Raw genomic sequence first — 115,343 nt, forward strand, 5'->3', positions numbered from 1 at the left:
AGGCTCATCGCTTCAAGCGTGCCCTCTACCCATTTCTGTTCTTCCTTGCTTAACGGCTTCTGCATCATTTAAGGCTCCTCCCGGCAGGTTCTGTTCTGAGTCCAGTGTACCGGATCGCGAAGCTGCTCTACATACAGCCAGCTATAATATAAGTTCAATATTCTACAAACTGCCTGCGCGGATATCCCTAGCGGCTGATTAGCCGGTTAGGGCAGGCTGATCAGAAGCGTCCGTGCCCGCTTGTTATTCTCCTTATTCATCTCCGCATACCGCCAGATATCATTCACAAAAAAGCTGACCGTAAACTCGCCGATAGTCGGCACCGTCCACCGGGGGGTGCCCTGCGCACTGGCGTTAGCCGTCAATGTAATCTCTTCGCCCGGCTGAATCACACTGGTATTCGTGTCCGTCCATGAGACCACCCCGCCGTTGACTGAGAAAGCGCCGCCGGTAATCTGCCCGAGTCCGGTCGAGGCATTCAGCGGTGTGGGACGGACGCCAATGTTCTTCACTTTGGCCCAGAAGATCAGGGAGTCGCCCAGCTGCGGTGTGCTGTGCGCGGAAGGGCTGCCGTCGCTGTTCACAATATGCCAGCCTATATCCGTCACGGTCAGATCCGGTCCCGGTACAGGCAGTGCAGACTCATAGCTCTCATACTCCAGCCCGCTGACCATTACCTTTCCGCCGTTGCCTGCAATCTCTATCCGGTGCAGCCCGTATTCGAGACCCGTCAGCTCGTAGACAATTTTATGATCGCCCTCCAGCCCTGCCTGCGGAATGACTACAGTCTCCTTATACTCGCCATCGACGTAGACATCCGCACTGCCCATGTCGCTCTTGATATCTGATCTCCAGCGGACGCCGATGCCATTGAAGCTGAAGGCGGCCGTGGCATCCTCCTCATAGGTCACATGGGAGACTCCATTCGGCGCTGGCGTGAATCCCGTATAGTCAATGTACGGATGATCGTGTGCGGCCGGATACCAGTGGGAGAGCGGAACATACAGCCCCTCCTCCAGTTTGAAATAATCAAGGTTCGCGCCCTTCCCGGCCGAGGTGAAGCTGATGGTGTTATAGCCCGGCTGGAGGGTAATCCCATACTGCCGTGAGGTCAGATTCGCGGTCCAGCTGCCCGTGGAGGGCAATGTTACTGTGGACTGCTTCACACCGTTCACGAGAATATTTTTCTTAGACTCTTCGTTGGAAGCGTATACAATTGTCAGAGTATAGCTTCCTCCGTTCACGGAATGGAAGCCTTGGATCGTTAAGCCTCCGCTATGCGTCTGCTCCACGACCTTGCCGCCCGAGGCACTGCTGTTATTACCGGTCCTCAGCGGCAGGGCAAAGGCGGTAGCTTCGGCCTCGAACTTGGCCGGATCGCCTGCGGCATGCGGTGTAATGGGCATGACCGGTGTAGTCGCTGATACGGCTGCGCTAAGAGGCGATACATTGCCGGAATCATCCACGGCCTGCACCGTGTAGCTGTAAGTGGTCTGGGGCGCTACGGTATAGTCGCTCCAGAAGGTCAGCCTACCCGGAATATTGATCACCGGAGCCGCTCCGCCGTCACGGTAGACGTTATAGCTGACGACAGCATCATTGTCTGTCGAAGCTGCCCAAGTCAGCCGAATCTGCTCATGGCTTACAGCTGTTGCCGCAGGATTGCCCGGAGAAGCAGGCAGCGTGTTGTCCTGCTCATCAAGGATATACTGGACCGTCTCTCCCGCTTCCAGTGCCACTGTAAGGGTAATGTAGGGATCTGCCGTTAGCTCCACCCGGGAGTAGGCGGCGGCATACGTCTCCCCTGGACCGAACCGTTCCCCCGAATACACTCCGCTGGACGGCAGGGCCACCCTGACCTGCATCGTTACCGGCGTCTTCTCGAAATTCACGAAGTTCAGCAGGATTTTATCTGAAGCGGCTCCGATAGCTGAAGTGCCCAGCGCCGAGGTATCCACTGCGCGGAAATATGCCTTCAGCCCGGTCAGCTCAGCCGCATTCAGCACCTCGTAGCCCAGCGGGCTTCCATGCGTAGCGTACGCGGCGGCCAGTCTGCGGAACGTCTTCAGCCGGGTCTCCCCGGATTCATTGATATTGGCCGATACCGCCGCTGTATCCTCATAGCGGTGTGTGTTCCAGTTGATCGCGGAATCGAACAGGCCAAACTCCGTCCCGTCATTGAAGAAGGCGGCGTGCTGCATAATATGGTCGGCATAACCGATATTCCCCCGCAGCTCCCGGTCAAAAGCAGAAGCGAACCGGTAAGCATACGTCCCGTATTTCGTATTGTCCGAATGATTGTCGTTGCTGCCGGTCTCGCTCATGGCCATCTCTTTGCCGAAGCCTTCCTCTGAATCGCTGTACACCCGCAGATTCTCATACAGGCTTCCGCCCGGCAACGGCTGGACGCCGGTCCCGCCATAGCTGTGTCCGTTGGTCACATCCGACAGCGCTTCAATCGGCGCACGCTGGGCAGCATCCCGTTCCCAGCCGTCGGGGGTGCCGTTATACGGCCAGTAGGCCCAGCCGGGAGCAACAATCTTCAGGTACGGCTGGCTGTTCGTCTGCCTCTCCTCGTCCATCATTTCATGAAGCGCCAGCACCGCCTTCTGTGCCCAGCCGAACAGTCCCGGCTCATTGCCTGTCTCGGCATACTGGTACAGATCGCCAAATTTGCTGACAAAGCCGCTGTAATAGCTCCTCAGCGCAGAGCTGATTGTCCCTGCCGCCAGCTCGCTGTTAGTCTTCCAGTTACCGCCGATGATATTAACCATGGGCGCAAGGTTGAGGTCGCGCAGCGTCTCCAGGTACTTGCGGCCCTGCGGGTCCCAGCCTGCGCTGGTATCGGACCAGAAGGAGGTGCGCATCCAGTTGCCGCTGTAGGCAATGCCCAGCCACTTGGTCATCGGGGCCAGATGGCGGATCGCATGCTCGTCATACCGGAAGGTCGAGGCAGCAATTGTGCTTCCCAGGTGGATATACCGTCCGTGGATAGGCTCGGTGGCAGGCTCAGTCAATGTGTCCAGCCTGAGATAATCCCATTCAAACCACAGATACTTGTCACCGTCGTATCCGGGTGACTGCGGATCTGCGTATAGCCCGCGGTCCACAGTCAGCTTCAGCTCATTGCTGCCGGTCTTCAGCTGTTCTGAGGGGATGTAGAGTCTATAGGTTTCTTTCCATGTGTTCGTAAGGGGGGTCTCTCCGTCGTTCAGCCCGGTAATCTGAATTAGCCCGCTGAAGCTGCCATTGGTGAATACGGCCAGCTGCGGAATAGCGGTGCTTGCATCCAGTACCTTGAAGCTGAACTCTACACCATAGGGGGGAACGTCCGTAAGATTGAAGCTTAGCTCCATCGCCGCATTGCGGTCCAGCTTCATGCCGCGGGAGATCGTATTCCAGTTCAGGGGATTGACGGGGAGAGTAATATTCTCACTGTACACATCCTGATACACTGTAAATTCTGCAGAGCTGTTATCCTGCTCGCCCACCTGCCAGAGCAGCGGGGACGGCTGGTAGGTATCCTCTGTGACTGTACTGTTATTTGCTTGTTCTTCCACAACCACCTGTGCAGGCGGCATTTCGGCAGAGCTAATTCGTGCTCCGGGCAATGATGCAGACATCCATACCAGAACTGCAATGAGCAATTTGCCTGTGATTCTCTGAATTCGCATAGTAACACCCTCTCTTGATCAGATAGGGGCTCCCCAAAGGCTGGATTTGCGAAAGAGAATACCCGGTACCTGCCGCAGGCGGCCGCGTGACTGCTGCTGCCGGATACCGGGCGTGCTATGGCCTCTACTGCTTATTTGGCGGCCAGAAAAGCGTCGAGCTGACTCTGAATTTCCGTAATCACAGCGTCCAGGCCTGCGGCCTTCAGCTTGCTGTTCATCTCCTTCAGGACCGGCTCAGGGTCCTTTTCCCCGGAGAACAGGGTGTTCTTATACTGTTTCGTAATGTTGATCAGCGCCCCGATCTGTGACTGCACCTTGGTCGAATCGAACACAAACCCGATGACCGGTGAAATATTCGAATTCTTATTCCAGTCCGTATAGAGCTGCACGCGCTTCGGATCTTCATCCTTATTCAGGTAGTTCAGCAGCACATTGCCGATCATCCAGGAGGATACGGAGTTATAGCCGCTGTCCGCAATGAACTCTACGGTATTGTTCTCCAGCTTCTTGTAGTGCTTGCCCTCAATGCCGAAGGTCAGCAGGTTGTAGAGCACCGGATCGGTGTGAATCAGGTTCATGAACATCATAGCCCGCTCGGGGTTCTTCGAGGTTCTGGAGATGGCGAGCATCGAGCCCTGCAGACTCTTAGTGCTGACCTGAACAGGCAGCAGTGTCTTGATGATCATCGGCTTCTCAGCGAGCCGGGTCCAGTCATTGGTGGAGGTCGGATTCATGTTGCCGTAGACGAACCAGGCTTTGCCGCTTTTTACCGCATCCTTCAGCTCGGTCTTGTCTGTAGCTCCATTCTTGTTGATATAGCCCGCTTCATACCAGCTGCGGATCAGCTTCAGCCGCTCCGTCATGGCTGGCGTGTCGTATTCGTTGAACACCTTCATGGTCTTGTAATCGAGCAGAGTCGGGATATCATTGCTGCCGTCCAAGTCCTCGCTGTCAGGATACGCGGTGAACCAGTGCAGACTGTCGGTATGGTTCATGAACAGCGGGGAGAGCGCCGGCTCCTTCTCCTTAATCGTCTTCAGCATCGGCTCAATATCCTCCAGCTTCTGGAGGCTGTTCACATCGAAGCCATATTTATCGACAATTGCTTTGTCAAAAGCAAACCCGACCGACTGCCCCAGCTCCTTCTCGGTTGGAACCGCATACAAATGTCCGTTGACGGTAGCCGCCTGCAGGTAGGCGGGATTGATCTGTGCCTTCGTCTCCTTGGCATAGGTATCCAGCAGCTCCTCCAGCGGCAGATACGCTCCCTTCGCGGCATTGGTCATGAAGTTCCAGGTATAGACCATGTCGAACACCTCGCCGGACTGGATCATCAGGTTGACCTTGTCGGCCGGCTTATCCCAGCTTAGCTGGTTAATCTTGAGGGTAGCGTTGATTTTATCCTTCAGGTAGGCGTTGATCTCCTGCTCTACGGATGCCACATCCGTATCCGGCCCGCCGGGCAGATACAGGGACAGCTCCACCGGTGCAAGCGTACCCGGCTTTTCTGTTCCGGCTGCTTCCGTGGCAGCAGCTTTCTTCGTTGCCGCCGGAGCCGTGGTACTCTCTCCCGCTTTCTCTGTAGGCGCCGCTGTGTTGCCGTTGTTCCCCGAGCATCCGGCCAGAGTGAACCCGGCTATCAGTACAAGCGACAGCAGCAGACCTGTGACTTTTTTACCTGCCATACTTTTTTCCTCCCCTTGATGGAACAAATATATGCTAATCGGTAGGTTCCGAGGTTAGCCTTTGATAGAGCCGAGCGTCAGTCCTTTGATGAAATACCGCTGGAAGAACGGATAGGCCAGCACAATCGGCCCAATGCCGATCAGCGCCATCGCCATGCGGATCGTCTCGCCCGGCAATTTGGCCAGCTCGGTGGCCGAGCCTTGAATGAGTGCCCCGTTGCGGCTCAGGTAATCGGCCTGGGAGATCATTTTGTACATCAGATATTGGAGGGAATAGAGGTCTGTATCGGTGATGAAGATCATGCTGTTGAACCAGTCGTTCCAGTAATGCAGCGTATTGAACAGCCCAATCGTAGCGAAGACCGGCAGGGACAGCGGAAATACAATCTTGAAGAATGTCCGCAGCTCCCCCGCCCCGTCGATCGTAGAGGCTTCAATCAGCGCAGGCGGTACACTCATCTGGAAGTAAGTCTTCATAATCAGCACATTGAACGGAGACAGCAGCATCGGCACGACCAGTGCCCAGATCGAATTCTTGAGGTCCAGCACCTGGGTGTAGACCATATACCACGGCACCAAACCGCCTCCGAAGAGCATAGTGAAGAAAATCAGGAAGGCGAACACCCCCCGGTACCGGAAATCGGCCCGCGAGATCGGATACGCATACAGGGAAGAGATGAACACACTGACCAGCGTTCCGGTAATGGTGACGAAGAACGAGATGCCGTAGGCCCGCAGCACCACGCTGTAATCCTTGAAGATATATGCGTAAGCCTCCAGGCTAAGCTTCTCCGGGATGAATTGATACCCGTTGCGCACGATGTAATCGTAGTCGGTAATGGAGATCATGAAGACGAGTACAATCGGCAGCAGGCAGGCCAGAGACAGGATGATAAAAATAATATGGAGGAGAACGTTAGTGAAACGGGAGATTTCGTTATTAGCCACGGATTTCCACTCCTTCTTAGGGTACGTGCACCGCCTGACTTTTATCTAGAACACCGCCTGATCCTTATCGACCTTGCGCACGATCCAGTTCGAGCCGAGGACCAGGAAGAAGCCGACCACCGATTGGTATAATCCGGCCGCTGCGGACATCCCCAGGTTACCCATATTAATCAGCGCGTTATAGACGTAGGTGTCGATGACCAGTGTAGTTGGGTACAGCGCCCCGGAGTTCAGTGTGGTCTGGTAGAACAGCCCGAAGTCGGAACGGAAGATGCCCCCGATCGCCAGAATCGTTGTAATAATAATGACCGGCCGGATGAGCGGAATGGTGATGTGCATAATCTGCTTCCACTTGCTGGCACCGTCGATCAGGGCCGCTTCATAGTACTCGTTGTCAATGCCGATGATCGCCGCCAGATAGATGACACAGCCATAGCCCACCCCTTTCCAGAGATTGATCAGCGGAAGAATGAACGGCCAGTACTTCGGCTCCGAATACCAGTTCAGCTCATCCAGCCCGAACAGGGCGAAGACCCCTTTGTTAATGAAACCGTATTCAACATTCAGAAAAGCGAACACCAGATAGCTCACCACCACCATCGACAGGAAGTAGGGGAAGAACATGATGCTCTGATAGAATTTGGCGGCCAGCTTGTTCCTCAGCTCATTCAGGGCAACCGCGATGGATACGGCAAAAACCAGATTGAGCACAATGAACACGAAGTTGTAGAGCACCGTATTGCGGGTGATAATCCAGGCATCCGAGGTGGCGAACAGGAATTTGAAGTTATCCAGCCCCACCCACGGACTGCCAAGAATCCCGTCCACATAATTGATATTCTTGAACGCGATCACAATTCCGAACATCGGCAGATAATTGTTAATCAGCAAAAATACTACGCCCGGCAGCAGCATCAGCAGCAGCACCTTATGCTTCAGCAGATGCTTCAGCCCGTGTCTCTTCTGTGTGTTCCGGCCTGCCGGCAAGCTGCTGCTGCCTGTACCCGCCATACTTCTCTTCTTCTCTGTAATCATTCCTTCCGCCTCCTGATTCCTTCAGCGATCCCTCTCTTCCCTGACTTAAGTGTACCTGCAGGCGGCCCCCTGCTAAATAAGGCCATCTATAATAAAAGTTCAAAATCCTACGGAGTTTGGAAGGGCCATACAAAGGAATGGACAAAACACAAAAAGGCGCTCCACGATGACCGCCGTGGAACGCTCTTGTAGCTGAAGCTTATGCGCTTGATCCGACAGCCGGGATTAGGTCAGTCTGTGAACAGACCACACAATCCCCGAGGAGGCACCTCCAAGATCTAACGGCACAGTTAATCCATCTGCTACATAGAAGAGACCGATGACATCACCCGCTGTTAAGTCGAACTCACCCGCCAAGGTTACCGTGCCGTTGCCCAGTATTGTTCGGAGGGACAACACCAGCGCAATATTTACATCCAGCAGCGGGAACAATCCGGTTACCAGATTCGTCACAGTAGGGGACGTTCTCTGCACTACAAAAGCCGGATCAATTCCTGCTCCCAATGCAACCGAGATGGCAGCTGTAGTGCTGTAGTTAATGGTAGCCTCAAACGAATATCTACCGGATACCGGTATCGTGTAGTTGCCCGTAGTCTCATTAAATGTCGCACTATCATAGTACGGCGTAGTCACAGTCCAGCCGGTCAGCTGAGTACTGGTCGTGACTGAGAACGTCGGCAGGAATGCGGAGAACCCTTCCGCTGCCAAATTCGGGCCAGTCGCTCCGGTCGCTCCTGCCACCGCTACTCCTGTTGGCCCAGTTACCCCGGTCGCTCCCGTATCACCGGTTGCCCCGGTTGCTCCGGTTGCTCCGGTTGCTCCAGTCGCTCCGGTTACTCCCACTCCCGTTGCTCCAGTCGCCCCGGTCACTCCCACGCCTGTTGCTCCAGTCGCTCCGGTCGCCCCGGTCACTCCCACGCCTGTTGCTCCGGTCGCCCCGGTCACTCCCACGCCTGTTGCTCCAGTCGCTCCGGTCACTCCCGCGCCTGTTGCCCCAGTCGCCCCAGTCACTCCCACGCCTGTTGCTCCGGTCGCTCCGGTCACTCCCGCGCCTGTAGCTCCGGTCGCCCCGGTCACTCCCACGCCTGTTGCTCCGGTCGCCCCGGTCACTCCCACGCCTGTTGCTCCAGTCGCCCCGGTCACGCCTACGCCTGTTGCTCCAGTCGCCCCGGTCACTCCCGTTTCACCTGTTGCCCCGGTCGCTCCGGTCACTCCCGCGCCTGTTGCTCCGGTCGCCCCGGTCACTCCCACGCCTGTTGCTCCAGTCGCCCCGGTCACTCCCACGCCTGTTGCTCCAGTCGCCCCGGTCACGCCTACGCCTGTTGCTCCAGTCGCCCCGGTCACTCCCGTTTCACCTGTTGCCCCGGTTGCTCCAGTCACTCCTGTTGCTCCAGTCGCTCCGGTCACTCCCGCGCCTGTTGCCCCAGTCACTCCCACGCCTGTTGCTCCGGTCGCTCCGGTCACTCCCGCGCCTGTTGCTCCAGTCGCCCCGGTCACTCCTGCTCCCGTTGCTCCGGTCACTCCCACGCCTGTCGCTCCGGTCGCCCCGGTCACGCCCACGCCCGTTGCTCCTGTCGCTCCGGTCACTCCTGCTCCCGTTGCTCCGGTCGCTCCGGTCACTCCCACGCCTGTTGCCCCAGTCGCCCCAGTCACTCCCACGCCTGTTGCTCCAGTCGCCCCGGTCACTCCCACGCCTGTTGCTCCAGTCGCCCCGGTCACTCCTACTCCCGTTGCCCCAGTCGCTCCAGTCACTCCCACGCCTGTTGCTCCAGTCGCCCCGGTCACTCCTGCTCCCGTTGCCCCAGTCGCTCCGGTCACTCCTGCTCCCGTTGCCCCAGTCGCTCCAGTCGCACCGGTCGTACCTGCCCCAGTCGCCCCGGTCACTCCCACGCCTGTTGCTCCAGTCGCCCCGGTCACTCCTACGCCTGTTGCTCCAGTCGCTCCAGTCACCCCAGCTCCGGTCGCCCCGGTTACTCCTGCTCCAGTAGCTCCGGTCGGACCTGTCACCCCCGTCACGCCGGTCGCTCCAGTAGCCCCAGTCGCCCCCGTTCCGCTGGTATCGCCCAATAATTCAGCCGAGACCAGCCGGTGGGCGGTGACTAGCTGGCCGGTGCTGCTCTTCCCCCATACAGAGATCTGAACCGGATCATCTACAATAGCCGGAGTGGCAAACACAAATTCAAAAGCATCCAAATCCGCAAAATAAGTAGAAGTAATAGATTCATTGGCAGCTACATTAAAAGATTGACTGACATACAGTACCCGCATGCCTCCCTGCATGTAATAGCCTTGTAAAGATACCGTAGAAGCTGAAATACTACTGCGGTTATCAATTCTGACCGTAACCTGTGTGGTGGGTCTTACCCCTCCTACTGCATTATTTTCCAGTGGTCCTGTAGATAGTAGAGTCATTTCACTGTCTCCTTTAATGGTAGATTTGTACTGTCCTGCTAGATTGTCCTTTCCTCGCTTAATCTATCTTTTGACTTCATAGAAGCTAGCAGGATAGCTAGCAGCAGAAAGATGGATCAATATAGTAATATTCTGCGATTCCGGCACGGTGTGTGCAGTAGAGCTAGATTCCGGCAGACATCCCATATAAATAGGAGACAACACAAAAGGGCCCTCCCCTCAGCCGTACTGGCCGGGAAAGGTCCCTGAATATAAGCCTATTCTATTCGCGTCCGCTGCTTGAACGGCTCTGCTGGCTCTCCCCCAATAACGGGGAACGGGGATCGAACTGCGGATAGATATACTCCTCACGCCGAAAAGAATATCCGGTAGCTGCAATATCCAGCATCTGATTCAGCCGCTCACTTTCGCTGCCCAGTCCCTGGTCCAGCGGAATGTCCCCCGCGATGATCCGCAGGTACAGCTGCATTCTTGGACGGTCACCTGAATAACGCGGCTCCATCGACACCGTATTCGGGTCGTATTGGTCCATGATCTGCGGGGAGAGCGGGTAGATCGATTCTGCTGCGGTGGGATAGAATTCCCTGAAGTGGCGCAGCCCGCGTGAAGCGCCCGGCTGATCCATAATCCCGTCTGTCACCGGGAGGGCGAGCGCCTGCTGGTACAGCATGCCCAGGAACTCCTTCGATTGAAGAAAACGCCAGACCTTCACCGCAGCCTCCCGGCTCTGCGCTGCACTATTCACCACCAGCGGAGCGTGGGGGACCATCATCAGGGCCCCGGCCCCGCGCCGTGACAGGTCCGCGGCCGGAGGGAGCGCTACTCCCCAATCATCCTTAGGCATATACTCCTGCAGCTTGACATAATCTTTGCTGGTAACATACATCATGCCAATATTGCCGTCCGCGAATTGCCGGAGCGCGCTGCTCAGCTTCAGCAAAGTCTCCCCCGGATAGAGGCTGCCCTGCTGCTTCATCTCCCGCACCATCTGCAGCCAGGGAGCATACACACTCAAGTCATAACGGCCCGACCGGTAATCATAAAGATAATAACCGCTGTAGGTATTCGATAGCTCCAGCCCAGCCTGGAGACTGGCCCTGCTATCCCCGGCGGGCAACGCGAAGCCGTATTTGTTCACCGGTGCTCCGGCCCGGCTGATCTGCAGGGCCGCCTGTTCCAGTGCAGCGAAGGTAAGCGGAGGCTGCTCCGGGTCAAGTCCCGCACTCCGGAACAATTGCTTATTGTAGATGAGACGCACGGTATCAATACTGGAGGGCATGAAGTAGATTCCGCCCTTGAACAACGAGCCGGTGGCATACTGCCTGGCCCATACCGGGAACCGCAGCAGCCAGCCGGCATCCAGCTCCGCTGACAGATTAGTGAGATACCCCTTGTTGACATAAGTGGCCAGCCAGGCGTTATCGACACTGAACACATCCGGCCCCTGCCCGGAGGTCATCAGCATATTCAAGGTATCGTCGTAGGCGTCTGTTGCAAGGTTCATGGGCACAATCTCAATCTGATCGGGATTCGTTTTATTGTAATGGCTGATGGCATTCTTCACTTCCAGATTCTCCGTCCAGTCAGACAGGGCGACCCTCACCCTGGTGGTCTGCTCCGCTGGTACGGCCTCCTCTTCCGGGGTGAGGTCCGGCAGCAGCGGGCGGTTATAACCAAGAGTGTAAATAGCCAGCCCGCAGCCTAAGACGGCAATAAAATAGAACAATAACCTTTTCACACCGCACCTCCTGCGTTGACATCCTGACTTCACGCGTTTTACAATGTATACCAATTATTACCCCGGAAGGAGGACTCCGATGAAGAAATATTACGATTCGTTGTCGAAGGCACTCTTCCTCTATAACTTCAGCATCCGCAGCCGCCTGATTCTCTACTTCCTCTTCCTCGTTCTTCTCCCGACTACGATCATCTCGGTCACCATCTATAACAAATCCGCCGGGATCATTACCCGGAATATGAATACATCGATTGAGAATAACTTCAATCTGGTTCAAGATAATCTGGCCCGCCGGTTCGAAGCCGCCAATCAAGCCATGACTGCGCTGTACCTGAATTCTGAATTCGCGGACCTCATCTCCTCCAACCGGCCAACAGACAGTACCGGAATCATTAATGAACTGGCCGCCCTTAGCAAAATCCTTGAGGATTTCCCCGCGAACGGGACCTCCGGCAACAGCTTCGTTCCTATGCTCTATATGCTGAACCGGCCGGAATATACCCAATATAATTTCTCGCGCCGTGTATTCAATATCGATCTTATCACCTTGAAGCCCTGGTATTTAAGCATTCCGGCCAAAGCAGATTTTGCCGTGGTCGGCCTTAGCTCGCTGGATTCCCGGTTCACCCTCAAATTCGCGAAGCGCCTGTTCGGTATCCGGCATGCACAACTGCCCTATGTCGGGCTGCTCACCCTAGATATCCCGGCGGCCGAATTCGGCACGCTCCTGGAGCATTATAAGCCCACGCCCGGCAGTAAGGTCTATATCGCAGACAAGTCCGGAACCATCGCCATCAGCCCCGAGCCGTCACTCATCGGCCAGAATATCGCGGCCCAGGATTATTACAGCAAGCTTAGCTTGACTACAGACTCTACTGACAGCACCGGTAACCCGTCCTCTCCAGACGACCCATCCGCTCTGCATTCCTTCCGCCACTCCATCGGCAGTGAGGAGATGCTCGTCTCGTACAAGACCCTGGAGAACACCGGCTGGACCATCCTGTCCTTCTCACCTGTCCGCGAGCTTAACGGGGAGCTGATCTCCTTCCGCCGGGTGATGTACGTCGTAATTGTCATCTGCATGCTCGTCTCCTTCCTGATGGCGCTGCTGCTGTCCGAGAATATCTCCGCACCGATCCGCAAATTCATCCAGTCGATGTCGCATGCCGAGAGCGGGAACTTCAATATCCCCATCCGCTACCGGCGCAAGGACGAATTCTCCTATTTATTCAACCGCTACAACAAGCTGCTCCAGCAGATTAAGGCGCTGATCGACAAGCTCTACGTCACCGAGCTGCGCAAAAAGGAAGCCGAGCTGCAAATGCTCCAGGCCCAGATCAATCCGCATTTTCTCTACAACACCCTGGACTCCATTAACTGGATTGCCATTAACCACGATATTCCCGAGATCAGCAGCATGGTCACCTCACTCTCGGACTTCTTCAGATACAGTCTAAGTAAGGGACGCAATATTATCCCGCTCCGCGATGAGCTGCGGCAGGTCGAGAGCTATCTGCAGATTCAGCAGTTCCGGTTCCAGGACCGGCTTCACTATGAGCTGGAGGAGACAGACCGGGCTCTGGCAGAGGAATGTCTGGTGGTGAAGCTCAGTCTTCAGCCGCTGGTGGAGAATGCCCTGATTCACGGGATTCAGCAGCGGCGGGGTACAGGCACGATCCGTATCCGGGTAGAGCAGACGCAGGAGCTGCTTAGCATCTCCGTGTTCGACGATGGAATAGGCGCAGATCCCGCACGGCTGAATCAGCTGCTGGAAGACCCGCAGCCGGGCAACCAGTCTTACGGCATCCGCAATGTGCATATGCGAATCCGGCAGTTTTTTGGAGAGTCCTACGGTATCCGTTATTACGATAATACCGAAGACGGCTGCGGTCTGCTGGCTGTCATCCGGTTCCCGGTGGTCACTACTTGGAATGAGGTGAATGAAGATGTTAACGATGATCGTAGCGGATGACGAGCCGTTTATCCGCAGCAGTCTGATCCGTGTGTTCGATTGGCAGGAAGAGTTCGGGATAGAGATTATCGGGGAAGCCTCGGATGGGCTGGAAGCCTACGAATTATGCCTGAAGCTCCGGCCGGACATCCTGTTCACCGACATTATGATGCCATTAATGGGAGGCCTAGAGGTAGCAGAGAAGCTGCGGGAGGCAGGCTGCCGGACCCGGATTATTATTATCAGCGGCGCCCAGGACTTCTCCTACGCCCGGGAAGCGCTGAAGATCCATGCAGAGGGATATATTCTGAAGCCTGTCAAGCTGCCCGAGATCCGCAGTGTCTTCCGCCAGGCTGTGGCCAAGCTGACAGAGGAACGCGGGCAGCAGCTGGATATGGAGCAGCTTAAGCAGCAGCTTCAAGACAATATGCCGCTGCTGCGGGAGAAATTCCTCCAGAATCTGATTGCCGGCCTCTACCGCAAGGAGGAGGAGATCTGGCAGAAGATACAGTACTTCGCACTGCCCTTCCAGCAGGGGACGCTTCTTAGCGTCTGTGTGCTCCAGCTGGATGAATACCGGAGCGCGGTGGATAAATACTCGGAGGAGCACAAGCAGCTGCTTTATTTTTCCATCCAGAATATCATTCAGGAGAGCCTGGACAGCTACCCCTGCGCCATCAGCTTCGTGGCTAGCGAGAACGAGTTCATCCTGGTGTTCTGCACCCCGCAGACGCCTCCGTCCCACTCCATCTCCGGGACCTGCGGGCAGATTATCGCCAACATTCAGAAGTATCTGCGGCTGGACGCCTCCGTCGGCATCGGGCGGGCTTGTCCGCTGGCGGGCCAGCTTGAGGATTCCTATAAGGATGCGCTGGCCGCGCTGGTGTACAAATTCTATACCGGGCCTGCCTCCGTCCTCTACATCAAGGATATCCAACCCGACACGGAGAAGCTGCAGAGCACCTTTATCTATAAACTCCAGGCCCGGCTGATGAATGAATTGAAGGCAGGACATACGGACACCGTCACCCGGCTGATGGAGCAGCTCTTTGGCGGGCTGGCCGGGCACAAGCATAGAATTGAATATGTGCAGAGCCTCTGCGCAGAGATGATTTTCACCTCCGCCAGAGCTCTATATGAGATTGATGAGGATATCGGGCAGGTGCTGAGCGACCGGATTAGCATAATGGATAAGCTGTATCAGCAGACCACCATCACCGGCCTTAAGGCGTATATGCTGTCGCTCCTGCATGATTTAAGCGCTTATGTGGCAGGCAAGAATACCTCCAGGAACAGCCGGATCGTCAGCAGCATCCGTACCATCATTCAGGAGGGATACGCCTCAGAGCTGTCCGTGTCCAGGATTGCTGAGGACGTATTTCTGACACCTAACTACATCAGTCTGCTATTCAAGAAGGAGACCGGGAGAACCATTACCGACTATATCACCCAGATCCGCATAGGCAAGGCGAAGGAGCTGCTGCTGACCACGGACCTGAAGGTCATGGAGATCTCGGAGCGGGTCGGCTATGAGAATCCCCATTATTTCAGTACAGTTTTCAAAAAAAACACCGGCCTGCACCCGCTCAAATTCCGTTCGGCCAAGGGTTAGGCCGCCGCCCTCTAGCGGATAATATAGGATTTCGTACCTATTCTGGAGTAGATGGCGGTTTTTGCATTCACTTTGCTGGAGGCCGGCAGGCCCTGGCGCGCGTTGCCCAGTGAAGCAATATAGTCAAAGTCCGGGTGAAGCCCCTCATCCGCCAGATAGGCCGAGGTCCGGCTGCCCGGCACCCGCTCCCTGTTGAGCGAGGTTATCATCTGCGCGGCACTCTTGATCCCGAGTCCGTGTCCGTAGTAACTGTCCCTGGACAACATAATGGCGTTCTCCCCCTGCCATTCCGGCTTAGCCGGATCATGGTCGGGATTCTTGAAATAGACTACATCGCCCGGCTGCAGCTCGGCCTGGTTGAACGTGGTAATCAGCTTCAGATTGCTGTCATAGCTCCAGTCCCACAGGTACAGGCCGGTGAAATTACGGTTGAAGGCCGCCTCCCCAATCATGTTGATGGTTGCTTTATATAGAATCATCACCATCGCCATAGCACATTCAAAGGCATACAGCTGTCCATTCACAAAAATATCATTGATCGCTGCCGAAGGGGTGACATTTGCATTCAGTTCAAATCCCCCACCTCCTGTACGAGTCCAATACCTCGGATTGCAGCGGGAATTCTGGAAGGTTGAGAAATCCGTCCCTCCTGCATCCATTGCCCGGGCTGCCGCAATAATCTCCCCCCGCATTCTACTCTCAAAGGCCATATCCACAGGAGCCGCGTATCCATACCCCATTCTGCTTCCCCCTTTCGTCTTCTTGTCATGAAATATAGGTTATTGTACGTGTCGGGCCTCCTATTGGTGCGTAGGAGATGAATTCAGCAACGAATCCCCCTACAACATATATGCTTACAACAAAACAGCCCCCCGTAATCTATCCACGGAGAGCTGCCGATCAGAAACACCTATTAATCTAAGGTGACATGAGGATTCAAAGTAATCTCAAAGGCGCGGCCCCAAATATAATCGGGATCATCGTATCGAAGTACGGCACTGGTATATTCCGAGAAGACCCAACTGCCCCCGTTAATCTGCCGGATACTGCACGCCGGCTCAGCACTGCCAATCAGGAAGGCGGTCGTCCCGGCAAGCGTGGCTGTGTGTGTCTGCATCCGCTCTCTCAGCAGAGCCTGAAGATGAGCGTAGTCCTCCGGGCTATTGAACAACAGCATATTCTGATCTGTAAACGTTGCAACATTCTCATAGAGCGAATGGGCTCTGGAGTACATCCGGATTTCGCCAATCGCCAGCCTTTTGTAGAAGTAGTCCTTCAGGAAGCGCTTGAACAGCAGTGAGCCGTGAGCGTTAACCGCAAGGTCCAGCGCTGCTGCGCCGGTCTCTGTAACGACCCAAGCATACCGGGCCTGGGCCATGCCCAGTGCGAGGCCGATTTTGTTCCCTGGCGTATTCCAGCCGCTATACCCAAATAGCGCGCCAGTACGCCTGCTGCCCAGCAAAGCCTCAGTTATACTTGCATCTGCTGCACCTGCGCCGACACAGTCAATCACTACCGACGGGACAAGGCGGGAATAGTTATCTTCGATCCGGTTAACCGCAGCCAGTGCCTGATCCGCAGCGGTAATTGCGATAATCTCCACCTCACGGGCATCGCCTACCGGCTCTCCCCCCACAATATCCAGATGGCGCAGGATGTTCTGATGCACATTCATATATTCATACGGACTCGTAAGGGTAGAGCCATGAGGTCCGAAATATTCAACAGTGTATCTGGTGGTGGCCCCGTTCCGGTAGAGCTGATTCGCCATCCGTGCCAGTAAGGACTGTCCCAGTCCGTCTGCATCAGGGAGAATGACGGCCCGGTCCGGATTTTGACCCTGAGTCCCGCCCAGCCATTCATTAATGCCTGCTTCCATATAGTGAATCTCGTTAATCTGCACGCCCTGAGTGTTGGCGTCATCTACACCGACTGCAAGGAAATCAATAGAGCCCTCCTGCGCCAGCACCTCCAGAATATAGCGGTTCGTCTTGAACTTATGCGCTCTGGTATTGTAATACTGCTCTTTATCAAAAGTAGCCGTATCTCCATATGCGCCAGTCTGGGACAGGTTATATCCGCTGAGAATATCGTCGAACTGCGCGAAGCTTCTGCGCGGCTGAAGCATGAAATTACGGGACTCGGTATAGGCCGCCAAATCCAGCCCTTCCGCAAAAGAGGTGGTGGCCAGCCTCATAATCGTATCCATTACATACACTGGCTTGTCCGGGTAAGCTTGCTTCACTTCACGGATGACTTCCAGCAGTTCTGTAATTGCAGCATCATAAGCGGGATAAGCACCCCCTGCATCCGTACGCAGACGGCGACTGCCAATCAGCCCCCCATAGGCCAGCATGTCCGCCGACAGGATGAAGCCATCCACTGAAGCCACATGATCCCGAATAAATTTCCGGATCTTGGCCGTGTCTCCATAAGCCGGTGAACCTGTGGTCAGCAGGGTTGTGCCCGATGCTGTCTTTTGCGAATCCAGGCGGTTCTTAAGGTCCGTTACATCCGGTGTGATCACATGAATCCCCGCCGACTTCCCTAGCACAATCACATCATCCAAATTGACAGGCCGATCATCGAGCGGTACATATAGCACTTTCTTCATTTACATCACACTCCTCTAGTTAGCAGATAGGCGCTGAACAGATGCCCTCACTATATAAGGTGATTTACACAGATGGATTACAACCAGAACGATAAATTTTTTTTGCCGTGGTTCGTAAAAAGGAATTTACATTGACTCTAGTATTTAGAGCGATAAAATATAGGAACATTCGTTCTTATTATAATAGATGAATATATTATGTTCACTGGTGGAGATTATTCTGATAAACAGTTATTTGTATATAGTCTGGGTAATAATGACTTTGTAAGAACCAATCATTTTCGTTCGCTATTGGCTTCGTTTTATAGCCAGATTGTGATTAAAAAATATGGCGGGGCATGATTTATTAACTACTCAGCTCCATTATCATAAGCACTTCGAAGAGTTTGCAGATTCCTTTGTTTTCCGACTTACCAAAATGAAGGACAAGCGAAAATAGACGCTTGGTTACAGGAAGGTGATATAGATGAGTGAGACGGAGAAACGTAGAGGCAGACAAGAAGAATATACGGATGAGCAGCTTGACGATTTCCTAATCGAGTTTACTACTAAGAATCCAACCAAAAATCTAAATCTTTCACAACTTGAAAAGCAATTCTATCCAAATAGAAATGGGTGGTTCTGGTGAGAAGAACTACATTATATTGAAAGATGTCGTAAAATTAGTTGAAAAAATTGAAATAATCAAAAGGCAATGATTCGTGATTTTAAATATATCAAGAAGTCTCTATGAGCTTTTATGAAAAGGCTAAAGAGATGGAAGAAAGAGCTAAGAAGTACAGCCAAGAAATAGCGCAACTGAAAGAATAATTAAGGATTGCTAAAAAGGACGTTGAGTATTACAAAGACCAGTATCTAAGCGTTACGATTCGTTCAGCAAATATAGCTAGTCGGCAGGAGGAGGGCTTAAAGGATGTTTTAGGAGTGGACACAAGAAGTAAAGAGAGTTTAGATAAAGTGATTTTATTAGATTTTGGAAAAAATTTTCTGCACTTTTTGAGGGGGATGAATAATACAATAGCATCTGCTTCCTATAGTAACTTTAAAATATTTAACCAGCTAATCTAGAATAAAAATAGTGAATCTCCTCTGTATTATGAGAAATGAAATAACTATTCAATGCAATATGAAGCAATACTACAGAGAAAAAAATAATCAAAAAGAGAGGAGAGGCTTTTTTTGCACTGAAAAATATAAATATAAAAATAATAAGTGAGATAACGATTGCACTTAAAAGAGAGACTTGACGAACCAATAGCTCATTTAAATTTTTAATAAACCCGTTGAGATAGATGGTATTGTTATTATCTTGTAGGACAGTAAGTGAACGAGCAGGGGAGGTAAGCGTGTAGTAGCCCGTATCCAGGTGACTGTAAGAATATCTATTAAATATATCTCTTGAACGTTCATTATTGAGATTACCATTAAACAGTACCGAATAAATTAGAGCGAAAAACATAAATATAACAAGTAGAACTGCAGTAAAGATTCGTTTTGATTTGAACACATAAATCACCACTTTTGAATTTTGATTTTTTTGAGATGAGGTGGAAGCAGTACATCCACCTCACCCATATTAACTCATTATGTTAGCTAAAGTATTACTTAAACACGCTCAAAAAAATAATTGGCATCATTTGCAGATTGTTTAGCATCCCAGAACAAATATGCTACTGTGATTGAACCGCCTATTGCTGTAACGAGTGATACAATAGCTCCAACACCAGTAGCAGCAGCAGCTCCTGCGGCGATTGTAGTTGCAAGGGCAGTGCCGCCTACAGCAACAGCTTCCACCTGCTTCTTATTAACATTATTTACAGCTAGTCTATAGCTCTCTAGAGTAGAAGCGTTACTGGAATTTTCTTCGATGTCACGCTTTGCTCCTCTGTCACACTCTAATGTCCACGAATAACTTGTTGGAAGTGTGAATTTATGTACAAAATACTTTATGTCCCAAAATGTTGTGATTTTATAAGAGATTAAGCCTTCATAGATACCACGTGCGGCAGCATTTCCAATATTATTAGACTGTTCTTCCAAAGCATTCAAATCTAAAGTGAACGAATTCACTACATTCTGGCTATTACCCTTTTTGAATGTACTCTCTTCTGTGTTGGCAAGACTTATTTCTTCTGTGGTCACAGAATTATTTACTTTATCATACACAGTGATGTAGGTCATACTATCGTTCGTTACTTGTACTTTTTTTATGGTGGTGGAATCTTCAAGAATATCAATAGTAAATTCCTGTCCGTTATAATTAACTTTTGATTGGTTCTCGGCTGCGTGGGCTTCTGCACCAAAAAATGAAATTAGCAGAGATAGGCTTAACACCAAAGATAAGAATTTCTTGAACATAAGTAACCTCCAGATACATTTTTTTTAATGGAAATTCTGTTGATCTGTAAAATTTAGGGATTAATAAAAATATTCTCCTTCCTTGTGTATTTTAAGAGAAAATATTACACTAATACCATAACACGGAATATTTAAACTAGTAAAGTTAAATTATGTAAAAAAGAAGAGTTTTCATGCATATTTATTGTAAATTATTAATGATTTTACATGGGGAATCCGGTTCAAAATGGCTGGATTTTCTCTTTTTAATAGAAAAATATTAAAAAATGCAGAAATAAAAAATTGGAATAAGTATATGATGTAAATGGGGGATTTTATTGATTAGGACGAGATTGACCTAGAGTGAGAAGTGTTTTACTCAGGTTTTGGACCGCCATGAAGGTGATTATACGGAGGAACGTCAAAGATACTCTAAATGAAACAAAGATTTTAGAGCGTTCTCCAAATGGTGGCGAGTTAATCTTGGAGTGATAAGTATAATACATGAGCATTTTGCATTAATTTAAGCCCTTGTTACACAAGGGTTTTTCAAGCATAAAAAAGGACTTCACCCCAACTTGGAGAAGTTTTTTGGTAACGACACCAAAACACTCAAGAGGAGGAAGTCCCCTTTGTATATTCTCCAAGAAAGTCTATTTTCCTTTGAGGAGCTTCAAAAAATTGAATCGAAAGAGAGATTGCCCATTTTTTTCAGTGGACTGGATCTACGGCCTTGTGGCTCAGTGTCAAGAAGCAGGAATCCTGGGCGGAACTCATGTTGCCATCGACAGCGCAGCTATTTACGCCTACGAGAAAAAAGAACCTAAGCGAAAAAGCGAACTCACCGGCAATGCCAACTGGGGAGTTAAACTCGATACATTTGGCAACAAAGTCAAGTGATTTGGCTATAAGCTGCATCTGGCCGTCGACACGAAGAGTGAACTTCCGATTGCCCTTAAGGTTACACCCGCTCACGTGAATGATGGCGATGAGGGACCTCCACTCATGAAGCGAACCGTCGAACGATTCAAACCTCGTTTTTTCATGCTGGATGCAGGATATGACCAACTGAAAAACTACGAAACGGCCCGCAGCCTCAAGGCTCAAGCAATTATTCCCATGGATCCGCGGAACGAAAAGGAACCTCCAGCAGGCATGACAAGCAAAGGGACACCTTGCTGTTCAACGGGGTTTCCTATGACGTATTGGGGACAGGAAAAGGAATGTTTGAAGTTTCGTTGTCCACACGCTACGGGGAAAGTGTATTGTCCTTTAGGCATGACGACTTGCTCCACTTCCAATTATGGAATGGTGGTTAAGGTCAGCACGCAGAAAGACCTTCGCCGCTATGCGATGCCGCACCGGGAAAGTCGGGGCTGGAAGGAACTGTACAACACGCGAACCAGTGTAGAACGCTACAATTCTCGAATGAAGACCTATCCAACCGCAGACCAATTACATGTTTGGGGCATCCAAAAAGTTACGACTCACCAATATTTGAATGCCATTGTGCTGCTTGCTTCTGCGCTCGCTGTATCAAGACAAAGAGGCGTAACTGCTGCTTAAAATGTAGCCTTTCCTCAAATTCTGCCCGTCTGTCCATTTTTGCTCTTCTTTTCTCAAAACCTTAATTTAACATGCAGTAAAAAGCCTGCCCAGTTGAACGGCAGACTCTCTACATGCATTCAGTATTATTCAGAAAAATTAATATACACGGAGGCATCATCAGCCGTTTTATTCCAAGTAACCTGTGCGCCAAGTGCTTCAGAGATAAATCTTAAATTCACAAAGAATATATTACTATCAGGTTCTAGAGAAGGAGCTTGAGTTAATACCACTTTATTTCCGTTCACAACCCCATCATATGAATTATTTGTTAACTGAATGATAATATCATCTTTGGTCGCAGTAACTGTTTTGGTCGCGTTATTCCATTCTACTGTCATTCCATAGGCCTCGAATATAGGCCGCATAGGAACAAGCGTTGTCCCAAGAGTTGTAACATTAGCGTAGATATCCAATTTTTCATTATTGATAAAAACACTTGGATGTTCTCTGGAAGATTTGACACTAGCTACACTACCAGCGGGAGCTGCTGAAGCAAATATACTATTCACTCCAATGCTCATTGAGATCGCTGTGACACTGAGAAATACGCTCACTATTTTTCTCATAAAAACCTCCACTTGGTTATAGACGATGCAAGAGTATCCTTTATCCATTTTTGCTCATTTATAGCTTAGAATAATAAAAATGAATGTAAAAGGAGAGTCATTATGGCATTAGAATTTAAGGTCAACGAAAAATTACTGCCTGAACAAATGGCTGAGGTGTTTAGATTATCGGGCCTAAAGCGGCCTCACAGCGATTTAGACCGTATGGGGAAAATGATTGATCAGGCCGATGTCCTAATTAGCTGCTGGGATGGCGGCCGGGTAGTCGGAGTAGCACGGGCCATTACGGACTATTGTTACTGCTGTTATCTATCAGATTTAGCTGTGATTCAGGATTATCAGAAGAAAAATATAGGTAAGAGCCTGATAGAACTGCTTCAGCAGACCTTAGGAGATCAAGTATCCATCGTGCTTTTGTCTTCCGAGCAAGCTTTAACGTTCTATCCTCAGGTCGGCTTTGAACAGGCGAATAACGCTTTTCGGATTGCCCGAAAACTTTAGCTACTCTTTGGAACCCTCAGCCTCCTGGAACCATAGATTTACCTGTGCGGTCTCCTCGGTCAGAAGATCCAGATAGATGGAGGTGCGGTAATCGGTCTCCTTGAGGCTCCGGCCTGTAATCTCGGCGATCCGGTTCAGGCGGTACATTAAGGTATTGGTATGAATATGCAGAAAAGCGGCCGATTCCTTCAGATTCCCGTTCAGCGACAGATATACGGCGAGAGTCTTCAGGAAATCACTCTTATGCTCACGGTCATGCTCTTTCAGAGGGTAGAGCAGCGCGCTCCGGCGGGGACGGTTCCGTTTCTGTTCCAGAATAGCCGGAAGGTAGGCCCAGAACCCGATTTCTTCATAGAGCAGCAGCTCACGGGTATGATAAGGCAGCCGCTTCTTCATCTCCAGAATCTGCAGCGCTTCGCGGTACGCTTCGGCGGCCGAAGTATATTCGCGGTATTCAGGACTGCAGCCTGCCGTAAGCCTGCCGCCTTCGCTCTGGCCCAGCTCCCCTAGCAGCTTGTGCAGGAACGAAGACAGACGCCCCGTCCCTTCTACCGGAAATATAAAGGAGAACAGAATAATCAGCCGGTTCTGCTCGGCAGTCTGAAAGAGCAGCCGCTGCCCGCTATAGGTATCCATCACCCTGCGGAATTTCTGCAAAAAATGCTCATCCACCGGCCTGCTGCTCTCCAGCACCCCGATATAATATCGCTCCGGCAGCAGAATCGTCCCCGCCTCTGCCTCCTGGCGAATTCGCAGTTCACTCTCATAATGCGAGGTCAGCAGCTTCCAAAAGAAATCCTCGAACGTCTTCTCCTGCCTCGTCTTCCAGCCGCGCTGCTTCAGCAGATAACGTCCGGCAATCCCGGCAGCCTTCTCCACGATACGCTCCGCATGCCCTTCGGTAAGATTCCCACCGTCCACTACCCAGATATAGCCGAGAATCTCCTGCTGGTGCCGGATGCACATGGCAAGTCTGGGACCCAGACCGACCTCCATCACGGCGGGGATACGGATCGGATGGCCGGTATTCTCCAGATTGTGCATCACACCCTTTTTGCGAAGGCCAATGATCACGGTATTCGGTACTCTTTTGCCGATAATGGTGGAGATTCGTGCGGCATCGCTCTCAAACTGATGGGAGCTGTAGCCAATCACATGATGATTGCTGTCCTCAATCGTAACCTGCGCCTGAAGCGATTCACTAAGGGTATCCGCCAGGGATTCCATGCTGTCAAAAAAACGGTCAAATGATGGCTCTGCTTCTGTCAATGTTCCCACCTCAACCCCAAAGAATAGCCGAAGCTTATATAAGTGATTACATTATATTACAGCGCCTGGCAGTTGCCTATAGGGAGATGCAAAAAATGTGGAGGAAACCTGACATGGTATGAAGAATGTGTTCACTTTTCGATTACATTTAGCCCACTCCAACATAAAAAGCCCGGTGATCGCTCACCGGACTGCAATAGGCGTAGACGTACTCTTTCCTGCCTACTTTTCTATCCCCTGACTTGTCTATTACAATACCCCTCTAGCCGACTTTTTTCTCTACAAATTAGATCAGCGTGAACTCTTGCTCTACAGCAGCTTCAACCGTGAAGTACTCTTCCCCAAGAGATTCGGCTACGGCCTGGCAGGTGATTTTGCCGTTGGCTACGTTGACGCCGCTCTTCAGACCGGCATTGTCTTCGATGGCCTGGAATACGCCTTTGTTAGCAATTTGCAGGGCATATGGAACGGTGACGTTGGTTAGGGCAATGGTCGAGGTTTTGGCGACTGCGCCCGGCATATTGGCGACCGAATAGTGCAGGACCCCATGCTTCTCGAATACAGGGTTGTCGTGCGTGGTCACCCGGTCAATCGTCTCCACAATCCCGCCCTGGTCAATCGCCACATCGACAATGACAGAACCTGGCTTCATCGTCTGCACCATTGCTTCCGTTACCAGCTTAGGCGCCTTCGCGCCCGGAATCAGCACTGCCCCTACCAGCAGATCCGCTTCAGCAACAGCCTTAGCGATATTATACGGATTGGAGATCAGGGTGCTGATCTGGGCACCGAAAATATCGTCGAGCTGGCGGAGCCGGTCTGCGCTCAGATCGATAATGGTCACCTCGGCGCCAAGCCCGATGGCCATCTTGGCTGCATTGGTGCCTACCACACCGCCGCCGATAATGCTAACCTTGCCGCGGCTTACGCCAGGAACACCGGAGAGCAGGATACCCTGTCCGCCGTAGTTCTTTTGCAGGAATTGTGCACCGAGCTGTACAGCCATACGCCCAGCTACCTCGCTCATCGGGGTAAGCAGCGGCAAGGTACGTCCATCCACTACGGTCTCATAGCCGATGGCGAATACGCCTTTGTCTTTGAGGGCGGCAGCCAGGGCCGGCTCTGGAGCCAGATGCAGATAAGTGAAGAGGATAAGCCCCGGGCGGAAGTAGCCGTATTCACTGCTCAGCGGTTCTTTCACTTTCATTACCATTTCAGCAGCAGCCCATACTGCGGCAGCTTCAGCAACCAATTCCGCACCAGCTATGGCATAATCTTCATCAAGAAATCCACTGCCAGCACCCGCTCCGGCCTCAACAAGCACCTTATGACCTTCTGCGCTCAGACTCACCACACCCGCAGGGGTAATCGCTACGCGGTTTTCGTTGTTTTTGATTTCTTTCGGTACGCCAATAATCATCGTTCATCGCTCCTGTCAGGTAGGGTTCTCTTATGTAAAGAATCATAACATATGATCTTCAGCTGCATTTTGGGTAAAAAGAAAAACATGATCTGACATGATTGTGTTTTTACACAATGGGCTTAGGATGCCTCAGCGGCTCCCGGAATAGAACGTTTCCCTGCACTATAGCCCGCCCTAGCCATAACCCGGGGAGAGAATGTAAAGTTATGTTCCATATTCTCCTGTTTTTTGTTCCTTCTGACGCTTCCGGCCATCTGCTATTCTTGAGTTGCAAGCCTATACAGTACACTCAGGGAGGTTGTCGCTTTTGAACAAGAGCCGTGTTATTGCCGGAATCACTTCACTAGTTCTGATCATGGGCCTGGCCGCAGGCTGCGGGAACAGCAGCAATTCATCTTCAGCGGACAATGGGAGCTCTGCTACAGGTAAGAATACAGCGGTTACGCTCAAAATGTGGGGCGGTGTCCCGCCGGAATCCGGTCCGCAGCAGGTGGTGGACAACTGGAACAAGGAGCACCCCGATATTCAGGTGGAATATGTACGCTATGTTAATGATGATGACGGCAATCTGAAGCTGGACACGGCGATGATTACCGGCCAGGATGTGGATTTGTTCGTGAACTATACGATCTCCCATGCCGCCAAGCGGGTAGAATCGGGACTGGCCCTGGACCTCAGCGGCTTCACCGATTACAACATTGAAGAGAAGATGGGCGCGGACACCGCGAGCTGGAAAATTGACGGCAAGTTCTACGGTGTTCCGACGACCAAGAGCCCGTTCTTCATCGCCCTGAACAAGGACGAACTGGATAAGGCAGGCCTGCCCGTTCCGAAGGAATGGACCTGGAATGAGCTGCGCGAGTATGCGAAGAAGCTGAAGAGCGGCAATTCCTACGGTTTTATTCAAAATATGGAGCCCTTCGTGGACCCCATCGACTCCGTGCTCTCTCAGGAGGGCTACACCAAGCCGGACGGCACCTCCAATCTCGACCATCCGCTGGTCAGACAATGGCTTGAGACGCTGAACGGGATGATGCAGGACGATAAGACCACACCGCCGCTCGGCGAGCAATTAACTTCCAAGATGCCGGTGGAGCAGGTGTTCCTCAGCGGAGAGGTGCCGATGCTCAATATCGGGGCGTGGCTGCTGCGCAGCTCGAATAACTTCACTGACTTCCCGCGTGATTTCAAAATCGCCTTCGCTCCGGTACCCCGGCTCACTGAATCCGCCAGTGATTACGTGACCCGCGGGGGCCTCGGCGATTACATCTCTATTAACGCCAAGTCCAAGAAGCAGGAAGCGGCCTGGGAGTTCCTGAAGTGGTATTCCGATGGCGGCATGTCCCCGATGGCAGCGGGAGGAAGACTCCCGGCCTCCAAGGATGCCAAGCAGGAAGATGCACTCAAGAGCCTCATCGGCGACAAAAGTGACTCCTACGATCTGGACTCCCTGATGTACGTCATGTTCGACAATAAGACGCCAACCTATGTCCGCAGCCTGCCGCAAGAGGTAATGGACCTGCGCTCACAGGAGTATGAGAAGTATTTCCTCGGCTCGCAGTCGCTCGATCAGACTGTGCAGGCCATGGCAGCGCGGCATAACGGGTATTTGAAGCAGAAGAAGTAGCGTGAGGGGCGCAGACAGAGAAGAAACAGAGAGATATCATGCATCGTACAGGAGGCTTGCCATGGGAATCATGGCGCCTCTCTTTCTTTTATCTGAACCTATCAGGAACAGGCTAGGCCTTGAATGAATGCGGCAAGCTCCAGCCGCGTTCTTGCGGACTGGAATGCGCTTATTTGGGCGAATCGCGCTGTTCTGGAGGCCACGCGGACTCAGAGGCGCTTAACTACCGTTTCCCCCTTCATTTCCGGTTACCTGGAGGGATATAACGGCCTCTGAGGCCGCCGATCCGTCAGTCTGTCGGCCCCAAGATCCGCCGATCCGTTGGTCCATCAATCCGTCGATCCATCAGTCCGTCGGTCCACAAATCTAAGCGGCACATGCGTCCGGGAACCCTAATTACCGCGCACACTGGCAGATCGTTTATAATTGGGGGGAGGGACTATCTTTACAGAGGAGTGATGGAATGCTCAAAAGCTTCAAACCCTTTGACAGGACAATCATTATAGGCGGATTAGTCTCGGCGGGAGTCATTTTCCTGGCTGGCGTGTTTCTTCTGCTTGCGCTGAAGTACAACATCATTCGTTTAAACTGACATCCATCTTATGCCCCTGCATACTCCATGGGGTTCCTTGACAAGGCGGGGCGGATAACTATCCGATCCGTCTTTCTTGTCCCGCTGTCAAGCAGCCCTAATAGAACAAAACTATGCATTTCTGGCCTCCTCCCGTACCCGCTGGAACAAATCCATGCAATTTGAAATATCGCCAATCCGGCGGAGGGATTATGCTATAATCTAGCATATCAACCGTCCCGAACCGGGCAGGTTCAGTCAGGCTTGGAGGTGCTTCCCTGTGTCACAGCTGCTGCGTGTGCTGATTCCCCAGAAGTTGAAATACCGCCTGTTCACCGCGTTCGTGTGCCTGATTCTGCTGCCGTTCGGCGCACTGAATATCTATAACTATCAGCGTATTGAGACGCTGGTCCAGAAGAAAATCAGCCAGCAGAGCCACTATCAGCTGGAGCAGATGTACCGCACGCTGGAGGACCAGATCAGTATTGCCTTCAAAACGCTGCTGTTCCTGAAGCAGGATGACACTGTGAAGTCCGTACTGCTCCATCCCGGACAGCGTAATGAGCTGGAGAACAAGCGGCTGATGGAGAATATTTTCAAGAATCTGAACAACAGCTTCTTCCTGTATAATCCTTCGGTCTACTTCATGATTCTGGACTTATCTGAAAGCGCATACACCTCTTACCAGCCTAAGGATTCACTGGTCTATTCGGATCTGCGGGGAAATACGGGGTTCGACAGAGGGCAGATGAATAACAGCTCCTATCACTGGGTGCCTAATGATACCAACTACGTGCTGCGTGATGTCTCGACCAGCGCCTACCTTCTCTCCTTATACGCCTATCTGGAGGATGCCCGGAACCAGCCGTATGGCATGGCCCGGATCAGCATTGATTATACGTACTGGCTGCGCTCCATTCACAAGCAGTCCGATCTGGAGCAGCAATATTTCCTGATTACCCGCTCGGGCGAGGATATCTCCCAGTCGGTTCCGGGCAGCCAGTTATCCGAGAAGGTGAAGGCAGGCTTTGCCGGGCAGCCGGGACAGCAGTATTTTATCGACAAGGACGCGAACGCCCTGATTAATTATATCTATGTGGAGTCGCTGGACTGGTATATCGTCAACCGGATTCCGTTGTCTGTGCTGTTCGTGGAGATCGAGGGGCTGAAGCAGCAGTACTTCATTACGTTCCTAGTGCTGACGAGCATCTTCCTGATGATGACCTTCGTGATTGCTACGACGATTACGCGGCCCTTGTCCCATCTGCAGAACAAGATGAAGGCGGCGGTGCAGAAAAGCCTGAAGATCCGCCTCCCGGAGCACAAATTCAGCGGCGAGATCCTTGAGCTGACCCGGACCTTCAATACGATGCTTGACGACACTCACCTGCTGATCCAGAAGCTGAAGGCGGAGGAGCGGCAGAAGGAGGCGGTGCATTTTCAGATGCTGCTGGCCCAGACGAATCCCCACTTCCTGCTGAACACGCTGAATACGATCAAATGGATCGCCATCCGCGAGCATAACGAGGACATTACGAACATGACCCTGTCGCTCGGCAAGCTGCTGGAGGCCAGCCTGAATACCGATAAGGATCTGATCCATCTCAAGGATGAAATTGAGCTTGTTGAGGCCTATGTCCATATTCAGCAGGTCCGTTACGCCCACAAATTCGACTGTACGTTCACGTATGACGAGGACATTCTCTATGCTCTGGTGCCGAAGCTCAGCCTTCAGCCGCTGGTGGAGAACGCCATTATCCACGGAATCAGCAGGCTGCCCGGCCACGGCCTCATTGAGCTGAACGTCCGCCGCGAAGAGCACAGGCTGATTGTCGAGATCCGGGACAACGGCGTAGGCATGGAGCAGGGCGGGGGCCCCAAGGCTCCGCGCAAGCGTCCGGGCATCGGACTGAGTAACATTCAGGAGCGGCTGCGGCTGTTGTTCCGGGAAGAGGGGCAGCTTGAAGTTCTCTCAACCAGCGAAGGCGTTACGGTCCGCTTAACGCTGCCGCTGCTAATGTCCACACCTTACGGCAACGAACATCCGGCTTGAAGCGCATAACTAAGGGAGGGATTACACATGTGGAAGGTACTGCTGGTGGAGGATGAGGTATTTGTACGGGAAAGCGTGCGTGAGATTATCGCCTGGGAAGAGCTTGGCTTCACGGTCAGCGGAGAAGCGGGCAACGGGGCTGAGGCGCTGGAGATGATCCGCGAAGATGTACCCGATCTGGTGATTTCGGATATCGTCATGCCGGAGATGGATGGCGTCGAGCTGCTGCGCAGAACCCGTGAGGAGGGGTATGGTTCCCGCTTCGTCATGCTGACCTGCATGAATGACTTCGAGAATGTGCGGCAGGCCATGGAATACGGGGCGTCCAATTATATTCTGAAGCTGTCGATGAGCGTGAATTCACTCCGGGACACACTGCGCAAGATCAGCGGCGAGCTGGAGAAGAACCGCAAGGCAGAGCCGGATGTGCTTAAGGAGTCTCCCCCGCCCCCGCCGGCCCATGAGGAGATTACGAGCCACCCTGAGATCCAGAAGATCCTTCACTATCTGCACGAACACTACGCTGAGGATATTACCGTGAAGTCGATGTCGCAGTATGTCATGATGGCCGAGAATTATGTCAGTACCCTGTTCAAAAAGAAAACCGGCCGCACCCTCATCCACTATCTGCACCGTGTACGGGTAGATCAGGCGATCCGGCTCCTGACCGGCTCCGACCTGCCGGTCTATGAGATCGGCAACCGGGTCGGCTTCGTGAGCGATAACTACTTCATCAAGATTTTCAAGCGCCTGACCGCACAGACGCCCAGCCAATACCGGCATCAACAACGGGAGAAGCCAGATAGCTTAAGCCTGTAGCCTGCCTTTCAGATTACGATCATAGTATCGCTCCAGCGGCATTCCTTCAAGGGAATGCCGCTTTTCTTGCTGGGCGGAACCTGGATAGAACATAACTAAGAACGAAGCGCCTGCTGCCGCTTGTGTAATTGTATATTTCTGTGCCATGAAGTGGGTGGTTTTGTTCCTTAACCCTCACGGGAACGCTTGCTATGCTTGTAATGTACTTATTAAGACCTAAGGAGTGGGGCTATTGTGAAAGCAACCTGGATGCGACGTCAGCAGCTGCTGGGCTATCTGTTTATCGGGCCCAATATGATTGGCGTGATACTGTTTTTTATCATACCGGCTATGTATTCGTTCTATCTCATGTTTACAGACTACAAGTTTATGAGTCCTAATACCAAGTTCATCGGGCTGGCCAATATCCGGCGGATGCTGGGGGATGAGGTCTTCTATATTGCCATTAAGAACACGCTGCTGTTCCTGCTCTCTGTTCCGGTGTCGATTGGGCTGGCGTTCCTGGTGGCTGCCATCCTGAACCGTTCCGTCTATCTCAAAAAGCTGCTCCGCGCCCTGTACTTCATGCCCTACATTACCAGCGGCGTAGCCGTAGCCTTCGTCTGGATGCTGCTGTTCCACCCGAATAACGGGCCGATTAACGGCATTCTCCGCTCTATGGGCATCGAGAACCCTCCCGGCTGGCTGTCCACGATGGACACGTCCATGTATGCGATTGATATCATCTGGATCTGGTTCATGCTCGGCTATAACATGATTATCTACCTCGCCGCCTTGCAGGAGGTGTCGGGCGAGCTGCTGGAGGCAGCCACCATCGACGGTGCCCGCACGTGGCAGACGGTCCGCAGCATCCTGTGGCCGCTGGTGAGTCCCACTACTTTTCTGCTGCTGATTACCGGGCTGATCATGTCGATTAAGCAGTTCGGCATCATCCAGGCGATTACGCAGGGCGGCCCCGGGAACAGCACCACCGTATTATCCCTGTTCATTTATCAGAATGCCTTCCGCTATTACGAGATGGGCTATGCCTCAGCAGTCTCCTGGGCCCTGTTCCTGATCATTCTGATCTTCACCGTTGTTCAATGGCTGGGCCAGAAACGCTGGGTTCACTACTAAGGAGCTGAGAATATGAATAAAGCCGCCGCTATCAAAATCATCACCACATTAATCATGCTGTTCTTCAGCATCGTCATGATTGTACCCTTCCTCTGGATGATCAGCACCTCCTTCAAAACACCGTCAGAGGTATTCCGCTATCCGATCCAGTGGATTCCGGACCACTTCAACTGGAGTCATCATGTCAAAGTCTGGTCCGGCCAGGGCAGCTTCGTACCTTATTATTTGAATTCCCTTAAGGTCGCTGTGCTGAGTACCATCGGTGCCGTCTCCCTGTCCGCCTTGGCAGCCTATGGGTTTGCCAGAATTGAGTTCAAGGGGCGTAACACAATGTTCCTGGTCTACCTGTCCATGATGATGGTTCCTCCGCAGGTGCTGTTCGTGCCGAAGTTCATCATGTTCGACTGGGCCGGCATCTATAACACTCACTGGGCGCTCATTCTGCCAGGTATGTTCACCATCTTCGGCGTGTTCATGATGCGGCAGTTCTTCCTCTCCGTACCCCATGAAATCTCCGAGGCCGCCTTCATCGACGGCGCAGGCCATTTCCGCATCTTCTCGCGGATTATCCTGCCGATGGCCAAGCCATCGCTGGCGACCCTGGCGATTATTGATTTCTCCTGGCACTGGAACGATTATGAGAACGCGCTCGTCTTCCTGATCGACCAGGATCTGTTCACCGTTCCGCTCGGGCTGCAGAACTTCATCCTGGAGAACAATGTCGATTACAACGGCATGATGGCCGCAGCAACCGCCGGGATCATCCCGATGATTCTCGTTTTCCTGCTCGGCCAGAAATACATTATTGAAGGAGTGGCCAGCTCGGCGGTGAAGGGGTGACAACTGATTGTATTTCCTGCAATAGAAAACGCATTGCTGACCGTAAAATGAGATTTTATTATATTTCATACAGTGGAATGTTGTGATTTGGCTGAAAAATGGCTTTTTTTCAATATTCGATTGTACGGAATACAATTGAATCTATTTCGAAGCCTTTTTACAGCAATCCATTGTACAAAGTGCAGTTGCTATCGTTCTAGCGCCTTCACCGCCACCCAGCCGTCAATCAGATAAGCGCCGAAGAACCGGGATACGGTCATGAACCCGGCCTCCTCCAGAAGTTCCTCCACTTCTGCGGCGGGGAGCGGATGGGAGGTTACTCCGAAAGAGTGCTCAAAGGTCTTCCACTGTTCTTCCGGTATCCCGTTCCCGAGCATATGCAGCCGCCAGCCTGCCATCTGTATCTGCCATTCGGGAGAGCCCGGCCCCCCGCAGATGGCAGACAGACAGAGCGGCGCACCCGGCTGAAGCCGCGCGGCAATGCTGCGAAGGAGCGCCAGCTTGTTCGTCCTCCCTTGCAAGAAATGCAACACCAGCATACAGGTTGCGGCATCATACGCTCTAGTGCAGTTCCATGTACTGGTCTCCGTATGATGCAGCTCCACTCTATCCAGCAGACCCGCGACCCCCAGCCGCTGCTGTGCAGCCTGGAGCATACGCTGCGAGGTATCCAGGCCGCTGAAGCTCCAAGCCGGATGGTTCAGGCCCAGCTTTAGTATCTCCTGGCCCCCGCCTGCTCCTACAACCAGTAACCTTGGCTTCTCCCGCTTGTCCAGCCGCGCTGTTAACAGCGTATCCATCAAGTCATACTGGAGCTGGTAGCCGGGGATTTTGCGGCTGATGCTCTGAATATACTGATCCCCGTCGGCCTGTTCCCAAGGACTGGCTGCCTTGCTCATGCTGTCTCTCATTTCATCCCCTCCGGTGTGATAATCGGTACATGACCCCAACAGGTCATGTACCGATTATCAAGGCCGGGCCCCGGAACCGCCATCCCACATAGCTGGGATCTATAGAACGGGCCGCTCATACCAGTACCCCGGACTCCCCCGTTCCAGCCGCATCCGCGCCTCCAGATAACAGAAAACAAATCTCATCGACAGCTGCTCATACTAAAATGTATAATACTCCCAACGTTTCAAAATAACATCGGGAGGTAAATATTATGAAAAAAATATTACTTGATGAGTTTTTGAGATTAAGAAAACTAATTCACCGTAATGCCAGACCGCTTGAATTTACAAAGTGGAAGTATTTATTTGAAAACGGGAGCTGCGAGGAATTCCTTTCAGTTCTGTCCAGTTACCAAAATGAGGATGGCGGTTTTGGTTACAACATCGAGTGCAACAATTGGAACCCTAATTCTTCTCCCTATACAATATGTATAGCGTTGGATTATTTGGACACGGCAGATGATTCTGTTAGCAGTATAAGAGATACAATTATTATGGGTATCATCAACTACCTTGATTCCGGTACATATTTGTTGGATGACGGCTGGGTGGGGATGCAAGGAATCCCTAGCAACAATGATTTCGCACATTTGCCATGGTTTCATTTCGACCCAAAGAAAGCCACGGAAGCTGATATTGGAGTAACAAAGAGACTTTCAGACTTTATACTTAAATATGCAGACGAAAACAGTGATATCTACCACAAAGCAGTGACTTTAAAAGACAAGTACAAGCTGTGTGGTCAAATCCTACTCAACGGCGTCCCCGATTATGACCCGGTATCGTTGGAAATGAAATCATTTGACCCTGTAACATGGCCGTTTTGGTTACCATTGCCCGTGTACTTTATGGGTTCGCCAAAAAGCAACCACTATCCAGAACTTAAACATGTTGCAGATATAAATCTGGATACAATTATTGACATACTGCTCAATACCACAGAAATTCAAATGGCAACTGATGAAGAATTAACCACATTTGAACATAATAACCCGCATCCGGATGGCAAACAATGGTGTGTCGCTGAACAAGCCATCGGTAATTATTATTGGGGTACTCATCATATTACCTCTGATTTGGATATCTTGAGGAAGTTTGATCGATTGGATTTCGACCTGCCTATCCAATCCCCCGCTCAGTCACGAGACAACACCGACAGCACCGTCTCCAGCACCACATTCACGCCCATCTCACAATCCTCATAGGAGGTGAGCTCTTCCTCGCAATGGCTTTTCCCGTTCACGCTTGGGACAAAGATCATCGCCGACGGCAGGAACCCGGCCACGAACTGGGCATCATGCCCCGCACCGCTCGCCAGCTTCCGGCTGCTGTAACCGAGCTTCTGCGCAGCCTGCTCCACTAGCGCACAGATCCCCGGATCAAACCATACCGTGTCGCGGCCCCACAGCTTCGTCTTCGACACGCTGCAATCCAACAGCTCCTCCGGCAGGCCGTGAATGACCGCCTCGACCTCCCGGACCACATCCATGTCCTTATGTCTCGCTTCCACGGTGAAGATTACCTTGTTCGGAATCACGGTATGGATGTTCGGCAGCACATTTATCCGTCCCATCGTATAGACCAGCTCAGGGTCCAGCACGGACAGCTTGCGGCGCAGCTCCGCAATAATATCCGTAGCGGCAAAAAGCGCATCCCGGCGCATATCCATCGGCGTAGTTCCGGCATGATCCGATTCCCCGGTCACTTCAATCTCATAGCAGGCCATGCCCACGACACAGTCAACAAGGCCGATCTTAACGTTCTCCTTCTCCAGCACAGGGCCCTGCTCGATATGCAGCTCCAGATAAGCCGCCGCTTCCCTGATCCGGTTCTCTGCATCGCCGGCATAGCCGCTGGCCTCCAGCGCCTCGCCGAAGCTGACGCCCTCCGCGTCCTTCTTCCCCAGCATGGCTGCCTTATCGAACTTGCCGGATAAGACGCCTGAGGCCATCATGGACGGCTCGAAGCGGGCACCTTCCTCATTGGTGAAGTTCATCACCGTGACAGGCAGCCGGGGCTTAATCCCGTGATCTACCAGGGTTCTCACGACCTCAAGGCCGGCAATCACCCCCAGTACACCGTCGAATCTGCCGCCCTTCTTCACGGTATCCAGATGTGAGCCCATCACTATCGGGGGGCCCGCTTCACTGCCAGCCAGAGTGGCATACATATTGCCCATATCATCCACCTTCACGGTCATGCCCAGCTCTTCGCAGCAGGCGGTGAAATAGCCGCGCACCCGCACATCCTGCTCCGACAGCGATAGCCGGGTAACTCCGTTATGGTCTGTCCGCCCGAAATCGGCAAAGGCCTCAATGGTATTCTTCAGCCGCTCACCGTTCACCAATAGTTGCTTCACCTGCATCGGCTTATTCCCCCCCGTTTCCGCTGATATGGAATCATTGCTATCCTTCTATGTTAACGAATTCCACCTGTTTGTCATTGTACATACTGTAAAAATTATAGGCTGGAGAATTTCCGTTATTTGCTGGCACCTGCGGGGAAGTCTGTTAGAATATGAGACATCAGGATTACATATTGCAGGGCGAGAGGGGTACAGAGCATGAATACTATTTTACGCAGCGGCCTGGCCGTGGCCGAGATCAGTTCACTCGGCGCTGAGCTGGTCAGCTTCAGAAGAACGGATACAGATACTGAATATATGTGGAACGGAGACGCCGCCTATTGGACAGGCCGTTCTCCGGTGCTGTTCCCGATGATCGGGGGAGCCGCAGGCGAAGTGGTCCGTGTAGATGGACAGACGTATCCGCTGGCCCGCCACGGCTTCGCCAGACGCAACGAATTCACGCTGGTGGAGGCAAGCGAGACGCAGGCGGTCTACCGGCTATCGCACAACGAGGACACGCTGGCCAGCTATCCGTACCCGTTCCATCTGTATCTCACCTATAATCTGAACGGCAACACGCTGGACATCAGCTACCGGGTGGAGAATCCCGGTGAAGGGGAGATGTTCTTCCAGCTCGGCACCCATCCGGCCTTCAACTGCCCGATTGGCGGAGAAGGCCGCTTCACCGACTACTATCTTGAATTCGAACAGCCGGAGCGCCTGGAGCGCTTATTCCTGAATGAGAATGGCTTGATCACTCCGGGCCAGAACGAGGCCATGCTCGGCGCGGACAACAAGATGCCGCTGAACCACGAGATGTTCGCGCATGACGCCCTTGTCTTCCGCAATGTCCAGTCCAAATCGGTTGCCCTGAAAAGCAGACAGTCTGACCGGAGCGTAACCGTCGCCTTCACGGGCTTCCCCGATCTCGGCATCTGGCAGCCGAAGAATGCACCGTTCGTGTGTATCGAGCCTTGGCATGGCGTGGCCGATCGCGAAGGCTTCACCGGCGATTTCCGGGAGAAGCAGAACGTCATCTCCCTGCCGCCGGGCGGCCAGTTTACCAGCGCGCTGGCGATTACGTTTAACTAAATTTCAGCAGGCGAAAGGCCGCAGTCACCCCATGGTGCTGCGGTCTTTTTGCTGCGAAACAGCGGCTTCCCGTCAGGCAGTTCACGCCCCTCCTCAAGCGATAAGTACACTTTAGTAGTATATACAACCTTTTGACCCGGATAGTAAGATTATCACAAATATAGTGACGCGTAGACCCGAATCAGAACCGGGAAAGGAAGTGACTGCTCGAGTGAAGCCAGAGATAAGTATTATTGTGCCTATCTACAACGTGGAACTGTACCTGAGGAAGTGTGTGGATTCGATATTGGCGCAGACCTTCCGCAATTTTGAATTGATTCTGGTCAATGACGGATCACCTGATAAGTGCGGCGAGATTTGCGAGTATTACAAGGAGCTGGACCCGCGTGTTGTCGTCATTCATAAGCAGAACGGCGGATTGTCCGATGCCCGCAACTATGGAATTGATGTGGCAGAGGGCCGGTATATCGGGTTCGTCGACAGCGATGACTGGATTGAACCGGACATGTACGAAGCCCTGTACGAACTCATCACCGCCCACAATGCAGATATCGCTGTATGCGGCCATTGCGAGGTACAGGATGATGTCAAGCTGGAAAAGTCCTTCACGCACCAGGTGCGTGTATACGATAATGCGCAAGCCATTGACAAGCTGCTTGAGGATACCGAGATCCAGAACCTTGCCTGGGATAAGCTGTACAAGGCTGAGCTGTTCAGCCAGGTGAGATATCCGGTCGGCCGGTATTTCGAGGACATTTTTACCACCTATAAATTATTCCTCCAGGCGAACAAGACCGTCTCGCTGGACTCCCCCAAATACCTGTATCTGAAGCGAAGCGACAGCATCACCGGAGCGATGAACAACCGGAAATATTACGACCGCTTCCGTGCGGCGCTGGAGATCTACGAGACGATTCAGGATAAAAACTATCCGGTCGCCAAAGAAATCTCGTTATCCCGGACCGTAACCGAAGGCATTGAGCTGTGCAACTTCCAGCTGATTACCGGCGAGACTGCAGTTAACAAGGAATATCTGGCCGAGCTGGGCGGGTTCCTGAGCAAGCATACCTCCGCGATCCTGCGCAACCGCATCATCCGCCGGGAGATGAAGACGGCAGCCCTGCTTATTCTAACCAGCTCCACGGTATACAAAATGCTGTATTATTCCAAACTCCGTTTGAAGGGAAGTAATATGATATGAGCCAAGCCCTTGAGAAGATCCTGCCGTTGTCTTTCCGCAATTATGTAAGCAATATTCCCGTCTATCAATATTATAAGGGCTATCTGAGCTACCGGAATGCATATAAAGACAAGACGAAAGCCATTTACGTCGTCGGCTCCCCTGAGCATGACAATCTGGGCGATCACGCCATTACTTATGCGCAGATGAATTTTTTGCGGAAAGCTTTTCCTGACTATACCCTGATTGAGATTGTCGCCAACCGGCTGATGCATAACATGAAGTGTCTGGAGGAATTCTGTTCGCCGGAGGATATCTTCGTGCTTCAGGGCGGAGGCAACTTCGGGATCGAGTATTTCCGTGAGGAAGAGGTACGCCGCAAGATTATCTCCGAGTTCCCAAATAACAAAATCATCGTCTTCCCGCAGACCATCTACTTCGGTGATACCGAGCTTGGGCGCGCGGAGTTCAAGAAGACACAGGACCTCTATGGCTCCCACAAGGACCTCACGCTGGTCGCCAGAGAGGCAACGTCGTACGAAATTATGAAAGCAGGTTTCAGAAACAACGCAGTGCTGTTAACGCCGGACATTGTAATGTCCCTCGACATCACTGATCCTCCCAAGGAGCGCCATGGTGCCCTTCTGTGCATTAGAGCGGATAAGGAGAGTATTTTCAGCGAGCAGGATAAAAAGGTCATCCAGGAATACACCTCCAAGCACTACAGCTCCACTACCTTCACGGATACCTGCATCCTCCGCCCTGTCTCCCTGGAAGACCGGGACCACGAGCTGAATACCTTATGGAATCAGTTCAAGGAGGCCGAGGTTGTGATTACGGACCGTCTGCACGGGATGATTTTTGCGGCGATTACATCCACACCTTGTATTGCGCTGGGGAATTACAATTATAAAGTGGTAGGCAGCTACGAATGGATCAAGCATCTGGGCTATGTGAAATTCACGAACGATGTAAAGCAAATCCCGGCCTTGCTGGAAGAACTGAAAACGATCCAGCGCCCACGGTACAATAATGAATTCTCGGTCCAGCATTACAGCCAGATCATTGAATCCATGGCAAGCAGCAGCGCTGAAGAACCTGCTTCGTCCATCGTTACCGCTTAAAATAAGCACAAGACACTCTCTGTAGCGAGGAAGCGATCTGTTTGAAAACCAATATTAAACTTGCTGCAATCATAACCTATGCTTCCGTATTTTTAGGCGTTATTATCTCACTAGGCTCGACGCCGTTCATTGTGTCGACCCTGGGGAAATCCGAATATGGATTATTCGCGCTGGTGAACTCCATCATCGCCTATATCGTCCTGCTGGATCTGGGCTTCGGCAGCGCGGTCATCCGCTTCAATGCGAAATACATCTCTGAGAATGACTCCACAGGCCAGCGCAATATTAACGGAATGTTCCTGCTGCTCTTCTCTGCCATCGGACTCCTCTCCTTACTTGCCAGTGTGATTCTGGTGTTCAATTTCGATTCGATCTTCAGCAGCCTCGATGCAGCTGAGCTCGGCATTCTGAAGACCATATTCATCATTGCTGCCATCAATGTGGCTGTCTCGTTCCCGCTGAATATCTTCAGCTCGATCATTACGGCCTATGAGCGGTTCGTCTATCTCAAAATCATCAACCTGATCCGCGTGGTCCTGTCTCCGGCCATGATGGTGCTGGTCCTGCTGTTCGACTTCAGATCAACAGGAATGGTCACCGTCGCACTTGTGCTAAACCTGGCAATCGGCGTGATTAATGTAGTCTTTTGCCGCACCAAGCTGAATCTGCGGGTCCGGTTCCACGGCTTCGATACCAAGCTGTTCAAAGAGATCTTCAGCTACTCGTCGTATATCTTATTGTCGTCGATCGCCTTCCAGATCTATACGAATGCCGATCCGCTGATCATCGGGATGTTCCTCGGGGCCACGCCTATCGCCGTCTTCGCCATCGCTGCCCAGCTCAACACGTATATTCTCAACTTCTCCAATGTGCTGGCCAGCTTCTATCTGCCCAAGCTCACCAAGATGATCGTCAAGGGTGCAGATCAGGCGGCCTTAATGCTGGAGCTGGTCAAAATAGGCAGAATCCAGGCGCTGATCGTAGGCTACATCGTCTCGGGCTTCGTGTTGTTCGGACAGAGCTTCATTCTGATCTGGCTCGGTCCGGATTACAAATATGCATACACGGTTGCGCTGATCATCATCATTCCCCAGATCACATCGATTGTGCAATCGCTGTTCGCCACCATGCTGGAAGCGATGAATATGCACCGGGTGAAGGCCTTCATCTATTTCTCTGTTGCTATTCTGAAGGTGGCCCTAACCTTCTGGTTCATCCGGATCTGGGGGATTACAGGCTGCGCCATTGCTACGGCTATCGGGATGATCATCAATGTATGCCTGAATAATGTGTACTACAAGTATAAATTGAAGTTCGATATCCTTCATTTCTGGCTGCAGATCATCCGCGTCTTCATTCCGGTGGTGCTGCTGTCCGGTGTGTGCGGGTTCCTGCTTAGCTTCGTGAGCATCACTTCTTACGTGTACCTGGGCATGTATGTCATCCTGTACTCCCTCATCTATGTGCTTACTATGTGGCTGTTCGGACTGAACGGGGCAGAGAAGCAGATGGTGGCCGGACCCGTGAGAAAAATGGCTCTGCGGAGCCAGGCCTAGTCTGCATCCTTCAAGAAGAAAGATAAGGAATTTTTATTGCGCGATGCATATAAATTCTTATTCTTTGAACCCAGGCGCTGCCTTTCGCTGTTCCTGCTTCCACCTGTACTGCAATCAGCAAACAAGCCTCTGCGGGCTTCCGCAGAGGCTTGTTACTTATCTATCAGAGTCAGAGCTGCTTCAGCCGCTCATCCAGCAGCCGGAATGCCTGCCTCAGCGCCGCCCCCGAGACGCCGCCGTAGACATCGCCTATGTTCAGCTCGTAGTAACAGGCGTTCTCACCCGTTGGCTTGAGCCGCGGTGTCAGGCCAATGCCGGTCTCGTTATAGATCCCAATCAATACAGGGGCAAGCTGCTCCTGAGACAACGCGAAATGGATGTGGAACATATTCGAGACCGGAACCTCCGGCAGCGTGGATACCTTATCACAGCTGTTGAATAAGGCCGCCAGCTCCTTGGCCTGTTCATAGTATTTTGACATCCGGCTGATGCGCTGCTGGTAATAATACCGGGCCGGGACAATATAGGGATAGAGACTGATCAGATCGCCCCCGTGGCGGCGCTTCCAGATCTTCGACTCCTCCGTGAACTCCCTGCTTCCGGCTAAGATCGCTCCGGCAATCCCGCCGATGCCCTTGTACAGGGAGACATACACGCTATCGAACAGCGCGCAGACCTCAGCAGCCGTCTTGCCGTAGTAAGGCAGCACCTCGAACAGCCGCGCCCCGTCCAGATGGAGCCTGATTCCCTGCTCCCGGCAATACGCCGATATTGCTTCCAGCTCCGTATACTCCGGCAGCTGTCCGCCGATCTCCCGCTGCGGCAGCTCCAGCAGCAGACAGGCAATCCCCGGTCCCATCCCCTTCACATCCTCCAGGGTAATCAGGCGGCCGGCACCGCCCAGCAGCAGCGGCTCCAGATGATGCAACTCCTTCAGGCCGTCCTGCTCATGAATCTCCAGATGGCATAGCGGGTGATACGCGACCCTTTTGCTGCCCTCACGGTCACTCCAGATCCGCAGGGCAATCTGCTGGGCCATCGTGCCGCTGGGGAAGAACACGCTGCATTCTTTGCCCAGCACCTCTGCCATCTCCGCCTGAAACTCCTCAATCACCGTCCCTGTCCCGTACATGTCCGCAGCGAGGCTGTCCTCTACACTAGCCAGTGCCTTCTTGAGTACGGCTGCGTCCCGTCCGCCATGGCCAGCAAGCTGCACCTGCGTCCTGCCGAACGCCTCCATCAAAGCATTCTCCTGGTTCATTTTGTTATCCTAGCCCCCTTCTCCGTAGCATCCGAACGGAATGAATCCTTGAAATTATATCATTCCCCTACAAAATAACCGAATGTTTTGAATATTCACATGATATTCCTCTCCAGCAAGGTGAAATAAGTTGACCGCTGTGCTACAATATTGGAATTGCAAAGGCAATTGCTTAGGGAGGTTTATACATTCACCATGCTTATTATTGGTATCGCCGGCGGGACCGGCTCCGGCAAGACAACGGTAGCACGCTCCGTGATTGACCGTCTTGGCTCAGACAAAGTAACATTCATATCCCAGGATAACTACTATAAAGACCATTCTTACCTCAGCATGGCTGAACGCGGTGCGATTAACTACGACCACCCGCTGGCCTTTGACACGGAACTGCTGATCGAGCATCTGGATTGTCTCAAAGCGGGACAAGCCGCCTTCGCTCCCGTGTATGACTTCACGGTTCATGCCCGTTCCACCGAAAAAACGGTGAGGCTGGCCCCGAACAACATCGTCATTCTGGAAGGGCTGCATGTGCTGTCCGACGAGAAGCTGCGCGAGCAGCTCAACATCAAGGTGTTCGTGGACACCGATCCCGATGTACGCATCCTGCGCCGGGTGCTGCGGGATATCGAGGAACGCGGGCGGACCATCCGTTCGATCCATACGCAATACCTCACCACGGTGAAGCCGATGCACGAGGCGTTCATCGAGCCCTCTAAGAAATACGCCGACCTGATCATCCCGGAAGGCGGACAGAATCAGGTCGGGATCGAGCTGCTGTCGGTACTGACCGAAAAGTATCTGTCCGGCGATCACCAATGGAACTGAATTAAGCCGCCTATCCGCTGATAGGGGTGCAAGGACCGTCCGGCGGGCCGGACGGTTCTTTGCTGTTTCGGGGAGTATAATGTAATCGGAAAACCGATTACATTGGGCAGCGCGAGGGCTTCCGCGGCGATTGTAATCGGAAAACCGATTACATTGAGCACCGCGAGGACGGCCGCAGGTGAGCTGATCCAGAAATTGCGCCACAAAAGTCATATTACCTGACATAAAAATCATGTTCACACTATAATTTTCATCATTTTCAGCAAATACATCAATCCATTTGTTATATTTCCTGACTGATAGCGCTTTATAAACAAAATAAAGGATTGATTATTTGGGTTTCATCCACTATGATTAGTTCAATGGCAGGCATTAAAGTTAAAGCGATTTAACTTTAATTTGTTTATTGTATTGTCCACTTTAATTAATTTAGCAAGTTACAACTTTTATTTATCACTAAAGTTAAAGCGCTTATACTTTAAGGAAGAAAGGCTGGTGTGTCCGTGATTAAGAGTGAGACCCGGCGGCAGACGTTCTACATGTATCTGTTCATTTCCCCATGGCTGGTCGGCTTCCTGATCTTCGCCTTGTACCCGATCCTGTCATCGCTGTACTACAGCTTCACCGACTATGACATCATTCATCCGCCCAGATTCATCGGCCTCGCCAACTACACGGAGATGTTCCACAATGAGCTGTTCTGGCGTTCCGTGAAGGTCACCCTGAGATACACCTTCATCAGTGTGCCGGTGCAGCTGCTGCTTGGCCTGGGCTTCGCCCTGCTGCTGCATCAGACTCTTCCCTGGCGCGGCTTCTTCCGGACAGCGATGTATTTCCCCAGCATGGTCTCGGGCGTGGCTATGTCACTCCTCTGGTATTGGATCTTCAATCCGCAGATCGGCCTCTTCAACTATATGCTCTCCTGGTTCGGCATTCACGGCCCGGCCTGGCTGATGAATCCCGATACAGCGCTGTATGCCCTAATTATCATGTCCCTCTGGACAGCGGGCTCGGGCATGATTCTCTTCCTCGCCGGTCTGCAGGGCGTACCGGCCAGCCTGATCGAAGCCGCCAATCTGGATGGCGCAGGGCGCTTCCGCATTTTCCTGAATATTACGCTGCCGATGATCTCGCCTGTCCTGCTGTTCCAGCTGATTATGGGTCTGATCGACTCCTTCCAGGTCTTCACGCAGGCCTTCGTCATGACGCAGGGCGGCCCCAATTATTCCACCTGGTTCTACGTCTACAATCTGTATACCAGCGCCTTCAAGGAATACCGTGCCGGATACTCCTCCGCGCTTGCCTGGGTGCTGCTGATTGTCGTCATGCTGTTCACGGCGGTCATTATGAGGCTGTCTCGCCGTTATGTCCATTATGAAGGAGGCAGCCGCCGATGAGTACTGTTAAGGCCACCCGTCCGCTTGGTCCGCCCTCCCGGCTGCGCCGGAGATTCAAGCCCGTTAAGCTTGTCAGCTTCATCACGCTGCTCCTTACAACGTTCCTCATGCTGCTGCCGCTGTTCTTCATGGTCTCCACCTCGTTGAAGTCGAAACGGGAGATGCTGAAATTCCCGCCGACCTTTCTGCCGGAGAGCTGGGCCTGGAGCAATTATACGGATATTTTTGAGACTCTGCAGTTCGGCACATTGTACAAAAACAGTCTGATCATCGCCGGGTTCTCCGTATTCGGCACCCTGCTCTCTTCGGCTCTGGTCGCTTACGGGTTCGCCAGATACCGGGGACGCGGCAACAACTTCTGGTTCATCCTGCTGCTGAGCACGATGATGCTGCCTTATCCGGCCATTATGATTCCGCAGTTCGTGCTGTTCTCCAAGATGCAGTGGATCGACACCTTCCTCCCCCTGATCGTACCTGCCTTCTTCGGCTCGGCGTATAACATCTTCCTACTGCGGCAGTTTTTCTCTACGCTGCCTGAGGAGCTGTTCGACGCCGGACGGATGGACGGCTGCGGCGAGCTGAGGATGTGGCGGACCATCGCACTGCCATTGTCGGCGCCGGCGCTGGCGACGGTTGCGATCTTTGCTTTTATCTACAGCTGGAATGATCTGTTGACCCCTGTACTCTATTTAAGCTCGTCGGACAAATTCACGCTTCCCGTCGGCATGGCCTCGCTCACCTCATCGCGCTTCCGCATTCCGCCGTGGCATCTGCTGATGGTCGCTTCGGTACTGGCTATGGTTCCAATCGTCACCCTGTTCGCCATCGCCCAGAAGCAGTTCGTAGAAGGCATTGTACTGACGGGTATCAAGTAATCCCGGGTTACAACACTTGAAATCAGGAGGGATTAGACAATGAAGAATATGATGAAAAGCAAGAGGTATGCGCTGCTGCTGGCAACAGCTCTGACAGTATCATCAGTCCTGGCAGGCTGCGGCGGGGGCAAATCGGCAGGCAATGTGGCTGCTAGTGACAGTGGAGCCGGGAATACCGGCGATCCGGGGAAGCAAGTGACGATATCCCACTATACGATTGATTCCGAGGACCGGACTTTTATCGAGAAGCTGATCCCGGATTTCGAGAAGACGCATCCGAACATCAAGGTCAAGGTAGAGAAGGCACCCTATGAGCAGTTCGACAGCAAGCTGCAGACACTGATTGCCGGAGGTAATTCCCCGGATGTGACGAGCCATTACGGATACGGCGGTTTTGCAGAATACTATAACAAGGATATGCTGCTGGATCTGACGGACCTCATTAAGGAAGACGGCTTCAAGGCGCAGGACTACAACATTCCTGAGAATCTGATGAAAATCTATACCGTAAACGGTCATACCTATGGCATACCGGTCAATATGTATGTCACCTTGATGCTCTACAACAAGGATATGTTCGATGCCGCAGGCGTCTCCTACCCGCCGAGCGATTATGAAGATAAGAGCTGGACGTTTGACCATATGGTGGAAGATGCCAAGAAGATGACGATTGTCTCGGACGATATTGCCAAAACACAGTACGGCGTAGACTTCACCTGGGCGGAACGGGATATGCGGCCGCTGTACTTCGGGGCAGAGCCTTACTCTGAGGATACCTGGACCAACGGCGGTGTTCCTTCCGAGACACATTTCGATTCACCGGAGGTCATTGCCGCGTACCAGAAGCTGTTCGACCTTGTATTCAAGGAGAAGGTATCCCCGACCTCCGAATGGAGTAAAAGCGTAGCCGGACAGAACGGCGACCCGTTCGTCGCAGGCAAAATCGGCATGTCCATCGGCGGCTCCTGGAACCTGGCTGGGGCTAACGACTTCCCGTTCAAAATCGGTGTAGCCGCCGTGCCTTGGGGAGGCAACGACAAGGTGCGCAGCACGCTGTTCGTCGATCCGCTGCTGATTCTGAAGGACTCGAAGCATCCGAAGGAGGCTTTTGAATGGATCAAATACCTGATGACCACCGAGGTCCAGGAGAAGTCCATCGAGCTGAGCGGAGGCAATCCGCCTGTGAATACTGAAGCGGCTGAGGTGTACTATAAGCATTTTGACGGGATTGATCCGGGGGATGTGAAGAAGGTCTATGAAGGCGCGGTCAAATACGGCTACGAATCCTACAACCATCTGATTACCAACTACTCGCAGATCAACGATATGTTCATCAATGAGCTGCAGCCGGTCGAGACCGGGCACAAGACCCTGGAAGTGGTGATGCCGGTGATTCAGAAAAAGGTTTCGGAGATCATCAAGAGGTAGCGGCCCGGCGATGGTTATATGTTTAGCGGAACCCCGGTGCGGCCTGTATACTGGAGATAGAACAAGTGGAAACGACTTTGCCGTCCTTTTAAAGGACGGTACCGTTTCAGCGAGAAATAGAAGGATAAGTTATCGTGTGAAACATATAAATTCTTATATTTTATAAGCACCGGCAAATCCGCCGCAAGGAGCGCTTGGGATGAAAGTGAGTATTTTTGATGTAGCCAAAAAATCAGGGCTGTCCGTGGTTACCGTATCGCGGGTATTAAACGGAGCAACGTCTGTGCGGGAGAACAACCGCCAGAAGGTGCTCGACGCGATCAAGGAGCTGGATTACCGCCCGAATGCGGCAGCCCGTAGTCTGGCCAGCGGCAAGACCGGCATCATTGGCCTGATCGTAACGACCCTGCAGGATTCCTTCTTCGATGCTGTGGTTAAGGAGCTGAATGAGACGCTGGCCCTGCACGGGTACTATCTGGCCATCTCCGTGTCGGATGGCATCGGCTCCGGGGAGAGCCACTATCTGATCCAGGAAGACCGGGTGGACGGACTCATCCTGCTCTCTCCGATCAATGAGGACAATTATATTATCGAGCTGAAGCGGCGGGGCATTCCCTATGTGCTAATCGACAATCAGCTGCCGGAGAATGACAGCTACTCGATCACCATCGACAATTTCAAAGGCGGGTATGCCGCAGCCTGCCACCTGCTGGAGCTGGGGCATACCTCCATCGCCCATCTCTGCGGGCAGGAGATGTTCCGCAGTACGCGGGAGCGTCGCGCGGGCTTCCTGCAAGCGCTACAGGAGCAGGGCCTCGCCCCATTCGAGATGGTTCACGGGGAATTCGAAATCGCCATGGGCTATGATACCGCGCAGTGCTGGCTTGCGGAGGGCAAGCTGCCGGGGGCCGTATTCGCCGGAGATGACAATATTGCCCTCGGGGTGATCAATGCCCTGATGGAGGCGGGCGTACAGGTGCCGGAGGAGGTTGCTGTAGTCGGCTACGATGACCACTATATCGCCTCCCAGCTCCACCCGCATCTGACCACTGTGCGCCAGCCGGCGGACAAGATCGGAGTCGCCGCCGCCGACATGCTGCTGCGCCGGATCAGCGGGGAGATGAAGCGCGGCTCCAATATCCGGATTGATCCGGAGCTGATCGTGCGGGAATCGACGAAGACAAAACTCTAGGAGTGACAAATCATTGGCTTATTACATGGGAATCGACGGGGGCGGCAGCAAAACCTACGCCCTCATATGCGATGAACAAGGCCGCATCCTCGGCAAAGGCCGGAGCGGCAACGGCAATCATCAGACCAGCGTGCAGCAGGCGGAAGCAAGCATCCGCGAAGCGGCCTCTCTAGCGCTGGCCGAAGCCGGGCTCCGGCTGGATCAGCTCCGCCATGCCTACCTCGGGCTGGCCGGGGCGGACCGCCAGACCGATTATAACATTCTGCATCCGCTGATCCGCCGGATCGGCTTCACGCAGTACACGATCAGCGGTGACCCGATGATCGGCCTGCGGGCGGGGACAGACCGCCCCTACGGCGTGGCCCTGATCTGCGGCACCGGCACCAATGCAGCGGGCCTGAATCCTGAGGGCCGCCACTTCCAATGCGGCGGCTTCGATTATATGTACGGCGATTTCGGCGGCGGTGGTGCGCTGAACATCGAGGTGTTCCGCACGGTCATCCGGGCCTGGGACGGCCGCGAGGCTCCTACGCTGCTGACGCAACCGCTCCTCAGGCTGCTTGGCTATGAGCAGGTGGAAGACATGTACGACGACTTCCTGGATCACGGGAAGCAGGTGCCGCTGGATGCGGCCCGCCTGCTGTTCCCGGCAGCGGCGGAGGGCGATGCCGCCGCGCTGGCGATCTTGAACCGCCAGGGCGTAGAGCTGGGCAAATCGGCGGCGGCTGTCATTCATCGGCTCGGCATGGAGAATGATGAGTTCGATGTGGTGCTGGCCGGAAGCCTGCTGACCCGGGGCGACCGCGGCTGGATTCGCGGCCCGATTGAGCAGGCAGTGCGCGAAGCGGCACCAAGGGCGGCGGTGGTCACACTGTCCACCGAGCCTGTGGTCGGCGCGGTCTGGTCGGCGCTGGAGAGTGACGGGATCACCGTCAGCCAGGAGATGTATGAGACGATGCGTGCTTACAAGGAATTTGAGCTTATTCCAACGATCATCACCAGACAGGAGTGATTCATCTTGACAGCAAACCAAGGTCTTAAGATTGCCGTAATTGGCGGGGGCTCCTCCTATACCCCGGAACTGGTAGAAGGCTTCATCCTGCATTATAAGGAGCTCCCGGTCCGGGAGCTATGGCTTGTAGATATTGAAGCAGGCCTGCACAAGCTGAACATCGTAGGCGCACTGGCGAAGCGCATGGTGGAGAAATCCGGCCTCCCGATCAAGGTCCACCTCACTACCGACCGCCGCGAAGCGATTGCCGGGGCGGACTTCGTCAGCACGCAGATTCGCGTCGGTATGCTGGATGCCCGCGCCCGCGACGAGGCGATTCCGCTGAAATATGGCGTGATCGGCCAGGAGACGACCGGTCCCGGCGGCATGCTGAAGGCACTGCGCACCATCCCGGTCATTCTCGGCATCTGCCGGGATATCGAGGAGCTGGCGCCGGACGCCTGGCTGCTCAACTTCACCAACCCGGCAGGCATGGTCACCGAAGCCGTGCTGCGGTACTCCAAGGTGAAGAGTATCGGCCTGTGCAATGCCCCGATTGGCCTGATTAAGCAGGTATCAGCCAAGTATGACACTGCCCCGGACCGGATCTATGCCGAGTTCGTCGGCCTGAACCACCTGCACTGGATTACCCGCATTGATGTGGAGGGTGAAGACAAGCTGCAGGAGATGCTGAAGGATACCGCTGGCTACAGTGCAAAGAATGTTCCGGCACGCGAATGGAACCCCGAGTTCCTGCAGTCGCTGCACGCCTTGCCTTCGTATTATCTGAAGTACTTCTACATGACCGATGCGATGCTCGCAGAACAGCAGGAAGCCGCCGCGCAAGGCGGGAACCGCGCCGAAGTGGTCAAGCGTGTGGAAGAGGAGCTGTTCGCCATCTACAGCGACCTTGCGCTGGATGAGAAGCCGAAGCAGCTGGAGCAGCGCGGCGGAGCCTTTTATTCGGAAGCGGCCGTGAACCTGATGCGCTCACTCTATAGCGGGACCAATGACATTCAGACGTTGAATGTGGCGAACCGGGGCATTCTGGACTTCCTGCCGGATGATGCCAGCATCGAAGTCAACTGTGTCGTGACTAAGACTGGCCCCCTCCCGCTGCCGCTGACCAAGATTCCGCCGATGGCCACAGGACTGATCCACGCCGTGAAAACCTATGAGCAGCTAGCCATCGACGCCGCTGTCACCGGAGACCGCAGCCTGGCGATCCAGGCGTTAGCCCATCACCCGCTCGTCCCTTCTGTGGAAGTAGCCATCGCCATGCTGGATGAGATGCTGGAAGCGAATAGGGAGTATCTGCCGGCCTTTTTCGGAGAAGCGGCTGCCCCTGCACCTGTCTTATAATTTCCTTCTTCTGATAAAAAAGCCTGTGCCAACCACAGTTCACTCTGCGGCCGCACAGGCTCTTCTCTTATTTCTTTATGGTATAACGGTAGGTTTCGCCCTCAATCTCGAAATCCGCATATAGCGGCTTGCCGCTCGACTTCACTTCATCAGGAACCTCGGCCAGGAACACCAGCGTACCATACTTCAGCGGTCCAATCGTCGAGATATTGGTATAGGTGAATTCTTCACCACCGTTCTTCTCCATCGTCGCGAAGGTGCTATACACATATTTGTTGTCATATGTAACCTCCACATCCGCTACTCCACCCGCATTGATGGCTTGGCCTGCCAGATTTTTCACCTTCAAGGTGATCGCCAGATAGGTTGTCCCCGGTTCCTTGGCTTCATAGTAGGTGTAGTATGAACCCGGATTCGACGGATAAACTATTTTGCTGAATGATGTCTTGGTAATAGTATATTCACCCGTATCATCAATCCTGAGTGGCGTGCCCTTTACGATCCGCTTGTATTCATCGCCGGAATCAGCGGCTGCCGGGCTGTCTCCGGTACTTAGAAGTTCAGCCGTGCCGCCTTCCTCTTTCGCTGTCACAGGCCTCACAACAAGATCCTTCTTCAGCGCTTCATTCTCTTCCTTTAAAAACTTATTCTCCTTCTTCAGCTCACTAATCTCTGCCTTCAGCTTCTCCGTGAGCTCTCTGCCAGCGCCTGCACTGCCCGAAGAACAGCCGGTTACGGTTACCGCAAGCATAGCAGCAGCAAGCCAGAGACTCCCTGAATGGATTTTCATAACACACTCCAATATCTGTATTTCAACCTTCATTTATTATAAGACAGACTCTGTGTCAAAAGATAGAAAGATATGTAGCATCCCTCACAGCTATTGTCGAATGAAACATCGGATGCGGGCCGTAGTCGTCATCCCCTGTGCTGCTTGCGGTACTGGAGAGGGGAACGCCCCGTAATGGCCTTGAATTTCCGACCGAAATGCGCAATGCTCTCAAATCCCGTCTCCGCTGCCACCCGGGTGATCGGCCACTTCGTCTGTGTGAGCAGCGCCTTCGCCTCACGGATGCGGACAATATTCAGGTATTCAATGATGGTGAAGCCTGTCGTTTGCTTAAAAATCCGGCACAGATACGTTGCGCTGATGAAGAACCGCTCGGCAATGCCCACGAGGCTCAGACGCCCGCTGTAATGGTTGTCCAGATATTCGATGATGCTGTACACCCTGCGCTGCCCCTCGCTCTGCTCCGGGGAGACCAAGGCGGGCTTCGCCCCCCGTATCCGCTCCAGCGTAATCAGCAGTTGCAGCAGTAGCGTCCTTGTATATTCAGTGCTCCAGCGCAGACCCTCTTTCTGTTCCTCCTGCATCGCCTGGAGCAGCTCTGTGATGACTCCCTGTTCATGCGCCGTGGGCCGTAGCAGGAAGCTCTCCCCTTCGAACACATTCATCCAGTCTGCCCCGGGTGCCACCGGCCCCAGATAGGCATCATTGAAGCTGATCAGCACCCGCTCATGCGGCAGATGGCTTCCGCCGGTTGTGCGGTGCAGGTGATTTTTGTTAATAAACACGAGGTCTCCGGCTTCCAGCGCGTACCTTCCGTTGCGGATATAATAGTGACGCTGCCCGGACAGCAGATAGTATATTTCGTAGAAATCATGGAAATGGTCGGTGTCCATATTGAAATGCCCGATGCGCCTCAGCTGCTCAATCTGAAAGATAGGTTCCACCTTCACCAAGCCCCCTGCCAGGATAAGATCTGCACACTTTTGAGCATAACAGTCTAAATTCCGTTCACTTTCTGCATTTTCTATACTATAAAATAGAATCAAATCCAAGTAAATGGAGTGATCCCCTTGTCCAAAAAGAAATATGCACTTGTCGGCACCGGCGGCCGGGCTGAATTTTTCTATGGCGCTCTTGTTACCGCTTACAACGAAACCTCCGAGCTGGTGGCCTTCTGTGATGTCAATCAGACACGGATGAATTTCGCCAATCATATGCTTACAGGCAAATACGATTACCATGAGGTGCCTACGTACAAGGCCGAGGATTTCGACCGGATGATCACCGAGACCCGGCCCGACTTCGTGCTGGTGACTACGATTGACCGGACGCACCACAAGTATATTATCCGTGCGATGGAGCTGGGCTGTGATGTCATTTCTGAGAAGCCGATGACGATTGACGAGGAGAAATGCCGGGAGATCTTCGACGCCATCGAGCGCACCGGCAAGAATCTGCGGGTCACCTTCAACTACCGCTACGCCCCGCATAACACGAAGATCCGCGAGGTCATTATGGACGGCGTGCTGGGTGAAATTCTGTCCGTGAACTTCGAGTGGCTGCTGAACACCCAGCATGGAGCGGACTATTTCCGCAGATGGCACCGCGACAAGCGGAACAGCGGCGGCCTCTTGGTGCACAAATCGACGCATCACTTCGACCTGATGAACTTCTGGCTGGGGTCGCAGCCGGACACGGTTTTCGCCATGGGCGACCTGCGCTTCTACGGTAGAGAGAATGCTGAGAAACGGGGCATCACCGAGTTCTACCAGCGTGCCTACGGCAGTAGAGCTGCAGAGAACGACCCGTTCGCGCTACATTTGGACCGTAACGAACATCTGAAGAGCATGTACCTGGATGCCGAACACGAGGACGGGTACCAGCGCGACCAGAGTGTGTTCGGGGACAATATCAGCATCGAGGACACCATGAATGTTATGGTCAAATACAAGAACAAGACCGTCATGAACTATTCCCTTAACGCATATATGCCGTGGGAGGGCTTCATCATCGTGTTCAACGGTACACAGGGCCGGATGGAGGTACGGATTACCGAGCAGTCCTACGTCAACTCCGGCGGCAAAAAAGAAAACGAAGGCGCGCTGGAAGACATCAGCATTATGATCTATCCGCACTTCAAGGAGCCTTACCGTGTAGAGTTCGAGAGCAGCAGCGGTGGACACGGCGGCGGTGATCCGGTGCTGCTGAGCGATATTTTCGACAAAAAGCAGGAAGACCGCTTCAAGCGCGCAGCTTCGCATAAGGACGGCGCGATGTCGATTATGACCGGCATTGCCGCTAACCGCTCCATGAAGACCGGCCAGCCGGTGCGGATTGCTGACATCTGGCGGGGGTAATTCTAGCGCGTGGTCTCGCAGCAGCTATGAACCCGACAATGAAGAAGCCCCCTTTCCACCACTTGGATGTGGGGAAAGGGGGGCTGTTTAATTGTCTACTTGGAGCCAGGCACATTGTATTCGGTTTCTTGCATACATTCTGCGTGTCGCAGCAAAAAAAAAGACCCTTCATTTAAGAAGGGTCTTCGCTTGCATTACGGTTAAAACCATTATGCGGTCAAGAGGACTCGAACCTCCACGATATTGCTACCACTGGCACCTGAAGCCAGCGCGTCTGCCAATTCCGCCATGACCGCAAAGAAAACATTCAATGCAACGCAAGAAGTAATATATCATGAATTCTTCAGAAGAACAAGTCTTTTTTATTTATCAGAGTTAAGGAGGAGAATAGCCGCATTGTGAAGGGGTTAACCGGCGCATTACAGCTTGCCTCAACTTACGGTTGATTTTGTTATACTGCGTACCCTACTCCAGTATATGGGTTATTTTGAGAGCTGATATTATAATAGCCTTACGACGTCGGAATCCACTATAGGAGTTGTATCGCGCATGATCGTTAGTGAAAAAGTTGGTAAACGAATTGCTACCCTCCGCAAAATAAAAGGCTTGTCCCAGGAACAATTAGCGGAACTGCTCCATGTGAGCGCCCAGGCGGTATCCAAATGGGAGACCGGCAAGTCTCTGCCGGAGACGGCCACCCTTCCCCTGCTGTCTGCCGCATTGAATCACTCTATTGATAGCATCCTGCTGCCCCAGGAGCTTGTGGTGCTCTCGGCAATCTATACGGATGGACAGCAGGAGCTGGATGTTACCCAGCTTGTGAACCAGTTTGTAGCTTCAGACCGATTAAGCTTAATCCCCGGGGAGCACCTCTTTCCCCACTCCTGGAATGACAGCCGCCTGAAGCTGCTGCTTGTTACCTATGAGACCCCTGACGGTATGTATTCGACCTTTGTGCTGAAGGACCAGCTGCTTACGATAGATATCCATTCGAACGGGTATGTATCAAGCAGTAATGAGCTGCAGATTATTGCTGCACATTATGGGGATGAACAGGCATACCGCAGCGTTGCGGACAAAATGAAGCATTACGAGCATTTCCGCTGGACTCAGTTCACCGCCACACATGAGCTGTTTCCCAGTCTGGTCGACTGCGGCGGTCAAGACTACCTGCTGCTGGTCTACCTGAATGCCGAAGGTATTCATGCCGTAAGCTGCGCGGAAGGCGAACAGATTCATTACAGCGGGGACCGCAGTTATCTCTATCAGACCCGTTCCTCCCGGGATGAATGCATTATTGAAGGGCTTCCGCGACTGGGCTTCGGACGGGGGCAGGATTGCTCCTGGGCAGGAGCCATGATGCTCGCTCTTACCGCCAGAGACATAGAGACCACGTATGAGCAGGTGATGGGCTATTCGGGAGCCTGCTGGAGAGTGGCTTTTGAACCGGTATGGGACTTCAGTGCTGCGGATGCCCTTGTCGTCTATGACTATTCTATCCCCGCCTGCAAGGCTTATGGACTAAGCGCCCACCAGGCCAACCGGTTAGAGCCGCAGCAGCGCACAGCCGAGAAGCTGGCGATTCTGGAGGATATCCGCCAAGGCAGACTGCCCCTTGCCATTAACCTCAGGGTAGCGCCGGAGTGGGGAGTCATTACAGGATATCTGGCGGAGGGGGATGTGCTGCTGTGCCGCAGTTATTTTGACGATGAAACCTTCAGTGAGCTTGAAGCTGATCCTGAATTCCAGGCTCATATGAGGATAAGCCAAGGGTATCTCCATGTGGATCAATGGCCTTACCGGATCATCCGGTTGGGCGAGCAGACGGCGGTCCCTTCTGCCTTGGAGAATCTGTATGCCTCGCTTCATATTAAGCTGGAATCGATGCAGCCTGAGACCATAGCCAGTAACAGCACTTATGCTGTAGGATACAAAGCGCTGGAGCTATGGAGAGAGGGGCTCCTGGATCATCCATGGTATGCCGCAGCGGACGAAGAAACCTTCAGCCGCAGGTTATCCGTTAATCACTTCTGCATGATGGCCCTGGCAGATGCCCGCCGCTGCGCCGCCACCTACTTAAGTGACTCTCTGACGCTGGTGCATGACCCGCAACAACAAGCTGCCTTAGCGGAGATGACTGAGATCTACGGAGAGATGGCTGGTCTGCTGGATAGATACTATAAGGAGATGTCCGACCCGACAGTTCTCCGCACAACCGGCACTGCCCCGAGAGCCAACTGGACGACCCGGCAGCGTGAGCAGCAGGCAGAGCTTCTGGCGAAGGTTGCTTCGCTGGAGCATCAGGGAGATACTCTTGCGCAAACGGTGCTGAGCCTAACTTATTAGTGTATTGATGTATAACGGCTCTAGTGCCGGGTTTGGCCTGACGTAGAATTGTTGTGCAACAGGCAGCAGCTTAAGCAGAAGCGCCGGACGCTTTTGCTTAAGCCAGACTGCTGTTCGGAGTTAGTCTAATTTACGGACCGGCCGCAGCACCGCATACCCGTAACCCTCAGGGAAATGCCGCTGATAATCCTGTTTCTCCTCTTCGTCCCACATATAGCCCATAACCGCAGGATCATAATTCCAGGCCACTTCCTCAACAATACGCATCACCTGCCCATTATCCTGCAAGTAATCAAAGGGCGGATGAAAAAAGACCAGATACTCCGATTCCGGGATATCGAGGCACTCCATACCCTCCGGAACCGCCCCGTCGTAGTCAGCCGCGACAAGGATACCATATAGATATCCTTTGCACCCCTCCTGATAGAACCAGCCTGCCGTTTGGCCCAGTTGGCCAGGCAGCGTATGGTGCGACATACTCTCCAGAGTTCCGGAGACCTCATCGCAGTCATGCCCATTCTCCCAGAATCCTCCGTAATTGTTAGAGCCGATATCGCGGATGCCAATAAACTTATGCGCCGGTATCAACTCAAGCTTAATCTCCGCTTCCTGCAAATGCACCTGTCTCATTCTATCCCGCTCCCTGATCAGATAATGATAAGGAGTGAACACCTCGGCACGAATAGCCAGCGGGATCGGCTGTGGAGCTATGCGGTAGGCATGGGGAGTGAGCTTGAAGGCTCTGAGAAAGGCCCGTGCGAACGCCTCCTGGGAGGAAAACCCAAACTTCACGGCAATATCCAGAATGCGCGCATCCGTGTCCCTAAGCTCCAGTGCCGCCCGGCCAATTCGGCGCTGCCAGACATAATCCCGCAGCGTCATACCGGTCAGAGCATGAAATTGCCTGGTGCAGTAATACGGCGAATACCCCAGCTGCTCAGACATCTTCAGCAGGGTAGGCGAAGACGAGAGATCCTCCTCCACCCAGTCAATCATGCGCTGAACCATCTCATTCCATTCGTACATTGTTGTTCTCCTCCTTTCATTGCTGATTTTAGCAGAGACCTAGAGTGTAGATATGACTTGAGTTGTGGTGCCTTTAATCCTATTTGTATCTTCAGAATTTGTATATTTTCAGAACCCGCCCCCAATAAGGATATGCTTCATGACACGGTCCATGGTGAACCCGTTCTTGTCGTAGAAGCGGATGGCAGCTGTATTCTCTTCGCCGACAACCAAGCTGATACCCGAATAACCCAGCCCTTTGTACTTCTCTGCCAGACAGGCAATCAGTTGCCTGCCTATGCCCCGGCTTCTCTCTTCGGGCCGAATACATAGGTACTCCAGATGAAGGGTGCCGGTCCGTGCATTTCTTCTAACAATTATGTATCCGGTGAACCGGCCCTCATTAAGGACAGCTTGAACGTCATATTCACTGTTGCTGCTGTCTTCTATCTCTGCAGTAATCTCCTCCGGGGTAAGAATTGCGCCTTGGAATTGCTGATTATGCAGATCGAGAATCTCCCCGGTCCACCTGGAGGCAGGCTCTGTGACGGGCAGAATAGACAAGCCAGGGTGCATGCGGCGGATGTTGTCAGGCGCTGATGCTATAGCGATCGAGTAGTGGTAATGCGTGTTCACCTTCTCAGCCCGATAGCGGGCAACATATTCAATGAGCGCAGTATTATCACCGCTAATAAAAAGATGGACGTACCTTATAGCTCCAGCTTGAGCAGTCTCACTCAGGTAGTTGAATAAGCGCTGAAGCTCTTCTTCAGGGTGCGCTGAATAATAAGGGCCCCATACCTCAATATCCTTTTGCCCACCCCCAACATCATAGATGTCCAGGATAATCGCGCCAGTAATACGTTCTCCTTCATACAGCACCAGACTTGCTTCCTCCATACCATCACTAAGGTCATGCATAACATCCTCCAGCGTACTGCCTACATACCCGCACTGCTGGTCTCCTGCATTACGGGCGCAGATGAACGCCGCTAACTTCCCGATATCAGCCAAACGGTTCTCCCCCCTAATCATAGATTCACTATTGTAAGATAATACCACCTACCTACTAATAGTACGCTATCCCGCCCCCAAAGACAGCCCCGGGTTGTTCAAAAATAATCTGCAGAACTCCATACCCGCACAAGCCGCCCCCCAGGTTCTGAGTAAAATAAAGTAAATAGAACAGTGAGGTGAATGACGAATGGCAAATTCAACAAAGCTCCGCAAGCGGGCACAGCAGCTGAAAGGCCAGCCGGTCTGCATCACTTTGCATAATGGGCGTTCCTACGTAGGGTGGATTACAGACCTGAACCAGGAGGCGGTGATTCTGTCCAGACCCAGCACGCGTAAGGGACCATCCCCGAAACGGAAATCCTCTTCAGCTGCGCGCAGAGCAGAGGTATCCGGCTTCATGCCTTTACTAGGCTCGCTGATGGGCGGAGGAGGCGGGGCGGCCGGTATCGGCGGGGGTCTCGGACGGTTCATGGGCATGTTCGGAATGGTGCAGAAGGCTATGCCGGTGATGAAGATGGGCTACAACATGATCAAATCGATCCGGCCTTTTCTGGGCGGGCTCAAGGGCTTAATGGGCTAACACGTATATGCTCAAAAAAACGGATGTGCCGCCATTTCGCATGGGCACATCCGTTTTGGTGTGGAGATTCTTACGCCGCCGCTGGCCGCAGCGTCTCCGGTCTATTTTTTGACCACCTTGAAGTTATCCGTAAGCAGCAGCCAATTCTGCGGAAAAGGCAGGCCCAGCTTCCAGTAGCTGATGCCGCGCAGCCCGAGCTCCTTGATCAGATCGAACTTGGCCTGAATCGAGCGGGCATCCTCGAACCATACCGTATGCTGCCGCCCCTCGTCATCGGTGTAATTGAAGTGCGGCGCCTCTGCTCTATAGTCATACTGAATGCCTGCATTCCTGTTCCTTGCCAGATCAATGGCTGCCTGCGGACTGAGCGCTTTCGCATATTGCCCCCCTGCTACAAAAGGCAGTGTCCAATCATAACCGTACAGATTCTGGCCCATCATGATTTTACCGGCGGGCATCTCGCTTGCTGCATAGGTCAGCACCTGACGGACAGGCCCGATGGGCGAGACAGGCATCGCCGGCCCCCCGCTGTAGCCCCATTCATACGTCATAATAATGACGAAGTCAGCCACCTCGCCGTGGACCTTGTAGTCATGCGCCGTATACCAGGCCCCAACCTGTGACGCGCTGGTCTTGGGGGCAAGGGCGGTGGACAACAGGAAGCCCTCCTTGTGAATGACGTCTGCCGCCTTCCGCAGAAAAGTGTTGTATGCTTCACGGTCCTCCGGCCGGAGAAACTCCAGATCAAAGTGGATATCCCGGAAGTTCAGCCGCTTCGCTTCCGCAATGATATTCTCAAGCAGCCGGTCCTGGACCTCCTGATCATTCAGAATGATGCGCCCAAGCTCCGAGCTGAACTGGGCATCCTCCAGATTCGTCACCACCATCATCAGCGTCACCTGATGCTCTGCGGCAATGGAGGCGAGGCCGTCCAGAGGCGGCGGTACCAGTGTTCCGTCCCGCTTGATCCGGAAGCTGAACGGTGCGAGATACGTCAGCTCAGGAGCAGCCTCACGTGCAGCATTCTGCAGCGGCTGGGAGACACTCTCCCCCCGCGGCTCCACATATGCGTTCACTTCCGCTTCCCGCCTCGGTCCAGGGGGAAGGTACAGCCGGAGCCCGACCTGCAGCGGCTGATTCAGCGTCAGCCCGTTCACCTCAGCCACCTCGCTTGCCTTCAGGTCGAACCGCTTGGCGATGCTGTAGTAGCTGTCGCCCGGCTGCACCCAATAATATTGCCCGGCAATCGGGATTACCAGCGCCTGCCCCGCCACCAGTCTTCCCGGCGCAGAGAGCTGATTCGCCTCAGTTATCGTATCTGTGCTGATTCCGTAGGCCTGCGCAATGCCATACAGCGTCTGGCCCGGCTGCACTACATGTATTTGCATATCGTTCCTGCCATCCCTTCATAGTAGCCGTTTTATCTCTATTTTATTCGGCGGCCCTGCGGGTATGCGGAATCAGGCGGATCATGCGAATTCTTATATATGCACAAAAGACACCCCGGAGGGTGTCTTGATGCTGGTGCTATCAATGGTTGCTGATCCTATGGTGCTGATGCTATACCTGCTTGAATTCAATCCATTCAATCTGCAGACCGGGCTTGACGAAGTCGAGCTTCAGCTCATACCGTCCGGCTTCCAGTTCAACCTTGACCAGCTTCTGTCTGATCCACCGGCCTTCCGTTCCGTTCGTCTGAATGGTGGTTACCGCTTGTCCATTCAGAGTCAGGTTGCAGGCGCTCTGCGCAAGCTCAGGCTCAGGAGACATGATGCTGACAATAATGCGGTACTGGCCCGCCTCGTCAGCCTGAATGTAGGTCGGCCCGGACACCGCAGGCGTTACCTGTGCGTTCTCGCTCAGAACCTGTACATGCTCAGCCGCGATAGCCAGATCAGCCTTGAACGTATCGACCGCTTCAATAATCTCATGCTTTCTGGAGAACACCGGCGCCTTCATGATGAACTCACAGATGTTGATTGCGCAGCGCTGAAGCTCCCCGCGGGTAAGGGTACCGTTCTCCAGAGATGCGATCGTGTTGTCGTCATAAGCGTTCACTTCTGCCCCATAGTTGCTGACAACCATGTACACATCGTTCTGCGCACGGACCATCCAGTTCATATTCTTACGGTCTGCCGGCCCTCCGTTCACCACATCATTCATAATCGCCCACCAGTCGGTCATGACGATCCCCTGGAAGCCCCATTCGCCGCGAAGCAGCGTGGTGTTGAGGTCATAGTTTGAAGCCGCCCAATGCCCGTTCACAGGGTTGTAGGAGGTCATGATCGAATTGGCCCCACCCTGCTTGACTGCGATTTCGAAGCCCTTCAGGTAGATCTCACGAAGCGCGCGTTCCGATACGACAGCATCGACCTTACTGCGGTGCTTCTCCTGGTTGTTGCAGGCAAAATGCTTCAGCGTCGCATTAGAGCCGCCCTTCATAATTCCGCGTGTGCATGCGGCAGCGAAGATCCCCGAAATCAGCGGGTCTTCGGAGAAATATTCGAAGTTGCGCCCGTTCAGCGGGCTGCGCCGGATATTCAGCCCTGGTCCCAGCAGCGCATCCACCTGGTTGCGCAATAATTCCTGGCCTTCCATGACATACAATGCTTCCACCAGTTCTGCGTTCCATGTAGCGGCGAGCAGGGTGCCAATCGATACCTGTGTAGCCTTCGCTCCACTGTCCATACGGATACCGGATGGGCCGTCCGCTGTAGCTGCAACCGGAATGCCGTAGCTGAACAGACTGTCGCTGACGCCCCCGAACGCCGAAGCCGTACCCGGAGTTACCAGCGGGCTGCTCATTCCTTCGCCCCGGACAATCGCCGCCAGGTCTTGGTCGCTTAGCTGGGCAATGAAGGTGCTCATGCTGACTTTTCCGTCATGGACATCTCTCAGGGTATATCCCTGATTACCGGTCTGCGCAAGCGTCTGCGGCAGATTGCGTTCAATCCGCTCCGCCAGATCCACCTTGCGTGTAGGTACCTCAGACGAGACAAGCTCATACGAACCGTCTGCCTTACGGGCACCCGGCTTCATCCGCATGAAACTCTCAGTAGGTGCCATTGCTTCTTCCAGCTGTTCCACAACCTTAAGCTCTTCCAGCACATAACCTTCTTGTCCGTCCAGAAGCACTGCTGACACCGCTTTGACACTGGTGCCTGCATAGAAGCGGTAGGTACCGGCTTCGAGCACATAAGCGGAAGCATGCCCGGTCACACCAGCGTCATCATAGGAAGCCATGGAATGGAGCGGGAAGCTCACAGTAAGGCGCTGAGACTCACCAGGCTCGAGCAGCTTGGTCTTAGCGAAAGCTGCCAGCGCTTTGGCCGGTTGACCCAGCTGTCCCTGCGGCGCTTCGTAATACACCTGCACTACTTCTTTACCGGTATACACCGCTCCCGTATTCGTTACAGTTACACCAATTTCAATCTGCGGCTCGCCCGCCTGGTTCACCAGCTTCGCTTCCTCCGGCTCCAGCTTGAAGGTCGTGTACGAGATCCCGTAGCCGAATTCATACTGAACCTTATCGGGGCAGAAGGTCTCGAAATAGCGGTAGCCTACATAGATATCTTCCTCGTACAGGTTCTTGAACTCATTGCCGTAGTTGCGGGTCGACGGGTAATCCTCAATGGAATACGCGATGGTGTCCGTCAGCTTGCCGCTTGGCGTAACCTCTCCGGCCAGAACATCGGCAATCGCGTGGCCGCCTTCCATGCCGCCATGCCAGGAATAGATCACAGCAGAGATAGGATTCACATAAGCGGCGTCATTCACCCAGCTCATATCCATGATATTGGACACATTGAGCACCACAATCGTCTGTTCAAAATGAGCCGTAACCGAGACAAGCATCGCCTTCTCATCTTCCGTCAGCCGGTAGCTGCCTGCGGTATCGGCATTATCCTGATCCTCGCCCGCCGTACGTCCTATAACCACAACCGCTTTGGCTGACTGGCTTCGTGCCTGCTTCACCAGCTCGTCCGTAAGCGGCATTTCCTTCTGGTTCCACGGCTCCGCAGCCCATACCTTGCCGCCGTCATCGAACGGGTTAAGCCCGATCCAGGCCTCATAGGCTGCAGCCAGTTCTTCATTCACGCTAATGTTCTTCTTGCTGCGCAGTCCATCCAGCAGGTTCGTCGTATATGCAACGTGAACGCTACCGCCCGATCCAGTACCGCTGCGGTAATAATTCACCTGTATTCTGCCAAAAACAGCAACGCTCTCACCGTTACCCAGCGGAAGCACCTGTCCCTCATTCTTAAGCAGTACCGCGCCTTCTGCGGCTACCGTCCGGCTAAATTCTGCAAAACCCTCTAACGGCACTCCAATGTTCTGTGTACTCAATTGGTTTCCTCCTGTATGTTCATTTCCCATGCTGTGGGTTGATTCTATAAATAACGCCCTCCCGAAGGGAATGTACGTTACCTTGAATCTGTATGGTCTTGCATATAGCATATCCTTCTAAGAATATAAGCTCCAGCCATATTATTCAAGCACCGCTCTAAAAATAAAAAGACACCTGTGCGGGCGTCTTTCAAGCCTGTTCCTATGCAATCCGCTGCGCCTGAATAAATACGTCCGGATCTTCTGTTTATTTTATCTGCGGCGGCGGCCCTTCATCATGCGGTTGTACATAATAAGAGCAGCAACGATCATGCCCAGCATGGCTACACTGCCTGCCGATTCCTGCGACATGCCGAACATCAGGCACACACTTGTCACTAGCTGTCTTGTCAGCAGCGCGACGGCTATCAGCATGATAGGCCGCCATATGTTATATCCTCTCACTTTAGCAACACTCCTAACCCGATTTTCAATAATCGCATGATTCCTCATTCCATGAACCATCAATTTCTATTATAGCACAAGAAGGAATGCGCATACATTTTGCAGGCGGCCGGGGAGGTGGATTACGCTTTGACAAGAACGTACGTTCGATATATAATGCTCACATATGAGGGGGATTGAGACCGTGGATGTAATGGAGAAACTAGAGATTCTGACCGCTTCAGCCAAATACGATGTGGCGTGCACTTCAAGCGGTTCCGACCGTAAGGGCCAGGCCGGGACGCTCGGCAACACCCCTGCGATGGGCATCTGCCACAGCTTCGCGGCGGACGGCCGCTGTATTTCGCTGCTGAAGGTGCTTATGACCAACGGCTGTGTATATGATTGTGCCTATTGCATCAACCGCAAGTCCAACCCCATTCGCCGGGCGGCCTTCACCCCCGAAGAGATCGCAGATATCACCATGCAATTCTACCGCCGTAATTATATAGAAGGATTATTTCTCAGCTCAGGCATTATGCGCAGTCCCGACTACACCACCGAGCAGTTAATCGGCGCACTTGAGCTGCTGCGCAATGTCTATCATTTCAACGGTTATATTCATGTAAAAGCCATCCCTGGAGCAGACGAAGCCCTGCTGTCCAGACTTGGGCTGCTCGCCGACCGCATGAGCGTCAACATCGAACTGCCCTCGCAGGAGAGTCTCGGACGGCTCGCCCCCGATAAGAGCAAGGTATCCATCCTGAAGCCGATGGGGCTGATTAGCAGCCGGATCAAGGAGAACCGCTCCGATATCGTCCGGTATAATCACGCGCCCCGCTTCGCTCCGGCCGGACAGAGCACCCAGATGATCGTGGGGGCAACGCCAGATACGGATTACCAGATTCTTAATCTGACGGAGGGATTATACCGCAAATACTCGCTCAAGCGCGTCTTCTTCTCCGCCTACACCCCGGTTGTGGAGGATTCCCTCCTGCCCGCTCTCGACACCAAGCCACCGCTGCTGCGGGAACACCGGCTCTATCAAGCCGATTGGCTCCTGCGTTTCTACGGCTTCAAGGCGAATGAATTATTGGATGAGGCCGTGCCGAACTTCAATCCGCTGCTGGACCCCAAATGCAGTTGGGCCGTTAACCACCGGGAGCAGTTCCCCGTTGAGATCAACCGCGCCCCTTACGAAATGCTGCTGCGTGTACCCGGCATCGGCGTAAGAAGCGCACAGCGGATCGTGAAGGCCAGACGGGCCGGAGCGCTCGATTTCCATGCGCTGAAGAAGCTGGGAGTGGTCCTCAAGCGTGCTCAGTTCTTCATCACCTGTAAGGACAAACCGCTGGAGGGACTGAAGGTAAGCGAGCACACCCTGCTTCGCTCACTCATGTCCGGGGAGCAGCTCGCTCTCCAGCAGCCGCAGGTGGAGCAACTCACGCTGTTCGACGACTTCAACCTGTCAGCACTTCCGGCAGCAGATAGTTGGAACCTGCTCAAGAAGGGGGCGAAGGCCTGATGTTCAAGCCGTCCGCACTGGCGTACACCTATGATGGAAGCTTCGAGGGCCTGCTGTGCTGTGTGTTCGAGAGCTATGCCTGGAAGGAGACTCCGTTAACGATACATTCCGCAGATGCAGAGCAGGGGCTGTTGCTGGAGGCCAAATGGATCGAGACTGACAAGGACAAGGCAGCACGGGTACTGAAATCCCTGCCGCTGCGGATCAGCCGGGAGGCCGAAGAACTGGTGCGTCTGGGCTTCTGGAGCTGCGCTCCCGAGAAGGAAATGCTGCTGTTGAACTTCCTGTATCTCGGCTTCCAGCATGGCCGCAAGGTGATGAATATGCTGGCCGACGACACGGTGAACACACTAATGAAGGCCGTACAGCAGCTCCGGCATGAAGCGCATCTGTATACAGGCTTCGTCCGCTTCTCCGTATACGGACCGGTCATGGCCGCAGTCATTGAACCGCAGGGCTATGTGCTGCCTGTGATCCAGGAGCATTTCTGCGACCGGTTCCAGGGGGAGAGCTTCATGATCTACGATCAGACGCACGGAGCTGCGCTGATTCATGAGCCCGGACGGGAGGCCATCGTGCCGTTAAACGGCTGGACCCCGCCCGAGCCCGATGAGACGGAGGAAGCGTACCGCCGCTTATGGACTGGCTTCTACAATGCCATCGGCATCAAGGAGCGCTACAACGACCGGCTGCGTTCCTCACTGATGCCGAAGCGCTACTGGAAGCACATGGTGGAGATGAATGGGAGGGGCGGTGTGCCTGTACTTTCTGCGGGGCAGCGGAAGAGAGCATTGCAGCCGGAAGCGCCGAAGACCTCATCGATCCCGGACATCCAACTTCAATCATCGGATACAAAAAGCGCCCCGCAGCCATCAACATGACTAACCGGAGCGCTCCTTGATTCAAGCCTTCTATATTATTAATGAAATAACTCTATCGTCCTAACCTTAGTTCAAAGCCTTCCATACCCAGTTCTCAACCTCTGGAAGGTCAATGCCTTCTTCGCGGATGTATGCATGATGCTTCTGCACGATGGCATCCATCTCGTCAGCGATGGACTGGTATTTGCTTGCTTCCGGCAGGCTCAGCACAGCTTCCTTCGTGAGGTCGAAGCGGTCCATCTGGTTGAGGACACGCATATCGAACGGTGTAGTGATGTCGCCATTCTCGCGGTAGCCATGCACATGCAGGTTATGGTTGTGGCGGTCGAAGAACAGGTCTTTGATCAGGCCTTCATAGCCGTGGAAGGCGAAGATGACCGGTTTATCTTTTGTGAAAAATTGATCAAACTCCTCGTCAGACAAGCCGCGCGGATCAAGCTTCTGACTTCTCAGCTTCAGCAGATCGACTACGTTAATGTAACGGATCTTCAGCTCAGGCAGCTTCTCATGCAGGATCGAGATGGCAGCCAAGGCTTCCATAGTTGGTTCTGTACCCGAAGAAGCGATGACGAGATCCGGCTCTCCGCCTTTGTCGGTGCTGGCCCAGTCAATGATCTTGAGGCCTTTAGTTACCAGCTCCTGAGCTTCGTCAGCCGAGAACCACTGCGGACGCGGATGCTTGGAGGATACAATCAGGTTGATCTTCTGACGGTCATTCAGGATCGTGTCGAAGACAGCCAACAAGCTGTTCGCATCGGACGGCAGATACTCACGGATGAATTCAGGCTTCTTGTCAGCCAGATGGCCGAGCAGACCCGGATCTTGGTGGGTATAACCGTTATGGTCCTGCTGGAATACGGTCGATGTGGCGATCACGTTCAGGGAAGGAATATCTTCTCTCCAGGTCTGATCTGTCGCCTTACGCAGCCACTTGAAGTGTTGGGTAATCATCGAGTCAACCACGCGCAGGAACGCTTCATAGCTGGCGAAGAATCCGTGGCGCCCAGTCAGGACATACCCTTCCAGAATCCCTTCCGCCTGATGCTCAGACAACTGGGAGTCAATGACACGGCCGTATGGAGCAAGGAATTCATCCTGCGGTTCCTGAATGGCATCCATCCATTGGCGCTTGGTCACTTCGAATACAGGTCCCAGACGGTTAGACATAGTCTCATCCGGTCCAAAAATCCGGAAGTTGCGGTTCTCTTCGTTGAGCGTAACAACCTCTTTCAGGTATTTCCCCAGCACGGCCATATCCTGTGCAATCACTTGACCCGGAACGGAATTATCCAGGGCGTAGTTGCGGAAGTTCGGCTTGTGCAGGTCTTTGATCAGCTTGCCGGCATTCGTTACAGGGTTCATCCCCATACGTCTGTCGCCGGTTGGCAGCAGCTCAGCCAGATCCGCGTTCAGACGGCCGTTCTCATCGAACAATTCTTCAGGTCTGTAGCTGTTCAGCCATTCAAGCAATGCCGGAGCATGCTTCATGTTCTTCTGATCAACCGGAATCGGCACCTGGTGGGCACGGAAGGAGCCTTCATTCGGCACGCCGTCCCATGCTTTGGGACCAGTCCAGCCCTTAGGCGTACGGAAGACCAGCATCGGCCATACAGGACGGGTAGTATCATTATTTTCACGGGCATTCTTCTGAATTGCGGCAATTCTCTCTACGATCGTATCCAGCACCTTCGCCATTTCCGGGTGCATCAGATCCGGGTTCTCGCCTTCTACGAAGAATGCTTCCCAGCCATTTCCGGCAAAATATGCGGTCAATTCTTCTCTGCTCATCCGGGAGAGGATGGTAGGGTTGCTGATCTTGAAGCCGTTCAAATGCAGAATCGGCAATACAGCACCGTCTGTAATCGGGTTGATGAACCGGTTGGACAGCCAGGAAGCGGCCAGAGGGCCGGTTTCTGCTTCGCCGTCACCTACAACTACTGCAGAGATCAGATCAGGGTTATCGAGAATCGAACCCACGCTGTGCGACAGGGAGTAACCCAGTTCGCCGCCTTCGTGAATGGATCCAGGTGTTTCAGGAGCAGCATGGGAGGCTACACCGCCAGGGAAAGAGAATTGCTTGAACAGCTTTTTCAGACCAGGGATGTCTTGGGTGATCTGGGGGTAGATTTCAGTGTAGCTTCCGTCCAGATAAGAGTTCGATACCATCACCTGACCGCCATGGCCCGGGCCTTCAATATAGAACATGTTGAGATCATATTTAGTGATTACACGGTTCAGGTGCGCATAGATAAAGTTCTGCCCAGGGATGGTGCCCCAGTGTCCGATCGGCTTCACTTTGACATCTGCATCCTTCAGCGGTTCTCTTAACAACGGATTATCCTTCAAATAAAGCTGGCCTACGGAGATGTAGTTCGTTGCACGCCAGTAAGCGTCAAGCTTTTCCAGATACGTTTTCGAGGAATAATCCACCTGTTCGATTGTTAATCCCATGTCTTCCACTCCCTAATCTTTTTCTTTGTATTTTGAATGTATCACTTCTACAGTTACATCATACATCGGCATTTCAGAAATTCAATCTTTTTAGAAATTAATACGGTCCAATATTGTGAAATTTTGAACATAGTATGAAATTCGCTGCAAAATTCGCACAAAATTATATTCTTTTTTATATTTATGGATTAATTTGTTATGTCCGAAAAGATGCCAAAAAGACCGGGACTCCTCCCGGCCTGCTATACCTCAGTTATGCTATTTACAACGTCCACCCGTTAATGCACAGACACGAACGTGTTGAACTTCAGATACTCATAATGGAAGCGCATATGCGAGAATTCAAACGGCGTGCCGTTATCCAGGAAGAAGATTCCTTCCATAATCCCTACGGGTTCATTCTCCTTCAGATGGAGCAGCTCCTGGTCATTCGGCAGCGAAGGCTCGGCAAAAATAGACAAAAAGGATTTAGTCACCGCCAGATTGCGCGACTCCTCCAGATAATGAAAAATCGAGCCCTCGATAATCGTCTGGTCGAGATTTTGCACAATTTTGATCGGAATATATCCCGTCTCAATCATGAAGGGCGCACCTTCAAACAGACGCAGACGCACGATCTTATACACGAAATCATGGGGCATCAGGAACAAATCCCGCTGAAGCTCCTCCGTGGGCCGGATGACCTCGAAGCTCAGCACCTTGATCTCCGGCTTCTTGCCGTGCATCTGGAAGTTATCCGACACCCCCAGGTTAGAGCCCTCGTAATTGAAGATCGAATCGTTCTTTATGTATAGCGGATTGATGAAGGTGCCGGAGCCGCGTTTCTTGAAAATAATGCCCGAGCTCTCCATCTTCATCAGCGCACGCTTAATGGTACTGCGGCTAACCTGATACGCCTCGCTGAGACTGCGCTCATCCGGCAGCTTCATATCGGCGTACTGCCCGGCAAAGATCTTCGTTTTGAGGTCAGCAATAATCTGCTTGTAGACAAATTGGGTCATGGGGTGCTCCTTCGTCGGGTCTTTGCAGAACCAGTTCATTCAAGATTAAATATATCATAATTTAGATAGGGCAAAAAGGATGAATCCACGGATTCACCCTTTTTGACGCTTGTTGTCCCAATCCCTATACCATTTGACAATCTCCCGGCTCGGTTTCTCCGCAACCTCTGCTTCCATAACCGTTTCCAGTAATACATATTGTCTTTGCACCAGAAAATGAAAGCCCATGCTATCCGATATTTGCATGTACAATAATTGCGCTTGCTCCTCTAACGGATAGCGGGTGCACACCTGTTCAATATGCTTGAAGGCCTGTTCATATTCTGCATTCCCCATATACCAGCGGACCAGATTCAGCTTGAGCCGAATCCACTGCAGCTGGAATCTTTGCCGTTCAAGCTCCGCCCACACATAATCGTACCCCTCCAGATATTCGCTCTTGAACAGCTTCAGGATTCGTTCATATTCAGGCAGTGTGTCATTCGACAGCTCTAACCCCGCTTGGATAAAGCGGTCAAACTCATCAACGTCCAGGCAGATCCCATCCAGCTTGAGCAGATAGCCGTCCGCCGTATTTTGCAGGAGAATCCGTTCTCTGCTGAAAGGCTCCAGCATTTTGCGGATATGATACACAGCAGTATATAACTGCGGATAGGCCCTGTCCGGATCAAAATCAGCCCACATTAGCTCAATTAGAGTCGCTTTACTGACCACTTTGCCGCGATGATGCAGCAGATAAAAGAAGATTTCCTGCGCCTTCGCCGTTCTCCATTGCAGTGACGGAAGCTCCTGACTCCCTTCGTAGATCCGGAAGGCATCGAGCATCAGCATCCTCCAGCTTGTCTGCGCTGACGTTGCCCGGGCTGCCAGGCCAGGCTTCTGCTGAGCATTCAATCTCCGCACTGTAAGCTTCAGACGGTCCATATGAATCGGCTTAAGCAAATAGTCCAGGGCATTCAGCTCAAAAGCCTTGATCGCATACTTATCATATGCCGTTACGAATACAACCTGCAGATCGGGTCTTCGCTCCAGTAGCCTCTCCGCCAGCTCAATCCCGCTCAGCTCCGGTAAATGGATATCGAGAAACACAATGTCGGCCTCGGTCTCCTCCACCTTTTGCTGCCCTAGCAGCGGATCGGTATATTTGCCGATAATCTCAAAATCACCAAGTGCATGCAATTGGCGTTCCAAAGCCTTTAGTGCCAATTCTTCATCGTCAATCAGGATTGCTCTCATTCGGATCTCCTTCGCAGCTGGAAATCGGTAAGGTGTTATAACCATTATACTTCAAATTTAATGATTTAGGGGTTGGAGGAGAATGATCTCTCCTCCAACCCCTATCCATTTATTCTGTAACCCGTTGTTCCTTCTGTTCACTGTCGACCCGGTACTGATGGTCGATGACAGCCTCCTGGATATCCAGGTAGGCCCAATGATTCTTGGAGACATCCGGGAATTTCACCGCATCTGCTCCATGGAGCGGACCGCGGCCAAACATCTGATTAACAATGACTACAGCTTCCGCACGGGTCAGATAAGCATTCGGCTTGAAGCTGCCGTCCGGGTAGCCTTTGAGCAAGCCCGCCTTCACATTGGCTTCAATGACGCCTTGTGCCCAATGTCCGGTGGTGTCGCTCATGCTGGACTTACCATCTGCCGGTACTGCAAGCTTCAGGTAGTTGGCAGCAGCAGCGGCCATCTCTGCTCTCGTAATCGGTGCATTCCCCCGGAATTTCCCGGCCGGATCACCCTTCATCAAGCCCTGTGTATTCACAAAGGCAATGGCTGCTGCCGCATAATGACGGACAGCGACATCCGGGAAGGGAGGATTGCCTACAGCCGCACTAGCATCATAGCCCAGATTCCGGGCAAGCATGAGTGCCATCTGCGAGCGCGTTACCCGATCGTCCGGCTTGAATTCGCCATCCGGGAAGCCAACGATATAGGATACATGCGTAGCAGGCGACTGATTATTGAAGTTGATAATCGTAAAGGTACTGAATTTGCTTACCGAGAATTCCAGTCCAAGCAGTCCCTCTTTATAGGTAACCGCTTTGCCTTTGACAACCTCTTTCGTGCCGTCGGTATGTTCAATGAAAATACCGAGCTGTGCCAGGAATGCATTACGCGCCGCTTCATTCGCAGGCAGCTTCACATCTCTTAGCGGCAGAATCAGGGTTACTGCGCGGCTGGACAGGTTCGTCTCGATGGTCATCGGTCTGGCGACCACTTCGATTTTGTTGTCCTTGGCCACTTCACGGACCACAGCTTCGAGCGTGGCTCTTTTCTCGATTTCATTCCGCTCTGTTGCACTTCTCACCGGCACCAGCCGGAAATAGAAGTCTTGTAAGGTGCCTTCCAGCGATTCATTCGGAACACGCACAATCGCGTTCTCCGTATAGATTTCCAGTACAATCCCATTTTCTTTCAGCAAATTTGCGGTCTCCGCCGGAATTTGGACATTCACTTCGCTGACATTGTCCGCCGCATCCGGGATGACTACACGGGCAATGCTTTGTCCCGTCTCTTTCGCCTTCTTCACCGCTTCTTCAGCCTTATCCTTGGTGAAGCGGACCAGATCAGTTATGGTTCCGTTGCTGTGCGTCGTCCGCTGAACCGGTACCTTCGTGATCCCCACCGCATTGGCACCGCCTATGGCTACATCCACCTGGATGAGTTCGGTTTTGGCAGTATCCGGTGCAGGAGCAGGGCCGGAGCCTCCGCCGCTGGAAACAGGCTGTTCTCTGGTAATGATCATGGTGTAGGTGTTCGTTCCACCTGCGGAATCCTTGACGGTAACCAGAACTTCATTCTTGCCTACTTTCAGAGGGAGCGCTTTGCTCCATTCGCCGTTCTTCACCTCTACCGGCGCTTCACCGGTAATGCTGAGTGTTACCACCGCACCCGGGTCAAGTGTTACCGGCTTGAATGACATTTCATATACACTGTTCCCTACAGTTACATCATAACTTGTAGTTTCAGGCTTGAACTCCGGCTGCAGGGTGCCGCTTGAAGGCTCCAGGGAGACCAGCTTCCCGCTTGCGCGGATGACCTGAATCTGGTATTGGCCCAGCTTAACGCCCGGACGCTTCGCATCCACAATATCCACCTGAATGATGTTCAGCCCTTCCTGAAGCGGCAGCTTGCTCCAGTCACCGTCAGGGACCTCTACACCGTTCAGGCTAACCTTGCGCAGTGTATCGTTATCTCCTGCCGGGGCAAGATTCAGGGCGATGGTACCGGTCTCGTTAGGCACGGTCGCCTGATAGCCGCTTGGTACATCCGGCTGGAAGCCCGGACTTAAGGATACCGGCTTGTCCCCAACGGATAATCCCAGACCGTTCTCAGGCAGCTTGCCTGCCTCTGAGATATACTTGGAATCTCCGCCAAGATCAATTCCCGGCTGCAGACCCGTAAGCGGGTTATTCTTGTTGCCATTCTCCGTTACGTTGCCAAGCTCTGGATCGTAGCTCAACAGTCCGCCCTTATGATCTTCCGGAATGGACACGATCAGTTCATTGCCGTTGATCTCAAAAGGCTCCTTAAGCGGCACACCGCCGTAAGTGAATCCTGACAGATCGGTCAAGTCGTTGATTGGCTTGTTGAATACCAGCTTGAGCTTGCCGGCTTCGGGATAAGCAGCAACGAGCTGAAGCGGAATCACATTATTATCCTTCGTAATGCCGGACTGGTCGCCTGCCTGAATCGGCTTCAATTCGTTCAGGACATTGCCTTCAGCCGTAACATTACCGGCAGCAGGGTCGTACCCTACGACCAATGCATCATCTGGACCGAGCGCTTCCTCCAGAACGACTTCTACTTTATCGCCCTGTACGGACTTCACAGCAATCACTTTCCGTCCATCGACGGTAAGCCCGGTGAAATCAGCATCGGTCAAAGCAGAACCTACAGGCTGGTTGAACGTCAGCACAGCATGATCCGGCTGTCCTTCATTTACCGCCACATGAGTCAATTCCAGCTGCGGCACGGTGAACGGTACCAGCTTCGTTTCTTTTCTTACCTCATCACCGAATGTCTTGGTAGAAGTCACCGCTACATGGTAGGACCCTGGTGCCAGCGGTCCCGGCAGCTTGGTGTCCCACTTATAGACATCATCAGTTACCGTAATGCCTACTTCAAGATCGAACAGATAGGCATTAGGATGAACGTCCACTTTATAGACGGCAGCCGTAACTACCGAGTCCAGTGCAGCTTGTCCGGTTACCGGGAGCGGGAAGTCTGCTCCGTATACCTCGGTTCCGTTCGCAGGCTCTTGAATCTGCAAAGAGTCACCGAACGGACCGTTAGCGATCAGCGTAAAGTCGGACACTGGCTCCTTCCCCGGCGTCTGAGCCTCGATTGCCGACTCTGCGGCATTGTATTCGATTCGAACCACAGGGTCATTGGACAACGGTCTGGCCAGGGTCAGAATAATGACACTTGGATCTTCGTCGGATACTACAGCCTTCGTAACATCGACCAATTTTCCGTCCAATGTTACTCTGAAGTCATCTGTAGTATCCGCATCGTCCGCGTTAAACTTGATGTCCTTGTCGAACTTGATAGACACCTGATTGTTGCTTCCGGCTGTATAGCTTGCGCTGTTAGCTACCGGCGGCTGCTTAACCAACCCGGCAATTGCATCCTCCAGACCCTTGCGGGCAGCTTCGATTTCTTCCGGGGTAGCATGGTCATTATCAAGAACAGCGTTGGCAGCATCTGTTGCCTTTTGAAGAACAGCCAGAGACTCCTTTGTATAGGTCTGCGGAGCAGTATTCAGATAGCCCTGCGCTGTAGTAGCATCCGTTTTCAGCGGTGTTTTGTCCAGCAGTGTAATGGTTGTGTTAATGCTGGTGGTGGAATCTCCTGGCATGCCGCCGTATTCAACTAGGTAGGCATGCACCCCCTGGGAGTTAGTTGGATAATCATTCCATTTACTTTTATTAGGACCGCTTGAATAAATATGGACCACATGCTCATATGTTTTATCATTGGGCTCATTCGGAGCCCAATTAGCGTACATAGGGCCGTAAGTTGCATCGGTAACCTCGGCGGCATCATTTTTTCCTCCATCGGCGAGGTACCCCTGGTAAAAACGAAGTCCTGATTTGCCTTCGAATTGCACCAATCCTTCCGGTCCGGTTACCCAGCGCCAATCGCCGTAGCCTTTATATTTTTCAATGTTCTGCAAGGTGGAAACGCGCGTAGTAGCCCTATCGTTTTGTTGTTCATTTTGTTCACGAGCCACATCTTTCCCGCCAATCCAGCCAATTACTGGAGTCTTATCGACAATAAAAGCGTTCTCATCCGGGTCAGTAATCGTCACCAGATACCCCTGGCGTCCATAATAACTCTTCTTCTCGGCATCCGCCTTGGCTTTCGGCCACTTGACGCTGGTTTCCGCCACATACTCATAGAAATGGCCGTTTTTATTAAAGGCCGGGACAGGACCAAGGCCGAAGGTCAGACTGCGCTCTCCTGGTGATGTCATAGTGAATTCGGCATTTTCCAATACGCTCTGATACTCTGCAGTTGAAGCTCCGCCTTCTAATATATAGACACCGTTCCCCGCGCCGGATTTAACTGTAATTTCTGTACCAGTTGTTACGAACGTAATCTGGTCACCCTGCTTGTACCCGTTAATGACAACCGTTGCGCCCGTCATCATTTCACCAGGATCTGCGGTTATAAATAGCTCCGGGAAGGTTAATTTTACCGATCCGCTATCCTTGGTGAAGCTCCGGTACTTATCTGAAGTGAAAATTTGTTCCGAGCCGTCATTCTCCGCTACAGCCGCATGGGCCACTGGCCCAAGCACCGCAAAGTTGGCAGTAACCAGCGCAATCGACAACGAGGCTGCCAGAGCGCGGGAACCTCTTTTATTCCATTTCTTTGATGTTGTCATCTTTTTTTGTTCTCCTCATCTAATGGGACTTTTATGGGATCAGCCGACACTTCCTATTATTCATAGACCGCTTGCCTGTTACCTGTACTTTCCTCCCTTCTTATGCAGGCGTTCACCAAATCGTGCGATACGGATACCGACAGGTTGTGTATCATAATCTCTTAGTTTCTAATACTATCCGACAGACCTCTACATTAACTCTACAAATCTCCTTTATTGTGACAAAAATCATTGCATAATTGCGAAAGACACCTCCTCTTTGTGCTTCCAGTCATTTTTATAGCAAAAAAAAGACACCCCTAAGGGTGCCTTCGCTGATCTTGCGGATCGCTTATTTGCGTTAATCCACCGGGATATACATCTTCTGAATCTCCTGCACCCCGGGCTTAAACCCGAGATTGTAGTACATAGATTCCGCATCATTTCCTTCCATTACATACAATCTCAGCAGCGGATACGTCCCCTTCAGAGTGGTAAGGGCTCTTTGCAGCATCCGTGTAGCCAATCTTCTCCCACGATAAGCGGGATTAACGCCAATGCTATAGACTGCGGCCACATCATCCTGGAGACACAGCCGGCAATTGGCAATGAGCTGATCTGTCGCGTTATCGAATACCAGCGTGGAAGCCTGCGTTAATATTTCATTGGAGTAATTAGGATCTTCACCGGGTATAAAATCTTTTAAAGCAAATTGCTTCCTCCGGGTTGCATCCAGTCCGCCTCTAAAGCTCTCAAAATCACAACGGGCAATCTCTTCTGCAAGAATGAACCTTTTGCCTCCGTCCTCAGTCCCTTCCACTTCTGGACTCTCAATCCTCAGATCATCCTCCCATTTGATGTGAAAATATTCTGTAGGCCGCTGCATCCAGCGGCATCTGAATTCATCCGGCCAGAAGCCTGCCCGGGCATACAGATGAACCTGATCCGGTAGAATCTCATAGGTGCGTATGGGCTCCTTCCGGTCAGACCAATGAATCAACAACGCTTTAAGCTGCTTCAATACTCCAAATGAATCGTTAAAGGGCGGGATTACAAAGAGATGGTAGATCACATTCGGTGACATCCGGACTCCGCCGATTTTGCTCTCCCCCTTGTATATCCAAAAGGCATTCCTGCGCGGATTCGCATAGCTTTCCTCTCTAAAAAAACCGTTATACTCCATGTTATAATAGACGGAGCAATATATTCCCCACTCCTTGGGCTCTGCTCTTCGGATAGACCACTCACCGTTTAAATCGTAGGATATCGTATCTTCAGACCATTGCTTTATACTCATCTTGCACTCCTCCTTATACTTCCAGCCATCTAGCCGCACTCACATATACTTGATCTTATCAACGCCATACCCCCATTCAAATATAGGAAACTGCTATAAAAAGACTCTACTGTTTGTTTTTTTCTCAAATATAGGCTATATTGTCAGACCACTATTGTCTTATAATGGAAGTGGGCGGGATTCTTCGGTCATTTGTGAACGCGCGTTCATAACCCTGCCTGTTATCTATCATGAGGAGGAATGGTTATGCAATACGGTCATTTTGACGACAAGAACAAAGAGTATCTGATTACAAAACCGAATACACCTGCTCCCTGGGCCAACTATCTCGGCTCGCCGGAATACGGTGCGATTATCTCAGGCAACGCCGGGGGCTACAGCTTCGTGAAATCCGGGGCCAACGGACGGCATATCCGCTATCATTTCAACTCCAAGGACGAGCCTGGGCGCTACATTTATATCAAAGACCTGGAAAACGGCGATTATTGGTCCGGCTCCTGGCAGCCGGTAGGCAAGAATCTGGAGCAATACAAATCCGTCTGCCATCATGGAACCGGATACACGAACATCGTCTCAGATTATGACAACATTCATACCGAGTCCTTATACTACGTACCGCTGAACAAGACCTATGAGGTATGGCGCATGAAGATCCGCAATGATGGCACCACTCCGCGTAAGCTGGCTCTCTTCGGCTTCGCCGAATTCACCAATGACAACAACTATGAGCAAGATACCGTGAACCTGCAATACACGCTGTTTATTTCCCGGACCTACTTCAAGCACGATAAAATTCTTCAAGTCATCAATGAAAATATCGCGGGAGAACAGACCTGGAGATTCTTCGGCGCGGCCGGAGCAGAGGTGGCCGGTTATGACGGGGACCGCGATACATTCCTTGGAGATTACCGCAGCTACGGGAATCCGCTCTCCGTGGAGAACGGACAATGCTCGAACTCACTGAACTATAATGCCAATGCCTGCGGTGCCCTGCAGATGAATGTAGAGCTGCAGCCGGGAGAAGAGAAGGAAATTGCCTTCCTGCTGGGACAATATGATGAAGAAGGAGCCTCCGGCATTCTTAGCCACTACCAGGATTTGTCCGTGGTAGACCGGGAGCTTGAAGAACTGAAGACCTTCTGGCACAGCAAGCTTAACCGCTTCCAGGTGCAGACTCCAAGCAGCAATCTGAACCATATGATCAACACATGGAACGCATATCAGTGCTTCATCACCTTCATCTGGTCGCGTGCCGCCTCCTTCCAGTACTCCGGCCTGCGCAACGGGCTTGGCTACCGGGATACGGTTCAGGACATCCAGGGCATTATCCATCTGGACCATGAGATGGCTCTCGAACGCCTGCGGCTGATGATCTCTGCCCAGGTATCCAATGGCGGCGGACTGCCGCTGGTGAAATTCGACCATAACCCGGGCCATGAGGGAACACCAGACGACCCTGAGTATGTGCGGGAGACTGGACATCCCCACTACCGGGCCGACGATGCCCTGTGGCTGTTCCCCACGGTTATCAAGTACCTGAATGAGAGCGGAAACTGGGACTTCACCGATGAGCTCATTCCTTATTCAGATCAAGGCGAAGCAACGGTGTATGAGCATCTGCGGCAGGCGCTTCAATTCAGCCTCGACCGGATGGGCGCGCACGGGATGCCGGTTGGACTTCATGCCGACTGGAACGATTGTCTGCGGCTTGGCGCCAAGGGTGAATCCCTGTTCGTGGCCTTCCAGCTGTACATGGGCTTCAAGGTATTCATGGGCATCGCGGAGAACAAGAACAAACCGGAGGATACGGCGTGGGCACAAGGGCTGCTGGAGGAGCTGGACGGTAATATTCAGAAGTATGCCTGGGAGAACGATCAGTTCGTCCGCGGCTTCACCGAAGATAACTATACCATCGGCTCGTGGGAGAACGACGAGGGCCGAATCTGGCTCAATCCGCAGAGCTGGTCGGTGCTTAGCGGCGCAGCCCGCCCTGAACAGGCCAAGCTCGCCATGGACAAGGTCTATGACAATCTGCGGACTGATTACGGCACGATGCTATTCTACCCGCCATTCCGCAAATACGGCTTGCCGGTGGCACTGATGGCGCTGTTCAATGCCTCAACGAAGGAGAACGGCGGCATCTTCAGCCAGCCGCAGGGCTGGCTCATCCTGGCGGAGACGGTGATTGGTAACGGTGATCGCGCGTTCGAGTATTTCCTGAACTGCAGCCCGGCCACCATGAACGACAATGCGGAGGTCCGTAAGCTGGAACCTTACGTCCACGGCCAATTCGTGGAATCCAAGGACAGCCCGTATCAGGGGCGGGCCCATGTCCACTGGCTGACCGGCACCGCCTCCACTGTCATGGTCTCTCTGGCAGAGGGCATAATGGGCGTTCAGCCGCAGAAGGACGGCCTCCGTCTGGACCCGTGTGTCCCTTCGGACTGGACCGACTTCTCCATGGTACGCGAATTCCGCGGGAAGAAGCTGAACATCCAGGTGGAGAACAAGAACAGCGTTCAGAAAGGCGTCTCTCGCATCGTCATCAACGGCGAAGAAATCCAGGGCAATCTGATTCCTGTATCCCGTATGGCAGCAGAGAACGATGTGCTGGTTGTGATGGGTTAACTTCACGCCGGTCCATGGAACGGCATAGATCAATATGAAGAAGGGGAGCAGTCCCACGGGGTGCTCTCCTTCTTTTTAACGTATACTTCAAGTCTGCAATCCCGGCTTCGCGTAGCTCTCCGACTACTTCAAGATCTTATTCAGCTCTTCCGCCGATTTCTTGCTGTTCGCTCTGGCATAGAAGTAGAACGCAACCGTATGCAGAATCACGGATAACAGCAGCATTCCAGGCCACCAGGCGCGGATGGAAGCGAACATCTCAATGGAGAACAACCACACCATACCCATCCCGCCTGCAATACTGAGAATCGATCCAATAAGAATATTCCACAGCGGCTTCAGCGTAAATTGATTCCACAGTACATTGTACATAATCCCGAATAACACGGCAGCAATGGCGGCGATGCCCGCCAGACGCCACAGATACAGCATCTCCACCGGCTGATCTCTGCTCCTGTCCTATCCCCAGGAACAATTATGTGAAGCATGTATTCAACTCCGCATCTGTAGATATGAATATCGTGATTGGCAGCAGAGACCGACCCTGCGATTACAGGTAACTTCGATACGTATACCCGGATGAACCATTCAGAATGGAGCTGGATGAGCGGTTATCGCAATATATCCTGCCGCCCTCGAAGGATCATGCAGTGTATATCTTCAGACGTAAGCGATAAGGGGCAACAACTGGCTTGGAACAAAACATTCAGCCCGCTCGCCTCCGCCTAGCCCATTGTAATCGGTTTTCCGATTACATCTGGCATGCACGGTGCAATCAGCCACATGTCCTCCGCAGGCGTAAACCATCATCTCCTCTATAACAAAATAAGGCAGGCTACGGGAACTTCCCGGCAGCCTGCATGACGTTTCTTTTAGAGCCTCGGATCGATCTCCTTCTCCTTCGTCACCTCGAACAACAGGTTCGCGGCAATCTGTTTGTAGGTGCTGTTGTCCGCCGAGATCTCCTCCAGCTTAATCTCCAGCATGTGCTTACCCAGCCGGTGCTCAGCCAGGGAAGTGCGCAGCTTAGGTGCGATATTCTTCTGCTTCATCAGCTTGGCATACTTGTGCGGAAATCTGTAGTCGTAGCCGTAGATGATCGACAGGTAACCCGGATTACGGACCTTCAGGTAAGGGACCACTCCCGGCTGCTCCTGCTCCGGCTTGATCACGATCCCCTCCATCTTCTGCTCAACGGTTATGGCGGCGAAATATTCCTCAGCCCGGCTGTAAGTCTCCGGCTCCTGCAGGTCCAGCACCAGGATCTCATCGTCATTCAGGAAGCGGTACTGCTCCGAGGTTACTCCCTCAGGCATCCGTTCCTCCCCGCTCTCCAGCACTTCCTTCAGAATAGCAAACGGCTTATAATCCAGCTCCGCCTCCCCGGCGTACAGCTCCAGCTGCCGCTTATACACCCGGTACGCCTCGTCCCTCTGGTCAAGCCCCACATAGGCATCCCGGATGCTGCGGACATGCTTATTTGTCTGGTATACATGAGCACCATAGCTGGTATTAAGCGCTTCTTTGGTCAGATGATGCTGATCCTGCTCGAATCCGCTGGCTTCATACGCCTGAATCAGCTCACCGAGCGAATCCTCGAACCCGTGCTCTCTCAGGAACGCAAGCTCATTCTCCAGCGCCCGCCCAATCGGCTGGAACTGGCGTTCAATCAGCCCTTCCCCCAGCGCCTTCCAGGGCAGAAGCTCCCCGTCCAGCAGCAGCACACGGATGCCTTGCTCCGCCATATACGTTCCGAACCGCCCCAGCAGTCCTTCATAGACCGGCGTCAGATCTGCAGCCTTGACCTTATAGCCATTGCGGCTAACCGCATAACAATGCTCTACGTCCCGGAATAGATACACCGTGCAGCGCGATCCCATATACTTAGGCTGAAGGACCACCTCAGACACCCCGCGTCCGGCAAAATAATCCAGACCCTTGCGCAGTGACTCCAGCTCGCCTGCTACTTCATCCTTATCCGCAGGCGACATCGTCCCGGAGATGAAGTTGACCTTATTCTGCGAGGAATAGCGCAGTCTGCGCATGGACTCCGCATCCAGCTCCTCCACAGAGACCATGCTCACTTCGCGGAAGAGAACCGGCAACTCTTCCGGCAAGAGCTGCTGGCGGGATTTATGGCTTTTGTAGAACGGCTTGAAGGTTATAAGGACAGAAGTTAGCCCGTTCCCATGCACCGCCCCTGTATCCAGATGTAATTTGTTCTTGATACGGAACGTCTGCTTCGCGGCAATATGTCCGAACAGATGGAACGGATGATTGCCCTCCGCCTCCTCCTTCAGGAAGCCCAGCTGCTGCTCGTACGCAGACTCACGGTCTAGCCGGAAGTTGCGCTGATGGCGCAGCGAATTCGTATCCAGCTTCCCGATGTACTTATTGCGGCAAGGCGCATGCGTCACATAGAAGGAAGGCCCCCGATTCCCGATATAGCGGTAAAAGGGCTTCGCTCGCTCCACCAGCACGGAGAATTGACGGAACAACTCTTCATCTTCCTGTAACACCTGAGTGGAGTCAAAATAGGTTCTCAGCAGCTCCGGCTCAGTCCCCTTAATCTCCCCGCGCAGGTACTTGTAGACGAAATTCTCATGGTTGCCCATTACGAACAGGAAATGCTCCTGATTGTCATACAAAAACTCGATAATCTCCCGGGTCTGCTTGCCTTTATCGATCCAGTCGCCCGCTAGGATGATCTGTGTATTCTTCAGCTTATCCGTGGCGCATAGCTTCCCTTCTTCAATCCGGTAGCCGTAGCTGCGCAGCAGCCCCTGCAGCTCTTGAACACATTCGTGTACGTCGCCGACCACAATGTATTCCTGATCTCGCGGAAGCACCGCAGCGGCATAGGCCTCCCAATCCTGAATATGCACCCGGTAATCCGGGTTTGGCAGCTTTTCCCCAGAACCTTCAGAACCTTCAGTACCTTCAACACCTTCCAGCAGAAAATCCTTGGCCCGCACCTTATGAATACCATGGTAGCCCTCGCGGGACAGCACAGGCAGCACTTCCCGGCGCAGCCGGTTCAGGTGATTTGAGATCAGCTTCTTCGAGCGCTCCGAGGCATAATAATCCTCCCGCTTACGGTAATCGAACAGAATGACCTCCAGATTATACTGGTTCTCCTGGGCAATCGCCCGCACCTTGCTGCGGTAATCCTCAGCGAGACCTATCGTATCCATAATGACAAACTCCGCATTAATCGGCCAGGAGGTCACCCGCTTCAACCGCTCGAACAACAGCGCGAACGTATGCGAGCTGGCCTCCAGCATGACCTGATCATATTTATCGTAGTCATAGCCCAAGATCTCCTGACGGATCAGGTCTGAAGAGAGATACTGCACATTCGTGCGCAGACCTGTGGTGCTGTCCGCAGCCTTAAGCTGTGGGATCAGCACTTCTTTGGCAAAAGTAGACTTCCCGCACTCCGTCGCGCCCACCAGCATGAATATCGTGTGTACCTTCGTCTGAATGTCCATGGCCTAACCCTCCTGTCTGCGCACAATGGCGCTCTGCGTGGTACGAATGTCGCCCACCCGGTCACCTACGAGCGAGAATTCGGCTTCCACGCCCAGCCCTTGCAGTGTGAGCGTCAGCCACTCCTGGAACGCCGCCTGGCCTTTTTCCCACTTGTGATCCTCATGGCGGAAGCCTTCCAGCTCATAGTAAGGATTGAAATCCGCATTCGGCGTAGTCACAATCAGCTGTCCGAAATCCACATGGCGGATGATCTGCCGGATCAGCGCAGCCGCTTCCAGTTCACTCATATGCTCCACCACCTCGGTCAGAATGACATCCACCTGCTCTCCGTTGTACAGCTCCAGGAAATGCTCCAGCGAGCGGAAGGTGACGATGTTATCCAGCTCCTTGGCCTTTGCTTTGCGGTTCACAACCTCCAGCAGCTCCTCGTTGATGTCCACCGCATAATAAGCGCCCTCAATCTTCCCGGCATACGGAATGGCGTAGAAGCCTTCGCCGCAGCCGATATCCAGAATGGGCTTATCAAACGGAAGCACACCCGAGATGAACGTCCGCCGCTGTATCGCCGTACTGCCATATTCCAGACCGATCGGGTACAGATCTGTTTGCTCGACAGCCGTCTTGTACCGTTTGAACTGCTCCCGGGTCTTCAGGAGATTCCGGGCGAACAGGCTGCGGATATAGAAAGGAGCGTCCATCACGTTCAGACTGCGGATATATTTGTCCAGAATCCGGTCCGAGATATCGATGTACTCGTCACCGAAGATCGATAAGAACAAGGACAGCACACTGACCACATGCAGGAGGTGGTAGAGGCTTTTGCGCGTAGTGATGGTCAGGGAATAGCTCTTATGCGCCTGGTGCTCCAGGGTGAACGCATAATCCTTCTGATGCTGCTCGAAGAACCGGATGTAATGCAGACGTTCGACATGAATCATCTGGATGGTAAAAGAGTGCTCAAACCCCTCCGTATCCCGCTCATCCCGCGCCTTGAACGGGGTAGAGAAGAACTCATTCACCGCATTCAGCGGGAATAACGGGGTGTTATAGCGGGAGACATTGAGGTACTCGAAGCTCTCGCCATCGTTCTTTTTATAGGATACCTCATTGTCAGCGTCCTTGAAGTACACATTATAAGTAGCCTCATCCGAATACCAGCCGTATGCGATACCCTGACGGACCGGGCGAAGCTGCATGCCGCTCTGCGGATTCTTGCGGATGATGAAGCTTAGCTGCGGGTTCGTTGATCTCAGTTGTACAATAGCCATGATTGTCTTCCTCCTCTACAAATTCAACCCCCACACTTCCTGCAAAACCTCCCGGAACAGAGCATCAAGCCCCCGGTCCCGATTGTCTGTCTTAACACTGAGGTATGCCGCCGCTGTCTTCTCCAGCTCTTGCAGCTGCTCCTCCAGATACTCGTTAATCGCACTCAGCCGCGGTTCCAGGTCCAGCTCCTCACCCGACTTCTTCCGGGCCAGCAAATGCTGCACGACCTTCCACAGCTCACTGTCCCTTGGAATCAGCCGTTCCACCAGCACCTCGAATGCCATCGGCGGCATCTCCCCGTAGCGGTGAATCCACTCACAGGCCAGCACCGGGCGCAGCACGTAGAAATACTTTTTGATCTTGACCTGCTCCCCTTGCAGGTAATCCCGGTAGTTGCCTTTGGCCATGTTCAAGTAATGGTACATACAGGATTTCGGCGAAAAGGTATACGGTGAGATCCCCCTAAGCTGCTCCGTCACACTGAACTTCTCAGCATACTGGATCGGGGACTGCAGCCACTCCAGCAGCGGCGGGTTGGATTTATGGAACAGCTTCAGCGCTTTGCGCAGATCCCAGCCGCTAATATCCAGCATATTGTTAATAGGACGCTCTATGACATCCCGTGCATCCCAGATCGATAAGTACCACTCCGGCCGATGCACATAGATGAACCGCACATCGTAATCACTGTCCTGCGAGGGGAATCCCCACGCCCGGCTGCCTGATTCACAGGCATAGAGGATCGTCACTTGCTCCTCTTGTTCAATCTGCTTCAATTGCTTGTGGATGAGCGTATTGATAGGGTTCATGTCATCCCTCCATTCCAAGTCGGTTTCGCTGGCCTTATCTTCCCTCATTTTGCCAAGAAGGAACAGGGTGGAAGTATGGCGGCAGACAAAAATCTTCCATTTCAAGCAACTCTGGTGCTTAATAGAGGTATTAACTATTACAACTCATGAATGCGTTACAGGCTGGAGGTATACATATGGCCAAGGAAAGCTTCGATAAAGAAATACAGTTTCTCCGTATGCTGTCACTAGCCGGGGGAGCCTACAGCAGGCAGCAATTCGCCGAGCGGCTCGGCATTTCCGTCCATACCTATGACAAAACGCTGCGCAATCTCAAAGAGATGGTGACCGTCCTGCAGCAGGATCTGACCGCAGAACAAGGCACCGAGCTGTCCGAATGGCTCCGCTATAATTACTATGAATCTGCCGATCCGCTGCTCCTGTTCCTTTTCCGGGCGAAATCACTGAAAGAGACGGAGAGTATCCGGTTGACGCTGTTGTTAACCGCACTTCAGAGCGAGGAGCTAACGGCCAAGGAGCTGCATGACGGCTGCTGTGACCAGATGCCTGCCGATTCGCCGCTGCCGGACGAGAAGACCATCCGGGGAGACCTGAAATACCTGGAGGAGGTAGGCGTGATTGTAAAGGTAAATGACAAGCGCCCCTACCGGTACAAAGCCGCCAACGAGCTGCTGGACCAGCTTACGGATGAGGAGCTGCTGGACCTGTTCGATTATGTAGATGTCATTGCCAATACGCAGATTCCGTCCGTCCAGGGCTACCTGCTGCGTGACACCTTGAAGAAGGCGCTGCGGATAAGGGACATTCTTCCCGAAGCCACGGAGACCCACCGGTACAAATACCATTACCATTCCCGGATTCTGGATGAGGCGCATCTATATACGATTTTCGGGGCGGTTCAGCAGCGCCGGAGAATCAAATTCCTCTATCTGTCGCCCAAAAAAGGCATGAACTACACCTCCCAGAACACCAACCCCCTCTTCGAGCGGGAATCGGCAGGGATTACGGACAGTCTGCTTCCGCTGCGTGTCGTCTACGATCATCAGTATGGGCGCTGGTATCTGATCGGCTATCACAGCCGGACGGGGATCAAGAAGCTGCGGATGGACGGCCTGACCCAGGTTGAAGAGGGCGAGCCTGTAGAAGAAGAGGAGTTCGCGCAGCGGCTTCAGCAATTGGAGACTCAGCTGGAGTATAGCTGGGTGACGGATACCAATCGTACAGTTAAGGTGGCCGTCCGATTCTATAACCCAAGCCGGTCCGGCGCCAACTTCATCCGGGAGCGGGTCGAGGCGCAGGGGCAGTGGGGAACCATTACGGAGGAATCGGGTACGACCTTCCTGTACGAGATTACGGTGAATGAGATCTTTGAGATCAAGCCGTGGCTGCGGAGCTTCGGTTCAAGCTGCGAGATTCTGGAGCCCCGCTGGCTGCGCAAGCAGTTCATGGAGGAATGGAAGGAGATCAAGAGCTACTATGAATCCCTTTGAGAAAATATTCAACTTCCAGATCATCTCCCGCCTGGAGGAAGCAGGCTCCCTGGCGCTGACCTCGCAGGAGCGTTCCTGGCTGAAGACGATGCTGGGGCATCCGGCGGCGGCTGAAGCTTTTTCAATGGAGACCTTACGTAAACTGAATTCCCTGCTGGAAGCCGAAGCTTCTATTGAAGTAGGAGAGATTATCATCGAGAAGGCCCGCAGCAAGGAACGCCAGGTCTATCATCCGCTGCTCCGCCCCCTGCGCCGCATTATCATGGCGAATCAGGGGATTCGGATCACGTATGCGATCAAGCATGGCGGGGAACGGACCGATCCGTCCGGCTTCCCCCACAAGCTGGAGTACAATATGTATAAGCGGGAGTGGTATCTGCAGTGGTACAGCACCCGGCAGCGCTCACTCATGTCCACCAAGCTGCGGAACATCGTGTCTGCCGAACCTGCTCCCATCCCCGCTCACCGGATAGAAGGCCTCAAGGCACGGATCGCCCGGCTCCTAGACGGTCTGAGAGAATCCGCCTGCATTCAGGTCATTCCGGTCTACAATGCCGAGCTGTCGCGGATCTTGGCCACCTTCTCCTGCTTCGATAAGTCAGTGGCCTTCGATGAAGCTACGGGGATCTATCACATCACCGTCCACTACATGAGGGACGACAGCGAGTTCCTGCTCTCCCGCATCCGCTTCCTGGGCCTGCGCGTGAAGATCACTGAGGGCGAGCAGCTGAAGCAGCGCATGCTGAAGTCGGCGGAGATGGCGGTGGGAAGGTATGGGGAGGAATAGCCAGAATTATTTTAGAGAAAAGCTGTTTGTAGCTACAATTTCACCATTCATTTCAAAAGTACACTCATAGGTTCCAGCAGGCCAACCTTCGGCGTCTAAGTTGAATAGTTGTCCTGACACGCCTTTGTTAATCGTTATTTTAAAGGTTTTCATTACTTTTCCTTCTTTATTGCTTGTAACATAGAACAATCCTTTACTGCTCTCTGTCGAAAGCTCCGGAAAAGCAATCTTGGCTTTTAGCTCTGCCCTTTGTGTGAAGGTTTCTGCTGAATCCACGAAATCAAAATTCGAATCATTAGTTTTATAGCCAAATGTTATTTCATAATTGTCCGGCATATTATCGGTATAGTACGCACGTAAAACCGAACTCAAAATTATCCAGAGCGAAAATAAAAAGATAAGAATTCCCGATATCAATAAAATGGTTTTTTTCATCATTCACCATCCAGGTCTCTTACTTAATTAGCACTTCAATTATCATCATGGCCCCGTCCTTGAACCCTGACACAAATGCAGCCGTTATATCCATTCCCTGCACTTGTGAATATAGCTCCAGTAAAGACTCCAGTTCCTCGAACTCACTCACTGACAGCTTCTGCTTCCAAGCTTCGAGAGATTCGGTAATCTGACCGTTAAGCGGGCGATAATTAGGGTCCTTGGAGATTATATCTTCACTAGGGAATAGACTACCATGATATAGCGATTCGAGAGTCTTGGGCATTGGGCCTCCTTCATAAGCTACACTATGAATTTAGGATATAAATCAGCGTAGCATAATTACAGAGGAAATTCGGTACGTATATGCGTATCATTCTGAAAATTTTTTTTGCTCAGGAGTGAACTTGCAGTGGGGAAGAATATTGTAGTGAAAATACCTGAATTGACTGCTAAGCATGAAATCTCCATAAGAGAGTTATCTAGAATCTCCAGGGTCCGCCATGCCGCTTTAAGCGAACTATCCAATGGAAAGAGAGAAAACATTAGCTTCAGTCATATCGTTAGAATAGCAGAAGCTCTAAATATTCAGGATATACGTGAGATTATCGACTTGGTTGACAGTAAAGAAAAGGATTGATTTAGTTACCTGTCTCTTCGTCTCCGTATAGAAGGCATCTCTTCATAGTAAGCTTGTAGATGATGATCCAGACTCCATATTCTTATAGAGCCGATAGCAGGGACATTCTTGTACTTCTTGTAGACTTGGATGATGGATAGATCACCCACACCAACTTCCATTAGCAGAATCAGAACCTGTTGCTTCTCCTTTTGTAATGAAATCAATTCCTGGCAGATCCAGAATGTTACATAGAATAGAGGTGTCGATAATATGAACATGCATATGTCTACACCTCCAACCAGCTTAGATCTGTATGATCTTCAGCAGGCTTCTTCAACGCCTTCACTAATTCGTCCTGGACCGTCAGATCGCCCAGATTACCTTTTGACAAAAGAACCGGTAAGGATTCCATATCCGGCAAGGAATAGAATTTACTTGATCCGTTGTCAGGATCTCTGTAACACAAAACAACCCCGAACAATTCTTCTTTGGATAGAGCATTCAGTAAGGTCGGATTATGTGTTGTAATGATGACATCTATCTTTCTCTCTTTGGTTAGTCTGGATATCGTTTGGATCAGGCTCTTCATTCGGCTGGGGTGGATTCCGTTATCCACCTCTTCAATCACAATCATAGTATCAGGGTCTTCTGTAATAAGTGCAGCGAGAATGGCCACATATCTGAGTGTACCATCCGAGAGACGCTTGGCCTCCACGAATTCCGAGCGTTCACCATACTTCTCCTTCAGGCAGAACATCACATCACCAATGGAAGTCTCTATGAACCCAATATCCAAAATTTCATCTCCGGCAGATCCTTTACTGCGTCCAGCAACTCTTTCTTAACCTCTTCATTCTTGCACAATTCATATATAACAGAAGAAATATTATCGGCCGTAGGTCTTAGCTCATGGTCGCTCATCCTTGAATAATCTCTCATCCGAACCGGCAAAGGATCTAAGAAGAGTATCTTCCCCAGACGCTCCAGAACCAGATTTATGTAAGACACGTTCTTCTTATTATACTCTGTAGTCGTAGGCATCTTGGACGATAGCTGTGATAGAACAGAGACAGAACGAATACAGGTCACTTCGGGATTTCTTCCCTTGCGCCCATTATTATATTCAGCGTTAATATCGCTATAGTCGTCAGGAGTATCTTTGGTCTTAAACACGGTCACCGGTCTGTCGCCGCTAGAGGATAGCTTCAACAAATGCTCAGCAAGCACAAAAACACGATTGCTCACTTTGATGGTTATGGAATACTCCAAGTCATAATCCGCATCAATATCCACCAGACACCCTAGAGTAAATGTATCTGTACCAATTCTGGGACAGCCTACACTCCCGCCTCTGATCTCACTGTCTATATTCTTAGAGCCATCCAGAATAATAGATAGGTCTCTTCCTGAAGAGATTTCAGAGAGTATCTTCATCCCTTCAATCGCATTGGTTTTACCGCCTGCATTAGTGCCAATAACCGATGTTAATTTCTCAATTTCTAGAATAGATGAATCAAAGCTTTTGAAGCTCTGGAACGAAAAATTCTTCAGCATCTTCAACGCTCCCCTCACATGGAGTTTGCCTATATATCTTTATTGTAGCAAATAATGATCATAGTAATACTCACTAGTGAGATGCACATTGACACCTCTCCTATAGGCCCAAAGGCGAGAGAAAAAAGACGGCCCGTTCCTTAGCTGGTGGAGAGATTGCCTTGAATGGTGAACCGCTGCTCCAGGGGCAGACGTTGCCGTTGGTACAGGCATCATAGAAAATATCGTTATTATACACCCACACATTCACGTTACCTGTATCCATGGAAATCCCGTCGTCCGGGAATAGCATCAGGCCGAGCTTCCTCAACTCTACATATGGCATGAATATTATATTTGATTTTGGCGGCATGTAAGACTATAATACGTTTAAACAATTAAACATTATAACGGAGTGAGCCATGAGCGAATCGATAGGTAATCAACAAGTCATTGATATTTTCGAGAATCTAAGCCCTTATCTTCAAGGTCTGGGAGATCCCGTCCGCCAGCGAATCATATCGCTGCTCATTGACCGAGATAGCATGAACGTATCACAGATTGCAGAGCATGTTCCCATGTCACGCCCTACAGTCTCTCATCACCTGAAAATATTGCGCCAATCCGGGCTGCTGTCGGTTCAGAAAAAAGGGACTGAGATGTATTACAAACTGGAGTTCAACGATGCTATCGAATTACTCAAACAGCTCGTTCATCTCGTAGAAGTGGAATGTCAGAGCTAGCGCACGCCGCGCTGGTGAACTGCATTCCTTTTCTTCACACTACTACGTTTAATTGTTTAAACATATAAGTACATAAACATATAAACGGAGGCTAACAAATGAATAGACAAAAGATTCTCATCGCTGGAGGCTATGGTGCTGTAGGGGTACAGATTGCCCGCATTCTACATGACAGGCACCCTGATCTGGAGTTAGTGCTGGGTGGTCGTTCTGCTGGCAAAGCAGCCCCTTTCCCATCGGACCGGGTGCACACGGTTGTTGTTGATACCCAGGCAATCGATCCGCTGATTCACGCAGGAGAAAATATAACTTTAATCATTAATGCAGTGAACGATCTGGATGATCGACTACTGGTAGCAGCAGTGCGAAGAAAAATTCCACTCATTGATGTCACACGCTGGACAGAAGTGTTTCAGCAAGCGATCCGCACAATAGATCAGGAAGAGCTTCATGCCCCCGTAATTCTCTCTTCCGGATGGATGGCGGGAACGGCCTCCCTGTTTGCCATGATGCTCTCGAAATCGCTTCAGAACGTTGAGGTTAACATCCATGCCTTGTACTCCCTGCGGGATAAGGCCGGCCCGGATTCAGCGGCCTTCATGGACCGGATGAGCATTCCTTTTCATATCACTCAATCCAATACGAGCCGGCTGGTCTATCCCATGACTGACCCGGTTAAAATACAGTTTCCAAATGGATACACGACGCACTGTTACAGACTGGATACTCCTGATCATGTCACCTTGCCCCGTACCAGTCATATAAATTCCGCCAGCTTTCGCATCTCCTTCGATCATAAGGTTTCCACTTATGCACTCGCAGGACTGGTCAAAACAGGAATATGGAAGTTGATTAGTGGGGATCGATTCAAGCCTTTCAGACGGAAATTATTGTACAATCCGGGAACCGGGAGCGCTCATCACCTGGTGATTCTATTGAAAGGCATGGATGCGAAGCGTAACGTAGTGGAACGCAGAATGACTGTCTCCGATCCACTCGGTCAGACCCATATGACTGCGCTTGGCGCTGCGGTGCAGGCCGAAAATTTACTGCTGATGATGTCTATGGATGAGCCGATGGCTCCAGGCATCTATTATCCTGAGCACTTGTTCGATCACCGCATGGACATGGATGCAGTCACTCACTTTTTCACACAATACGGTGTTCAAGTATCTTATTCCTGATCCAACACTATACTACCAATACGCCGCCAGAAAGAATGGTCATGATTCATGTGGTGAATATGGCACAGTTCATGAATCATGACACAATCCATCACTTCCAGAGAAGACTTCGCCAAGCGATAATGGGGTTAGGAGTTATATTATTCCACCACCAAATAATACAAATTAGCCGTACTATCCTTCGTAATCGTATGGGCGCCTGCCGCAAGGGAGACGTTGGCCACACCGTTCGTGATCGGGCAGCTTGTCCCATCCACCTTAATCTTGGTTCCCTCGGAGCCAAACACCAGCGTTAGCGTGGAGGCCTTGGCTGCGTTGAATTGGATGCTGGTGGCGCTCTCGATTTTCAGACATTGGGTTAAGGTCAGGCCGTTATAGACTACCGTTCCTTTGCTGGTGGAAAGGTTGCCTTGAATGGTGAAGAAGCTGCTTGATGTGCCGGATGTTGTAAAATTGTGCACCGCCGCTCCCGGGGCAGGTGTTGCCGTTGGCACTGGAGTCGCTGTCGGCACCGGAGTTGCCGTTGGCCCAGGCGTTACTGTTGGTACCGGAGTCGCTGTCGGCACCGGAGTCGCTGTCGGCACCGGAGTTGCCGTTGGCCCAGGCGTTGCCGATGGTGTCGGCGTTGGACCTCCCGGATTCGCCTCGCCGCCTACAGACACCAGGCCTGAGGTGTAGCTCCGTATGGCTGACATTAACGGCGCGTTGAGGGCATAGGAGGTGTCGTCCACGGCATTATTGAAGCTCCAGCTAAAGTCACCGCCTCCCTGGCGTCCTGCTCCCGCTGTAACTTTCTGCTCTACTGCGCCAATGCTATCTACAGCTGCTGCGCTGACACCTGTATCGACCAGCGTATCGAAGTTGTTATATGCTGTTCCGCCGACAAGTGCTTTGTACGAGCCGGGAACGGCTTCGCTTCTCGATGAGGCCAGGTAAGCATCGTGAGAGCCTGCATTTGCCGGAGCTGTTCCGGTATTGGAGTTGGCATAAATGAGACTGGACGCCCCCGTAATACTGTTATTGAAGGCCTTAATCATCCCTCCAGTCTCCCCGGAGAATGTGCCTTCGCCCAGAGCATCCGTCCCCTGAAGAGAGTTCAACATCGGGTACTTGGCATTACGGAACACATTACTTTCCACGAAGGCTGAAGCGCCGGTCGTCACGCCCACACCATATTTTGATACACCGTCATAGAAGTTATTATACACATGGACCGAGGCCACTCTGATCCGCGGATGACGCGAGTCGGAATGATCGAACCAGTTGTGGTGGAAGGTGACGAAGAACTCTGCCGATTCGCTAAGTCCGACCAGAGCTGCTTTGCCGGAATCGAAGTAGTGGTTGTACGAAATAGTGATATATGTGGAGCCTTTCTTGAGATCTGTGGAACCGTCGCCTTTGGCCTGGTCCGCATCACTTCCCGCTGATCCGTAGAAAATATCATTATTATGCACCCACACATTCGCGTTGCCTGTATCCATGGAAATGCCGTCATCCGGGAATAACATCACACCCAGATTCCGAACCTCCACATTCCCTGCGTATCTGAGCAGCAGCCCCCAGCCATAGGCAGTCGCATCTTTTCCTATTCCTTCAAGGGTAATGTTCATTTCTGTATAATTATTTTTGCCTTTGAGTTCAAGATACCCGCTGCTGTTCAACTGTCCACTGAGGTCGGCGGCGGTCACTTTTCCGATGAGCCTGATGGCGAGCGGTGTGGTGTCATAGCCTTTTTGCCGGAGAGCGAGAATGCTGCCAAGCCCTGTCCCTGTCTGAACTGTACCCGAGCTGCTGACCACTACGGGAAGCGTTACGGTCTGAGCGTTCTGGGAGGTGATATACAGCACCTGTGCGCCGCTCTTAAGTGTTCCGTTGTTGTTATAGGCACCTGAGCCTGTACCAAACGGAGAGCTGGAGGAGAAAGCAAAACCAGACCGGTCATACGGTGTTACATTCAGCGTACCCGTAACTGTATTAGCCGTTCCCCCGCCTGACAATACCGCTTCAATCTTCATGACATAGCTTCCGGCTGCAAGCCCTACGGCGTCCGCTCTCCAGTAGGAAGCATATTTGCGGATCAGCTCATTCGGAAGCTGCTGATACTGGGAATCTGCGGCGCTTGCCGCTTTGACGAATACCTTATAGCCGGATGCGTTACTGACAGGTGACCACTCCGCATACACCGCTTCATTCCCGCCACCGCTGCCTGTCAGCGTAACCCCCGCAGCGTACACCGCCCCGGTTCCCCATCCGCCGTATATCAGAGTGAGTATAAGAGAAAACAACAAAGCCATACTGGTTACCTTCGCAACTAACCTTTTCATTCATTTGCCTCCCCGGATTTATTTGTTGCAGAATTACATGTAACCGCTTGCAATTTTTTACATTTCTTCTCTTTTCACCCCCTCTTTACCTGCTGATCTGTATCCTTGAAGGACCTATGAATCTTGAGCCTCGCGGATATCCCGAGCATAGCAGAAGCCGAATTAGTGTCGAAACAATCATTTGCTCATATCGCCTGCAATTATGCACTATTATGAGAAAATGATTATTTTGCAGCGAAATGATACCTGCATGCAAAAAGACACCCGCCCAGGGTGCCTTGAATTGTCGCTACTATGGGTGATGCTGAAATCACTGAAACTTCGTATTAACGCGGATCTGGCCGCTTTTGCTTTTGACCGCTGGCTTCTCAGGCTCTTGGCTCAGGTTCTGGCCGATGTCGGTAGCGTTCTTCTTAAAGGTCTCGGTCACCGTCTGAATAACTTCGCCCACATTGTGCGCCGATTCAAAGATCGGATCGATGGTCTTGATCTTCCCCTTCACATCCCGGGTGACCTGATTCGCCGTGTGAATGAGCTGAGTCGCCTCTCCCGTCAATCCATGGATGGCATTTCTCACCTCGCCCAGCGTCTTGTTGGTCTCCCCGAGCGTGGTCATTCCCTTGCGCAGCGTAAGGATGACAAATGCAACCAGACAGACAAAAGCAACCGCAGCCAAAGCAACACTAAGTTGGATAACCATATGCAACGCCTCCTGTAGTTCCACTCTATGTCCAAGTTACAGACATCATTCCTAGATGTTGAGGCTACGACTCGCTTTTGCCGCCTTTGAAGGAAGATAACTTGTCAATCAGCTTGTCCTTATAGATTAATCCCAAGATAAAAGCTAGGACTGAGATAGCGGATATGACGATGGTGGGTCCATAATTCTTATCGTAGATATTTGCCCCAACGCTCACGGAGGCCAGCAGCCACGGGAATCTGGCAATGAGCAGGATCATAAAGAATCTTAGGGGCTTCATCGTCGTCAATCCCGCAGCATAGATGAACATATCCTTGGGGAATCCGGGAATAACGAAAACAATGAACAGGAAGATTGAGAATTTCTTATTATCCATCATCCCCCGCATCCACTTGAACTTATCCCTCTGAAGCAAGCTTTCAATGAAAGACCCGCCCAGGAATCTGGTGAAGTAGAAGGCAATCATCGCCCCCAGCATCATCCCACCAGTCACGTAAACCGCCCCCAGCATCGTCCCATAGATGTATCCCCCGGCAATTTGAACGACCTCTCCCGGTATGGGAGCGATCACCGTCTGGAGAATCTGGAAGAGAACCAGCATAACCGGCCCTAGCTTTCCTGTAGAAAGGATATAGTCCCGGAAGGCATCCAGCGACATCGTCAGGCGCAGAAGCTCCGGCAGGTATTTGATGAATACGATCATGATCACAAGGCCTACGCAAGCGAGGAGAACTTTGCTGACCCGTTTATTTTGTAATAACCAATCCATTTCGAATCCCTCTCTTCACTGGCTTATGATAGTACCAGCTTAGGTAAATATTCTTAAGATCCGGGCATGGAATTCCTTAAGAATTCTTAAGTCGCCTGTCATCCGGTGGTTTAAACGCAATGGACAATCTATAATGTAAGCACGACGAGCACCCGGGAAAGGAGAGGGATGGAAGAATGATGAATCCTGCGAAGACCATACTTATAGCGGATGACAACCACGAGATCCGGGAGATTGTCCGAGTGCTGCTGGAGAGTGAGCAGTACCTTGTCATTGAGGCTGTTGACGGTGAAGATGCCGTGAACAAAGTTGACGATACCATCGACCTGATCATTCTGGACATGATGATGCCCCGGAAGTCGGGAATTAAGGCCTGCGTGGAGATTCGTGAGATGACCAGTGCGCCTATCTTGTTCCTGACAGCTAAGACTCAAGACTCTGACAAAACTCTCGCCTTCTCGGCCGGAAGTGACGATTACCTGTCCAAGCCCTTTTCCTACACCGAATTGGTGTCCCGGGTGAAGGCCTTACTTAGGCGGTATTATGTATACAAAGGCAAGGAGGATACCTCCGCCCCCTCAGATGTGATTACCTTCAACGGACTAAGCATTAATCCTGCTGTTAACGAGGTAAGGATGAATGAGAAGGAGCTGACCCTGACCGAAATTGAGTACAAGCTGCTGGCGCTGATGGCCGGCAACCGCAATAAGATTTTCTCGGCGCAGAATCTGTATGAGAGTGTGTGGGGCGAGCCTTACTTCTACAGCTGTAACAATACGGTGATGGTTCATATCCGCAATCTGCGGATGAAGCTGGAGAAGGACCCGCAGAATCCCAAGTTCATCCGAACCGTCTGGGGAAAGGGGTACCGGATTGAATCATAAGCTACGGTTGAGCAGGCTGAAACTGAAATTAATCCTGTGCCTGATCGGTTCGTTCGTCGCTTCTGCAGGGTTATTCCTGCTGCTGCAGTCCACAGGCGAAGATCTGCTGGAGCATTACCGGACCAGAAGCTCGTTCATTCACAAGCAAGAAGAGCAAGCCCTTCCGGCACTTCAAGCATATATCTCCGGGCAACATCTTTCGCTTAAGGATGACGCGAAGATCGCGGAATGGGTCCGAGACGCCAAGTACGTGAACCTCTATCTCTATAAGGACAACCAATTTCTCTACTCTACGGACGGGTACACCATCAAGACCGAGAATACGAGATTTCTGCCGGACCCTAACATTTTCAGCAAATCCCAGTATTCCACGGTTACCTTTGCGGATACGACTGCTCAGGTCTATATGGAATATTTTTTTGAATACAAGTACTACAACCTCATTACGATTCTCGGTGTGATTCTGTCGTTCATATTCTTCATCGTCCTGGTTCTGTTCTTCATCAACAAGAAGACCTCTTATATTGGCGTGCTGGAGAAGGAGATTAAAATTCTGGAGGGCGGGAATCTGGACTATCCGATTACTCTCAAGGGGAAGGATGAGCTGTCGTCGCTGGCCCAGAGCATCAATGAGATGAGGAAGTCATTCATCGAGCGTCTGGAGAGCGAGGAGCGGGCCAGAGTAGCCAACAGCGAGCTGGTCACCGCTATGTCCCACGATCTGCGGACACCGCTGACCGCATTGGTCGGCTACCTGGACATCATCGAATACAAGAAATATCAGGATCAGGAAGCATTAGCGAAGTACATTCATAACAGCAGGGAAAAAGCCTATCAGATTAAGCATCTGTCCGACAAGCTATTCGAGTACTTCACCGTGTATAACACAGAGGAGAATGACCTGGAGTTCGAGTCTTACGATGGGATTCAGCTGATGGATCAGTTAATCGATGAGCAGTCGATGCTGCTGGAGAATCACGGCTTCCAGGTAGCATGGGAGCCATCCCCTGTCCCTTTCCGCGTGGATCTTCACCTGATCTCCTTCAGGCGGGTATTCGATAATCTTTTCTCCAACATCACGAAGTATGCCGATACATCTGCGCCCGTCACTATTGCGTATAGGATTGAAGACCGCTGGCTGTTGATGGATATCACGAATGTTATAAAAACGGAGGACCATGAGGTCCATAGCACCGGGATCGGCCTCAAGACCTGCCATAAAATCATCAGCCAACATAAGGGCGAAATTACGTTCACAAGCACTGGCAGCAGGTATTCCGTCCACATCCGCTTGCCGGTAGATACCGCGCAACCCCAACCTTAAGGAGGAACCATCATGCAAGAGATCAGTACCGACCGATTAATCATTAGAAACTTCCGGGAGGCAGATGCATCAGGGATGCTGGAGTACTTGGCGAACCCCCGGGTGAACTGTTTCCTGAGCGAACGTCTCTCTACGTTAGAAGAAGCCATCGCTTCCGCCAGCGAACGGAGTCAGGACGACTCCCATCTGGCCGTCACTCTGAAGGAGACCGGTGCCATCATTGGCGATCTGTTCTGTATGAAAGAGGAGCCGGATACCTACAGCGTAGGCTGGCACTTCAACCCGGCCTACGAAGGCGCCGGCTATGCCAGCGAAAGCGCCCGTACGCTGCTGCGCTACCTTTTCCTGGAGCAGGAAGCCAGACGCATCTACGCCTATGTCGAGGACGACAACTCCAGATCGCAGAAGCTGGTCGAGAAGCTGGGCATGCGCCGGGAAGGCTGCTTCCTCGAATTCATCTCCTTCACCACGAACGAAGACGGAACGCCGAAGTATGAGAATACCCAGCAATTCGCTATCCTGAAGCGGGAATGGCTGGAGCAGGGGAATAGGTAACCATAGACAGCCAAGGCGCAGGCCATCCTGTTCCTTGGCTGTTTTAACTGGAGTAGGCGTCCGGCTATCGTGACCATGTTTTTCTCAACTTCTCCGGCATGGGGATATGCCTTATGGATTCTAACGGATGATACAGCAGCATCCATGGTCCTGAGAAACGCATAACTCCCTTTATTTTTGTGCGGTAGACGGGTGTATAACAATGAATCGGACACTTGGCACACGCGGTTTTCTCTTCACCGAATTTGCAGCAGGAGAGTCTTGTCATAACATACTCATTTAAATTCCGGCATTCCTCACAGAGCTCCTGCCCATGATGTTTTCTCTTGCAATAGATATGAATCATCTTTGAAGCAATTATTTTTTCTTTGCGGATCTTAGGGCCCTCGTTCAGCGGCTGCTTTGCTGCTCTGCTCATATCATAAGGCCTCCTTGACTTGTAAGGGGGACACCTTACCTTTATTTTTCCTCAGTATATTTCGTCAATATATAAGAGATCATTTCTAATGAATGCACACCTTTGGCAATGTCTACAACAAACTCTACTGCAAACTCCCGCTGCATTTTTAGATGGTACCCATTCAGAATCAAAAATGACTTCGTAACCAGATAAGCCGTACGTTTATTGCCATTATGGAAACAATGGTTTTTGACCAGCGATTCGAGCAAGGCGGCTGCCTTATCAAATATAGAGGGATAAGCATCCTCGCCAAAAATACTTTGTTGCGGTCTATGTACCGCAGATTCCAGCAGGCCATGTTCCTTCACTCCTGCTTGATCTGCGTCATTCATTCTTTTCATCATGAAATGGTGTGCTGTAATAACCTCTTCTCTGCTAAGAAAGATAGTCATATTAACGATCCCTTAGATCTTCAAGAATGCCCAGATCCTCTTCGAACACATCGAAGAAAGCCTCCAAGACTTCAGGCCGAACCTGTTCAGGCAACAGGGCTGCCCGGCTTTTTCTCAACACCACTTCTCCACTTTCATTTTCAATAAACTCGATTTCATCTCCCTGCGAGATATTCAACTTTTCCGCAAGAGCTTTTGGCAAGCTCACGCCCAAGCTATTCCCCATTCGCCCAATCTTTCGGGAATAACGGATCACCTTCGTTTGATCCTTTGTCACTTTGATCACGCCATTCATTTTATTTCTTCCTTCTTCTTATAGAATGATCTTCCCGCTTCAAGTTATAACTTTTAACAGTAATAAAAGTTATAACATATGTACATTTTAGCAAAATGATATGGAAAAGACCATCTTCAAGTATCCTTTTACCATCCACTCGGATTTTGAATTTATTTTGTAAAATTACATCACAATCCTTATGATTAAATAATTCACTGGACTACAGATACAATTTAACCTGACTTACTTTTTATCCATACTCATCATTAACTGATTCCTTCCATTGGATACCCCAAGTCCTCTCATACGGATCTCGTTCAGCTCTTCTGTTGTCATTAATCCCGCTTGATACAGATTCATGTATTCTTGAGAAACGCTTTGATTAAAAATCAGCAAATCATCGGTATTAATCGTCACGGGTACTCCACAATCATAAAGCTTCCGAATAGGATGGCTGGCGTAGTTCTCCGCTACTCCAAGCATAATATTACTAGTAGGACAGACATTCAGTTGAATATGGTGAGCAGAAAGCCAGCTCATAATTTGAGGCGAGCGGACGGCTGCAATTCCATGGTGAACCTCATGAAGCCCGAGCTCCTCAACAGCTTCCATAACATCATCTGCGGTTCCGAACTCCCCCACATGAGCCTTGAGCGCCAGCCCCGCCGTATTCGCAGCTTGGTAAATGGACTTAAAAGATGTGATTGGCTGAGCAAATTCATCGCAACAAATATCGATGGAGCGAAACCAGCGGTAAGCCAATATTTCATCTAACCGGTTATACACTTCATCTACATTGCAGGCACGGTCCAAAGCCAGCTCCGGGAGAAACTGTGTTGCAGGAGCAAACCGGCGATGATATTCATTCATGATCCGCATAAATGGCTCCATTCCTCCCAAGGTATCCACCTCATCCACTCCAAAGCTTAATGCCAATCTCTCAATATGGTCGTCAGCCGCCTGCGCAAAGGAAGCTTCAATCCGTTTCAAATAACCTTGAATACCAGGGCAATGCCGTTTCACAGATTCAACAAACCATTGCTGCATGTCGTTCAACGATCGGAACGGTTCCGCCGGCGGCTCTATGTTAACATGCGCCCACTCGCTAATATATCGAATGGTCCCTCCGCGTCCGGCGTGGTTATGCAAATCGCTTTTCGGGATGGACTGCAGATCCACAAGTGATTCATTCATAAGCGCTTCTACAAACCTTTGTTTAGTGGACAAGTTCTTAGATCCTATCGGCAATTGGTGACACCCCCTTTTCGTAAAGACAAGAACAATTATGACTGTTACGGAACAGCCCCGTCAAACCCTCTTGTCTGCATTGTTCCCAGAATCGACCGAACATTTCGTTATCAAACCATTTGATCCTCTCTTCATTTCTCACATTCAAGAAACAAAGGGTACCTCTAAGCCATAATTTGGCTTTAGAGATACCCCTCGTAGCTAACGAAAATCATATTTGATTACTTAGGCCTCTTGATGACTAAAGGTTGAAGTAGAAGAATGAATTTTCATAATCGCTATTGTCTCTGAGCTGGACGGTCAGATAGTTCGCTACTCCCTTATATACAGGTACGATTACAAGACCTTCTGCAGCGTAGCTGTAACTTTCACCCGGCTTAAGCTTTTTCGAATTAGTTGCGTCACTAATAGCATCATCCAACGAGCCAGTGAAACCGGAATTTTTCACACCGACGATACTGTTTCCGTCTGAAGTTTTAGAACCCCACAGTTGTGGTACCAAATGAACAGCAACATAAAGGCCTTCGTTGTTATCATCAGAGATAGCCTTTCCGTTATTCAAAACGAACTTTACCTTAGCCAATTTATACTCAATCAAAGCATTGGCTTCTGGTTCTCTGAAACCAAGACTTGCAATTTCACTTCTTGTGATTGACTTTACTGAGCTTACGGAGAAAGTATAGTTTCCTGTATACGACAGACCATCATAACTATAGGGATCATTAAATGTAACCGACTTGCCTATTGGAATTGCAGAGCTAAGGGTTTTACCACCATTAGCTGATGCTGTCGTCGTCGTTGCTACTGGAGGTGGCGTATTTGTCGCAGGCGGGTTAACAGTTTGCTTAACGGGTTCTTGGGGGGTCGATGCTGTGCTGGCATCCTTATAAGGAATACCACTATCACCTGAACCATCAATGGAAATCGTTAAAGAGGGCGCATCAAAATTAACATCCGCTCCAAGCGCCTCTGAAACAGATCTTAAGGGCACATATGTAGAACCATTATATACTAAAGCAGATAAATTATTACCCGATTGATCTTTTGGAGTCCATTTGGAACCGTTAAGGACAAACTTGATATCATGGTTCAATTTTGCCTTAATTGCTTCAACACCACTTCCTGCAAACACCCCTACTGTGCCAAATAGTAGACTTGAAACTACAATAGATGAAACAAACACAGACTTCCTCATTTTAACTAACTTCATTCTGAAAATCCCCCTACAGTTTATTTGATACTACATGCACTACCATAAGTTAAAGTTTTCAACATAATGAAATAAACCGCTTGTCACACTGCTTCTATAAGGTTCATAAAAACAAGCTGACAAGATATTCTGGGATTTATCCCACAATTCAATTTCAAAGTTAAAATATGTATCTATTTACTTATCGGATCAATAGGGAGTAATTGTTAATCCTTTTCCCGGAATTTATAACCCCAAAGAGAAATAAAAAAGACACCCCTAAGGGTGTCTTCACTAGTACTGCACCAATCCTCTATCCTTTACGTAGTGCGGGCACGCTGATTCGCAAGCGCCATCGCGGCGGCATATCCGGAGCTCCAGGCCCATTGCAGGTTATAGCCGCCGCAATCTCCGTCCACATCCATCACCTCACCGGCCAAATAGAGCCCAGGCACCAGCTTAGATTCCAGCGTTCCTTCGACTAGCTCCGTCGTATCGATGCCACCGGCTGTGGTTTGGGCGTTCGTGAAGCTGTTGGTGTCGGTGATTTTAAATTCCCAACGCTTCAATAGTTTATAGAATATTTTCTTAGTTTTCCATGATAGATCCTGACACAGCAGATGCAGCTGTTGATCAATTCCAGCCTCCTTCAGCAGCACGGGAATCAGCTTCTTGCTGACGATGCCTATCAGGGAATCAGCAACCGTCCGGTGCCCGAAGATCCCCCAGTGGATCTCCAGAAAATCAATTAACTCTTCCTCCGTGCGCTCCGGCATCAAATCAACCGACAGGGTCACGGATTCTCCTATGCCGAGATTATACGCAGCCTTTCTGCTTAGCTGAAGTATAGGCGGGCCCGAGATCCCATAGTCCGTAAAAAGAATCTCACCAGACTCCGTGCGGATGACTTCATTGTTTACGATCACATGGGCCTCTCCCTCAAATTTGATGCCCGACAGTTCCTTCAAATACGGATAATCCAGCTTCAATTGTACAATGCCTGGCACCGGGTGGATCATGGTGTGACCCAGACGCTGGACAAGTGTATAACCGGAGCCGTCTGTTCCTGTTTTGGGAGCGGTAAGGCCGCCGGTACATAGAAAAAGATAGTCGCTGGTATACACTACCTGTTCCTCTGTATCCGTCTGGCAGGTTATCGCGAACCGGGGATGTCCCGCCGAAACGGTCACATCGAGCACTTTATGTTTATAGTATACTGGAACATTCCGGTCCTCCAGCGCCAGCTTAAACACACCCGGCACCGAAGCCGCCTGCAGCGACATCGGATACATCCGGCCATTCTCCAAGCTCATAAAAGGAAGCCCGAGCGAAGAGAAAAATTCGATCGTCTGGCGGACACCGAATTGCCGCAGTACATGTATTGGGAATCCTGCCTGATTGCTGTGATACTTAATGGATAAAGCGGCTGCTTCATCCGTACCGGTGGCGGTGGATTGGTTCGTAATGTTGCAACGCCCGTTACCCGTCGTTATAATTTTCTTCCCGAGCCGGTCATTGCTTTCAATAATGGCTGTATCAATACCTTGATCCCTCGCTGTAACTGCAGCCATTAGACCTGCAGCACCCCCACCGATAATGAACAGCTCGTGGTGCTTAGAAGTCTGATCCTTATACATATTAATTGATGCATCCCTTTTCCTAATAAATTTATTGAATGGACTTAGCTATCGCCATGGCGGCCACATATCCGGAACTCCAGGCCCATTGCAGGTTATAGCCGCCGAAATCTCCGTCCACATCCATCACTTCGCCGGCCAAATACAGCCCGGGCACCCGCTTGGATTCCAGCGTTCCCCGGGTAAGTTCCGATGTATCAATGCCGCCGGCTGTCACCTGCGCATTCGTAAAGCCATTGGTATCCGTCACTTTGAATTCCCAACGCTTCAAGAGCCGATAAAAGTTCTCTTTAGTTCTCGGCGTGAGATTCTGGCAAAGAAGCTGTGGCTGTTGATCTAAGCCCGTCTCCTTAAGCAGGACAGTAACAAGCTTCTTGTTGAAGATACCCACGAGGGAATCCGCCACGGTCCGGTGCCCAAAGCTCTCCCATAGCTTTTCTAGGAACTCCACTACCTCTTCCTCTGTACGGCCCGGCATCAGATCCACCGATAGTTTCACCTGTTCTCCTCTTGCCAGATGATACGCAGCTTTCCTGCTTAGCTGGAGAATGGGCGGACCGGTAATACCATAGTCTGTGAAGGCCAGCTCACCCTGTTCACTGCCGATGACTTTACCCTTTACAATGATATGGGCTTGTCCCTGAGATTTGATACTGGACAGTGCCCTCATATTCGGATATTGCAGCTTCAATTGCACAATGGCCGGAAAAGGCTCAATCAGGGTGTGCCCCAGACGTTCGGCAAGGGTATAACCGGGAGGCTCTTTTCCTGCATTGGGACCGGTATTGCCCCCCGTAGACAGAAGCAGATAGTCGCTTGTATAAACAACCTCCTCCTCTGTCTCTGTTAGGCATTTTATCGTGAAGCGCGGATGATCTGCCGAAGCAGTAACATCCACCACTTTATTCTTAAGGTATACTGGAACATTCCGATCCTCTAGCGCCAGCTGGAAAATATCCAGTACCGCCGCTGCCTGCAGCGACATCGGATACATCAAGCCCCCCTTGAGTCTTGTCAGCGGAAGCCCAAGAAAGGAGAAAAAATCAATCGTCTGGCTGACGCCATATTGCTGCACTACCGCAAGCGGAAATCCGGATTGATTACTGTGATACTTGCGCGATAAAGCGGCTGCTTCATCCTCAGCTGTCACAGTGGATTCATTCGTAATGTTGCAGCGGCCATCACCTGTCATTAAGATCTTCTTGCCAATCCGGTCGTTACTCTCCAGAATGGCCGTATCGATCCCCATATCACTCGCAGTAACAGCAGCCATTAGTCCGGCAGCACCTGCGCCGATAATAAAGAGCTTGTGGTGCATAGAAGTCTGATTCTCATACATGGTTGGTCAATGCATCCTTTATCCAATTTTCTCTAAGCACAAAAACACTTGATTAAATTATAGCATAAGCAAAGCAGCGATTCCCTAACAACAGGAGAATCGCTGCTTTGCTGTGTCTAACGTATACCAATGAAAGGTTGGCTATGATTACTTAGCTGCCAGCATTCTAAGCAGTACCGTGACGGTCTCCGCCCGCGTTGCGGCGTCTTTCGGGAAGAAGCTGTTGTTGCCTTTGCCTTGCATGAGTCCTGACTTCTTCATCTCGGCCGCTGCTCCAACTGCCCAGGCGGGGATGTCGCGGTCATCCGTGAATCCTGCGGAGCGGGCAACAGGAGCCAGTTGTAATGCTCTCGCCAGCATGACAGCCATTTCGGCTCTGGTCACTGGCGCATCCGGGCGGAAATTGCTGTTGTTATCCCCCTGAATGATTCCCAAGGCTACCGCCTGCGCAACGGCTATCTTGGCCCATGGTCCGATTCGGTCACTATCCTTGAAGGATAACGCTGCTTCTGTGTTCTGAAGCTTCAGCGCCTTCGCCAGCATCACCGTGAATTCAGCACGGGTCACGTTACGGTTAGGCTGGAACGAGCCGTTCGGATAACCTGTAATGATGCCTAACCGAACAGCTTCACTGATACTGGCTTCAGCCCAATGGCCCGCAATATCGGTGAGGGATGGACCAGGCGCCGGAGTTGCCGGGCCTTGCGGACTCTCGTCCGGTTTACCCGGTGTTCCCACAACAACCGGCGGGACAGGTACTGACGGAGTCACAGGTGCTTCACCTCCAGGGTTGCCGCCATTTCCGCCGCCCGAACGCTCGTTAACCGAGACGCTAATTCTTCCCGTAATGGACGGATACGCATTCAAGACCGCCGTAATTGTAACTTCTCCAGGTGTGGAAGGTGCCGTAAAGACCGCGCTAAACCGGCCGTTTGCGTCCGTTACAGCATGAGCAGGCTCAAGGCTGCCCGAGGAAGCTGTAAGTCCGACCTCCAGGCCGGAGACCGGGAGATTGTCGCTGCCCGAGACAATTCCTGTAATGGATACGTCATCTCCGGTATTCACAGCAGAAGGTGCCGCCTGAAGTTCAATAAGGGCAGGAACTGGTATGGCCTTGCTTACAGAGACGGTAACCGTATTCGTCACGGAAGGATTGCCGGTCAGTACAGCCGTAATGACCACATCCCCCGCTGCGGACGGTGCCGTAAAGACTGTGCTGAACCGGCCGTGCTCATCCGTTACGGCAAGCGCAGGCTCGAAGCTGCCGGAGGCTGCCATGACCTGGACCGCAGCACCCGCTAACGGAAGATCTTCACCGTCATAGACGGTTCCCGTAACCGACACTTTGCCTCCAGCAGATACAGAGGACGGGTTAGCCTCCAGTTCAATCCGGGCCGATACAGGCACAGCCTCTTCTTCTACGGATACGGTAACCGCCCCTGTCACAGATGGACTTGCCGGCAAGACAGCTGAGATGGATACCTTACCGGGAACAGATGGTGCAGTAAAGACTGTACTGAACTTGCCGTACACATCTGTAGTTACTTTGGCAGGTTCAAGGCTTCCATCGGCTGCTGTGAGTTCAACATCTACACCGGATAACGGAAGATTGCCATCGGCGTAGACGGCCCCCATAACGGATACTTTACCTCCAGGCACCGCCGAAGATGGCGTTGCCGCAAGCTCAACCCGGGCGGGAACAGTTTCCTGTGTCTCTGGTCCAAAGACTTTAAATTCCCAGAGCGAGTATCCGTATTTGCTCCCTCTCTGAGTTCCATACATCCGGACATATCTGGCATTCACCGGATCTATGGAAATCTCGTCGACATCCCCGTCTCCACTGGACGTACTATATACCGTCTTCCAATCGTGCAGCGTATCGGAGACGTCGATCCGGTATTCTTTTCCATAGGCATCTTCCCAATGCAACATCACCTTGGAAATCGCCTGAACAGAGCCCAGATCGACGTAAATCCACTGCGGATCAGCATAGTTAGACCCCCAGCGGGAAGTCAATGAGCCGTCTACCGCGTTCCCCGCTGGCACATCGGCTGCTTTGGACGAGCTTGCAATCGCAGTCTGGCCTTCCGCAAGGTTAGGGGCAACCACTTCATACACGTTAAATTCAGCAAGCGAGTAGCCGTCTCCGGTCCCCTGCTGAACGCCTAGCATCCGGACGAACCTGGCGCTGGTCTTACCGAAGGAGATGTCGTCGATGCCGCCATCCCCCATCGAGGTCGCATACACGTCATTCCAGGTGGCCGCATCGTCGGATACTTGAATTTTATAGCTTTTGCCGTAAGCCTTCTCCCAATGCAATCTAACCTTATTGATCATATATTGATCCTGCAGATCCACATAAATCCATTCATTGCCTGAAGCGTTCGAGCTCCAACTGGAGGTTCTGTACAGATCCGTAGCGTTTGACGCAAATTGCTTGCCTACGCTGGAGGAAGCAGCCGCTCCTTTACTGTAAGCGAGATCATACCCGCTGTCGTCGATGAAAGCTCCCTCGCTTAGCGTCTCACTCCGCCCGGTGAACGTATCTTTACCGAGTGTGTAAGTGGTTGTGGTCTGGTCTCCGTTCCGGTTCAGCGTTACGTTGACGGTAATTCCCGGCGTTTCGGGATTCGCCACCGAGATGCGGACAGGGTCCGCGGATTCATCAACGATCACCATCGACGGTTTATCTACAGTGACGGTCAGTCCTTCTCTTAGCGTGACTGTACCCGGCTGATAGAACAGCATTTCCGCAATGCCAAGCGAACGGTGCCGGACCGCCTGAACGGACGGTGTATTCGCCAGAATACTAATCGGGCTTGCTTCCGCGTAGCTGCTAACCTCCCCCGCGGTTTTACCCGGCAATACGATGTATTGATAGGAAGCATTGACCGGCTTCACGCCATGATCCAGCCACATCGAGAACACCGGCTTAGTGATTGGCTCCGCAGAACTGCCAGTAACCACATCGCTCCATTTCCCGGTCTTCGTCTCCCGCTTCACCTGGAAATTCGTCTTGTCCAGGAAAACATACCCGGTCTGATCATTATAGGCCCAGCGTCCGTTCACCTGCGACGTTCCGTCTGCCACTTTGCCGTCTACAAGCACATCGCCTACAGCCAGACTCTGGTTCAGTGTCGTATGGACCGGTGCAGCATTCGTTGAAGTGATGCCTGCGCCCAGCGCTACCATTTCATCATCGAAGAAAAAGTAGCCCTTTTTCCCGCTGGTGCTCAGCTTGTTGAAATCAAACGCCGTGGCTCCGTACCGCTCATTGGTTACGCCGCCGACAAAGGTCTTCGGGTTGTTGAAGTTATTCTCCTTCGTGAAAACGTAGGGAGCTGTTGTTCCCGGAACATGATTCCAGTCCATCAGAGGGTACACGATTCTATACTCATCCCCGGTTCTCTGGATAGCCGTGGCGCCTTGCGGAGTCCAGTAGAGCAGGTTGTATCCGCTTGGGTTAATGGTTCTCATTTCGCCGCCCTTGACCGTGCTGGACGACATCTTCACTGTAATTCCGTAATCCTTCCGCATATGAGAGGAGACCAGGGTCTGCCATTGCGTCATATTGTTCGCATCCAGTCCATTGCCCGAGACCGTGCCAATACCCCGGATATTATTCAGGAAAACAGCGAACTCATCCGCCCGCTTCGGGTTAGCCGCCTGCATCCACTCCAGCGGATCTTCATAGAAGGTCAGCGCGGAGCTCTCATAATCTGGCCACTCCGGTCCGTTCATCCCCATGCCCAGATCGGCAACATCGCCTCTCACCAGATACCTGGTTCCATCCAGCACATAAGAGGACAACGAGTCAATGGCCGCCTGGCTGTAAGCGAAGCTTGTGCCCGAGACGACATAAGCCCAGAAGGACATATCTCTCGCAAAGCTTCTTCCGTAGCCCGTGGTATAATTCGTCTTCCCATGCATGAAAAAGGACATGTCAGACTGAATTCCCGTTAGCGTCTCCGTCACCGCCGAGAGCACGTTAAACGCCTCTACGGCGCTGCGGACATTCTGGGCATCCTCCAGCAATAAGCCGCGGATCATATAATTCTGGTTGTACCAGGAGGAGTTGGCCCCATCGATTGTATTCGGTTTGCTGTCTAACGTGTCGACAATACCCGCAGCCTGCTCTGCAGTCAGATAGCCTTCACACAGCAGCGCGATTTTGCTAAGCCGCAGTTGCTTGCCGATGCCGGTCTCCCACCAGTTGGTGGAGGTCGGTTTGACCTTGAACCAGTGATCCAGCGCTTTCTGAATACCGGCTAACATGGCTTCATCGTGATAGTATGGCCCCTTCGGGTCTGCGAACGCCTGGGCCATCGATTGCATCCGGTCCAGCGCAAGGTAAGGCGACCACGCCCGCCCGTTGGCACTGGAGGCCGTACTGGTATAATCTACATCGCTCCAGCTTCCATTCGCTTTTTGACTCGATAAGTAGGTCCCGGCCTGTGATTTAAAAGTCCATTCCACCCGGCCATTGGTTCCGTCATTGATGATGTCCTTGGAGATATAGAAATCCACCGCCCGCTGCTTCATCAGCTTCATTTCCGCCAGCTCTTGCGACGAACTATCCGCCGATACAGGATATTGGAATCCGAGGGTCGAGATCATCAAACCCACCATCACGAGACATATCCATCTTTTGATCCTGCTTTGCATGTTACCAGTCATGTACACGCTCCTTCGCTTATCTGCCAGATATTTGTTAGCGCTTTCTAAACTTTAGATTAAAGAAGGCAGCTCCCACTGCCTCCTTCCTCTTACACAAGAGTATCTAATATATCCTGGAGCGGGATGTCCGCTACAGCCATGACTTCATCTGCCGCGCCATAATACATGCGGACCGTCTGGTCCAGCAGCAGCGCACCGCACGAGAACACGACCTTGCCAAAGAATCCGTTCACCTCATAGGAAGCTTCCGGCTCCAGCACGGGGACACGCGATCTCGCAATCACCCGGGACGGGTCCTCCAGATCCAGCAGCACCGCCCCCATACAATAGCGGTGGCTCCTGTCCGCGCCATGGTAGAGCGCAAGCCAGCCCTGCGGTGTGCGGATCGGAACCGCTCCGCCGCCCATGCGGGCCGAGTCCCAGCCCTGCTCGCCGAGTCCCATCAGGAACCGGTGGTTCCCCCAATGGTCGAGATCGGGCGATTCCGCAATCCACATCTCGGGCGCACCGAATGACTTCGGCACTGGGCGATGCAGAGCGTAGTATTTGCCGCCAATTGTCTCCGGGAAAATCATGACATCCTTATTCTCGGGAGGCAGCATCAGCCCGCGCCGCTTGAAGGTCCGAAAGTCGCAGGTCTCCGCCAGCCCAACTCCGACACCGCGCGCGGAGGCAGCGCTGTAAGTGATGTAATAGGTGTCCCCGATCTGGGTCACACGCGGATCTTCGATCCCCCAGGCTTCCAGCGGATGCTCCGGGAACAGGGCCGGCTGCGGCTCGACCTCGAAATGAACGCCATCCCGGCTCCGCGCTACCCTGAGATGGGATAAGGAGGTGAGCATCACCGTCTGTCCATCCTTGGCGACGAAGCGCGAGTCGGCGAAATCATAGTCCGAGTCATTCTTGTCGTACCGTTCGACCTGCACCTCCGTCCCTGCTTCATTCAACCGGGGAACGAGCACCTCGTCCGCCCGGTCCGGTATTGGCGCTTCGGCAACGCGCAGCAAGAGGATCGTCTCATCCTGTAACTGCGCCACGCCTGCATTGAACGCGCCCAGCACCCGGAAATCGGGACGGGAGGGGGCAACATCCCCAGCTTCAATCAGCGGATTGTGCTCGCTGCGTGTTATTTTCATTGGAGTAACCTCTTTCTGTGTTTGAAGTGCTGTTATTTCCCGGCGGTGACGGCATCAATCTGGGCCTGGATTTCATCAACGACTTTTTGCCCGCCGAGACTGGCCATCTTATCCTCCATCGTTTTCTTTCCTTCCGCCGCAGGGATCAGGCCTTGGCTTAATGGCAGGAAGATCGAATCGTGCAGCGGCGTGATTTTGGCATATTCCGTCTTTACCTTCTCAGCGTTGAAGTTGAAGCCTGCAATCGGACTCAGCGTGAAATTGGACGTCTGGGTCGAGAAGTCGAACCACTTCTTATCATCTTGCATCATGGTGTCAGGTGTGCGGTTCAGCGTTGGCCGCCAGGTCAGCACATACCCAGGGAATGTATAGCCGGACAGCGCCTTATAGCTCGAATCGCCGACAGGCTCCCAGTCCTTCCCTTGAATGCCGTATTCCATCAGATCATGGTTCTCCTTAATCGACAGCCAGTTCACTACATCCATAGTGACATCGGAATGCTTAGAGGTCGTCGGGATACAGAGGAAATTCCATTGCTGATAAGCCGTATAAGGCTTAGCCTGCTCCCCGTTCGGAACGAAAATCTCAAGCTTGTCGCTGCCGTCCTTCAGCATTTCCGAGTATTTCAGTCCCTCGACCCCATCAGCTGCATAGTAGGTCGCCGCATATTTACCTTGCTTGAACAGCGTCTCGGCATTTTGCTCCTGGGCAATATTTTTGGAGATAATCCCATCCTTGTAGTATTTGGTAACGCGTTCATACGCATCGGCAATCGTCGGACTGGCCCATTGGCCAATGACCTTCTTATCCTTGATCGAATACGAGAACATGTTGACCCCAATCTCCAGTACTTCATCCTGTGCCAGATTCGCAGAGTTACTTAGGAAGAATGGCAGCTTATCCGCCTTAATTCCGTTAATGACAAAAGGCTTGATGTCTTTCTCATTTTCCTTGACCGCATACAGGAATTTCTCCAGATCATCCAGGGTCTTCAGCTCGGGAAGCCCGTATTTCTCGCGTAAATCCTTACGGATCAGTACGCCATACAGCTGGCCTTGGGTGGTGCCGAGCGGAATCCCCATAATTTTGCCGCCGAATTTGTTATACTCCCACATTTCCTCCGGAATGGACGCCTTTAGCTCGGGCCGAGCAGCCACTGCCGCATCCAGCTCCGTTAACGATTTACTCTCGATCATCTGGTTCATGGATAGCCATGGGGCATCCAGGTACATATCGAACTCTTCCCCGGCAGACATCTTCACGGATACTGCATTCCCGTAATCGGTCCAAGGCATGAAGTTGATATTCAGAGCGGCTCCGATATTATCCTTTTTCAGCTTGTCGTTGACCGCCTGCAGCACAGCATCGAATCCCGCAGGTTTATCTCCCGGGAAATAAGCCTTCAGCGTCACTACTTCTTTGGAAGCAGGCGCTGCCCCCTCTGAACTGGACGGGGAATTCGTAGAATTCGCCGTACTGCCTTCATTCTTCGCATTTCCCCCGCAGCCTGCCAGCACCAGTGACGACACCAATACCGCTGTTGTTGCTGTGCCAAACCATTTTTTTAACCTCATCTCGTTACCCTCCTGTATCTATGGACAATCTGATTGACTTACCCTTTTACAGCACCAACCGTTAGACCTTTGACAAAATATTTCTGAAGCATCGGATACAGCAGCACAATCGGGCCGATGGTCAGTACCGTGGTCGCCATCCGCACCCCGTACGTCGGTGGAGTCACTGCAATCGCTGCACCGGAAGGGATCAGATTCCTGGCCGCTTCCATATTGGAGACCATCCGGCGCAGGATTAACTGCAGCGGGAATAACTTCTCATTATCGATGAACATCAGTCCCATGAACCAGTCATTCCAGAAGCTCAGCGCATAGAAGAGGCCGACAGAAGCCAGAATCGGCGTGGAGATCGGTATCATAATCTGGAAGAACACTCTCATCTCATTCGCTCCGTCTATTCTGGCGGCTTCCTCCAGCTCCTCAGGTATAGTGCGGAAGAAGCTGACCAGCAGGAAGACAAGGAATGGCTGGCATAACATCGTCAGTATGAGCACCCAGATCGTATTCTGCAAATGCAGCCACTGGCTGACTACAATATAGAACGGAATGATCCCTCCCGAGAAGAGCATAGGCAAGTAGCAAAAAAACAGAAAGGGCGTTTGCAGAACATTCCGTTTATTCGCCAGTGAATAGCCGAGCATGGCAGAAATGCACAGGGCGCTTAAGGCCCCGACAACCGTGATGAACAGGGTAACACCATAGCCGTTAAAAAGTACATCTGATTGCAGAACCGCCTTATAGGCGGCCAGCGATAATTTTTGCGGGAATAAGGTATAGCCGTGCGCGATCAGCTCCTCCTCATCCGTAAAGGAACCGGCAATCATCAGCAGAAAAGGAAACAGACAAAATAAAGTGAACAGCAAAATGAACGTATGGGCGAATGCCGTAAAGGTGCGATCCGCAGCGCTATGTTTCTGTCTCATAGTTACTCTCCTAGAATAAAGCAGATTCTTTAGATACCCTGCGGGTTACCCAGTTGGCAGCAATGACGAAGATCAGACCCATAATGGACTGGAACAGGCCTACTGCCGAAGACATGCCAAAATCGTGCAGCTGCCGCATCGAGCGGAAGACAAAGGTATCAATGACGTCGGTAGTCGGATACAGCATCGAGTTGTCGCCAATGATGGCATAGATCATCGCAAAGTCCCCGTTGAAAATTTTGCCCACGGCCAGCAGCGTCATGATCATAATCGTCGGAACCAGCAGCGGCAGCGTAATGCGCGTCACAATCTGCAGTTTAGAAGCCCCGTCGATGCGGGCCGCCTCATATAGATCCTCCGATATGCCCGTAATGGCGGCCAGGAAAATAATCGAGAGATAACCGGCCCCTTGCCACACCCGGATCACCGTCAGAATATAAGGCCAGAGACTTGACTCAAACATCCAGTTGACCGGTTCCATACCGATATTGTGCAGCCAGACATTAATCATGGGCTCTTCCCCGCCGAATAAGGATTGGACAATCATCCCGATCACAATCCAGGACATGAAGTATGGAAGGAAAATAAGCGACTGCGATATCCGTTTGAAAACCTTATTGCGGATCTCATTGAACATGAGCGCGATTAGAACGGCTGCGGCTGTCGTGAACACAATAAACAGCACGTTAAGTAGCAGTGTGTTCCGCAGAATCGTCCAGAAGTCATCTGATGTAAAAAAGTAATTGAAATTTTTAAATCCTACCCAGTCACTCCCCGTGATCCCCTTGGCAAAATCATAATCTTTGAAGGCAATCATAATCCCGTATATGGGAAAATAACTGAACACGAGAAAAAATAACAGCCCCGGTACAGCCATCACATACAGAAAAGGATTCTGCGTGATATGCCTCCATTTTGAACGTTTACCTGCGTTAAGCGGGTAGTTCATTTGTACATCCCCCCTTCCTCAAGACCGGTAATCGCCTGAGGAGCGTCCCGTTATCTATGCCGTCACCTTATCAAGCCCTTGCGCCCTGAGCAATTCCGAGAAACGCCAATCCTTCCCGCAAGTGCAGATTTAACGCCTTCCCAAAAACAACACTCTTCCCAAAACATACGATTCGGCAGACGAAAATACCCTGTGTGCTATAATAAATCTACTTATAATGAGCCGGACAGTTATGATTACGGAGGTTCCAGAGCCATGAAATTCAGACAACCGTTCTTCGCCTCGCTGAAGCGGCACCCTACTTACATGAAGCTTATTTTTTACTTTGTCAGTGCAAACGTTCTGGTCTTAGGGATATCCTTCGTACTGCTCTATGGGCAATCTTCCAAGACACTGCTGGAGGAAATCGGAGATCATTCGGAATCCCTCCTCGTGAACGGGGCCCGGAATACGTCACGGCTGATGGAATGGGCGCTTGATTTCAGCTTCTCCTCCAGTAATGACAGTGCGCTTAAGGTGTATGCCCTTTCGGACCATTACAGCGATTTCGAGACTTATGAGGTATGGAGCCAGCTGATGGATATTAAGAATGCCAACCCCTCCATTGATTCTGTCTACCTCATTAATGATTATACGAATACGGTCATTGACTCCAGACTTGGGTTAAATGATACCGCAGCTTTTTACGATCAGGATATTATTAAGCGCTTACGTGACCCGGAAACAGCGAACCATAGCGTGCTTATTCCGAGAACCTTATCCCTCCCCCTTACCGGGAACACACCCAAAGAAGTGATGACCATTGTCAGATTTTATGAAAAAGGCAGCTCTATCTCCGCGTTCGTCATGAATGTGGATACTCAGAATCTGATGACCCTGCTGCAGAACAATTCAAACTTCGCGAGCCGCTCGATTACCGTGCTGAATGACCGGGACGAGACGATTTTTAGCAGCACGCCAATGAATCCGCAGCAGATTGCCGAGCTTAGAAGCCACGGGATGAAGGGAGCCAGCGGCTGGAAGCTGTTTCAGCCCCAGGATCAGGGAGAGAAGCTGGTGGTCTATGCCGACTCCTCCGTTAAGGGCATCCAGGATTGGACCTTCATTGAGATGATCCCGAAGTCCGCCATCCTGAATAAAATCACGGTCCTGCGCGATACCAGTCTGATCCTGTTCCTCATCTTGTTCGCAGCCTCCCTGGCGGTGATTATTCTAATCTCCAAACGGGTGTACTCACCCATTCAGGAGCTGATCAGCCGGGTCATGCGGCAGCATCAGGCGGAGAAGCCCGGCCTTGGAGTGAACGCCAATGAACTCGAATACTTATCGAGCGTTTTCACCTCACAGCATAATCAGATTCACGAGCTTACCGAGCAATGGCGGCATAATAAATTTCTGGGCAGAGAGCGGTTCTTAAGGGATTTTCTGGGGGAGACCTACCATTCAGCAGCGGAGATCCGCGCTCAATTCGTGGAATGGGGGATTGATCTGCCGGAGGATCAGCTATCCGTAGCCATCTTCCGGATCGACCACTTCGCAGAATTCTCGGGAGTGTACCCGGAGAAGGACCGGCGCCTGCTCCGGTTCGCGATGTCCAATATCATTCAGGAGTCGCTGCAATCGTCCAGGCACAAGCTGCAGACGGTAGATATGGGGGACGACCACGTGGCTGTAGTCTTATCGGGTCCCTTGTCAGAGGAATTCGCGAAGGAGCTGCAAGTGGCAGGGCAGCTGATCCAGCAATATCTGTCCGTAGGAACTACCGTGGCCTGGGGCCGGACATTGCCTGGCTTAACCGACATGCATGAGGTGTATCTGGAGACGTATGATCTGACGCAGGAGAGGTTCCGCTTCGGACACCGGTCGCTCATTGTGAAGGAATGGCTGCCTGCTGCGCCCGGGGAATTGTATCATTTGCCTGTGAGTCAGGAGCGGCAGATCGCCCAGGCTATACTCAAGGGGGACGCCGCCGTCATTCTGGAGGTCTTACGCTCAGCGGTTGTGAAGCTGCGGGAGCTGCCTTATTTTGAATGTAAAATGTCGCTGATTACCTTGTTCATGGACATCCGCCGGCTTATCCAGGAGCATTCCTCCCAGCCGCTGCCCAG

88 protein-coding genes, 1 tRNA gene and 2 pseudogenes (1 of these 91 running past the window's edge) are annotated in these 115,343 nt (G+C 52.0%); 37 read left to right on the forward strand and 54 right to left on the reverse strand.

Annotation, left to right across the window (positions count from 1 at the left end):
• Nucleotides 1-206: 206 nt before the first annotated feature.
• The 6 genes from C162_RS34025 to C162_RS03295 form a co-directional block, all read right to left on the reverse strand.
• Nucleotides 207-3,674 carry a carbohydrate-binding domain-containing protein gene (locus tag C162_RS34025; protein ID WP_051493192.1) on the reverse strand — a complete coding sequence of 1,156 codons (3,468 nt, stop codon included), beginning with the start codon at nucleotides 3,672-3,674 and terminating at the stop codon, nucleotides 207-209.
• 131 nt (nucleotides 3,675-3,805) lie between these two features.
• Entirely contained in the window at nucleotides 3,806-5,359 is a 1,554-nt protein-coding gene (locus C162_RS03275; RefSeq protein ID WP_051493194.1) for an ABC transporter substrate-binding protein, read from the reverse strand.
• Nucleotides 5,360-5,413: 54 nt separating this feature from the next.
• On the reverse strand, nucleotides 5,414-6,307 hold the full coding sequence (locus tag C162_RS03280) for a carbohydrate ABC transporter permease (RefSeq protein ID WP_036691245.1): 894 nt from the start codon (nucleotides 6,305-6,307) through the stop codon (nucleotides 5,414-5,416).
• 45 nt (nucleotides 6,308-6,352) lie between these two features.
• Complete coding sequence (locus tag C162_RS03285; protein WP_084648797.1) at nucleotides 6,353-7,342, reverse strand: ABC transporter permease; 990 nt, start codon at nucleotides 7,340-7,342, stop codon at nucleotides 6,353-6,355.
• A 225-nt stretch (nucleotides 7,343-7,567) separates the two neighbouring features.
• Entirely contained in the window at nucleotides 7,568-9,754 is a 2,187-nt protein-coding gene (locus C162_RS03290; protein ID WP_200869176.1) for a collagen-like protein, read from the reverse strand.
• A 262-nt stretch (nucleotides 9,755-10,016) separates the two neighbouring features.
• Entirely contained in the window at nucleotides 10,017-11,492 is a 1,476-nt protein-coding gene (locus C162_RS03295) for an ABC transporter substrate-binding protein (protein ID WP_036691247.1), read from the reverse strand.
• Nucleotides 11,493-11,571: 79 nt separating this feature from the next.
• Here C162_RS03295 and C162_RS03300 point away from each other — a divergent pair, with 79 nt between their 5' ends.
• Nucleotides 11,572-13,464: a sensor histidine kinase gene (locus C162_RS03300; protein ID WP_036691249.1), complete on the forward strand. Its 1,893-nt coding sequence runs from the start codon at nucleotides 11,572-11,574 to the stop codon at nucleotides 13,462-13,464.
• Entirely contained in the window at nucleotides 13,439-15,055 is a 1,617-nt protein-coding gene (locus C162_RS03305) for a response regulator (RefSeq protein WP_162174437.1), read from the forward strand. Before C162_RS03300 ends, C162_RS03305 begins: the two co-directional genes overlap by 26 nt.
• Before the next feature lie 11 nt (nucleotides 15,056-15,066).
• Here the strand turns inward: C162_RS03305 and C162_RS03310 are convergent, their stop codons facing one another.
• Nucleotides 15,067-15,795: a hypothetical protein gene (locus C162_RS03310; protein ID WP_036691253.1), complete on the reverse strand. Its 729-nt coding sequence runs from the start codon at nucleotides 15,793-15,795 to the stop codon at nucleotides 15,067-15,069.
• Between the two features lie 173 nt (nucleotides 15,796-15,968).
• On the reverse strand, nucleotides 15,969-17,669 hold the full coding sequence (locus tag C162_RS03315) for a DUF4127 family protein (RefSeq protein ID WP_036691255.1): 1,701 nt from the start codon (nucleotides 17,667-17,669) through the stop codon (nucleotides 15,969-15,971).
• A gap of 466 nt (nucleotides 17,670-18,135) precedes the next feature.
• On the opposite strand from C162_RS03315, the gene C162_RS35860 reads away from it, so the two are divergent.
• The gene (locus C162_RS35860) at nucleotides 18,136-18,297 is read left to right on the forward strand and encodes a hypothetical protein (RefSeq protein WP_156949526.1); all 162 of its coding nucleotides are present in this window, start codon (nucleotides 18,136-18,138) and stop codon (nucleotides 18,295-18,297) included.
• Nucleotides 18,298-19,274: 977 nt separating this feature from the next.
• Here C162_RS35860 and C162_RS03320 read toward each other — a convergent pair.
• Nucleotides 19,275-20,027, reverse strand: a complete 753-nt coding sequence (locus C162_RS03320) for a geobacillin-26 family protein (protein ID WP_036691256.1) — start codon at nucleotides 20,025-20,027, stop codon at nucleotides 19,275-19,277.
• A 611-nt stretch (nucleotides 20,028-20,638) separates the two neighbouring features.
• On the opposite strand from C162_RS03320, the pseudogene C162_RS03325 reads away from it, so the two are divergent.
• Nucleotides 20,639-21,572 (forward strand): annotated as a pseudogene (locus C162_RS03325) (transposase).
• Between the two features lie 125 nt (nucleotides 21,573-21,697).
• Here the strand turns inward: C162_RS03325 and C162_RS03330 are convergent.
• Nucleotides 21,698-22,180, reverse strand: a complete 483-nt coding sequence (locus C162_RS03330) for a copper amine oxidase N-terminal domain-containing protein (RefSeq protein WP_036691258.1) — start codon at nucleotides 22,178-22,180, stop codon at nucleotides 21,698-21,700.
• Between the two features lie 102 nt (nucleotides 22,181-22,282).
• Between C162_RS03330 and C162_RS03335 the strand changes: the two genes are divergently transcribed.
• Nucleotides 22,283-22,681 carry a GNAT family N-acetyltransferase gene (locus C162_RS03335; protein WP_036691260.1) on the forward strand — a complete coding sequence of 133 codons (399 nt, stop codon included), beginning with the start codon at nucleotides 22,283-22,285 and terminating at the stop codon, nucleotides 22,679-22,681.
• Here the strand turns inward: C162_RS03335 and C162_RS03340 are convergent, their stop codons facing one another.
• Both C162_RS03340 and ald read right to left on the reverse strand, forming a co-directional pair.
• Nucleotides 22,682-23,950 carry a PucR family transcriptional regulator gene (locus C162_RS03340; protein ID WP_051493195.1) on the reverse strand — a complete coding sequence of 423 codons (1,269 nt, stop codon included), beginning with the start codon at nucleotides 23,948-23,950 and terminating at the stop codon, nucleotides 22,682-22,684.
• Nucleotides 23,951-24,236: 286 nt separating this feature from the next.
• Nucleotides 24,237-25,370 carry an alanine dehydrogenase gene (gene ald / locus C162_RS03345; RefSeq protein ID WP_036691261.1) on the reverse strand — a complete coding sequence of 378 codons (1,134 nt, stop codon included), beginning with the start codon at nucleotides 25,368-25,370 and terminating at the stop codon, nucleotides 24,237-24,239.
• Between the two features lie 310 nt (nucleotides 25,371-25,680).
• On the opposite strand from ald, the gene C162_RS03350 reads away from it, so the two are divergent.
• The 5 genes from C162_RS03350 to C162_RS03370 all read left to right on the forward strand — a co-directional run bounded on the left by C162_RS03350 (nucleotide 25,681) and on the right by C162_RS03370 (nucleotide 32,399).
• A complete protein-coding gene (locus C162_RS03350; RefSeq protein WP_235218337.1) occupies nucleotides 25,681-27,000 on the forward strand; it encodes an ABC transporter substrate-binding protein in 1,320 nt (439 codons plus the stop codon).
• 851 nt (nucleotides 27,001-27,851) lie between these two features.
• Complete coding sequence (locus C162_RS03355) at nucleotides 27,852-29,624, forward strand: sensor histidine kinase (RefSeq protein WP_036691263.1); 1,773 nt, start codon at nucleotides 27,852-27,854, stop codon at nucleotides 29,622-29,624.
• A 27-nt stretch (nucleotides 29,625-29,651) separates the two neighbouring features.
• Entirely contained in the window at nucleotides 29,652-30,443 is a 792-nt protein-coding gene (locus C162_RS03360; protein ID WP_036691265.1) for a response regulator, read from the forward strand.
• A gap of 234 nt (nucleotides 30,444-30,677) precedes the next feature.
• On the forward strand, nucleotides 30,678-31,559 hold the full coding sequence (locus C162_RS03365; protein WP_036691267.1) for a carbohydrate ABC transporter permease: 882 nt from the start codon (nucleotides 30,678-30,680) through the stop codon (nucleotides 31,557-31,559).
• 12 nt (nucleotides 31,560-31,571) lie between these two features.
• Complete coding sequence (locus C162_RS03370; RefSeq protein ID WP_036691269.1) at nucleotides 31,572-32,399, forward strand: carbohydrate ABC transporter permease; 828 nt, start codon at nucleotides 31,572-31,574, stop codon at nucleotides 32,397-32,399.
• A 188-nt stretch (nucleotides 32,400-32,587) separates the two neighbouring features.
• Here the strand turns inward: C162_RS03370 and C162_RS03375 are convergent, their stop codons facing one another.
• On the reverse strand, nucleotides 32,588-33,310 hold the full coding sequence (locus C162_RS03375; protein ID WP_235218338.1) for a class I SAM-dependent methyltransferase: 723 nt from the start codon (nucleotides 33,308-33,310) through the stop codon (nucleotides 32,588-32,590).
• Between the two features lie 254 nt (nucleotides 33,311-33,564).
• On the opposite strand from C162_RS03375, the gene C162_RS03380 reads away from it, so the two are divergent.
• Nucleotides 33,565-34,557: a hypothetical protein gene (locus C162_RS03380; protein WP_036691271.1), complete on the forward strand. Its 993-nt coding sequence runs from the start codon at nucleotides 33,565-33,567 to the stop codon at nucleotides 34,555-34,557.
• Here the strand turns inward: C162_RS03380 and C162_RS03385 are convergent.
• Nucleotides 34,488-35,717, reverse strand: coding sequence for a Zn-dependent hydrolase (locus tag C162_RS03385; RefSeq protein ID WP_036691273.1), 1,230 nt, complete (start codon nucleotides 35,715-35,717; stop codon nucleotides 34,488-34,490). The two genes, C162_RS03380 and C162_RS03385, sit on opposite strands and share 70 nt — an antisense overlap.
• A gap of 198 nt (nucleotides 35,718-35,915) precedes the next feature.
• Between C162_RS03385 and C162_RS03390 the strand changes: the two genes are divergently transcribed.
• The 4 genes from C162_RS03390 (at nucleotide 35,916) to C162_RS03405 (ending at nucleotide 40,651) form a co-directional block, all read left to right on the forward strand.
• A complete protein-coding gene (locus tag C162_RS03390; protein ID WP_036691274.1) occupies nucleotides 35,916-36,791 on the forward strand; it encodes an aldose 1-epimerase family protein in 876 nt (291 codons plus the stop codon).
• Nucleotides 36,792-37,002: 211 nt separating this feature from the next.
• On the forward strand, nucleotides 37,003-37,992 hold the full coding sequence (locus C162_RS03395) for a glycosyltransferase family 2 protein (protein ID WP_036691276.1): 990 nt from the start codon (nucleotides 37,003-37,005) through the stop codon (nucleotides 37,990-37,992).
• Entirely contained in the window at nucleotides 37,989-39,095 is a 1,107-nt protein-coding gene (locus C162_RS03400; RefSeq protein WP_051493196.1) for a polysaccharide pyruvyl transferase family protein, read from the forward strand. Before C162_RS03395 ends, C162_RS03400 begins: the two co-directional genes overlap by 4 nt.
• Nucleotides 39,096-39,136: 41 nt before the next feature.
• Entirely contained in the window at nucleotides 39,137-40,651 is a 1,515-nt protein-coding gene (locus C162_RS03405) for an oligosaccharide flippase family protein (RefSeq protein WP_036691277.1), read from the forward strand.
• Nucleotides 40,652-40,820: 169 nt separating this feature from the next.
• Here C162_RS03405 and C162_RS03410 read toward each other — a convergent pair whose 3' ends face one another.
• A complete protein-coding gene (locus C162_RS03410; protein ID WP_036691279.1) occupies nucleotides 40,821-41,912 on the reverse strand; it encodes a threonine aldolase family protein in 1,092 nt (363 codons plus the stop codon).
• Between the two features lie 195 nt (nucleotides 41,913-42,107).
• On the opposite strand from C162_RS03410, the gene udk reads away from it, so the two are divergent.
• The 7 genes from udk to C162_RS03450 all read left to right on the forward strand — a co-directional run bounded on the left by udk (nucleotide 42,108) and on the right by C162_RS03450 (nucleotide 49,982).
• Entirely contained in the window at nucleotides 42,108-42,737 is a 630-nt protein-coding gene (udk, locus tag C162_RS03415) for a uridine kinase (RefSeq protein WP_036691281.1), read from the forward strand.
• Nucleotides 42,738-43,234: 497 nt separating this feature from the next.
• Complete coding sequence (locus C162_RS03425) at nucleotides 43,235-44,134, forward strand: carbohydrate ABC transporter permease (protein ID WP_305954375.1); 900 nt, start codon at nucleotides 43,235-43,237, stop codon at nucleotides 44,132-44,134.
• On the forward strand, nucleotides 44,131-45,009 hold the full coding sequence (locus C162_RS03430; protein ID WP_036691284.1) for a carbohydrate ABC transporter permease: 879 nt from the start codon (nucleotides 44,131-44,133) through the stop codon (nucleotides 45,007-45,009). The genes C162_RS03425 and C162_RS03430 overlap by 4 nt, the downstream gene beginning before the upstream one ends.
• A gap of 39 nt (nucleotides 45,010-45,048) precedes the next feature.
• Nucleotides 45,049-46,437, forward strand: a complete 1,389-nt coding sequence (locus C162_RS03435) for an ABC transporter substrate-binding protein (RefSeq protein ID WP_084648803.1) — start codon at nucleotides 45,049-45,051, stop codon at nucleotides 46,435-46,437.
• Nucleotides 46,438-46,636: 199 nt separating this feature from the next.
• Entirely contained in the window at nucleotides 46,637-47,629 is a 993-nt protein-coding gene (locus C162_RS03440) for a LacI family DNA-binding transcriptional regulator (RefSeq protein WP_036691286.1), read from the forward strand.
• A gap of 13 nt (nucleotides 47,630-47,642) precedes the next feature.
• Nucleotides 47,643-48,641, forward strand: coding sequence for an N-acetylglucosamine kinase (locus C162_RS03445; RefSeq protein WP_036691287.1), 999 nt, complete (start codon nucleotides 47,643-47,645; stop codon nucleotides 48,639-48,641).
• Between the two features lie 6 nt (nucleotides 48,642-48,647).
• Nucleotides 48,648-49,982 (forward strand): 6-phospho-beta-glucosidase, encoded by a 1,335-nt coding sequence (locus C162_RS03450; RefSeq protein WP_036691289.1) that lies wholly within the window; start codon nucleotides 48,648-48,650, stop codon nucleotides 49,980-49,982.
• 67 nt (nucleotides 49,983-50,049) lie between these two features.
• On the opposite strand, the gene C162_RS03455 is transcribed toward C162_RS03450, so the two are convergent.
• Both C162_RS03455 and C162_RS03460 read right to left on the reverse strand, forming a co-directional pair.
• Complete coding sequence (locus tag C162_RS03455; protein WP_051493197.1) at nucleotides 50,050-50,772, reverse strand: bZIP transcription factor; 723 nt, start codon at nucleotides 50,770-50,772, stop codon at nucleotides 50,050-50,052.
• 128 nt (nucleotides 50,773-50,900) lie between these two features.
• Nucleotides 50,901-51,716 carry a helix-turn-helix domain-containing protein gene (locus tag C162_RS03460; protein ID WP_327196373.1) on the reverse strand — a complete coding sequence of 272 codons (816 nt, stop codon included), beginning with the start codon at nucleotides 51,714-51,716 and terminating at the stop codon, nucleotides 50,901-50,903.
• A gap of 126 nt (nucleotides 51,717-51,842) precedes the next feature.
• Here C162_RS03460 and C162_RS03465 point away from each other — a divergent pair, with 126 nt between their 5' ends.
• On the forward strand, nucleotides 51,843-53,129 hold the full coding sequence (locus C162_RS03465) for a Gfo/Idh/MocA family protein (protein ID WP_036691292.1): 1,287 nt from the start codon (nucleotides 51,843-51,845) through the stop codon (nucleotides 53,127-53,129).
• Nucleotides 53,130-53,341: 212 nt separating this feature from the next.
• Here the strand turns inward: C162_RS03465 and C162_RS03470 are convergent.
• Nucleotides 53,342-53,425 (reverse strand) — tRNA-Leu (locus C162_RS03470).
• A 253-nt stretch (nucleotides 53,426-53,678) separates the two neighbouring features.
• Here C162_RS03470 and C162_RS34030 point away from each other — a divergent pair.
• Nucleotides 53,679-55,475 carry a helix-turn-helix domain-containing protein gene (locus C162_RS34030; protein WP_051493198.1) on the forward strand — a complete coding sequence of 599 codons (1,797 nt, stop codon included), beginning with the start codon at nucleotides 53,679-53,681 and terminating at the stop codon, nucleotides 55,473-55,475.
• 120 nt (nucleotides 55,476-55,595) lie between these two features.
• Here the strand turns inward: C162_RS34030 and C162_RS03480 are convergent, their stop codons facing one another.
• On the reverse strand, nucleotides 55,596-56,501 hold the full coding sequence (locus C162_RS03480; RefSeq protein WP_036691294.1) for an AraC family transcriptional regulator: 906 nt from the start codon (nucleotides 56,499-56,501) through the stop codon (nucleotides 55,596-55,598).
• Nucleotides 56,502-56,609: 108 nt separating this feature from the next.
• The gene (locus C162_RS34035) at nucleotides 56,610-57,494 is read right to left on the reverse strand and encodes a GNAT family N-acetyltransferase (protein ID WP_051493199.1); all 885 of its coding nucleotides are present in this window, start codon (nucleotides 57,492-57,494) and stop codon (nucleotides 56,610-56,612) included.
• 190 nt (nucleotides 57,495-57,684) lie between these two features.
• Between C162_RS34035 and C162_RS03490 the strand changes: the two genes are divergently transcribed.
• Entirely contained in the window at nucleotides 57,685-58,077 is a 393-nt protein-coding gene (locus C162_RS03490; RefSeq protein WP_036691296.1) for a hypothetical protein, read from the forward strand.
• A gap of 101 nt (nucleotides 58,078-58,178) precedes the next feature.
• On the opposite strand, the gene C162_RS03495 is transcribed toward C162_RS03490, so the two are convergent.
• The 3 genes from C162_RS03495 to C162_RS03505 all read right to left on the reverse strand — a co-directional run bounded on the left by C162_RS03495 (nucleotide 58,179) and on the right by C162_RS03505 (nucleotide 62,838).
• The gene (locus tag C162_RS03495) at nucleotides 58,179-59,465 is read right to left on the reverse strand and encodes a glycoside hydrolase family 18 protein (RefSeq protein ID WP_036691297.1); all 1,287 of its coding nucleotides are present in this window, start codon (nucleotides 59,463-59,465) and stop codon (nucleotides 58,179-58,181) included.
• Nucleotides 59,466-59,637: 172 nt separating this feature from the next.
• Nucleotides 59,638-62,424, reverse strand: a complete 2,787-nt coding sequence (locus tag C162_RS03500; protein ID WP_036691299.1) for a glycoside hydrolase family 3 C-terminal domain-containing protein — start codon at nucleotides 62,422-62,424, stop codon at nucleotides 59,638-59,640.
• Between the two features lie 252 nt (nucleotides 62,425-62,676).
• Nucleotides 62,677-62,838: a hypothetical protein gene (locus C162_RS03505; protein WP_235218339.1), complete on the reverse strand. Its 162-nt coding sequence runs from the start codon at nucleotides 62,836-62,838 to the stop codon at nucleotides 62,677-62,679.
• A 223-nt stretch (nucleotides 62,839-63,061) separates the two neighbouring features.
• On the opposite strand from C162_RS03505, the gene C162_RS03510 reads away from it, so the two are divergent.
• Nucleotides 63,062-64,372: a putative DNA modification/repair radical SAM protein gene (locus C162_RS03510; protein WP_235218341.1), complete on the forward strand. Its 1,311-nt coding sequence runs from the start codon at nucleotides 63,062-63,064 to the stop codon at nucleotides 64,370-64,372.
• Nucleotides 64,372-65,253 (forward strand): TIGR03915 family putative DNA repair protein, encoded by an 882-nt coding sequence (locus C162_RS03515; protein ID WP_084648805.1) that lies wholly within the window; start codon nucleotides 64,372-64,374, stop codon nucleotides 65,251-65,253. Before C162_RS03510 ends, C162_RS03515 begins: the two co-directional genes overlap by 1 nt.
• 66 nt (nucleotides 65,254-65,319) lie before the next feature.
• Here the strand turns inward: C162_RS03515 and C162_RS03520 are convergent, their stop codons facing one another.
• From C162_RS03520 to C162_RS03540, 5 genes are all read right to left on the reverse strand, one after another.
• A complete protein-coding gene (locus C162_RS03520; RefSeq protein WP_036691304.1) occupies nucleotides 65,320-67,704 on the reverse strand; it encodes a phosphoketolase family protein in 2,385 nt (794 codons plus the stop codon).
• 278 nt (nucleotides 67,705-67,982) lie between these two features.
• The gene (locus C162_RS03525; protein WP_036691306.1) at nucleotides 67,983-68,705 is read right to left on the reverse strand and encodes a GntR family transcriptional regulator; all 723 of its coding nucleotides are present in this window, start codon (nucleotides 68,703-68,705) and stop codon (nucleotides 67,983-67,985) included.
• Nucleotides 68,706-68,798: 93 nt separating this feature from the next.
• Nucleotides 68,799-69,941, reverse strand: a complete 1,143-nt coding sequence (locus C162_RS03530) for a response regulator (RefSeq protein ID WP_036691307.1) — start codon at nucleotides 69,939-69,941, stop codon at nucleotides 68,799-68,801.
• A 109-nt stretch (nucleotides 69,942-70,050) separates the two neighbouring features.
• Nucleotides 70,051-74,610 (reverse strand): S-layer homology domain-containing protein, encoded by a 4,560-nt coding sequence (locus C162_RS34040; RefSeq protein ID WP_051493200.1) that lies wholly within the window; start codon nucleotides 74,608-74,610, stop codon nucleotides 70,051-70,053.
• Between the two features lie 340 nt (nucleotides 74,611-74,950).
• Nucleotides 74,951-75,886 (reverse strand): GNAT family N-acetyltransferase, encoded by a 936-nt coding sequence (locus C162_RS03540; RefSeq protein WP_036691309.1) that lies wholly within the window; start codon nucleotides 75,884-75,886, stop codon nucleotides 74,951-74,953.
• Nucleotides 75,887-76,132: 246 nt separating this feature from the next.
• On the opposite strand from C162_RS03540, the gene C162_RS03545 reads away from it, so the two are divergent.
• A complete protein-coding gene (locus C162_RS03545) occupies nucleotides 76,133-78,514 on the forward strand; it encodes a GH36-type glycosyl hydrolase domain-containing protein (protein ID WP_036691310.1) in 2,382 nt (793 codons plus the stop codon).
• 123 nt (nucleotides 78,515-78,637) lie between these two features.
• Here C162_RS03545 and C162_RS03550 read toward each other — a convergent pair whose 3' ends face one another.
• The 4 genes from C162_RS03550 to C162_RS03565 form a co-directional block, all read right to left on the reverse strand.
• A complete protein-coding gene (locus C162_RS03550; RefSeq protein WP_051493201.1) occupies nucleotides 78,638-78,952 on the reverse strand; it encodes a hypothetical protein in 315 nt (104 codons plus the stop codon).
• Between the two features lie 434 nt (nucleotides 78,953-79,386).
• On the reverse strand, nucleotides 79,387-82,005 hold the full coding sequence (locus tag C162_RS03555; RefSeq protein WP_036691312.1) for a metallophosphoesterase: 2,619 nt from the start codon (nucleotides 82,003-82,005) through the stop codon (nucleotides 79,387-79,389).
• Between the two features lie 3 nt (nucleotides 82,006-82,008).
• On the reverse strand, nucleotides 82,009-83,274 hold the full coding sequence (locus C162_RS03560) for a class I SAM-dependent methyltransferase (RefSeq protein WP_036691313.1): 1,266 nt from the start codon (nucleotides 83,272-83,274) through the stop codon (nucleotides 82,009-82,011).
• Nucleotides 83,275-83,289: 15 nt separating this feature from the next.
• Entirely contained in the window at nucleotides 83,290-84,084 is a 795-nt protein-coding gene (locus C162_RS03565) for a nucleotidyltransferase domain-containing protein (RefSeq protein ID WP_036691315.1), read from the reverse strand.
• Nucleotides 84,085-84,260: 176 nt separating this feature from the next.
• On the opposite strand from C162_RS03565, the gene C162_RS03570 reads away from it, so the two are divergent.
• On the forward strand, nucleotides 84,261-85,574 hold the full coding sequence (locus C162_RS03570; protein ID WP_036691316.1) for a helix-turn-helix transcriptional regulator: 1,314 nt from the start codon (nucleotides 84,261-84,263) through the stop codon (nucleotides 85,572-85,574).
• On the forward strand, nucleotides 85,561-86,361 hold the full coding sequence (locus C162_RS03575) for a WYL domain-containing protein (protein ID WP_036691318.1): 801 nt from the start codon (nucleotides 85,561-85,563) through the stop codon (nucleotides 86,359-86,361). Before C162_RS03570 ends, C162_RS03575 begins: the two co-directional genes overlap by 14 nt.
• Nucleotides 86,362-86,367: 6 nt before the next feature.
• Here the strand turns inward: C162_RS03575 and C162_RS03580 are convergent, their stop codons facing one another.
• Nucleotides 86,368-86,799 (reverse strand): hypothetical protein, encoded by a 432-nt coding sequence (locus C162_RS03580; protein WP_036691320.1) that lies wholly within the window; start codon nucleotides 86,797-86,799, stop codon nucleotides 86,368-86,370.
• 16 nt (nucleotides 86,800-86,815) lie between these two features.
• Nucleotides 86,816-87,082 carry a DUF6809 family protein gene (locus C162_RS03585; RefSeq protein WP_036691322.1) on the reverse strand — a complete coding sequence of 89 codons (267 nt, stop codon included), beginning with the start codon at nucleotides 87,080-87,082 and terminating at the stop codon, nucleotides 86,816-86,818.
• A 126-nt stretch (nucleotides 87,083-87,208) separates the two neighbouring features.
• On the opposite strand from C162_RS03585, the gene C162_RS03590 reads away from it, so the two are divergent.
• Nucleotides 87,209-87,436: a helix-turn-helix domain-containing protein gene (locus C162_RS03590; RefSeq protein ID WP_036691324.1), complete on the forward strand. Its 228-nt coding sequence runs from the start codon at nucleotides 87,209-87,211 to the stop codon at nucleotides 87,434-87,436.
• A gap of 5 nt (nucleotides 87,437-87,441) precedes the next feature.
• Here C162_RS03590 and C162_RS03595 read toward each other — a convergent pair whose 3' ends face one another.
• From C162_RS03595 to C162_RS03610, 4 genes are all read right to left on the reverse strand, one after another.
• On the reverse strand, nucleotides 87,442-87,696 hold the full coding sequence (locus tag C162_RS03595; protein ID WP_036691326.1) for a hypothetical protein: 255 nt from the start codon (nucleotides 87,694-87,696) through the stop codon (nucleotides 87,442-87,444).
• 8 nt (nucleotides 87,697-87,704) lie between these two features.
• A complete protein-coding gene (locus C162_RS03600) occupies nucleotides 87,705-88,214 on the reverse strand; it encodes an AAA family ATPase (protein ID WP_036691327.1) in 510 nt (169 codons plus the stop codon).
• The gene (locus C162_RS03605) at nucleotides 88,196-88,972 is read right to left on the reverse strand and encodes an AAA family ATPase (protein WP_036691329.1); all 777 of its coding nucleotides are present in this window, start codon (nucleotides 88,970-88,972) and stop codon (nucleotides 88,196-88,198) included. The genes C162_RS03600 and C162_RS03605 overlap by 19 nt, the downstream gene beginning before the upstream one ends.
• 100 nt (nucleotides 88,973-89,072) lie before the next feature.
• Nucleotides 89,073-89,264, reverse strand: a complete 192-nt coding sequence (locus C162_RS03610; protein WP_036691330.1) for a hypothetical protein — start codon at nucleotides 89,262-89,264, stop codon at nucleotides 89,073-89,075.
• 109 nt (nucleotides 89,265-89,373) lie between these two features.
• Here C162_RS03610 and C162_RS03615 point away from each other — a divergent pair, with 109 nt between their 5' ends.
• On the forward strand, nucleotides 89,374-89,694 hold the full coding sequence (locus C162_RS03615; protein WP_036691332.1) for an ArsR/SmtB family transcription factor: 321 nt from the start codon (nucleotides 89,374-89,376) through the stop codon (nucleotides 89,692-89,694).
• A 98-nt stretch (nucleotides 89,695-89,792) separates the two neighbouring features.
• A complete protein-coding gene (locus C162_RS03620; RefSeq protein WP_036691333.1) occupies nucleotides 89,793-90,878 on the forward strand; it encodes a saccharopine dehydrogenase in 1,086 nt (361 codons plus the stop codon).
• Here the strand turns inward: C162_RS03620 and C162_RS35200 are convergent.
• The 4 genes and pseudogenes from C162_RS35200 to C162_RS03635 form a co-directional block, all read right to left on the reverse strand.
• Nucleotides 90,869-91,003: pseudogene (locus C162_RS35200) on the reverse strand (M48 metallopeptidase family protein); the annotation flags it as partial. The gene C162_RS03620 and the pseudogene C162_RS35200 overlap by 10 nt on opposite strands.
• A gap of 15 nt (nucleotides 91,004-91,018) precedes the next feature.
• Nucleotides 91,019-93,202, reverse strand: a complete 2,184-nt coding sequence (locus C162_RS03625; protein WP_036691335.1) for a pectate lyase family protein — start codon at nucleotides 93,200-93,202, stop codon at nucleotides 91,019-91,021.
• Between the two features lie 310 nt (nucleotides 93,203-93,512).
• Entirely contained in the window at nucleotides 93,513-93,902 is a 390-nt protein-coding gene (locus C162_RS03630) for a DUF948 domain-containing protein (RefSeq protein ID WP_051493202.1), read from the reverse strand.
• 64 nt (nucleotides 93,903-93,966) lie between these two features.
• Nucleotides 93,967-94,671, reverse strand: coding sequence for a TVP38/TMEM64 family protein (locus tag C162_RS03635; protein WP_036691336.1), 705 nt, complete (start codon nucleotides 94,669-94,671; stop codon nucleotides 93,967-93,969).
• Nucleotides 94,672-94,847: 176 nt separating this feature from the next.
• Between C162_RS03635 and C162_RS03640 the strand changes: the two genes are divergently transcribed.
• From C162_RS03640 to C162_RS03650, 3 genes are read left to right on the forward strand one after another with little or no spacing between them, the layout of a single operon-like run.
• Nucleotides 94,848-95,555, forward strand: coding sequence for a response regulator transcription factor (locus C162_RS03640; protein ID WP_036691338.1), 708 nt, complete (start codon nucleotides 94,848-94,850; stop codon nucleotides 95,553-95,555).
• Nucleotides 95,545-96,879 (forward strand): HAMP domain-containing sensor histidine kinase, encoded by a 1,335-nt coding sequence (locus tag C162_RS03645; RefSeq protein ID WP_036691339.1) that lies wholly within the window; start codon nucleotides 95,545-95,547, stop codon nucleotides 96,877-96,879. Before C162_RS03640 ends, C162_RS03645 begins: the two co-directional genes overlap by 11 nt.
• 12 nt (nucleotides 96,880-96,891) lie before the next feature.
• Complete coding sequence (locus tag C162_RS03650) at nucleotides 96,892-97,434, forward strand: GNAT family N-acetyltransferase (protein ID WP_036691341.1); 543 nt, start codon at nucleotides 96,892-96,894, stop codon at nucleotides 97,432-97,434.
• Between the two features lie 64 nt (nucleotides 97,435-97,498).
• Here the strand turns inward: C162_RS03650 and C162_RS03655 are convergent, their stop codons facing one another.
• The 12 genes from C162_RS03655 to C162_RS03710 all read right to left on the reverse strand — a co-directional run bounded on the left by C162_RS03655 (nucleotide 97,499) and on the right by C162_RS03710 (nucleotide 113,235).
• Nucleotides 97,499-97,852, reverse strand: a complete 354-nt coding sequence (locus C162_RS03655; RefSeq protein ID WP_051493203.1) for a nitrous oxide-stimulated promoter family protein — start codon at nucleotides 97,850-97,852, stop codon at nucleotides 97,499-97,501.
• Between the two features lie 41 nt (nucleotides 97,853-97,893).
• Entirely contained in the window at nucleotides 97,894-98,286 is a 393-nt protein-coding gene (locus tag C162_RS03660) for a type II toxin-antitoxin system death-on-curing family toxin (RefSeq protein ID WP_036691343.1), read from the reverse strand.
• A 1-nt stretch (nucleotide 98,287) separates the two neighbouring features.
• Nucleotides 98,288-98,581, reverse strand: coding sequence for an AbrB/MazE/SpoVT family DNA-binding domain-containing protein (locus C162_RS03665; RefSeq protein ID WP_036691344.1), 294 nt, complete (start codon nucleotides 98,579-98,581; stop codon nucleotides 98,288-98,290).
• Between the two features lie 225 nt (nucleotides 98,582-98,806).
• Nucleotides 98,807-99,790, reverse strand: coding sequence for an adenosine deaminase (locus tag C162_RS03670; RefSeq protein ID WP_156949528.1), 984 nt, complete (start codon nucleotides 99,788-99,790; stop codon nucleotides 98,807-98,809).
• 262 nt (nucleotides 99,791-100,052) lie between these two features.
• On the reverse strand, nucleotides 100,053-101,021 hold the full coding sequence (locus C162_RS34045) for a stalk domain-containing protein (RefSeq protein ID WP_051493205.1): 969 nt from the start codon (nucleotides 101,019-101,021) through the stop codon (nucleotides 100,053-100,055).
• 299 nt (nucleotides 101,022-101,320) lie between these two features.
• Nucleotides 101,321-102,637 (reverse strand): NAD(P)/FAD-dependent oxidoreductase, encoded by a 1,317-nt coding sequence (locus tag C162_RS03680; RefSeq protein WP_036691346.1) that lies wholly within the window; start codon nucleotides 102,635-102,637, stop codon nucleotides 101,321-101,323.
• Between the two features lie 31 nt (nucleotides 102,638-102,668).
• A complete protein-coding gene (locus tag C162_RS03685) occupies nucleotides 102,669-103,976 on the reverse strand; it encodes an aminoacetone oxidase family FAD-binding enzyme (protein ID WP_051493206.1) in 1,308 nt (435 codons plus the stop codon).
• Between the two features lie 147 nt (nucleotides 103,977-104,123).
• Nucleotides 104,124-108,653, reverse strand: coding sequence for a polysaccharide lyase family 8 super-sandwich domain-containing protein (locus C162_RS34050; protein ID WP_084648807.1), 4,530 nt, complete (start codon nucleotides 108,651-108,653; stop codon nucleotides 104,124-104,126).
• 89 nt (nucleotides 108,654-108,742) lie between these two features.
• Nucleotides 108,743-109,789 (reverse strand): glycoside hydrolase family 130 protein, encoded by a 1,047-nt coding sequence (locus tag C162_RS03695; RefSeq protein WP_036691348.1) that lies wholly within the window; start codon nucleotides 109,787-109,789, stop codon nucleotides 108,743-108,745.
• Between the two features lie 32 nt (nucleotides 109,790-109,821).
• Nucleotides 109,822-111,363 (reverse strand): DUF3502 domain-containing protein, encoded by a 1,542-nt coding sequence (locus C162_RS03700; RefSeq protein ID WP_036691350.1) that lies wholly within the window; start codon nucleotides 111,361-111,363, stop codon nucleotides 109,822-109,824.
• Between the two features lie 38 nt (nucleotides 111,364-111,401).
• Nucleotides 111,402-112,286 (reverse strand): carbohydrate ABC transporter permease, encoded by an 885-nt coding sequence (locus tag C162_RS03705; RefSeq protein WP_036691351.1) that lies wholly within the window; start codon nucleotides 112,284-112,286, stop codon nucleotides 111,402-111,404.
• Between the two features lie 10 nt (nucleotides 112,287-112,296).
• A complete protein-coding gene (locus C162_RS03710) occupies nucleotides 112,297-113,235 on the reverse strand; it encodes an ABC transporter permease (RefSeq protein ID WP_036691353.1) in 939 nt (312 codons plus the stop codon).
• Between the two features lie 255 nt (nucleotides 113,236-113,490).
• Here C162_RS03710 and C162_RS03715 point away from each other — a divergent pair, with 255 nt between their 5' ends.
• A protein-coding gene (locus tag C162_RS03715; RefSeq protein ID WP_036691354.1) for a helix-turn-helix domain-containing protein crosses the window boundary here: on the forward strand, nucleotides 113,491-115,343 show its 5' portion. It continues 478 nt past the right edge of the window; only the first 1,853 of its 2,331 coding nucleotides appear in the window; it begins with the start codon at nucleotides 113,491-113,493; the stop codon falls past the right edge of the window.

This window comes from Paenibacillus sp. FSL R7-269, assembly GCF_000517865.1.
Classification (GTDB): domain Bacteria; phylum Bacillota; class Bacilli; order Paenibacillales; family Paenibacillaceae; genus Paenibacillus_AQ.

Excerpts from the sequence above, each read along its gene's own strand:
- C162_RS03490 (WP_036691296.1), top strand. The coding sequence starts at position 57,685 with ATGGCAAATTCAACAAAGCTCCGCAAGCGGGCACAGCAGCTGAAAGGC.
- ald (WP_036691261.1), bottom strand. The coding sequence starts at position 25,370 with ATGATTATTGGCGTACCGAAAGAAATCAAAAACAACGAAAACCGCGTA.
- C162_RS03290 (WP_200869176.1), bottom strand. The coding sequence starts at position 9,754 with ATGACTCTACTATCTACAGGACCACTGGAAAATAATGCAGTAGGAGGG.
- C162_RS03665 (WP_036691344.1), bottom strand. The coding sequence starts at position 98,581 with ATGAATGGCGTGATCAAAGTGACAAAGGATCAAACGAAGGTGATCCGT.
- C162_RS03650 (WP_036691341.1), top strand. The coding sequence starts at position 96,892 with ATGCAAGAGATCAGTACCGACCGATTAATCATTAGAAACTTCCGGGAG.
- C162_RS03555 (WP_036691312.1), bottom strand. The coding sequence starts at position 82,005 with ATGGACATTCAGACGAAGGTACACACGATATTCATGCTGGTGGGCGCG.
- C162_RS03320 (WP_036691256.1), bottom strand. The coding sequence starts at position 20,027 with ATGTTCAAGAAATTCTTATCTTTGGTGTTAAGCCTATCTCTGCTAATT.
- C162_RS03400 (WP_051493196.1), top strand. The coding sequence starts at position 37,989 with ATGAGCCAAGCCCTTGAGAAGATCCTGCCGTTGTCTTTCCGCAATTAT.
- C162_RS03305 (WP_162174437.1), top strand. The coding sequence starts at position 13,439 with ATGTTAACGATGATCGTAGCGGATGACGAGCCGTTTATCCGCAGCAGT.
- C162_RS03680 (WP_036691346.1), bottom strand. The coding sequence starts at position 102,637 with ATGTATAAGGATCAGACTTCTAAGCACCACGAGCTGTTCATTATCGGT.
- C162_RS03480 (WP_036691294.1), bottom strand. The coding sequence starts at position 56,501 with ATGTACGAATGGAATGAGATGGTTCAGCGCATGATTGACTGGGTGGAG.
- C162_RS34045 (WP_051493205.1), bottom strand. The coding sequence starts at position 101,021 with ATGAAGTTAGTTAAAATGAGGAAGTCTGTGTTTGTTTCATCTATTGTA.
- C162_RS03700 (WP_036691350.1), bottom strand. The coding sequence starts at position 111,363 with ATGAGGTTAAAAAAATGGTTTGGCACAGCAACAACAGCGGTATTGGTG.
- C162_RS03560 (WP_036691313.1), bottom strand. The coding sequence starts at position 83,274 with ATGGCTATTGTACAACTGAGATCAACGAACCCGCAGCTAAGCTTCATC.
- C162_RS03575 (WP_036691318.1), top strand. The coding sequence starts at position 85,561 with ATGAATCCCTTTGAGAAAATATTCAACTTCCAGATCATCTCCCGCCTG.
- C162_RS03580 (WP_036691320.1), bottom strand. The coding sequence starts at position 86,799 with ATGATGAAAAAAACCATTTTATTGATATCGGGAATTCTTATCTTTTTA.
- C162_RS03705 (WP_036691351.1), bottom strand. The coding sequence starts at position 112,286 with ATGAGACAGAAACATAGCGCTGCGGATCGCACCTTTACGGCATTCGCC.
- C162_RS03595 (WP_036691326.1), bottom strand. The coding sequence starts at position 87,696 with ATGTTCATATTATCGACACCTCTATTCTATGTAACATTCTGGATCTGC.
- C162_RS03610 (WP_036691330.1), bottom strand. The coding sequence starts at position 89,264 with ATGCTATTCCCGGACGACGGGATTTCCATGGATACAGGTAACGTGAAT.
- C162_RS03540 (WP_036691309.1), bottom strand. The coding sequence starts at position 75,886 with ATGAGTATAAAGCAATGGTCTGAAGATACGATATCCTACGATTTAAAC.
- C162_RS03385 (WP_036691273.1), bottom strand. The coding sequence starts at position 35,717 with ATGCAGGTGAAGCAACTATTGGTGAACGGTGAGCGGCTGAAGAATACC.
- C162_RS03375 (WP_235218338.1), bottom strand. The coding sequence starts at position 33,310 with ATGAGAGACAGCATGAGCAAGGCAGCCAGTCCTTGGGAACAGGCCGAC.
- C162_RS34050 (WP_084648807.1), bottom strand. The coding sequence starts at position 108,653 with ATGACTGGTAACATGCAAAGCAGGATCAAAAGATGGATATGTCTCGTG.
- C162_RS03505 (WP_235218339.1), bottom strand. The coding sequence starts at position 62,838 with ATGCTGATAGCCGTCGCGCTGCTGACAAGACAGCTAGTGACAAGTGTG.
- C162_RS03495 (WP_036691297.1), bottom strand. The coding sequence starts at position 59,465 with ATGCAAATACATGTAGTGCAGCCGGGCCAGACGCTGTATGGCATTGCG.
- C162_RS03565 (WP_036691315.1), bottom strand. The coding sequence starts at position 84,084 with ATGAACCCTATCAATACGCTCATCCACAAGCAATTGAAGCAGATTGAA.
- C162_RS03695 (WP_036691348.1), bottom strand. The coding sequence starts at position 109,789 with ATGAAAATAACACGCAGCGAGCACAATCCGCTGATTGAAGCTGGGGAT.
- C162_RS03545 (WP_036691310.1), top strand. The coding sequence starts at position 76,133 with ATGCAATACGGTCATTTTGACGACAAGAACAAAGAGTATCTGATTACA.
- C162_RS34025 (WP_051493192.1), bottom strand. The coding sequence starts at position 3,674 with ATGCGAATTCAGAGAATCACAGGCAAATTGCTCATTGCAGTTCTGGTA.
- C162_RS03360 (WP_036691265.1), top strand. The coding sequence starts at position 29,652 with ATGTGGAAGGTACTGCTGGTGGAGGATGAGGTATTTGTACGGGAAAGC.
- C162_RS35860 (WP_156949526.1), top strand. The coding sequence starts at position 18,136 with ATGAGTGAGACGGAGAAACGTAGAGGCAGACAAGAAGAATATACGGAT.
- C162_RS03625 (WP_036691335.1), bottom strand. The coding sequence starts at position 93,202 with ATGAAAAGGTTAGTTGCGAAGGTAACCAGTATGGCTTTGTTGTTTTCT.
- C162_RS03335 (WP_036691260.1), top strand. The coding sequence starts at position 22,283 with ATGGCATTAGAATTTAAGGTCAACGAAAAATTACTGCCTGAACAAATG.
- C162_RS03640 (WP_036691338.1), top strand. The coding sequence starts at position 94,848 with ATGATGAATCCTGCGAAGACCATACTTATAGCGGATGACAACCACGAG.
- C162_RS03585 (WP_036691322.1), bottom strand. The coding sequence starts at position 87,082 with ATGCCCAAGACTCTCGAATCGCTATATCATGGTAGTCTATTCCCTAGT.
- C162_RS03315 (WP_036691255.1), bottom strand. The coding sequence starts at position 17,669 with ATGAAGAAAGTGCTATATGTACCGCTCGATGATCGGCCTGTCAATTTG.
- udk (WP_036691281.1), top strand. The coding sequence starts at position 42,108 with ATGCTTATTATTGGTATCGCCGGCGGGACCGGCTCCGGCAAGACAACG.
- C162_RS03440 (WP_036691286.1), top strand. The coding sequence starts at position 46,637 with ATGAAAGTGAGTATTTTTGATGTAGCCAAAAAATCAGGGCTGTCCGTG.
- C162_RS03570 (WP_036691316.1), top strand. The coding sequence starts at position 84,261 with ATGGCCAAGGAAAGCTTCGATAAAGAAATACAGTTTCTCCGTATGCTG.
- C162_RS03390 (WP_036691274.1), top strand. The coding sequence starts at position 35,916 with ATGAATACTATTTTACGCAGCGGCCTGGCCGTGGCCGAGATCAGTTCA.
- C162_RS03530 (WP_036691307.1), bottom strand. The coding sequence starts at position 69,941 with ATGAGAGCAATCCTGATTGACGATGAAGAATTGGCACTAAAGGCTTTG.
- C162_RS34040 (WP_051493200.1), bottom strand. The coding sequence starts at position 74,610 with ATGACAACATCAAAGAAATGGAATAAAAGAGGTTCCCGCGCTCTGGCA.
- C162_RS03660 (WP_036691343.1), bottom strand. The coding sequence starts at position 98,286 with ATGACTATCTTTCTTAGCAGAGAAGAGGTTATTACAGCACACCATTTC.
- C162_RS03310 (WP_036691253.1), bottom strand. The coding sequence starts at position 15,795 with ATGGGGTATGGATACGCGGCTCCTGTGGATATGGCCTTTGAGAGTAGA.
- C162_RS34030 (WP_051493198.1), top strand. The coding sequence starts at position 53,679 with ATGATCGTTAGTGAAAAAGTTGGTAAACGAATTGCTACCCTCCGCAAA.
- C162_RS03515 (WP_084648805.1), top strand. The coding sequence starts at position 64,372 with ATGTTCAAGCCGTCCGCACTGGCGTACACCTATGATGGAAGCTTCGAG.
- C162_RS03410 (WP_036691279.1), bottom strand. The coding sequence starts at position 41,912 with ATGAACCAGGAGAATGCTTTGATGGAGGCGTTCGGCAGGACGCAGGTG.
- C162_RS03380 (WP_036691271.1), top strand. The coding sequence starts at position 33,565 with ATGAAAAAAATATTACTTGATGAGTTTTTGAGATTAAGAAAACTAATT.
- C162_RS03525 (WP_036691306.1), bottom strand. The coding sequence starts at position 68,705 with ATGACCCAATTTGTCTACAAGCAGATTATTGCTGACCTCAAAACGAAG.
- C162_RS03370 (WP_036691269.1), top strand. The coding sequence starts at position 31,572 with ATGAATAAAGCCGCCGCTATCAAAATCATCACCACATTAATCATGCTG.
- C162_RS03430 (WP_036691284.1), top strand. The coding sequence starts at position 44,131 with ATGAGTACTGTTAAGGCCACCCGTCCGCTTGGTCCGCCCTCCCGGCTG.
- C162_RS03615 (WP_036691332.1), top strand. The coding sequence starts at position 89,374 with ATGAGCGAATCGATAGGTAATCAACAAGTCATTGATATTTTCGAGAAT.
- C162_RS03655 (WP_051493203.1), bottom strand. The coding sequence starts at position 97,852 with ATGAGCAGAGCAGCAAAGCAGCCGCTGAACGAGGGCCCTAAGATCCGC.
- C162_RS03285 (WP_084648797.1), bottom strand. The coding sequence starts at position 7,342 with ATGATTACAGAGAAGAAGAGAAGTATGGCGGGTACAGGCAGCAGCAGC.
- C162_RS03520 (WP_036691304.1), bottom strand. The coding sequence starts at position 67,704 with ATGGGATTAACAATCGAACAGGTGGATTATTCCTCGAAAACGTATCTG.
- C162_RS03510 (WP_235218341.1), top strand. The coding sequence starts at position 63,062 with ATGGAGAAACTAGAGATTCTGACCGCTTCAGCCAAATACGATGTGGCG.
- C162_RS03630 (WP_051493202.1), bottom strand. The coding sequence starts at position 93,902 with ATGGTTATCCAACTTAGTGTTGCTTTGGCTGCGGTTGCTTTTGTCTGT.
- C162_RS03300 (WP_036691249.1), top strand. The coding sequence starts at position 11,572 with ATGAAGAAATATTACGATTCGTTGTCGAAGGCACTCTTCCTCTATAAC.
- C162_RS03620 (WP_036691333.1), top strand. The coding sequence starts at position 89,793 with ATGAATAGACAAAAGATTCTCATCGCTGGAGGCTATGGTGCTGTAGGG.
- C162_RS03435 (WP_084648803.1), top strand. The coding sequence starts at position 45,049 with ATGAAGAATATGATGAAAAGCAAGAGGTATGCGCTGCTGCTGGCAACA.
- C162_RS03635 (WP_036691336.1), bottom strand. The coding sequence starts at position 94,671 with ATGGATTGGTTATTACAAAATAAACGGGTCAGCAAAGTTCTCCTCGCT.
- C162_RS03330 (WP_036691258.1), bottom strand. The coding sequence starts at position 22,180 with ATGAGAAAAATAGTGAGCGTATTTCTCAGTGTCACAGCGATCTCAATG.
- C162_RS03605 (WP_036691329.1), bottom strand. The coding sequence starts at position 88,972 with ATGCTGAAGAATTTTTCGTTCCAGAGCTTCAAAAGCTTTGATTCATCT.
- C162_RS03275 (WP_051493194.1), bottom strand. The coding sequence starts at position 5,359 with ATGGCAGGTAAAAAAGTCACAGGTCTGCTGCTGTCGCTTGTACTGATA.
- C162_RS03685 (WP_051493206.1), bottom strand. The coding sequence starts at position 103,976 with ATGTATGAGAATCAGACTTCTATGCACCACAAGCTCTTTATTATCGGC.
- C162_RS03710 (WP_036691353.1), bottom strand. The coding sequence starts at position 113,235 with ATGAACTACCCGCTTAACGCAGGTAAACGTTCAAAATGGAGGCATATC.
- C162_RS03455 (WP_051493197.1), bottom strand. The coding sequence starts at position 50,772 with ATGAAAATCCATTCAGGGAGTCTCTGGCTTGCTGCTGCTATGCTTGCG.